The following is a 110,670-nucleotide window of genomic DNA, read 5'->3' as shown; positions in this document are numbered from 1 at the left end:
GCGGCTGCGCCTGGCCCAGCAGGCCGCCAGCGGTGCGCCGATCAGGGTCGTCACCGGAGTCCTCGCCATCGCCAGGCACGTGACGACCGTCGCCGGATTCCTCGTCACCCTCTTCCTGATCAACCCCTGGATGGCGGCCCTGGTGCTCTTCTCGGGGGTGCCGATGCTCGTCTCGGAGTTGGCGATGGCGCGCCGCCGGGTGCGGATGTACTGGGACATCGGGCCCACCGAGCGCAGAGAGTTCTTCTACGGCCAGCTGCTCGCCGGCGTGGAGGCCGCCAAGGAGGTCAGGCTCTTCGATCTGGGTGCTTTCTTCCGCGCGCGGATGCTCAGCGAGCGCCGCACGGCGAACAGCGCCAAGCGGGCGGTGGACCTCCGCGAGATGTCCCTCCAGATCGGTCTCGGCCTGATGGCCGCGACGGTGGGCGGGGCGGGCCTCATCTGGGCCATCTCGGCGGCCGCGCGCGGACGGCTCACGCCGGGCGACGTGACGGTGTTCGTCGCCGCAGTCGCCGGAGTCCAGACGGGACTCGCCGGGATCGCCGGCGGCATCGCGGGCTGCCAGGAGTCCCTGGGCATGTTCGACCATTTCCGGTCGGTGACGACCGCGGGACCGGAACTCCCCGTCGCGAAGGACCCGCGGCCCCTCGACTCGCTGCTCACGGAGGGCATCGAACTCCACGATGTCTGGTTCCGCTACTCCGACGAGCACGACTGGGTGCTGAAGGGCGTGAACCTCCGGATCGCCAAGGGGGAGACCGTCGCCCTGGTTGGGCTCAACGGCGCGGGAAAGTCGACGCTGGTCAATCTCCTGTGCCGCTTCTACGACCCGACGAAGGGCTCCGTCACCTGGGGCGGCGTCGACGTCCGCGACGCCGACGCCGGGGATCTGCGCCGCCGGATCTGCGCGGTCTTCCAGGACTACATGTCCTACGACCTCAGCGCCCAGGACAACATCGGCCTCGGAGACCTCGGCAGGCTCGACGACCTCGAGGCGATCGCCGCCGCGGCGGAGCGCGCGGGCATCCACGGCAAGCTGGCCGGTCTGCCCCGCGGATACCGGACGCTGCTGACGCGGATGTTCTTCATGGAGGGCCGCGATGACGAGGGCCCCGACCAGGGCGTCGTCCTGTCCGGAGGGCAATGGCAGCGGCTGGCCCTGGCCCGGGCCCTCCTGCGGGACGACCCGGACCTGATGATCCTCGACGAGCCGTCGTCGGGGCTCGACGCCGAGGCCGAGGCCGAGATCCACGCCTCGCTCGGCCGCCATCGGGCCGGGCGCACCAGCCTGCTGATCTCCCACCGGCTCGGCGCCGTGCGCGGCGCGGACCGCATCGTCGTGCTCTCCGGTGGCGTCATCACCGAGGAGGGCGACCACCAGACGCTGATCGACGGGGCGGGGGAGTACGCCCGCCTGTTCGCCCTCCAGGCGTCGGGATACGGCGCGGAACACTGAAGACCGGGAGTGAACCCAAGGTGTGGCAGCTCGTCTTCGTCTCCTCCACCGCGGCCGTGGCCGTCGTCTCCGGTCTGGGGGCGGCGGCGGCCGCGGTGGGCAGGCGCAGGTACGTCGCGGTGACGGTCAGCGGGGCCAGCATGGAGCCGAGTTTCCACCACGGTGACCGGGTGCTCGTCCGGCGAGGCAGGACGGGGACGCCGGGCCAGGTGGTCGTGGCCGAGCATCCCGTCATGGGCCGGCCGTGGGCCGAGCCGCCGCTGTCCGGCTCCGCCTCCGTCCGTGCTCTCGCCGGGCGTTCGTGGATGATCAAGAGGGTCGTCGCGGTGGAGGGCGACCCGGTTCCCCGGCTCGACGTCCTGGCCGCGGCCGGGGAGGGCCGGGTACCGCCCGGCAGCCTGGTGCTCATCGGGGACAACGCCGAGGCGAGCGCGGACTCGCGGTTCTTCGGTTACTTCCCGGCGGAGCGCGTTCTCGGCGTCGCGGTGCGGAGGCTCGGCTGATCGCCGGGTCATGCCGGGCGGGTGGCGGAGAGCGTGCGGACGGCGACGCCCAGGACGTCCGCGGCGGCGAAGTAGCCGAGGAACCGCGAGTCGAGACTCGCCTCCGGGTGGTCCCCGAGGACGACGAGCTTCCCCTCGGGCACCCGGCCGTCGTCGCCGTCCAGGCCGCTGATCGCCGGAACGGGGCCGCCCTCGACCGCCGCGACCCGCTTGAGCGCGAGGACCCGGTCGGCCAGCAGGCGTTCCGGCGCGGGTGCCGGGGCTCCGGGCAGGTGCCCGCTGGGGTCGAAGAGGGGCTGGCGGACGAGGACGACCTGGCCGGGCCGGACGCCGCCGGTCCGCCTGACCAGCACCCTGTCGCCGTCCCGGTAGGCCGGCTCCATGCTGGAGCCCGTCACCGTGATCACGAGATGGGAACTCGCGAGCCAGGCCACGAGCACGATCGCCGTCAGCAGGCCGCCGACGCAGAGCGAGATCGCCACGGACATCTTCCGCTCCTCCCTGGGAAGCGGCCGGGCGGGACACCTCGGGGCGCCCGCCCGGCCGCGCCGGTCATGTCAGCAGGAACCGCACTTGCCGGTGGAGATCGTCCGGCACTGGGGGGACCAGTAGGTGCAGCACTGGACCTTCGAGCGCATGTACGTCGGACCGGCGCACTGGTAGCAGGGGTAGGCGATGTAGCACTCCGCGGCGGCGGCCGCCTTCTTCGGCACGACGACGCTCAGCATTCCGTCGGCCATTCTTTCGAGCAGTTTCATTCTTGCCCTTCTTTTCGGCGGAATCCCCGGTCAGATGAACCGGGGATTGTTCTCCTTCACCGTCAGTTCACCCGGTGCACCGGGCCCGACGCGCACGAAGGAGGGGAATGCGGTCACGGCCATGAGGGCCGCGATCTCGGCGGCGTCGTCGTCCGCCACCACCTTGGTGAGTGGTCTGAGGGCGTCGGTGAAAGGAGCGGTGTCCCCGGGGTCGCCCAGAATGATCGCCACCGGTCTCGTCTCTCCGGCCGGAAGCGCGCGGATGTGCTCGGCGAATGCGGGGAGTTTCTGCCGGCACGGAGCGCAGTCCGCGGACAGGAACGCGATCCAGGTGTCCTGCGGGAGCAGGTCGTCGCGGTCGAAGGAGTCTCCGTCGACGGTGGTGACGAGAAAGTCGCCGACCGTTTCGCCGAGGAAGGGCCGCAATGGCTCGCCCTCGTCCCAGGCGCTGCGGGCGGCCAGCAGATCGGTGTGTTCCCTGAGTCTTCTGACGACCCCGAAGGTCAGAAGCAGATTGAGCGCCGCGGCGAGGCCGACGATCGCTGTGATCATGACGTGCATGGTGGTCCTCCTTGGGCGAGGCGGATTTACCGGGAGCTCCGCAGGGGCGTGAACAGGGCGACCAGGTCGTCGAGGCGCGTGACCAGGAAGCCGGCCAGCAGGCCGGCCAGGCCTCCCACGAGGAGGGGTCCGGCGGTGAGGGCCCCTCCGGCGAGGGTGGCGGCGGCCCCCAGCAGCGCACAGAGCGCGAGGACCAGATTGCGCGCGACGTGCGGCGTCCCCAGCGGTGCTGAGGAAGCGCCGAAACATCGGCACGAGGTGTCGCCGCCGCTTCTGACGGAGACCTGGATCGCCAGGGCGAAGGCGACGAGCTGACCGGCCGCCATGACGCATCCGATCGCTCCCGTGAGGGTCGAGGGAATGGCCAGCAGGATCGCCGTCGATCCCTCGCAGGCGACGACGAGCATCGCGAATCGCGAGTTTCTGAAGGCGGCGGGAAGACCCATGGCGGTCATCGAGGAAACGAAGGACGCGAAGGAGTCGCGATCGGCGGCCTTACCTCTTACGGCCATGGCGAAGACGGCGAAGAGCAGTGCCCTTGACGTGATGCCGATATAGGTCATTGACAAGTGGGGTCCTCGGGCCGGGTCCGGTCGGAGCGACCGGCGGCTTATGCGACATTTGGTATTTCGATTATGTACGAATGTCGGGTGAGGGTGTCAAGACCTGAATGCGATTTATCGCCATTCGGTGGGTCATTGAAAGCGGAATTGCTTTCGCCATTCAGTGCTGCCCGGATGCTTTTCATGACGGGCGGTCCGGTGGCCGTGGCCGGCCGATCGGCGGGGGCGGGCGGCGCGGCGCCGCGCCGGGCGGGGAGGCCAGGGAAACAGAACAGCCGCCTCGGGAAACAAGGCGGCTGTTCGGTGAGTGCCCCGGGTGGGACTCGAACCCACAACAAGCGGGTTTTGAATCCGCGTCCTCTGCCAATTGGGATACCGAGGCCTGGCAGGCACCAGGGTACAGGTTCCCGGTAGTCTCGTGGGCGTGAGTGAGAGCGGTAGGCGAGTTGTCATTGCTGAGGACGAGGCCCTGATCCGGCTGGATCTCAAGGAGATGCTGGAGGAGGACGGGTACCGGGTCGTGGGCGAGGCCGGGGACGGTGAGACGGCCGTGAAGCTGGCCACCGAGTTGCGGCCCGATCTGGTGATCCTCGATGTGAAGATGCCCATTCTGGACGGGATCTCGGCGGCGGAGCGCATCGCCGGGGAACGGATCGCGCCGGTGGTGATGCTGACGGCGTTCTCGCAGCGGGAGCTGGTCGAGCGGGCGCGTGAGGCCGGGGCGATGGCCTATCTCGTGAAGCCGTTCCAGAAGGCCGATCTCATGCCCGCGATCGAGATGGCCGTTTCCCGGTACGACGAGATCAAGCAGCTCGAGAGCGAGGTCACCTCGCTGAAGGAGCGGCTCGAGACGCGGAAGATCGTCGACCGGGCGAAGGGGCATCTGCAGGCGGCGCACGGCTGGACCGAGCCCGAGGCGTTCCGCTGGATCCAGAAGACCTCGATGGATCGGCGTCTCACCATGCGGAAGGTCGCCGAGGCCGTTCTTGAGACGCCCGCCCCCGCGGCCGCCGGTGAGGGCTCTGGTGCGCCGGAAGGCCTGTGAGCCGTAGGTTTTGCACTGTTACATGCCCGTTTCGGAGGTTTTTGTTAGATTGCGGCAAGGTCACGAGTGTGCATCACGATGTGTGAAGGACCGGCTCTGATCTGGTGTTTGGCGGTCTAACTGAGTACGTTTCGGCCATCCAGTCCCATGCGAGCACCCGCATCGAAGCGGGAAAGGCTCAACGAAGGAGACCCGGCATGAAACGCGTTCCCCCCGTGATGCGCCTCCTGGCCGTCGCCGGCGCTGCGAGCCTCGTCCTGACCGCCTGCGGTGGCAGCGATGACAAGGACGGCGGCTCGCCGTCCGGTGGTGAGCTGAAGCTCGCCTTCATCGGCGCGCAGACCGGCCCGAACGCTCAGCTCGGCATCAACATCTCCAACGGCGTCGAGCTGGCGATCGCGCAGTACAACGCGACCAACCCGGCGAAGAAGGTCACGCTGGCGAAGTACGACACCAAGGGTGACCCGGCCGCCGCCCCGGCGCAGGCCGACACGCTCATCGAGGCGGAGCCGATCGGCATCATCGGCCCGGCGTTCTCCGGTGAGTCGAAGGCCGTCGTGCCGAAGTTCGAAGAGGCCAAGATCCCGAGCATCTCCCCGTCGGCCACCAGCACCAAGCTGGCCGCCAACGGCTGGAAGTACTGGCACCGCGTCATCACGAACGACGACTCGCAGGGCGCCGAGGACGCGAAGGCGATCCTCACTCAGCTCAAGGCCAAGAGCGTCTTCCTCGTCGACGACAACGAGGAGTACTCGATCGGCCTGGCCGGCAAGTTCGTCGAGGCCATCAAGGCCGGTGGCGTCACCCCGGGCACCGACAAGATCGACCCGAACGCCAACGACTACTCCTCGACGATCAACAAGATCAAGGCCGCCAAGCCCGACGTCGTGTTCTTCGCCGGCTACTACGCCGCGGGCGGCAAACTGCTCAAGCAGATGCGCGACGGCGGCGTGACCGCGAAGTTCTTCTCCGACGACGGCGCTCTGGACCAGGGCCTGATCGACGCCGCCGGTGCCAAGCAGGCCGAAGGCGCGATCATCTCCTGCGCCTGCCAGTCGGTGAACCCGACCGCCGACAACCCCGCCGTCGGCAAGTTCATCACCGACTACAAGGCGAAGTTCAACGCGGACCAGGGCACCTACTCCGCTGAGGGCTTCGACGTCGCGAACATCTACCTCGAGGGCATCAAGGCGGGCAACGACACGCCCGAGAAGCTCAACGAGTACCTGAAGACGGTCAACGTCAAGGGCATCTCCAAGCCGATCAAGTTCACCGAGACCGGTGAGATCGAGGACAAGTCGATCTTCTACTTCCTCGTGAAGAGCGGGAAGCTGGAGTTCGTCGGCGCGGCCGACAAGATCGCGTCCTAGTCAGCCTGATCGATTCTGGCGACAGGGGGCGGGACCCCGCACGGATCCCGCCCCCTGTTCCATACACAAGGACGTGTGGATGTTCGACGATTTCACCTCCAGTTTCTGGGCTAACACGATCGACGGCATGACCGTCGGCTCGATTTACGCCCTGGTGGCGCTGGGTTACACGATGGTGTACGGCGTCCTCCGGTTGATCAACTTCGCGCACTCTGAGATCTTCATGATCGGCACCTTCGGTGCTCTCGCGACCATGCAGATCACCGGTATCAACGGCCCCTTCACCGGGTTCGCCCTGGTGGCTGTCCTTCTGCTGTGCCTCGCCGGGTCGATGCTGGCCTCGGGTGGCGCCGCGGTGGCCTTGGAACGGATCGCCTATCGGCCGCTGCGGAAACGCGGGGCCTCACGGCTGGCGGCGTTGATCTCGGCGATCGGCGCTTCGCTGTTCCTTCAGGAGCTGTTCGCGACCGTCATCATCCCCAAGTGGTTCGCGCACGGGCGCGGCCGCGACACCCTCGGCCTCGCGCAGGCGGGCGGTGAGCCGCGCCGGTTGATGGACAAGGAGGTCCTGTTCAGCATCGGGTCCGGCGACGTCCGCAACGACAAGGTCCTGATCATCGTGGCGGCTCTCGCGATGATGATCATCTTGCAGCTCTTCGTGACGCGCTCCAAGCTGGGCCGCGGCATCCGCGCCACCGCGCAGGACCCGGAGACGGCCGTTCTGCTGGGCGTCAACATCGACCGGATCGTCGTCGTGACGTTCCTGATCGGTGGGCTGATGGCAGGAGCGGCGGCCTTCTTCTTCTTGTTGTTCTATGAGGTCACGAGTTACTTCATCGGGTTCATCCTGGGCATCAAGGCCTTCACGGCGGCGGTGCTGGGTGGCATCGGAAACCTGAAGGGGGCCTTGGTGGGCGGCTTCACCCTTGGCCTGGTCGAGAACTACGGCGCGAGCATCTTCGGGTCGGAGTGGAAGGACGTCATCGCCTTCACGATCCTGGTCATCGTCCTGATGTTCCGTCCGACGGGCATCCTCGGCGAGTCGCTTCAGCGGGCGCGCGCATGAGCGCCCGGAACGCGCTGGACGGCCTGCGGAGCACCGCGGCCGTGCCCGGCCAGAAGCTGAGCTCGTGGTGGGGCGGCGCGCCGGTCTACCAGCGTTACGCCGTCTACGTGCTGCTGTTCGTCGGTGCGCTCCTGCTGCCCTACAGCGGGCTCGCCCCGATCATGTCGCCGCACGCCAAGTGGTCGTCGATCCTGTTCTTCCCCATCGGCATCTACGTGCTGCTGGCCATCGGCCTGAACGTCGTGGTCGGCTACGCGGGCATGCTGGACCTGGGGTACGTCGCCTTCTGGGCGATCGGCGCCTACAGCATGGCCGACCTGTCGGTCCGCTACCACTGGACCTTCTGGGAGATCCTCCCGGTCGGCATCCTGATGGCGGCGATCTCGGGAATCATCCTGGGCGCGCCGACACTGCGGCTGCGCGGCGACTACCTGGCGATCGTCACGCTGGGCTTCGGTGAGATCATCCGGAAGGTCGCGGAGAACGCGGAGTACCTGGGTGAGACGCGCGGCATCAACAACGTGCCGCACCCGCCGGACATCACCGGCGTGAACATCGGCGGCGTGGACATCTTCGACTACGGCATCCGCGACGCCCGGCCGTACTACTACCTGCTCGTCGTGGTGATCACGCTCGTGATCATCATGGTGAAGCGGATGGAGCACAGCCGGATCGGACGCTCGTGGGCCGCGATCCGCGAGGACGAGGACGCCGCCGAGCTGATGGGCGTCCCGACGTTCAAGTTCAAGCTGCTGTCGTTCGCGATCGGCGCGGCCGTCGGCGGCGCCGCGGGCGTGGTGTGGGCCGCGAAGGTCTCCTTCGTCGCTCCGGCCGCGTTCCCGTTCATCCTCTCGGCGACGATCCTCGCCGCCGTCGTGCTGGGCGGCTCCGGCAACCTGCCGGGCGTCGTGCTGGGCGCGTTCATGGTGGCATGGCTGCCGGAACGCTTCCGCGGCGCCCAGGAGTACCGTGAGCTGATCTTCGGCGCGGTCCTGGTGGCGATGATGATCTGGCGTCCCGAGGGGCTCATCCCGTCGAGGCAGCGCAAGGCCGAGCTCGCGGAGGGCGGCGGCGGAAGCGGTCACCTCGGAGCCGAGGTCGCGGAGGTGTCCAAATGAGCGTCACCGACCAGGGCACCGCACCGGTGCTGCGTCTTCAGGGCCTCACGATGCGCTTCGGCGGCGTCGTGGCGCTGAACGGCGTCGAGCTGGACATCAACAAGGGCGAGATCTTCGCCCTGATCGGGCCGAACGGCGCGGGCAAGACCACGGTGTTCAACACGATCACCGGCGTCTACAAGCCCACCGAGGGCGCGATCCTGTTCAACGGCGCTCCCATCCAGGGCAAGAAGCGGTTCGAGGTCACCCAGGGCGGCATCGCCAGGACCTTCCAGAACATCCGGCTGTTCCACAACATGACGGCCGAGGAGAACGTGATGGTGGGCGCGGACGCGCACCACAAGTCCGGGTTCCTCAACGTCACGTTCGGGCTGCCGCTGTACCGGAAGGAGGAGCGCGACGCCAAGCAGCTGGCGGCGGAGCTGCTCGATTTCTGCGGGATCTCCGGCCGCAAGGGCGAGATGGCCAAGAACCTGCCCTACGGCGACCAGCGCAGGCTGGAGATCGCCCGGGCGCTGGCCACCGACCCGCAGCTGCTGCTGCTGGACGAGCCCGCCGCCGGCATGAACCCCGCGGAGAAGATCGAGCTGCAGGGGCTGATCCGGCGGATCCGCGACGCGGGCCGCACGGTCCTGCTGATCGAGCACGACATGAGCCTGGTGATGGGGATCAGCGACAGGATCGCGGTGCTGGACTTCGGCCAGAAGATCGCCGAGGGCCTGCCCCACGAGATCCAGCGGAACCCGAAGGTCATCGAGGCGTATCTGGGGGTGCCCGATGCTTCTTGAGCTGAGGGACATCAGCGTTCACTACGGCAAGATCGAGGCGCTCAAGGGCATCTCGGTCGAGGTCGCCGAGGGCGAGATCGTGACGCTCATCGGCGCGAACGGCGCCGGCAAGTCGACCACGCTGAAGACCATCTCGGGCCTGCGGCCGCTGTCGCGCGGCTCGGTCTGGTTCGACGGCCAGGACATCAGCAGGATGGCCGGCCACAAGCGCGTGGTCGCGGGCATCGGGCAGTCGCCCGAGGGCCGGGGCGTCTTCCCCGGCATGACGGTCCGCGAGAACCTGATGATGGGCGCCTACACCCGCAAGGGCGACCTCACCAAGGACATGGACGAGGTGTTCGGCCTGTTCGAGCGGCTCTCCGAGCGGCGCGACCAGATGGCGGGCACCATGTCGGGCGGTGAGCAGCAGATGGTCGCCATCGGCCGCGCCCTCATGGCCCGCCCGAAGGTCCTGCTGCTCGACGAGCCGTCGATGGGCCTGGCGCCGATGCTGGTCCAGCAGATCTTCTCGATCATCGAGGAGATCAACCGGCGCGGCACGACCGTCCTGCTGGTCGAGCAGAACGCCCAGCAGGCGCTCAAGCTCGCCCACCGGGCCTACGTGCTGGAGACGGGGCGCATCGTCAAGTCCGCCCCCGCCTCCGACCTGCTGGACGACCCCGAGGTCCGCGCCGCCTACCTGGGCGGCGACCTCGGCGACCCCGAGCCGCAGGACGTCCCGCCGGACGAGCCTCAGGACCGCCCGGAGACGGGCCCCGACCTGAGCAAGGGCTGACCGGCCTAGGGCACGGCCAGGGGCGCTCGCACTCCCGGATCCTCCGGGAGTGCGACGCCCAGGTCGGTGACCGGCTCGCCGTACAGCAGCAGTTCCTTCGGCCGTGCGGTGGCCGGTATGTCGTAGTAGAGGTCGAACTCGACCCTGTTGCCGGAGCCGAGGGACAGCCGGGTCGGCTGGCGCTTGATGCTGGTCGCCTGGCCGTCGATCTCCCACTGACGGCCGTCGGAAGTGACCAGGAGTTGTTTCCGCACGTCCAGGTCGTGGAAGGTCCGGTAGTGGTTGATCACCGCCAGCCGGACGAACACCACCTGCCCGTTCTTGGACGGCAGGTCGGCATGGCTCCCGATCACCGAGGTGATGCCGGTGGTCACTCCCAGCGGGATGAACTCGACGAGCCCGTCGCGGTAGCCCGACGGCTGCGGCGCCGGTGCCTTCGGCGAGCCTCCGCACCCCGCCGCGAGCGCCAGGACAAGGGCGAGCCGCATGATCCTCAGCATGAATTGACGTTAGATCGCACTATCAACGGGATAACAGTGACGTAGCGCGATCGGTACACAGTCTTCACCGGTTTGACCTGACCCGACGCAAAGATATTCTGCACGAACTCCGGATCTCTGGAGATCTGTACCGCCATTGGAGGAATGCCCTGTGATTTCCGGTTCTGTGGCCAGTCGCTCGATCGCCGTGGGCGCCCTGGTCCTCGTGGGCTCCCTCGGCCTCGCCGCCTGCGGAGAGAAGGACAAGGACGACGCCGCCGCCAAGCCCGCGATCACCGCGACCGGCGGTCCCGACACGGCACTCGCCGCCCAGGTCCCGGCCGACGTGAAGGCCGATGGCGTCATCAAGGTCGGCGTGGACTCCTCCTACGCCCCCAACGAGTATCTGGACACCGACGGCAAGACCGTCATCGGCTGGGACAAGGAACTCTTCGACGCCGTCGCCGCCAAGCTGGGGCTGAAGGCCGAGTTCGTCACCAGCTCCTTCACCGACATCGTTCCCGGCGTCTCCACCGCCGGGAAGTACGAGGTCGGTGTCTCCTCCTTCACGATCAACGCCGAGCGCCTCAAGCAGGTCTCGATGGTGAGCTACTACAGCGCCGGCACGCTCTGGTTCGCCAAGAACGGCGTCACCATCGACACCAAGGACGTCTGCGGCAAGAAGATCGCCGTCCAGACCGGCACGGTCCAGGACGAGGAGATGACCGCCAAGTCCAAGGAGTGCGAGAAGGCAGGCAAGCCGAAGATCACGATCGACAAGTACCAGAAGCAGGATCAGGCGACCGCCTCGGTCGCCTCCGGTAAGGACGAAGCGGGCCTGGCCGACTCCCCGATCGCGGCCTACGCGGTCAAGAAGTCCAACGGTGCGCTCGCCGCGGTCGGCGACATCTACGACGCCGCCCCCTACGGCTTCGTCGTGAAGAAGGGCTCCCCGCTGGCCGCCGCCATCGCGGGCGCCACCAAGGCGCTCATCGCCGACGGCACCTACAAGGCGATCCTCGAGAAGTGGGGCGTCGAGGGCGGCGCCCTGACCACCGACCCCGCGGTGGACCCGGAATCCTGATGACGCTGGACAAGTCGCCCGAACGGGCACGGCCTGAAGCCATTCAGGCCGTGCCCGTCCGGCACCCGGGCAGGTGGGTGGCGGTCGCGATCATCGCGATCCTGGCCGCCCAGTTCGTGCACATGCTGGTCACGAACAAGAACTTCCAGTGGTCGTTCATCGCCGACAACGCCTTCCGGCCGCCCGTCATCGAGGGCGTCCGGACGACGATCATCCTGACGATCCTGTCGATGGTCATCGGTGTGGCGCTGGGCGTCGTCATCGCGGTGATGCGCCTTTCGGACAACCCGGTCCTCCGCGGTGTGGGCTTCCTCTACACCTGGTTCTTCCGGGCCGTCCCGCGCATCGTGCTCATGGTCCTGTTCGGCAACATGGGCGTCCTGTACGCCGAGTACGGGTTCGGCCTGCCGTTCACCGCGCAGTTGTCGGACCTCATGGGCGTGGACATCCACGGCACGCTCTTCTCGATCGACGCCAACACGATCATGACCGGCTTCATGGCCGGCCTGCTCGCGCTGGCGCTGTCCGAGGCCGCCTACATGGCGGAGATCGTCCGGGCAGGCCTGCTGTCGGTGGACGAGGGCCAGACCGAGGCCGCCAGCGCCCTCGGCATGTCGAAGCTGCAGATCCTGCGCCGCATCGTGCTGCCGCAGGCGATGCGCGTGATCGTCCCGCCCACGGGCAACGAGACGATCTCCATGTTGAAGGACACCGCGCTGGTCGCCTACGTCCCGGTCACCAACGAGCTGTTCTTCCAGCTCCAGGCGGTCGGCGCACGGGAGTTCCAGCTGTTCCCGATGCTGGTCGCGGCCTGCCTCTGGTACATGGTGCTCACCACGGTCCTGATGATCGTCCAGTACTACATCGAGCGGTACTACGCGAAGGGGAGCACCCGATGACGGCGGAGACCCCCTCGGAGGTGCCGGCGGGCGTGATGGTCAAGGCCGACAACGTCCACAAGTACTTCGGCAAGGTCGAGGTCCTCAAGGGGATCGACCTGGAGGTGCGGGCCGGTGAGGTGATGTGCGTCGTCGGGCCGTCGGGCTCGGGCAAGTCGACCTTCCTGCGGTGCATCAACCACCTGGAGAAGGTCAGCGGCGGGCGGCTGTACGTCAACGGCCACCTCGTCGGCTACCGGGAGAAGAACGGGAAGCTCTACGAGCTCCGCGACCGCGAGGTCTCCGAGCAGCGCCGCGAGATCGGCATGGTCTTCCAGCGGTTCAACCTCTTCCCGCACATGACGGCGCTCGAGAACGTCATGGAGGCGCCCTGCCGGGTGAAGAAGCTGCCCAAGGCGCAGAGCAGGGCCCGGGCCGAGGAACTGCTCACCCGGGTCGGCCTCGGCGACAAGATGGGCAACTACCCCTCCCAGCTCTCGGGCGGGCAGCAGCAGCGCGTCGCGATCGCCCGTGCCCTCGCGATGGACCCGTCGCTGATGCTCTTCGACGAGCCGACCTCCGCGCTCGACCCCGAGCTGGTCGGCGAGGTCCTGGAGGTCATGAAGAGCCTCGCCGCGGACGGCATGACCATGGTCGTGGTCACCCACGAGATGGGCTTCGCCCGCGAGGTGGGCGACAGCCTGGTCTTCATGGACGGCGGCGTGGTCGTCGAACAGGGCGCCCCCCGCGAGGTCCTGGCCAACCCCCAGCACCCCAGGACCCGGGAGTTCCTCTCCAAGGTCCTGTAGCGGACATCCGAAAAGAAGAATGGGCCTGGAAGCCGCCTTTGGGGCCGCACACCCCTTCCCCGGTCGTATGCGTTATCTACTCAGCGGATTCCAGGCCCTTGGATGACACGGTAGCGACCGGGGAGGGTCCGGCGCAAAGCCTTCGGGCGACCGGGTACCAAACAGACCGAAACCCACAGGCTTATCCACAGCGAGGCCGTTGTTCCACAGGGTCATGCCCCGGATGCGGCGGTCATCCGAGACGGGTGAGGCGGTCCAGGACGGACGGGTCCTCCGGGGTCCTCTCGGGGGACAGGACGACCGGGCCGCCGCCGGTGTCCAGGGTGGCCGTGGCGGGACCGCTGAGCGCGATCCTGATCGGCACGGTCAGACCGGGCCAGCCGAGGACCGTGACGTCCGCTGGCGGGAGCAGCCGGGTGAGCCCGCCGAGCCCGTCGTCGAGCCAGCCGACCGGATCGCCCTTGGCGGCGAGGCGGTAGCCGGTGATCGCGGTTCTGGCCGACCGGATGAGCAGGCGGGCCGCCTCCAGGGCGGGAGCGGCGCCCAGCCCGGAAGGCTGGTGCATGACCGCACCGATGATCAGGGTGCTGGAGGTGCCCTCGGTCTCGCGCGAGGCGAACACGAAGTTGGCCCCCGCGACGCTGGTGTAGCCGGTCTTGCCGCCGATGACGCCGTCCTCGCCGAGGAGCTGGTTGCCCGCGGACTTGGGCTCGCCGCTGACGTCGGTGTAGGAGCGCAGGCTGACGATCTGCTCGAACTCCGGCAGCGCGAAGGCGGCCTTCAGCAGCTTGACCTGGTCGGCCGCCGTGCTGACGGTGGAGGGGTCGTAGCCGCTGGGGTCGGTGTAGGTGGTGGTGGTCATGCCGAGGTCGCGGGCGGCGCCGTTCATCTTCGCCAGGAAGGCGGCCTCGTCGCCGGAGTCCCAGCGGGCGATCTCGTGGGCGATGTTGTTGGCCGAGACGGTCATCAGCGCCTGGAGGGCCTTGCGGACCGTGAACGGCTCGTTCGGCTTCACGTCGATCAGCGACTCGTCGCGCTCCTTGCGCCAGTCGAGCCGGGCCGCCTCTTCGGGCGAGACGGTGAAGGTAGGGCCGTCGGCGCCCGCGCTGAGCGGATGGTCCCTGAGGAAGAGATAAGCCGTCATGACCTTCGCGACGCTCGCGGTGGGCGTCGGGGTCTGCGCCCCGGACGTGCCGAGCGACCCCAGCCCGCCCACGTCGACGGCCGCCTCACCGGTCTCGGGGAAGGGCAGCACGGGCGCGGTCCCGGGGAAGGTGTAGGAGGCCGCGACGAGCAGCCGCACCTTCGGATCGGGCACCGGCCGCACGAGCTGCACGGCCACGGCGGCCACCACGGCCAGCCCGATGATCAGTAGAACGATGCGACGCACGAGCCGACCCCCCGGTTTCCGAACGGAAACACGTTAGGCGACCATGTGGTCTAAATCGTCATGCTATGGGGCTATTTGTGGTGACCGCCACGGTGGCCGGGACGGGCTCGGGCCGTCAGTGCGCGGCGTCGTACCAGCTCCGTCCGTGGCCCATCGAGACCTCCAGCGGGGCGGTGAGGGCGTAGGCCGCCTCCATCTCCTTGCGGACCAGCGCCTGGAGCGGCTCCAGCTCGCCGGGGGAGACCTCGAAGATGAGCTCGTCGTGGACCTGGAGCAGCATCCGCGAGCTCAGCCCCGACGCCCTGAGCGCCGCGTCCACCTTGATCATCGCGACCTTGATGATGTCGGCGGCCGACCCCTGGATCGGGGCGTTGAGCGCCATCCGCTCGGCCATCTCGCGGCGCTGCCGGTTGTCGGAGTTGAGATCGGGCAGGTAGCGGCGGCGGCCGAGGATGGTCTCGGTGTAGCCGTCGCGGCGGGCCACGACGACCACGGAGGCGAGGTAGTCGCGGATGCCGCCGAAGACCTCGAAGTACTCCTCCTTGAGCTGCTTGGCCTCGCCGGGGGAGATCCGGAGCTGGCCGGCCAGGCCGAACTCCGACAGCCCGTAGGCCAGCCCGTAGTTCATCGCCTTGATCTTGCTGCGCAGCTCGGTCGTGACGCTCTCGGGCTCGACCGAGAACACCTTCGCCGCGGTGATCGTGTGGAAGTCGGCGCCCGACTCGAACGCCTCGATCAGCGCCCGGTCCCCGGACAGGTGGGCCATGATCCGCAGCTCGATCTGGCTGTAGTCCGCGGTCAGCAGGCACTCGTACCCCGCGCCCACGGTGAAGGCCTCGCGGATCTGGCGGCCCTCCTCGGTGCGGGCCGGGATGTTCTGCACGTTCGGGTCGGTCGAGGACAGGCGCCCGGTGGCCGCTACGGTCTGGTTGAAGGTCGTGTGGATCCGGCCGGTGTCGTCGGCCAGCGGGATCAGCGAGTCGACGATCGACTTCAGCTTCGCGACCTCGCGCCAGCGCAGGATCCGCTCCAGGACCGGATGCCCGTCGCGCTCCAGGAGCGTGGTCAGCGCCTCGGAGTCGGTCGTGTAGCCGGTCTTGGTCTTCTTGGTCTTCGGCAGGTTCAGCTCGTCGAACAGCACCTGCTGGACCTGCTTGGGGGACCCCAGGTTGAACTCGTGGCCGACCGCGTCGAACGCGCCCTGCTCGACCTCCTTGGCCTGCCCGCCGAGCGTGGCCGACAGCCCCGCGAGACGGTCGTTGTCGACCGCGATGCCCGCCTGCTCCATCCCGGCGAGGATGTCGAGCAGCGGCAGCTCCATCTCGCCGAGCAGCCGGGTCGCGCCCCGCCGCTCCAGCTCGCCGCTCAGCGCGTCGGCCAGGTCGACCACGGCCATCGCCCGGACGGCCAGCTCCTGGGCCGCCGAGTCCTCGTCACCGCCGTCCAGGCTGAGCTGGCCGGACTCCTCGGCCTCCTCGCGCAGCTCGCGGTGCAGGTAGCGCAGCACCTGCTCGCCCAGGTCGTAGGCCCGCTGGTCGGGGGCGACCAGGTAGGAGGCCAGCGCGGTGTCGGTGATCCCGGCCAGGGTGAGGCCGCGGGCCGCGAACGCCAGCAGCGGGCCCTTCGCGTCGTGCAGGATCTTGGTCGCTGCGGGGTCGGCGAGCCAGGCGGCCAGCGCGGACTCGTCCTCGGGCGTCAGGGCGGCGGGGTCGAAGTGGACGGCGGCGCCGTCACCCGCGGCCAGCGCGACGGCGCTGAGCTCGCCCGTGCCGCGCCCCCAGCGCCCCTGGACGGCCACGCCGGTGCGGCCGGAGTTCCCGTGCTCGGCCAGCCAGTCGCCGAGCGCTCCGGGCTCGGGCAGGGTCAGGTCGACGGCGAAGCCCTCCTCGGCCTCGACGACGTTCTCGCCGAGCGTGGTGAACAGCCGCTCGCGCAGCTCGCCCCGGAACTCCAGGGTGTCGAGCAGGGCCTGGATCTCCTCGCGCTGCCAGTCGCCGATGGTGAGGTCGGCGGGGGAGGCCTCCAGCGGGACGTCGCAGTCGAGCTTGTTGATCTGCTGGTTGCGCAGGACCGAGCCGAGGTGCTCGCGGAGGCTCTCGCCGGCCTTGCCCTTGATCTCGTCGACCCTGGCGACCAGGTTGTCGAGTCCGTCGTAGGCCGTCAGCCACTTGGCGGCGGTCTTGGGCCCCACGCCCGGCACGCCGGGCAGGTTGTCGCTGGACTCGCCGACCAGGGCCGCCAGCTCCCGGTAGCGCTGCGGGCCGACCCCGTACTTGGCCTCGACGGCCGCCGGGTCCATCCGGGCCAGCACCGAGACGCCCTTGACCGGGTACAGCACGGTCGTGTTGTCGTCGACGAGCTGGAAGGCGTCGCGGTCACCGGTGACGATCAGTACCTTCATGCCCTGCTCGGAGGCCTGCGTGGCCAGGGTCGCGATCAGGTCGTCGGCCTCGAACCCCGCCACCGACAGGTGCTGGATCCGCAGGGTGTCGAGCATCTCCCCGATCAGCTGCACCTGGGGCCGGAACTCGTCGGGGGTCTTGGCCCGCCCGGCCTTGTACTCGTCGTAGGCCGTGTGCCGGAAGGTCGGCTCCGAACGGTCGAAGGCGACCGCCACATGGGTGGGCTTCTCCTCGCGCAGCACGTTCACCAGCATCGAGGTGAAGCCGAACACCGCGTTGGTGTGCTGCCCCGTCGTCGTCGAGAAGTTCTCCACCGGAAGCGCGAAGAACGCCCGGTAGGCAAGGGAATGCCCGTCGAGCAGGAGCAGGGTCTGAGGGGTCGGTTCGGAGTTCGCCACGCTCAAAGCCTAGTCTCGACCTCGGACACTTTCCTTTCCGTTGTGGACAATGGCGCCGCGTGGCGCCCGGACGATTGCCAGGAGTTGACAGCGTGACGGATTCATCGGCCCTCGCAGGAGCGGACAACCCGCTCGGTGACCTCGCCAAGACCATGGGGATCGAGTTCATGGAGGCGAGCGCGGACAGGGTCGTCGGCCGGATGCCGGTCAAGGGCAACACCCAGCCCTACGGGATCCTGCACGGTGGGGCCTCCTGCGTCCTGGCCGAGACGCTCGGCTCCGTGGGCTCGGCCATCCACGCCGGTGAGGGGCGGATCGCGGTCGGCATCGAGATCAACGCCACCCATCACCGCAGCGCCTCCGAGGGCTATGTGACCGGGGTCGCGACCAGGCTGCACGGCGGCAGGTCGCTGGCGACCTTCGAGATCATCATCACCGACGAGCAGGACCGCAGGCTCTGCACCGCCCGCCTCACCTGCATGCTGCGCGACGTGCCTAAGTAAGACCCCTGGCCACGGCCCTGGCGAGATGCTCGACCGTGGTGATCCCCGACCCCATCGAGGAGTTGCGGCGGGAGATCACCGCGATCAGGTAGTCATGGCCGTGGCCCCTGACCCTGCCGACGGTGGTGATCGTCCAGCGGCCGCCGTCCACCGGGCGGGGCAGCCAGCCGTTCTTGAGGGCCACGTAGTCGCCCTTCTTCGCCGCCGCGCTCACGCCCCAGGACTGGGAGGCGGTCACGGTGTGCATGAGCCCCAGGGCGTACCTGCGGTTCGCCGGCTTGATCCTGCTCTTGGCCGAGGTGAAAGCCTTCAGCAGCCTGACCTGGTCGGCGGCGCTGGTCGTCGTCGCGCCCCAGGCGTAGGACGGCGTGGTCTGCTTCAGGCCCAGCCGCCTGTTGTAACGGACGAGCCCGCCGCGGCCGCCGACCAGGTTGAACAGCGAGGTCGCGGCGTCGTTGTCGCTGTAGCGGATCATCCGGCTCGCCAGGGCCCGCTCCGAGGAGGTCAGCGACCGGCCGCGGTCCTGGGCGCGCAGCAGCAGCGACGCCAGGATGTCGACCTTGACCACGCTGGCGGTCGCGGTCCGCAGCCCGCCGTTGTAGGTGTAGGAGCGGCCGGTCGTGAGATCGGTGACCGACACCGACGCCTGGCCGGACCGGCCCGCCATGTACTTCTTCAGGCTCTTGGCGAGGCTGGTCTCGAGGCTCGTGTCGATGTTCGTGGCCGTCACCCGGCCAGCGTCGCCTTCCGCGGCGTGTGCGGCAACCGGCGCGACGGCCACGGCCGCGGCCAGCGACAACGCGGTGATCCGGGGGAATCTCATGCCGGACAGCCTGCTCGGCGCGGATTAAACCAGTGTGAGTCCGGCACGACGACGATCTCATGGCGCTCTCAGTCGGCGATCACCGTCGCCCCAGACGCCGTCGGCAGCCTCATCGAACATGAAATCCCTCATCTCCCGCCGCGCCCTGGTGGTCAACGGCACGCTCGGCGTGCTGCTGACCGGCGGGGTCGGCCTCGCCTATGTGTCGCTCGGCGGCGACGGGGGCGGAGCGGCGGCGACGTCGTCCCGCACGGTCACCGTCGCGCGCGGCACCCTCGTCTCGACGGTGTCGGCTTCCGGCTCCATCGAGGCCGGGAAGTCCACCGCGCTCAGCTTCGGCGCCTCCGGGACCGTCGACGAGATCTACGTCAAGCTCGGCCAGAAGGTCAAGAAGGGCCAGAAGCTCGCCAGGCTCGACCAGACCGAGGCGCTGGAGGACCTGAAGTCGGCCCAGGCGTCCCTGGACGTCGCCGACGACTCCGACACCTCCACCTCGCAGGGCTACAGCACCTACGTGCAGGCCAAGAACGCCTATGACAAGGCCGTCAGGACGCTCGACGACACCGTGCTGACGGCCCCTTACGCCGGGACGGTCACCGCCGTCAACGGCGCCGAGGGCGGCAGTTCCAGCGGCGAGTCCAGCGCGAGCACCGGCACGGGGAGCACCTCCAGCACCTCGACGACCTCCAGCGGCTTCATGGAGCTGTCCGACACCTCCAAGTACAAGGTCGAGGGCTCCTTCACCGAGGCCGACACGACCAAGCTGAAGGTCGGCCAGAGCGCCGCGATCAGCTTCGACGCCCTGACCGGCGTCACCGCGACCGGCAAGGTCACCGACATCGACTCGCAGTCCACGACCTCGAACAACGTCGTCTCCTACACCGTGACCATCACCCTGAGCGGAAAGCCCGCCAAGGTCAGGCTCGGCCAGACGGCCAGCGCGGTCGTCACCACGGCTTCCAAGGACGACGCGCTCTACGTGCCGGCCGCGGCGGTCTCGACCGCGGGCGGCCAGAGCAGCGTGACCGTCCTGGAGAACGGCAAGGCCACGGTGAAGACCGTCCAGACGGGGATCACCGGCACGTCGGGCACGGAGATCACCTCTGGGCTCGAGGAGGGCGACACCGTCCAGATCGTCACCACCACGGGCGGCTCGTCCACGACCAACCAGCGCGGCGGCTTCGGAGGCGGAGGCGCGGGCGGGTTCGGCGGCGGCGGAACCGGCGGCGGCATGGGCGGGCCTCCCGGAGGCGGCCGATGAGCGCCCCCGTCCTGGACGTCCGGGACGTCACCAAGGTCTACGGCCAGGGCGACACGACCGTGCACGCCCTGCGCGGGGTCTCCCTGACGGTCGAACGCGGCGACTATGTCGCGATCATGGGCCAGTCGGGTTCCGGCAAGTCGACCCTGATGAACATCCTCGGCTGCCTCGACATCCCTTCGGAGGGCAGCTACCTGCTCGACGGCACCGACGTGGGCGTCCTGGACGAGCACCAGCTGTCCGTCCTGCGGAACCGGAAGATCGGGTTCATCTTCCAGAGCTTCAACCTGATCCCGCGGATGTCCGCACTGGCCAACGTCGAGCTGCCGCTCGCCTACGGGGGCGTCCGGCCGGCCGAGCGCAGGCGCAGGGCGGTCGCCGCGCTGGGCCTGGTCGGTCTCGGCGACCGGATGGGTCACGAGCCGAACGAGCTGTCCGGCGGCCAGCAGCAGCGCGTGGCCGTGGCCCGCGCCCTGGTGACCTCGCCCGCGCTGATGCTCGCCGACGAGCCGACGGGCAACCTGGACTCCCAGTCGACCCGCGACGTCCTCGACATCATGGACCAGATGTCGCTGTCGGGGCGGACCGTCGCCCTGATCACGCACGAGGACGAGGTCGCGGCCCGCGCCAAGCGGGTGATCCGGCTGGTCGACGGCGACGTCATCGACGACCGCCGCCAGGCGCCCGTCGAGGGCCCGCCGCCGAGCCTGCTGAGCGGGGGAGTGCGATGAGGCCCCTGGAGATCCTGCGGTTCGCGCTGCGCGGGCTGTCGGCGAACAAGCTGCGCAGCGGCCTGACGATGCTCGGCATCCTCATCGGCGTCGGCGCGGTCATCCTGCTGGTCGCGGTCGGCAACGGCTCGTCCGTCAAGATCAAGAGCAGCATCTCGTCGCTGGGGGCGGGGGCGCTGACCGTCTCCTCCTCCACCTCGCGTGCTTCGACCACGATGACCCAGGCGAAGAAGCTATCGGTCGCCGACGCGGGGGCCCTGGTGGACCCGGTGAACGCCCCGCACGTCAAGAGCTCGTCGCCGGTCGTCAACGCCTCCTCGGCCACCACGACCTACGGCAGCACCAGCCACTCCATCAGCCAGTTCGTCGGCACCTATCCCGGCTACTTCGAGGCGGCCAGCAAGAAGGTCGCCACCGGGCGGATGTTCACCGACGCCGAGGTGAAGTCCGGCGCCAAGGTCACCGTCATCGGGCAGACCGTGGTCGAGGACCTCTTCGGCCAGGTCGACCCGCTCGGCAAGAAGATCAACGTCAACGGCACCTACTTCACGGTCGTGGGCGTGCTGGCCGAGGCCGGATCGTCCTCGACCGGATTCCAGGACGCCGACGACGTGGCCGTCGCCCCGCTCACGGCCGTCCAGGGGACCCTGACCAGTTACGGCTCGGTCTCGCAGATCGTCGTGCAGGCCGTCTCGGCCGACGACGTGGACGCCGCGCAGGCCGAGGTCACCTCGGTGCTCAACCAGCGGCACGGGATCACCGGGACGACCTCGGACTTCCAGGTCTTCAACCAGGCCAGCCTCCAGTCGGCCGTCGCCGACTCGAGCGAGACCTTCACGGTGCTCCTCGGCGCGGTCGCGGCGATCTCGCTGCTGGTCGGCGGGATCGGGGTCACGAACATCATGCTCGTGACGGTCACGGAACGGACCCGTGAGATCGGCATCCGGAAGGCGATCGGCGCTCCGAAGGGGGCGATCCTCGGGCAGTTCATCGCTGAGGCGACGGTCCTGTCGCTCAGCGGCGGGGTGCTCGGCGTGCTCGCCGGGGTCGGCGGCAGCCAGTTCAAGATCGTGGGCGTCGAGCCCGTCATCGTGCCGTCGTCGATCGCGCTCGCCCTGGGCGTCTCGGTCGCGATCGGCCTGTTCTTCGGCAGTTACCCGGCCAACCGCGCCGCGGGACTGCGCCCCATCGAAGCCCTGCGACACCAGTAAGGAGGCGGAGTGATGAACAGGAAACGACACAGATCCGACGTCGCGACCGGCCCCGCGGAAACGGTCCCGGCGGACGCGGTCCTGGCGGAGTCGCCCTTCGACGGCGACCTCGACGCGCACCTCGCGGCGAAGCCCCAGAGGATGAGGCCGCCCGGCGCGACGGTCTACCTGACCGCGGGGATCGTCGCCGTAGCCGGGTTCCTCGGTGGCGTCCAGGCCCACAAGAGCTGGGGCTCGGACTCCGGCTCCGGGGGCGGCCAGGGCGGAACGCCGTCCGCGGCGCAGCGCCCCGGCGGCTTCGGCGGCTTCGGCGGAGGCCAGAACGGCGGCCAGTCCGGCGGTGGTCTCACCACCGGAACGGTCACCAAGGTCGAGGGCGGCTACGTCTACCTCAAGACCTCCGACGGCAAGACCGTCAAGATCAAGACCAGCGGTTCCACCAAGATCACCCTCAGCGAGTCGGGCAAGGTCACCGACCTCAAGAGCGGATCGAACATCGTCGTGCGCGGAGAGACCGGCAGCGACGGCACCCTCACGGCCACCACGGTCACCGAGGGATCAGGCATGGGTGGATCAGGCACCGGTGGATCCGGCACGGGCGGCCCGCCCTCGACGAACGGAAACTGACATGAAGTCCCTCACCAAGCTCCTCGCCGTCCCCGCCGTCGCGGGCTCCCTGCTGCTGGCCGCCGCGTGCGGCGGCTCGGACTCCGGCTCCGGGTCGGGCGGCACGTCCGGCGACGACCCGATGGCGGCCTTCACCGCCTGCCTGAAGGAGAACGGCGTCACCATGCCCGACCGCGGGCAGGGCGGCGCCGGGGGCGACGGCACCCGGCCGACCGGCCGTCCGAGCGGGCAGCCGACCGGCCGTCCGTCCGGGCAGCCCAGCGGGCGCCCCTCGATGTCGGCCGAGCAGCAGAAGGCCATGCAGGCGTGCGCCTCCCTCCGCCCGGACGGCGGCCAGGGCGGACCCGGCCAGGGCGGCGGCCCCGGCGGGGGCGGGCAGCCCTCGTCCCAGCCGACCGGCTGATTAAGCCCATTCTCAGAGAGGTACTGAAGGCTCACCGCCATGGGATCGTTGAACAGGAAGAAGACCGCCATCGCCGGCGGTGTGCTGGGGATCGCCCTGGTGGGCGCGGGCGTCGCGGTGTTCGGCGGCGGTGACGGCTCATCCCCGGCCACCGCCGCCGCGACCCCGGACCCGGGCGTGTCCGCCGCGGCCGTCGCCGCCTCGGGGAGCGTCTCGGCCTCCGGGACGGTCGAGGCCGCCCGTGTCCGCGACCTGTCGTTCACGACCGCCGGGACGGTCACCGTCCTGAACGTCGAGGCCGGTGACAAGGTCGGCAAGGGCGACGTCATCGCGCGGGTCGACTCCACCGAGGCCCAGCAGAACGTCCACGCCGCCTACCTCGGCCTCACCGAGGCGGGCGACGCGCTGGACAAGGCCGGGGCCAAGTCCACGAGCGACACCGCCTACAAGTCGGCCTACGCCAAGTACGTGCAGGCCAGGAACGCCTACAACAAGGCCGACCGCGCCCTGACCGGCACGAAGATCGTCGCCCCGTTCGCCGGGACCGTCACCGCGGTCTCGGCGACCAAGGGCGCCGAGGCCCAGGCGGGGACATCGGTCGTGACGCTCACCGACCTGAGCGACCTCACGGTCACCGCCGACTTCACCGAGGCCGACACCACCCGCCTCAAGAAGGGTCAGAAGGCCTCGGTGACCTTCGACTCGCTGGGCAAGACCGTCACCGGCGAAGTCGTGTCGATCGCGCCGGTCCCGGTCAGCTCGACCAGCGAGACCACCGCCCAGGGCCCGCAGACCCAGTCGTCCACGACGGTCGTCCAGTACGCCGTCGGGATCGAGCTGAGCAGCGTTCCCGCCAAGGCCAGAGCGGGGCAGGGCGTGACGGTAGAGGTCAAGATCTGATGAAACGCGCAGGTCTCATGAATCTCTCATAGTCCGATTACCTTTCCCCCAGAGGGGCGCAAGATGCTGCCGGGCATGAAAGCCCCTCTGACCCGCCGGACCGTCCTGGTCAACGGCACGCTCGGCGTGCTGCTGACCGGCGGAGCCGCCCTCGCCTACGTCTCGCTGGGCGAGGACGGCGCCGGCGGGACCACGACGACCTCCCGGACGGTCACCGTCGCCAGGGGAGACCTCAGCGCGGACGTCTCGGCGTCCGGCGCGATCGCCAGCTCCCGGACGGGCTCGCTCGCCTTCAGCGGCTCCGGGACGATCAAGAAGGTCTACGTCAGGGTCGGCCAGAAGGTGAAGAAGGGCCAGAAGCTCGCCGCGCTCGACCCGACCGAGGCACAGGAGAACCTGGACCTGGCCCGGGCGAACCTCAGCGTCGCCGCCGACGCCGACACGACCACCTCGCAGGGGTACGCCCAGTACGTCCAGGCCAAGAACGCCTACGACAGCGCCCAGCGCGCCGTCACCGCGACCGTGCTGCGCGCCCCCTTCACCGGGACGGTCACGGCCGTCAACGGGGCCGCGGGCCAGAACTCCGGATCGGCGGCCGGCTCGACGGGCTCCTCGACGCAGTCGGCGCTCATCGAGCTGGCCGACACGACCAGGCTCGAGGTCGACGGCTCCTTCACCGAGGCCGACACGACCAAGCTGAAGGTCGGCCAGACCGCCGCGATCACCTTCGACGCGCTCGCCGGGGTCACCGCGGCGGGCAAGGTCACCTCGATCGGCACGACCGCGACGACCACCAGCAACGTGGTCTCCTACACCGTCGTGGTGAAGCTGACCAAGCCCCCGGCGAAGATCCGCATCGGCCAGACCTCGACCGTGACCGTCACGACCGCCGCCCGCAAGGGCGTCCTGTACGTGCCGGCCGCCGCCGTCCGCACCGTCGGCGGTGCCAGCACCGTGACCGTCCTGGAGAACGGCGAGCCGGTCTCCAGGACGGTCACCATCGGCATCTCCGGCGACGCCGGGACCGAGATCGTCGAGGGGCTGAACGAGGGCGACCAGGTCCAGATCGTCACACAGGCCTCCACCGGCACCAACAACAGCCGCTTCCCCGGCGGCGGGCCCGGTGGCGGCGGGTTCGGCGGAGGCGGCCTCGGCGGCGGGGGCGCCGTCCCCCGGGCCGGAACCCGCCCGTGACCGCCCCCGTCCTGGACGTCCGGGACGTCACCAAGGTCTACGGCCAGGGGGAGACGCGGGTGCGCGCCCTGCGCGGGGTCTCCCTGAGGGTCGAGCGCGGCGACTATGTCGCGATCATGGGCCAGTCGGGTTCCGGCAAGTCGACCCTGATGAACATTCTCGGCTGCCTCGACGTCCCCACCGAGGGCCGCTACCTCCTCGACGGCAACGACGTCCGTCATCTGGACGAGCACCAGCTCTCGATCCTGCGCAACCGCAGGATCGGGTTCATCTTCCAGAGTTTCAACCTGATCCCGCGGATGTCCGCGCTGGCCAACGTCGAGCTGCCGCTCGCCTACGGAGGGATCAAGGGGGCCGTGCGCAGGAAACGCGCCCTGGCAGCCCTGGACCTGGTCGGGCTCGCGGACCGGGTCGAGCACGAGCCGAACGAGCTGTCCGGCGGCCAGCAGCAGCGCGTGGCCGTGGCCCGCGCCCTGGTCACCTCGCCCGCCCTGCTGCTCGCCGACGAGCCGACCGGCAACCTCGACACCCGTTCCACCCGGGACGTCCTGGATGTCCTGGACCGGCTGTCACGCGCGGGCCGCACCATCGCGCTCATCACCCACGAGGACGAGGTCGCCGCCCGCGCCCGGCGGGTGATCCGCCTCGTCGACGGAGAGATTGTCGAGGACTCGGTCCGATGAACCTCTGGGAGATCCTGCGGTTCGCGCTGCGCGGGCTGTCGGCGAACAAGCTGCGCAGCGGCCTGACCACCCTCGGCATCCTCATCGGGGTCGGCGCGGTCATCCTGCTGGTCGCGGTCGGCAACGGCTCGTCGATCAAGGTGAAGAACAGCATCACCCGGCTCGGCGCCGGCTCGCTGACGGTCTCGACCAGCACCACCGGGCGGGGCGGCGGCTTCGGCGGAGGCGGGCAGCAGCAGGGCTCGACGGGGCCGCGCACCCAGGCCAAGAAGCTCACCCTGGACGACGCCAGGGCCCTGACGGAGTCGCCCTCGGTCGAGAGCGCCTCCCCGGTCGTCAACGCCTCCTCCGCGACCGCGACCTACGCGGGCACCAGCCACTCCATCAGCCAGTTCGTCGGCACCGCGCCGACCTACTTCAAGCCCGCCAACAAGGTCGTGGAGCGCGGCGCGAGCTTCACCGGCGCGGACGTGACGGCCGGGAACAAGGTCGTCGTCATCGGCCGGACGGTCGTCACCGACCTGTTCGGCACGGTCGACCCGCTCGGCAAGAAGATCAACGTCAACGGCACCTACTTCACCGTGGTGGGGGTGCTGGCGGCGTCCGGGTCGTCCTCGACCGGATTCCAGGACGCCGACGACGTGGCCATCGCCCCGATCAGCGCCGTCCAGGGCACCCTGACGTCCTACGGGTCGCTCAGCCAGATCGTCGTCCAGGCGAAGACCCCGGAGAAGGTCGACGCCGCCCAGGCGGAGGTCACCGAGATCCTCAACCAGCGGCACGAGATCACCGGGACGACCTCGGACTTCCAGGTCTTCAACCAGGCGAGCCTCCAGTCCGCGGTCGAGGACTCGAGCAAGACGTTCACGGTGCTGCTGGGCGCGGTGGCGGCGATCTCGCTGCTGGTCGGCGGGATCGGGGTCACGAACATCATGCTCGTGACCGTGACCGAGCGGACGCGTGAGATCGGCATCCGGAAGGCGATCGGTGCTCCGAAGGGGGCGATCCTCGGGCAGTTCATCGCCGAGGCGACCGTGCTGTCGCTGGTCGGCGGGGTGCTCGGCGTCGCCGCCGGGGTGATCGGCAGCCAGTTCACCATCGTCGGGGTCGAACCCGTCATCGTGCCGTCGTCGATCGCGCTCGCCCTGGGCGTCTCGGTCGTCATCGGCCTGTTCTTCGGCAGTTATCCGGCCAACCGCGCTGCCAACCTCCGTCCCATCGAAGCCCTCCGACACGAGTGAGCCACCCATGACTGAGAAGAATTCCGGCGAGAACCACCCCGGAGCGTCCGAGGACATCCTGGAGACCTCGCCGTTCCAGGGCGACCTGGACACCGAGCTGGCTCCCAAGCCCCAGCGCTTCAAGCTCCCCGGAGCCACGCTGATCCTCACGGCCGCGGTCGTGGCCGTCGCCGGGTTCGTCGGCGGCATCCAGGCCGACAAGGCGTGGGGCAAGGACGACGGCCAGAGCTCGGCGTTCCCCGGCGGCCAGAACGCCAACCGCCCGGGCGGCTTCAACCGCCAGAACGGCGGCTTCGGCGGCGGCCAAGGTGGCCAGAACGGTCAGAACGGCGGCGGGGGCGGTTTCGGCGGGGGCGGCGGCCAGGGCGGCGGTTTCACCACCGGCACCGTCACCAAGGTCGAGGGCGACACCATCTACCTCCAGACCCGCGACGGCCAGACGATCAAGGTCAAGTCCACCGGCACGACGAAGATCACGGTGTCGAAGGAGGGCAAGGCCTCCGATCTCAAGAACGGCGCCACGATCGTCGTCGTGGGCCAGGCGGGCTCCGACGGCACCATCGAGGCCACGACCGTCACCGAGGGCGGCGGCCTCCGCCCCGGCGGCTTCGGCGGTCAGGGCGGCGGCCAGGGTCAGGGCGGCGGAGGGCAGGGACCGGCCCAGCCCTGAGCCACCGCGATCGCGCCGGACGGTCAGGGCGTCAGGCGCGCCCGCCGGCCCTCCAGGAAGGCCTTCTCGGCGTCGTTGCCCGCCAGGGCGATCGCCTCGTCGTAGGCGGCGAGGGCCTCCGGGATCCGGTCGAGGCGGGTGAGCAGGTCGGCGCGGGCGGCCGGCAGCAGGTGGTAGCCCGGCAGGTCCAGCCCGTCCAGGTCGGCGAGCGCCGCGGCGGGCCCGTGGACCTCGCCGACCGCGATCGCCCGGTTGAGCGCCACGACCGGCGTCGGCGCGACCGCGGCGAGCTGGTCGTAGAGCGCCAGCACCTGCTTCCAGTCGGTCGAGGCCCCGTCGGTGTGCACCGCGCCGATCGCGGCCTGGATCTGGTAGGGCCCCGGCCGGCCGCCGCGCAGGCACTCCCGCACCAGCGCGTGCCCCTCGGCGATCAGCTCCCGGTCCCACAGCGACCGGTCCTGCTCGGTGAGCACCACCAGTTCCCCGGCGGGCCCCACCCGGGCGGGCCGCCGGGCCTCGGTGAGGAGCAGCAGCGCCAGCAGCCCGGTCACCTCCGGCTCGTCGGGCATCAGCTCGGCGAGCGCCCGCGTCAGCCGGACGGCCTCCAGGCACAGCCCGGAGCGCACCAGCTCACCCGAGGTCGCGGTGTACCCCTCGTTGAAGATCAGGTAGAGCACGGCGAGCACCGAGGACAGCCGGTCGGGGAGCTCGGCGGCGCGCGGCACCCGGTAGGGGATGCCGGCGTCGCGGATCTTCTTCTTGGCCCGGACGATCCGCTGGGAGATCGTCGCCTCCGGCACCAGGTGGGCACGCGCGATCTCCGGAACCTCCAGCCCGCCGAGCAGGCGCAGCGTCAGCGCGGTCCGGGCGAGGGGCGGCAGCGCCGGATGGCAGCAGGTGAAGATCATGCGGAGCTGGTCGTCGCGCACGGGCCCCGTCTCCTCGGGCGGCCCCGGCTCGCTGAGCAGCAGGGCCTGCGCGTGGCGGGCCTCGCGCGTGGACTCCCGGCGCAGCCGGTCGATCGCCCGGTTGCGCGCGGTCGTCACGATCCACGCCCCGGGATTGGGCGGCGGCTCCTCCCACTTCTGGAGCGCCACCGCGAACGCGTCCTGAACGGCCTCCTCGGCGAGCCCGATGTCACCGAGCATCCGCGTCAGCGTGGCCACGCACCGCCCGTACTCCGCCCGGTAGACACCGTCCAGGTCCATCCGCGCTCACCCCTTCCGCGCGTGTTCGAAAGGGCGCACCTCGATCGGCGACCCGCAGGCCTGCGCGCACTTCTCGGCCCACAGGAGCGCCTGGTCGAGGTCGTCGCACCGGATGACCCAGAACCCGCCGAGCTGCTCCTTGGTCTCGGCGAACGGCCCGTCGGTCACGGTCGCCGAGCCGGCCCCCGGACGGACGACCGTGGTGGCGTGCGAGGGCAGCAGGCCGCCGACGAACACCCAGGCACCGGCGGCGCGCATCTCCTCGGTGACCGCGGTCGTGCGGTCCTGCTGCGCCCGGACCTCCTCCTCCGTCGGCCACGGCGCGCTCTCGTCGAACTGGACGGCGAGCAGGTACTGCTTCACGGGTTGCTCCTCACCTTCGGATCACGTCGGGGTCAGGCGGCCAGGCGGCGGGCGATCGCCGGGATCACGACGGCCGCGGCGACCAGGTGCGTGACCATCATCAGCGCCTTCGTGGCGGAGTCGGCGTCCACGAGCGCGTCGGGCACCAGAGACAGCGCGGTGAGCACGATCGTCGCACGGACGAACGCCGTCCGGGGGCGGCGCGCCGTGCGCGCCAGCACCAGCGCGAGCACCAGGCCGGCGAGAGAGAAGACGACGGTGAGCACGGCGAAGCCGGACGGCGGGACGGGAGCGCCGCCGACCTCGAGGCCGATTCCGGCCGACCCGCCCGCGGCGGCGATTCCGGAGGTGGCGGCCGCGGCGACGGCCGTGGCGGTCAGCCCCGCGGTGATGAGGGACCTGGCGGGCGCGGCGAGGACGACGGACATGTGAGCCTCCGGTGAGCGGCGACCGGCCCTGTGCCGGTCTGTCACCCTGGCTACGAACGGGTTCGCCGTCCTTCGACACTCCTGCCGGAGGAACTTCGGAGGGGTCAGGCGTCCTTGCGGCCGAGGACGGCGACCATCTGCTTGTGGAGCTCGTGTTCGAGGGGGCCGCTGGGGCCGTCGGGGCGCCAGGAGGTGGTGAAGTCGACGCCGGGGTCCAGGACGGTGAGGCCGTCCATGAAGGACAGGACCTGCTCCTTGGAGCGGAAGATCGAGCCGCCGAGGCCGCTCTGGAGGATCTTCTTGGCCTCCTCGACGCGCGGGTCGTCCTGGAGGTCGTGCAGGTGGGTGAGCATCACGAAGCTGCCGGGCGCGAGGTGGGACTGGAGCCGGCGCACGACGTCGCGCGGGCCGTTCTCGTCGGGCACGTGGTGGATGATCGCGGCGAGGATCACCCCGACGGGCTTCGACGGGTCGACGAGCTCGGTCAGCAGCGGATCGCTGAAGATCTTCTCGGCGTCGTAGAGGTCGCCCTGGATGAACCGGGCGACGCCGTCCTCGGTCAGCAGCGCCCGGCCGTGCGCGAGCACGATCGGGTCGTTGTCGATGTAGACGACCTTCGAGTCCGGGTTGGCGTCCTTGGCGTACTGGTGCACGTTGGACGCGGTCGGCAGGCCGGAGCCGATGTCGACGAACTGCGTGATGCCCTGCTCCGCCATCCAGCGCACGGCGCGTTCGATCGCGATCCTGTTGCCCTGGGCGACGACCGGCGCCTCCGGGACGAGCTGCAGCACCATGTCGGCGACCGCCCGGTCGGAGGCGAAGTTGTCCTTGCCGCCGAGGAAGTAGTCGTAGACGCGCGCGAAGCTGGGGGTCGTGATGTCGATGCCGGCTGGTGCCTGCTCGTCGGCCACGTGAGGACTCCTGTGCAAACGTCGAGGGGGAAGGAAGTCTGCTGAGATCACTCTATGCAGTGCGGAGAGCGCCTTCAACGCGGCGGGGCCGTGAACGCGGGTTCCCGCAGGAAGACCGCGTGCACGGCCCCGCCGCCGGCGGATCAGGTGTGCGCGTCGTGCGGCAGGGTGACCGGCCGCAGGCCGGGCGCGAGCCCGGGGCCCGGGCAGGACTCGGGGAACACCAGGATGTCGTCGGCGGCCAGCTTCGCGCCCTTGCCGGCGCCGATCACCAGTCGTGAGGCGATCCCGGCGTCCGAGCGCATGTCGGCCGTGGCCAGCGTCGTGCCGCCGACGGTGACGTCGTAGGTTCCGGTCTCGGGGCGCAGCAGCATCCCGACCCGGATCCAGGTGCCGGTGGGCACCGGGTAGGGGAGCACCCTGCCGTCGGCGTCGTCGGTGTAGGTGAGGGAGCCGTCCCGCACGCCGATCGAGGCGACGGGCACACCGTCTGCGTCGGTGAGCTGGAAGAGGACCGGTGCGTCCGGCGCGGACGTCCACAGCCGCGCGGCCGCGCGCAGGAAGCCCGCGCCGGCGGGGAAGTCCCTGGTCGCGGACGACTCGGGGCCGAACACCATCGAGTTGCCGGTGAACCCGGCCGGGTCGGGCGCGACCTTGACGTCGCCCTTGGCGCGCCAGCCCGCCGGGTCGCCGGGCTCGTCGGCGTTGAAGGTGGCGGCGAGGCCGGCCGGGTAGGCGGCGGGCGCCTGGACCGCCCCGAGGTTGGGAGTGCCGGCCGGGACCCGCGACGGGCCGACGGGGAGCCCGGTCAGCCCCGGCAGCGGCTCGCCCGCTCCGAGCGACGGCGAGCCGGGCCTCAGCTGGTAGGCGAGCGGGTCGGTCGCTCCGGCCGCCAGCAGCAGGGGATCGCCGCCGACCGTCCCGGTCGCGCCGTCGGGGATCGGCACTCCGGACAGGAGGTTGCGGTCGACGACGAAGTCCTTGGCGTCCAGGTTCCAGCCGACGGTGCCCTTCTCCTGCGGCTGCCCGTCGACGACCTTGGGCGCGGTGCGGGTGACGAGGTTGTCGACATAGGCGACGTCCAGGCCGGTGCCGTCCTTCGCGTCCACCAGAAGCTGGGAGACCGGCGGGTCGAGGTGCACGGTGTTGCCCACGACACGGCCTTTCCGCAGCGGGCCGCCGGGGATCGACAGCCCGCGGGCCGCGTCGTTGACCGACAGGTTCCCCTGGATGGAGAAGTCCTCCAGCGGCGCGGTCTTCGACCCGGCGAGCTCCGCGAAGCCGCCGCCGTTGTCATGGGAGACATTGGACTCGAGCGCGGTGCCGGAGGTCGCGCCGCCGATCCCGAACGCGAGGCCGCCGTCGGTGCCCTTGCCGCCGGAGACCTCGTTGGCGGTCACGAGCGTGCCGGTCGAGCCCTCCACGGCGACGCCCTTGCCGCCCGGCGCCCGCTCGCTGAAGCCCTGCACCGTGTTCCCGCGGACCTTGGCGCCCTCGGCGGCGTTGACGCTGACGCCGTCACCGGCGACTCCGGTCAGGACGTTGTCCTGGACGACGACGTTCCTGGCCGGCTTCCACGCCTCGGTGCAGGTCGGCTTCCAGTCCGGCGCGAGGTCGGGCTTGCGGCACCAGTTCGACCACAGCGCGATGCCGTCGCGGTCGACCGAGCGCAGCCGGTTGCCGGAGACGACGACGCCGTCGAAGGCGGTCGGCCTGGTGGTGCCCTGGGCCTCCAGGAGGATGCCGCCCGACCCGGCGGCCTCGCTTCCCGAGGTGGCGATCTGGGTCTTGGCGGGCAGCGCGCCCTTCACGTCGTGAACGTCGAGCCGGGTGAGGGTGATCCCGCGCAGGGTGCCGGAGTCCTTGCCGACGACGTAGACGCCGCGGCGGGGCTGCGTGCCGTCGCCGGGGGCGGTGAGGTCGAGGTCGGAGACCGTCACGTACGCCTGGTCGGTGAGCTTGACGGCCTGCTCCCCGCCGTCGGCGTCGATCGCGGCGGCCTTGCCCGGGTCGCCGTAGGCCGTCACCTGGATGGGATCGGCCTCGCTGCCCGAGCCCAGGAACGCGAGCGTCCCCTTGCAGGTGGCGCCGCGCGCCAGCCGGATCTCGCTGCCGGGACCGTACTTGACGGCCGCGATGTCGGTGAGCCGGTCGAAGGGCTTGTCCTTGGACCCGGTCCCGCCGTCGGCGGCGCCGCAGTCCACGTAGGACACGACCTTCCCGCACGGGCAGGGCGCCGCTTCCGCACCGCCCATCGACACGAGTGCGGCCCACGCACCCGCAGAGATCATCACTATCCGCCCGACCCTGGGCACGCTGAACATCGGCTTGAACTCCCCCGAGGCCGCCCCCGGGCGGCCATGACCCTGTGTTTGCGATGAGAGAAGGCAGCGTTGGGGGCGGCCTTCGGGGGGACCGTACAGTCACGGTCACGCATTGTGACGGAGGCGCGCTGATCGTGCGCCGCCTACACTGATCCCTTGCGGCGGGGAGGCCGCCGCACGCTCCGGAAGGGGTTCCATGACCTTCGCCAGCCGCGTGGCCGAGCGGATTCTGCGCCTGCCGCCCGCCGCGACCCGCGACGTCCGGATCCAGCGGGGCCTGCCCGTCCCGATGGACGACGGGGTGGAACTGCTCGCCGACCTCTACACCCCGGTCCGGGTCCCCAACGCGCCCCTGGTGCTGGTCCGCAGCCCGTACGGGCGGCGCGGCTGGCTGGAACAGGGTGTCGCGATGCCGTTCGCGGAGCGCGGCTACCGGGTGCTGGTGCAGGCCGTGCGCGGGACGGAGAAGTCCGGCGGAACCTTCGACCCGTTCGGCGACGAGCGCCGCGACGGCCTCGCCACCCTCGACTGGATCGAGAAGCAGTCCTGGTCGCACGGGCCCGTCCTGACCTTCGGTCCCAGCTACCTCGGTTACGCGCAGTGGGCGATGGCCGCCGACGCGGGGGACCGGATCGCGGCCATGGCGCCGTTCGCGACCGCCTCCCAGTTCCGCGACCAGACCTATCTCGGCGACTCCTTCACCCTGCGCGGCTGCCTGTCCTGGTCGACGCTGATGGTCGGGCAGAAGCGGAACCTGTTCCTCGCCCAGCTCGAGGACGTCCTCGGCACGAGCCGGCTGGAACGCGCCTACCTGCACCTGCCGATCGGGGAGTCCGACCGGCGGGCCACCGGCACCACCGTGGACTGGTTCCAGAAGTGGCTGGCGCACGGCGACCCCGGCGACCCCTACTGGCTGCCCGAGCGCGACCACCGGGCCAGGGTGGGGGAGAGCGCGGCCGAGGTGTCGATGGTCGGAGGCTGGCACGATCTGTTCCTGCTCTCCCAGCTCGAGGACCATGCGCGGCTGCGCGCCGCCGGGCGGAGGCCCCGGCTGACCATCGGCCCCTGGACGCACACGGCCGTCCCGATGTTCGGGGCGGCGCTGAGGGACGCTCTCATCGTCTTCCGCGCGGCCGTCACCGGCGACGGGTCGGCGCTGCGCGGCGACCCGGTGAAGCTGTTCGTGCAGGGGGCGGAGGAATGGCGGACCTACCCCGAGTGGCCGCCGCCCGCCGAGGTCACCCCGTTCCATCTGCACGCGGGCGGCCTGCTGAGCCGCGACGCCCCGGGGCCCGGCGAACCGTCGCGGTTCACCTACGACCCGGCCGACCCCACCCCGGGCACCGGAGGCCCGCTGCTGGGCGCCGGCGCGGGGCCGAAGGACCAGTCGGCGGTGGAGGCCCGCCCCGACGTCCTGCTGTTCACGACCGAACCCCTCGACCGCGATCTGGAGGTGATCGGCCCGGTGTCGGCGCGCGTCCATCTGCGGTCGGACAGCGAGCACACCGACGTCCTGGTCAGGGTCTGCGACGTCGACGAGAACGGCCTGTCGGTCAACGTCTGCGACGGCCTCCAGCGCGTCGTCCCCGGCCGCTTCCCCTCCGGCGAGGTCGAGGTCACGCTGTGGCCGACCGCCCACCGCTTCCGGGCGGGCCACCGGATCCGCGTCCACGTCGCGAGCGGTTCGCATCCGCGCTTCGCCCGCAACCCCGGCACCGGCGACCCGCTGGGCACGGCGACGAGGCTCCTCCCGCAGAACCAGGAGATCCTGCACGACCCCGCCCACCCCTCGGCGCTCCTCCTGCCCCTGGTTCCGGTCTAGGGGAGCAGGGCGAGGAATCCCCCGACGGCCTCCACGACGTCGCGGTGCGTCCAGTCGAGGCCCTCGGCGGCGACCGTCACCTCGGTGGCGGAGAGGCCGGGCGCGGCCTCGCGCCAGAAGGAGAACAGGCCGACGCCGCTCTCCTCGGCCTGCCGGACCGACGCCTCGGCCAGGACGTCCGCCGGGTAGGGGAGCAGCACCCGGAACTGGTGGGTGTGCGGGACCTCCGGATGCACCCGCGCCCACGGCAGCCCGGCGAAGCCCTCGGTCATCGCCGCGGCCACGACCCGGGCCTGCGCGACGTAGCCGGGCAGCCGGGGCAGCTCACGGTCGAGGCCGACGAGCGCCGACAGCGCCGCGGGCCACTGCTGGAACAGCCGGCCGCCGTACCGGTGCCGCCAGGCCCTGGTCTCGGCGACGAACTCGGCCGTGCCCGCCAGCGCCGCCCCGCTGTGCCCGCCCAGCGACTTGTAGAACGACACGTAGACGCTGTCGGCCAGGGCGACGATCTCCGGCAGCGACCTGCCGAAGTGGACCGTCGTCTCCCACAGCCGGGCGCCGTCGAAGTGGACGACCGCGTCGCGCTCCCTGGCCGCGGTGACCGTCGCGGTCAGTTCCTCCCAGGACGGCAGGAGGAATCCGGCCTCGCGCAGCGGCAGTTCCAGCATCAGGGTGCCGAAGGGCTCGTCGAGGTCCAGCACCTCCGCTGCGGTGGGCGGCCGGGGATCGGCCGTGGGGTGGACGACCCGCAGGCCTGTCAGGACCTTGAGGGCGTCGCGCTCGTGGGTCTCCGGATGGGCCAGCGGATGCAGCGCCACGACGGGGCTCGCGGTCCGGCCCGCCCAGCAGCGCAGCGCCGCCTGCTGGGCCATGGTGCCGGTCGGGAACCACGCGGCGGCCTCGGTGCCGAGGATCTCCGCGGTCCTGGACTCCAGGTCGGCGACGATCCCGCCGCCGTAGACGTCGACCGGCCGGGAGAGGTCGTAGGAGGCCGGTCCATGGGCCACCAGATCGGCGAGGGAGTCCTGAAGGGTGCGGGCGAGGAAGGACCGCGACAGGACCCGCCGGGCGGAGGCCAGAGCCGCCCCGTTGCGCCGCTCGAACGCCTCGTCCTCCATCAGGCGGGACCCGGCCCGTCCTCCTCCGGTTTCTTGTCGTGCCGCCGCTGCTCCTCGACGCGGGCCCGCAGGCCGCGCAGGAACTCCTCGTCGTCGTCTGGCCCCGCGGCGGCGAGCCGTCCGGCCGAGGCGGCGGCGAGGACGCGTGGACGGCCCAGCAGGAGCCAGGCGATCGCCCCGACGTCGGGCAGGAGGAGAACGACCACCAGCCACAGGGGCTTCGGCAGTGCTCTGACGTCGACGGAGGCCGCCGTGGCCACGTCGAACAGGCAGTAGATCCACAGCGCGAGCAGCAGAAGGCTGAAACCTCCGAAGAGAACCGGCACGATCTCGCCCTTCCCGGACCGGGAAGAGAGGAAACCCGGTGGAACTTCTCGCCCGCAAGAAGCGTCCCAATACTCCGGGAAGGGGGCTGGCATGCGGGTGAGCTTCGCCATGGAGCCGGTACCGGATCGGGACTGGCCCAACGAGGACTTCGTGATCGCGGCGGACGGCGCCGTGGTCCTCCTGGACGGCTGCAGCCTGCCGCCGGGGACCGACCTCGGCTGCCGGCACGGGACCGCCTGGTACGCCAGAAGCCTCGGCGTCGAGCTGATCGGCAGGCTGCTCGACGCGCCCCCGGCCGTGCCCGACCGGGGCAACCAGCTGCGCGGGCTGCTCTCCGACGCCATCGCCACCGTCGCCGGCAGACATCGCGGCACCTGCGACCTGGGCCACCCGGCCACGCCCGCCGCGACCGTCGTGGCTCTGCGTGAGCGCGCCGAGGGGGTCGACTACCTGGTCCTGGCCGACTCGACCCTGCTCCTCGACACCAACGGCAGCGTCGAGGTCGTCTCCAACCCCAACGCCAGGACCTACGCCGCGGCCGATCCGCGGGCCGCCGCCCGCGCCATGACCGGAGCCCTCCCGCCGGGCCTGCTGCGCCGGGCGGCGCTGCTCACCGACGGGGCGACCCGGCTGGCCGACAAGTTCCACCAGATCGGCTGGCAGGACCTGATGAAGGTCCTCACCGACGACGGCCCCGCCGAGCTGATCCGCCGCACCCGCGAGGCGGAGAACAGCGACCCCGACGGCCTGCGCTGGCCGCGCCACAAGCGCCACGACGACGCGGCCGCCGCGATCTGCCTGCTCGAGCGGGGGCCCGGCGGCTCTCAGATCGAGCGGCCGACCAGGTAGAGCAGGTCGGACCGGACGAAGCGGAACCCGAGCTTGGCCGCGACCCTGCGGCTGGCGATGTTGTCGGGGCTGGTCGACCAGGTGGGCCGCCTGCCCCGGCTCAGGACGTCCTTGACCACGGCGTTCGCGCAGGCCGCGCTGAGGCCGCGGGCCCGGTGCGGCTCCTCGGTGATCACGCCGATGTCCTCGTAACGCTCGCCCACGTAGAACGGGATCGCCACCGAGGCAAGGGCCCCGTCGACGAAGGCGCCGAACGCGAGCCCGCCCGCCGCGGCGCCCGGCGGCCCCGCCCAGGTCTCGGTGATCCAGTGGGTTTCGGGCGACAGGGCGTCCAGGGCGCGGGCGTCGGCCGGGACCAGCCGCCGCACCTCGGCCTCGACCGGCACCACGTCGCGGGCCGGAGCCTGGAGCTCGTAGATCACCCGCGGCCAGCGGTGCAGCTCGGTGCTGTGATCCCGCAGGACGGCCTCGAACGCCTGGTCGGCCCGGAAGATCCCGCGCAGCGGCCCACCGGGACGGAAGGCGGACGGATCACCGCTCAGATCGAAGTTGTCGCCGCCCGTCTCGACCAGGACGGCCCGCGGCGCGTCCGGCCGGTCGGCCCTGATCCTGCCGTGCCCCGTCTGGAGGACATGCGGACCGATCAACGGGCCCGGACGCTCCGGCCGGAACCAGTCGGCGATCCTCTGAGGCTGCGGCAGCTCGATCATCACCCTCCAACCTAGGCCTGTCCTTGACGCGGGGAAAGACAGGATGCCCGATGATGGAGGTATGTGCAGAAGCATTAAGACATTGCGCCCGCCCTTCACCGAGGACGCCACGGAGGAGGACATGGCCGCCGCCGCGCTCCAGTACGTCCGGAAGGTCTCCGGGTTCCGCCAGCCGGCCCCGCACAACGCCGAGGCCTTCGACGAGGCCGTCGCCGCCGTCACCGAGGCCACCGTCGCCCTGCTTGAGAAACTCCAGGTCAGAGGCGCCAAGGCCTAGTACGCCCAGGGCTCAGGGCTTCCAGTCGAGGCCCTTCGGGCAGGCCGGGTCGGTGAAGGCTGGGTCGGTGAAGGCCGGGTCGGTGGAGGCCGGGTCGCCGGAGCCGCCCTCGGTGGCGGCGGAGACGGTGACCCGCCTGCCGAGGTCGATGCCGCCCAGGTCGAGGGGCAGCTCCACGACCAGGTCCCGGACGACCGCCTGGACCACGGCGTCGATCTTCTTTCCGCCGGCGGTGACCGTCCAGGCGCGGCCCTCCAGGGCCATTCTGGCGGTCGTGCGCCTCCCACCGGCCCCGAAGGAGGCGGTGAAGGTCGCGGGGCCGCTCCGCGGCACCTTGACGGCCAGCTGGAAGGCGACGATCACCCGCTGCCCCGAACGCTCCCAGGTGACGCCCCGAAGATCGGCCCAGGCGGGCGCCCTTCCCCGGGCGACCTCGACGTCGCGCGGCCGGTCGGTGCAGACCAGCGCGTCGGATCCCGCCAGGTAGTTGCCGGGGACCCCGCCCATCCCGCCGTTCCCGTTGCCGTCGCCCGTCTCCGGGACGCTCTCCTCGGGCAGGGGTCCGGCCTCCGGCTTCCCGGACGTCCCGCCGCACGCGGTGAGGGAGGCGGCCAGCAGCGTCCCGAGAACGAGGCGGAAGGGGAGGGAGTGCAAGGAGTGAACCAATCGCCGGTGCTTTAGGGGGGTTTGATGCCCGGAAGCTTATTCCGGTTCCGTCCATGGTCACGAAACTCTTGTGCGGAACGGCCCTCGGACAGCACGATGGTGACCATGGGGCATGTGTCTGCCGGCGGGCTCGGATCCGGACGATCGGCGGGCGATGAGGCCTTCCGCGCCGAACTGGCGGGAAAGGCGGTCTGGAAACTGCTGGTCAAGGGAATCGAGGTCTTCCTGCCCGGCCGGAGCACCTCGATCGGCGCCGTCAGGGTCTCCGACCGTCCCGTGACGCTCCGTGTCCCCGTCTTCGTCAACGGCACCGGTTTCGGGATCCAGCTCCAGAAGCGTCCCGTCGACCGGCAGCCCGAGCGGGAGATCTTCGTCCGGGGCGACCAGGGGCGCATCATCGGGATCGCCATCGCCGGGCCGACCGCCGCGATCGGCAGCAGGGTCGTGGACGCGGGCACCCTGGCCGGTTACGCCCGCAGGCTCGTGTACGAGACCCTCTACGACCCCGCCGACGCCGACTCCGCGGGTCCGGCCGTCCGGGCGGCCAAGCACGTCCAGGACGTGGTCTTCCTCGACTCCGAGACCGGGGTCGGCCTCGGAGTGGAGATCGATCCGGCGACCGGCCGCCCCGTCACCCGGCTGCTCGTGGGGATCAACGGGGCGGGCGTGCTGGTGCAGGCCTATCCGCCGGAGGGCGGCCGGCCCGCCCAGGCCGTCAGGTCCCAGAACTGATGGGCCGGTAGCCCGCTCAGCCGCGCCGCGACCGCCGCCGGGTCGCGCAGCAGCCCCATCTGCTCGAACTCCAGGCTCTGCACGTGGGTGAGGACCGCCCCGACCATGTGCATCCCGTGGACCGGCTCGCGGGTCCTGACGACCACCAGCGGCCCGATCTGGGCGACCGCGCCGTCGGACTCGTAGACCGCCCGCAGCAGCGCCTTCACCGACGCCTCGTCGCTCGGCAGCCGCCGCCGCAGCCCGGCGGAGCCGACGTCCATCGTCAGCGAGATGAGCAGCGCCGTGTACCCGCCGCCCAGCTCCTCCAGGACCCGTCCGGTCAGGTAGTAGCGGGTGAGGGCGTCGTCGGAGTGCTTGAACTGCACCTCGAGGCCGCTGCCGACCACGCACCGCTCGTAGACGTCGGCGAGGACCTCCCGCAGCGCGGGGTCGGCCGACATCAGGCTCCCCGCGACGGTCGTCTGCGGCTCCGCCGGGACGTCCAGCGAGGTGGTGATGGCGCGGTCCAGTTCCCCCGAGGTGTAGGTGAGCAGGTCCGTGACCACGCCCTCGACCTCCTCCAGCGCCTGCGACAGATCGCGCTGGAGGTCGAGGACCTGGGTGCGGTGGTGCTCGAGCTCGGTGATCCGGGTGAGGGCGGCGTCCATCCGGTTGTCGCCCGCCATCAGCGCGCCCGCCACGACCGGGACGGGCGCCGGGGTGTTCTCCATGTCGGCGAGGCGCCCGCGCAGCTCGGCGAGGGCGTCGCGCTGCTTCTCCAGCTCGTGCAGGCGGATGGCCTGCGCGCGGATGTACTCCTCGGTGCGGTGCAGCAGCGAGGCCAGCTCGTCGATCCGGCCGCCGTGCTGGCGGACGCGGTAGTCGATGCCGGGCAGGACCTGCTGGCGGACCTCGCTGAGCTCGTCGGAGATCTGCTGGCCGGTCACCTCGAGGGTCCGGTTCTGGTGCCGTACCTGGGCGCGCAGTTCATCGACCCGATCGACGAACGCCTGCGTCTGATTCTTCGCCTGGCGTCCCGCGTACAGTTCCAGAGCCCCGACCGCCATGCACAGCACCACCAGGGCGATCGTCATCGCGCTCCTCTGGGCGTCGTTCTTGATCCTCTTCTGGTGACTTTAACTCACCTGTCACGTTCTGCACCGTGTGGCGAGATAGCGAGACTAACGGATCGTGCGCAGCCGCGAGGTGTAGTCGCGCGCACCCGCGAGGACCGCCGCGTGGACGGCGCGGGCGATCCTCGCGCCCCAGAGCGAACGGGGTCCGGCGAAGGGTTCCGGCGGCCCGCCGGGCGCCGCGGCGACGCACACGGCGTCGCTGGCGGTGCCGGAACAGTCGTAGCCCGCCTCCAGCAGTGCCTGGGTCTTGGCCTCGGTCACGGTGACGACGGCGTTGACCAGGGCCGCGTCGGTGAGCGCGACCGGGACCGACACCACGATGTTGATCGTTCCGGGCCGCCAGGCGTCCAGCCGCTCGGGGGCGAGCTCGGGATCGGCCGCCCCGGCGGGCGCTGCGGCCCAGGTGGGGACGCGCAGCCCGACCGTGGCGGCGGCCTCGGCCCCGCCGTCCTCGCCCCGGCTGACCGCCCCGACGTCGGCGGCCGTCAGCAGCCCGGCACCGCGCCCGGACAGGCCGAACCGCTCCGCCAGCTCCGCCAGGTGCTCGACCGGGTCCATCCGGGAGTAGCCGCCGGGCACCTGGGCGTTGAGGACCCACGCGGCCTCGCCGATGCCGCCGCCCACGAGCCCCGAGGAGATCATCCGGCGCGGTCCCGGCCGCCAGAGCAGCGCGGGCAGCCGCAGGCCGTCCTCGACGCGGTGGACGGTCTCCAGCCTCAGCGTCTCTTCGGGGTTCATGGGCGCTCCAGGGCGAGAAGGGGGCGTCCGCCGGGTCCGCCGGTGACGGAGACGCGGGCGCCGAAGTGGACGGAGACCAGTTCGGCGGTGAGGACCTCCGCGGGCGGCCCATGGGCGGCGATCCGGCCGCCGGAGAGCAGGACGAGGGAGTCGGCGTACTGGCCGGCGACGGTGAGGTCGTGCAGGGTCGTGACGACCGTCAGGCCGTCGGCGCGGCGCAGCCCGTCGAGGAGCTCGAGGACCTGCTGCTGGTGGCCGAGGTCGAGGGCGGTCGTCGGCTCGTCGAGCAGCAGGATCGGCGCCTGCTGGGCCAGCGCCCTGGCCAGCACGACGCGCTGGCGCTCGCCGCCCGACATCCGGCCGAGCCGCCGCCCGGCGAAGGGGGTCAGGGACAGCCGGTCCAGCACCGAGTCGACGACCTCGCGGTCGCGGCGGCCCTCGCGGCCCAGGTAGGGGATGTAGGGGGAGCGGCCGAGCAGCGCGTACTGCCGGACGGTCAGTTCCTCGGGCAGCGCCGGGTTCTGCGGCGCGTAGGCGACGAGCCGGGCCCGCTCCCGTGGGGTCAGCCGCTCCCGGCCGTCGAGGACGACCTTCCCGGTGGCGGGCAGCAGCCCGGTCAGCGCCTTCAGCAGGGTGGACTTGCCCGCGCCGTTGGGCCCGATGACCGCGACCCAGCTCCCCGCGGGGACCGCCAGATCGAGGTCGTGGAGGATCGCTCGGCCGTCTCTGACGACCTCCAGGCCCGCAGTGGTGATCACTCGGCGGCCTTCCTGGTCGAGCGGAGCACCAGGACGAAGAAGGGCGCCCCGACGAAGGCCGTCACCACGCCGAGGGGCAGCTCTCCCGGGCTGACGACCGTCCGGGCGACGAGATCGGCCAGCACCAGGAAGGCCGCGCCGCCGAGGAACGACAGCGGCAGCACGATCCGGTAGGAGCCGCCCGCGAGCCTGCGCACCAGATGCGGGACCACGATGCCGACGAACCCGATCAGCCCGCTGGCGGCCACCGCCGACGCCGTCGCGAGGGACGCGGCCGCCAGCACGATCAGCCGGACCCGTGCCGCGTTCACCCCGAGCGCGGCCGACTCCTCGTCGCCCACGCTGAGGACGTCCAGGAGGCGTCCGTGCAGCAGCAGCACCGTCACCGAGACGGCCGCGTACGGCAGCATGACCAGCAGCGTGTGCCAGGAGGCGCCGCCGAGCCCGCCGAGGATCCAGGAGTAGACCCGCTGCAGCTCGGCGACGCCCGCCTGCTGCACGAAGGTCTGCACCGCCGCCAGGAACGAGGAGACCGCGACCCCGGCCAGCACCAGCGTCGCGGGGCCCGAGCCCGCCGAGCGGCCGAGACCGTAGGCGAGCAGCACCCCGCACAGCGCCCCCGCGAACGCCGCGAGCGGGATGCCGAGGTCGGGGCCGACCGGCGCGTAGACGATCACGACCGTCGCGCCGAGCCCGGCTCCGGCGGCGGCGCCGAGCAGGTACGGATCGGCCAGCGGATTGCGCAGGACTCCCTGGTAGCCGGCGCCCGCGACGGCCAGCAGCCCGCCGACGGCCGCGCCCATCAGCACGCGCGGCAGCCGCAGCTCGAACAGCAGGTTCCGGTCGATCGGGGCCAGCCCCGACGGCAGCCCGGCGAGCGCCCGCAGCACCCCGCCGGCCGGGAGGGGCACCGCGCCGACGAGCAGCCCGCCCAGCACCGACGCCACAAGCAGGGCGAGGGTGACGGGCAGGCCGCGCCTCACCGTTCCCGCTTCGTCGAGACCACCACGGCAGGGGTCATCCGGCGCGCTTCACCGCGGCCGAGACGGTCTCGACCAGCTCGGGCAGGCGCGGGCCCCAGCGGGAGGCGAGGTCGTCGTCGAGCGCGATCACTCCGTCGTCCCTGACGGCCGTCAGGCCCGCCCAGCCGGGACGCTTCGCTACCGTCGCGGGGGACTGGGCCGCGCCCACCGAGTCGCCGAGGAAGATCAGCTTCGGGTCGGCCTTGACGACGGCCTCGGACGACAGCCTGGTGTAGCCGGTTCCCTGCTTGTCGGCGGCGTCGGCGATGTTGGTCAGCCCGAACAGCGCGTAGACCTGGCCGAGGAACGACTTCGCCGAGACGGTGTCGAGGTCGGTGGTCAGCTCGTGGAAGTAGGTCACGCCCTGCTTCTTCGGCGCCGCGGCGACGGCCGCGTCGATCCGCTCGCGCATCTTCTTCGCCACCTCGGCGGCCTCGACCGAGTGGCCGGTGGCCGAGCCGAGGTCGGCGAGCTGGGCGTAGGAGTCCTCGATCTTCGCGGCGGGCGCCTCGATCCGCACCGGGATCTTCACCTTGCCGAGGGCGGCGACGATGCCGTCCATGTCACCGGAGAGGACGACCAGGTCGGGCTTGTAGCCGATGATGGCCTCGGCGTTGGGCTTGAAGCCCGACAGCTTGGTCTTGGGCGCCTCGGCCGGGAAGGTCGAGTACTCGTCGACCGCGACGACCTGCTTCCCCGCGCCGATCGCGAAGAGCATCTCGGTGGCGGTGGAGGACAGCGAGACGATGCGCTGCGGCCCCGACGGGGTGGACTCGGCGGGCCGGGCGCCCTCTTCCGCGCCGCCGCAGGCGGTCAGGGTGAGCGCGCCGATGAGCAGGGACGCGCCGAGGACGCGGGCGGATCGCATGGAACTACCTCCGGGGTGGTGGCGGAGGCGCGCGCGTCCGCAACCGGGACGGCCCGCCCCTCCGTCGAGGGCTGTCGTCGGCGCGGGGGAAGGCGACCTGGCTTCGCCCCGGGGGGAGCGTCACAGTTGCGGGACAGCGCCGGTCTCACACCGGACTTCGCTTCGCCGCGCGCACCGGAACGCTACCAGCAACTCCCTGACGTGCGGCTCCGCAAAGACTCGCCCAAACGGGGACGGGCGGAGCCGCGGCCGTTCCGCCGCGGCCTAATCTCTCGCCTGGGAGGCGGGGGCTTGCACGAGAAGACCGAGGACGTCACGTCCTATCTGGCCATGGAACTGACGCTCCGGGTCGGGGAGCTGATGCTGGCGGGCGGGGAGTCCGCCGAACGCGTCGAGCGGGCGATCATCCACCTGGGCCAGGTGTACGGGCTGCCCCGGATCGAGGCGAACGTCACACTCGCCGCCATCTCCGTCTCCTACCTTCCGGGCCTGGGCCGCCAGCCGGTCACCGGCGAGCGGATGGTCCGCCGCCGCAGCGCCAACTTCACCCGGCTCGTCGCGCTCCAGCGCCTGATCGGCGACGCGGAGTCGGGGCGGCTGCCCCTCGACGGCGCCAGCGAGCGGCTTCGCAAGATCATCAGTGCGCCGGCGCCCTACCCGAGCTGGCTGCTGCACGGGGCCCTCGCCATGATCGGCGGGGCGGGCGCGATCCTGGTCGGCGGGGGAGCCTGGGCGGCCGCCGCCGCGTTCGCCGCGACCCTGTGCGGTGACCGCACGGGCGCCTGGCTGGGCCGCCGGGGCGTCGCGGAGTTCTTCCAGGTGGCCGTGGCGGCGGCGATCGGCGCGCTGATGGCGGTGCTGCTCGTCGCCGCGGACTCCCCGGTCAGTTCCGGCTCGGTGGTCGTCGGCGTCGTGATCGCCCTGATCCCGGGACGCGCCCTCGTCGCCAGCCTCCAGGACGGCATCGCCGGTGACTACATGACCGGCACGGTCCGCCTGGTCGAGACCATGTTCATCATCGCCGCCATCCTCGCGGGCGTCGGTTTCACGATCTACCTCGGCAACCGGCTGGGCGTCGCCATCTCCCTGAACAACCTGCCCTACGCCCAGATCAAGACCAGCCCCGCCCCGCTGATGGCGGCCGGCGTCATCTCCGCGGCGTTCGCCGTCTACGTGATGGCCCCGCGGACCTGGCTGGTCAGCGCGACCCTCGGTGGGATGGCCGCCTGGATCCTGTTCGTGAACCTCCTGCACCTGAAGCTCCCGGCGGCCGCCGCGACCCTCGTCGCGACCGTCGGCCTCGGCATCGTGGGCACCGGCTACGCCCGCGCCCGCGACGTCCCGCCGCTGGTCGCCGTCCTCCCGTGCCTGACCCCGCTCATGCCGGGCACGCTCATGTACCGGGCCCTGCTGGAGATCACCACCGACCATCCGGGATCGGGCGTCCTCACCCTCGTCGAGGCCGTCTCGACCGCGCTGGCGCTGGGCGCGGGCGTCATCCTCGGCGCCGAGATCCTGCGCGCCGTCATCCCGGTCCGCGACCGGGCGGTCCGGGTCATGCTGCCCGTCACCCGGCGCGTCAGGCGGTGACCTTGTAGTTCTCCAGGTGGGCCAGCACGGACTGGTTGGCCTCCCAGCCGTCGGGGAACTTGACCGGCACGCCGAGGTGGACGGGCCCGGTGGAGGGATGGGCGTCCAGGAGCTCGGGGATGCCCGCGCGGGCGACGACCAGGCAGGCGTGGCGGTGCCGGGAGGCCAGGACGCACAGGCGGCCCGCCTGGAGGTGGAACTCGGTGGCGTCGCGGCGGCCCGACAGCGGGTGCAGCACGACCGTGACGTCGTACTCGCGCCCCTGGAGGCGGTTGGCGGTGTCGACGGTGATGTCGGTGCCGCGCAGGAGCTGCTTGATGGCGGCGACCTGGTCGCGGTGGGCGGCGCCGACGGCGATGCGGTCGGCGGTGACCGCCTTCTCCTCGCCGCCGTCGGTGGCGATCGCGCCGCGCTGGAGTACCCGCACGGCCAGCGCCGCGGTGGCCTCGACGGCCTCGCCGTCGGTGCGGATGGTGTGCCGGGACGGCAGCTCGTACAGCGCCCAGCCCGAGGCCGCGGCGATGTCGAGGGCCTGGTCGTGGACGCTCATACCGGTCGCGCCGTAGTGGAGCAGCCGGTCTCCGTGTTCGGTGCCCGCCCGGAACCCGGTGTAGGGGTAGAAGGCGTCGGAGACGACGGGGGCGGCCGAGGGGGGCAGCCGCCAGGAGACCGGGAGCCGGTGGACGGGCAGCTCGGGATTGTGCGCGAGCAGCACCGAGACCGCCGACTGGGTCGGATCCCAGGACTGGCCCGCCCAGCGCTCGGCGTCGACCGTCGAGAACGGGTCGAGCTGGCCGGGGTCGCCGACGAACAGGGCCCGTTCGAACCGGCGGGCGATGCGCAGCAGGGCGTCCGAGCGCATCTGGTAGGCCTCGTCGACGATCGCCCAGGTCCAGGTGCCGTCGGACAGGGTCGCCCACTTCGCCGACGTGGCGATGACGATCGGCGCCTCGGACAGCGCGTCGGCCTTGGAGTTGATGAGGACGTTCGGCAGCCGCACCCGGTCGGAGGCCTTGTAGTCGGCCGCCGAAAGCCGTCCCACCACGAGCTGCGGCGCCTTCACCGACAGCCGTTCGATCAGGTCGTCGACCTGCTCGTTGGTCTGGGCGACGATCATCAGCCGCTCGCCCGCACCGGTCAGGTGCAGCGCGGCCTTGACGACCAGGGTCGACTTCCCGGCACCGGGAGGCGAGTCGACCACCACGCCGCGGTGCCTTCCGCTGGTCAGGTCGTCCAGGACGGCCGTGACGACGGCGTCGGCGAGCGCTCCCGGGCTTCGTCCGGGGAGCCTGAGCACACTCACGGGAGCTCCTTGGCGGGGGCGGGGACCTCGATGATCTGCGCGGACATCTCCTCGGTCACGACCTCGGCCGGTGCCTCGTAGGGCTCGGGCGGGCCACCGTGGGTCCAGGGGGTCTCGTCGGCGTCCGGGAGGGTCGAGCCCGGCCGGAACTCGTCGGCGAAGGTGGTGAAGCAGACGGCCTCGCCGAGCTCGGGGACCGTGCCGAGGGCGGGCTTCTTGGCCCGGCCCATGCCGTCCTGGAGCTCGACGAGCACGCCGTCGGCGCCGATCTCGCGGACGATCGCCTTCTGCTTGCGCGCGGCGTTGTGCAGGACCGCGCCCGGCTCGGCGCGGAGCGCGTCGGTGGTGGAGATCCGCAGCAGCGGGCGCGGCCGGTCCTTCTCGTTGACGTGGTCGGGATCGGCCCACACGACGTCCCCGGCGAACGCCTCGCCGGACAGCCGGTGCTCGGCCATGATCAGCGGATCGTCGAGGGCGCGCTGGACGGCGTACCGGGAGGCCTGCCCCTCCAGCGAGGCCAGCCGGCGCGCGGCGGCGACGGCGCTGTCCTTGCGGGCCTGCGGCACCCCCTCCTCCATCGAGGCCTCGAACAGGGAGAACGACGTGCGGTCGCCCTCGAACCTGGCCGTGACGCTCCCCGCCTCGGGCAGCGCCCGCAGCAGATCGATGCCCTGCCACATCAGCTCCCACGTGGGCTCCACCTGGGACAGGATCGCCTTGCGGATCCGGTCGGCGGCGTGGTCGCGCCCGGGGCCCTCCTGAGACTGGTCGTAGGAGGCGATCAGCGGGGCGAGCACCTCGTTGTCGAAGGAGGGGTCGGTGGAGGGGCCGGCGGGCGGCTGGACCAGCGGGTCCTCGGCGTCCTTGGCGGCCTGCGGGCCCGTCCGGCCGGGCGGCGGGTCGATCCAGCCGAGCAGCGCGGCCAGGTTGCCGTCCTCCAGGGCGCTCTGGCCGGTCGCCCAGTGCGTCGACAGCAGGTCGGTCATCGCGCACAGGACGCTGGAGCCCGGATACTCCGAACGGTCGGAGAACCAGGTCAGCCAGCGGCCGAGCAGCGGCACGGCCTCGGGCACCGGCCACTCGCCGCCGGTCTGCCGGAACCGGGTCGAGCGGCCCAGCAGCCGCAGGAACTCCATGCCGGGACGGTTCGGGACCAGCAGCTGGGGGGCGTCGAGGAAGCGCTGGAAGGGGTCGTCGTTCTTGCGCTCCACGCTCTCGACGCCGACCTGCCTGGCGGCGATCTCACCGAGCACGGCCTTGGCGAGGTCGCCGAAGAAGGCGAACCGCAGATCGCGGTTGCGCGGCTGCGGAGCGAAGATCAGCTGCGGCTCCCGCCGGGAGGTCCCGACCAGCGCGGCGAGCGGGGCGGCCGCCTCGCCCGCCATCTTCAGCGGGACGATCACGAGCGGTTCCCCGGCGAGCCGGAAGTGCCGCCGGGTGGCCAGCGGCTGGGCCCTGCCGGTCGTCAGCGCCTCCATCCTCGCCAGCGCGGACATGAGGCTCATGAGAGCACCTGGCGGCGCAGGCGCTCGGCCCGGCGGAGCAGGGCGGCGATCTCCTCCTGGCCCTCGGCGGGCTCGCGCTCGCCCCTGGCCAGCTCCAGCGTCTCCTCGACGGTCGTCACGCCGCCGACCTGGTCGCGGATCTGCCGGCCGAGAAGGTCGGTGGTACCGCAGGCCAGAGCCTCGCTGCGGCAGTAGAACGCCAGGTCGCACGAGGACATGCAGTGGGGCGCGTACCGGGCCTCGACGGCCGCGAGCGCCTCGGGCAGCCGCTCGTCCAGCTCGAAGGTGATGTCCTCGGGCAGGCCGTCGAGGACCTGCTCGATGCGCGTCATCCGGACGAGCTGGCGCCGGATCACGCTGATCTGCGGCCGCACGTCGACCAGGGTGGCGGTGGGCCGGTTGGAGAAGTTCTCGGGGCAGACCAGGACCACCTCGTGCGAGACGAGCTCCTCCGCGGCGCCGAGCTCGCTGAGCATCCGGCGCAGCGCCAGCACGTAGACGGCCGCCTGGCGGGCCGCGGAGGCGACCTGCTCGGCGTCGGCCTGCCCGTCGATGACCGGGAAGGACTTGATCTCGACCACGTGGAAGCGGCCCTCGAGCTTGAAGGCGATCACGTCGGGCTCGAGGTAGACCAGGTGCCCGCCGACCTCCAGGCGCAGCAGCGGATGGTCGAACAGCGTGCCCGCCTCGTCGCCCTCGACGGCCCGCTTCAGGAGCTGCTTGGTGCGCGCGTAGCGGACCTCGCGGGTGTCGTTGCCGCCGACCGACTCCAGGTCGTCGTAGGAGGCCTCGGGCACCGGCAGGTTGAGCTTGTCTCGTAGCAGCCCGTAGAGCTGCGCGCAGCCGTCGGCCTTCACCTGGGCCTCGAACACGTTGCCGCGGGTGATGGCGAACTGCGACTGGCCGAAGATCATCGGCTGGCCGACGTGCCGGGCGATCTCGCCCTTGTCGGCCCCGGCGGCGTCCAGGAGGCCTCGGCGCAGGCAGCCGGGGTTGGTGGTGAGCGCCGCGATGGTACGGGCGTCGTGGTTGCGCGGCGGGGTGTCGCCGCGCAGCCGGTCGAGCCGCGCCTGGACGCTGCTGAGTGGTGTCGTCATAGGTGAGTCCCGGTGGCACGTGCGCTCGACAGGCGGGCGCCGAACAGTTGGGTGGGCAGGTCGAGCTGGCGGGCCGCGCGGTCGGCGGCCTGTTCGCGGAAGGCGGTGTCGTCGGTGAGGTGCACGTCGAGCTCGGCATGGGCCGCGGCCCGCACCCCCGACACCTCGACCGCGCCGTGCGGTCCCGTGGCGCGCGGGATCCCGGCGGCGAACCGCCACAGCAGCCGCTTGGCCGCCGCGTTGGGCTCGGCGTCGAGCCGCTCCAGCTGCTCGGTGACGCGCAGCGCCGCCGTCAGGAAGTCGACACGGGGGCTGAGCGGTCCGACCACGCGGGTGGACAGCGCCCAGGTGCTGACGGTCAGCAGCCCGCGGGCCGGCGCGAGCAGGTCGGCGGTCAGCGCGGCGCACAGGTAGAACGGCCGGGTGTTGGGCGCGGACCGGAAGGAGCGCTCCTCGTCCCTGCGCAGGCTGGTGAGCTGGCTGGAGGCCAGTTCCCCGGTGAAGAACGCCTCGTGCACCGAGAGGATCAGTTTGGGCGCGGCCGGGACGCCCAGCAGCGTCAGCGCGTGGTGTACCTGGTCGCGCACCGGGATGACACGGGCCTGCTCGGGAACCGCGGGGGCCATGACGGCCGCGTCCCAGGCCTGCTCGGTGCGGCGGAGTTCGGCCCGCAGCTCCCTGGCCCGCATCCGGTCGCCGTCGGCCACGGCGCGGCGCACGTCGGACCTCAGGTCGGAGATGCGCTGTTCCAGCAGGTCGGGGGAGTCCGGCATGGCGCAGACAGTACCTGAAGTTCCCAGGTGTTCCAGGCTTTTCCAGCAATCCCTGGCGTGTCGTCAGTCCCACGCGGCGTAGTGACCAGTGGTAACAAAATGTCTCAGATGTGGACGCCGAAGGTTTGACCAATGGTCAATGCGCTGTCCCCGTAAAAGCGCTGGATCCCCCTATCGACAGGGGTTCTCGGGGCATGTCACCTTGTGTGCGCCCCTTCCGAAAATTACCACTGGTAAGATTCGGTTCTTGGAAAGGACCCCCATGAAGTCCCGTCCCAGCACCAACCGGCTGCGTTTCGCGGGCGCGGTGACCGCCGCCGTCGGCCTCGGCTACGCCGCCATGATCGCCCTGCCCGCCCATGCCGCGGGTGAGGCGCTGACCGTGCAGTACCGCACCAGCGCGACCGGAGCCACCGCCGACCAGGCCGAGCCCTGGTTCAAGGTCGTCAACACCGGCAACGTCCCCGTCGCTCTCAGCCAGGTGAAGATCCGCTACTACTTCAAGGCCGACGCGGGCTCCTCCTACGTCTACGCCTGCTCCTGGGCGGTCAAATCCTGCTCCAACGTCACCGGCGCGTTCGGGACGCTCTCCAGCCCGACCGCCACCGCCGACCGCTACCTGGAAGTCGGCTTCGGCCCCGGTGCCGGAAGCCTGGCCCCCGGCACCGACACCGGTGACATGCAACTGCGCTTCTACCGCTCGAACTGGCAGACCCTCACCCAGTCCGACGACTACTCCTTCAACGGCGCCCAGACCTCCTACGCCGCCTGGAACAAGGTCACCGCCACGGTGAACGGCGCGGTCGTGTGGGGCACCGCCCCGGCGGGCAACGACCCGACGACCCCGCCCACCACGCCGCCGACCACCCCGCCCACCACGCCGCCGACGACGCCGCCCGTAACGGGGGCGACGCTGTTCGACGACTTCAACTACTCCACCTACAGCGACCCGGCCATCGACGCGCACGGCTGGAGCGTCCGGTCGAACGCGGGCGGTCCCGGCGTCCCCGGCGCGACCTGGGCCCCGCAGAACGTCACCTTCGCCACCGCCAACGGCAACTCGATCATGAACCTGGAGACCTCGACCGCGGGCACCGGCGAGTCCACCAAGCACACCGAGGTCCTCACCAAGGCCCTCAAGTTCAAGAACGGCACCTACGCCTCCCGGGTCTTCTTCTCCGACGCCCCCAAGTCGGGACCCGACGGCGACCACCTGGTGCAGACCTTCTTCACCATCAACGCCCTGAAGGCCCCGATGGCCGACGACTACGCCGAGTACGACTTCGAGTACCTGCCCAACGGCGGCTGGGGCGAGCCGTCGAACATCATGTACGCGACATCGTGGGAGACCTACAACCCCGACCCGTGGAACGCGGTCAACCAGCACACCGAGGGCCGCCAGTCCTACGCCGGCTGGCACGACCTGGTGCTGACCATCGACGGCTCGGCCATCACCTACTACATCGACGGCCAGCTCTTCGGCACCCACTCCTCGGCCTACCTGCCCGAGGCCCCGATGTCGATCAACTTCAACCAGTGGCTGATCGACCTGAACGGCCAGCCGGGCAGCAGCCCGCGCGCCTACGACCAGAAGGTCGACTACGTCCTGCACGTCAAGGACCAGGTGCTGACCCCGGCCCAGGTGGCGGCGGAGATCGCCTCCTACCGCTCGGCGGGCACCACGTTCGTGGACACGGTCCCGAACGGCTAGGTTCCGGCACCCTCCCGGGTGAACAGGACAGGGACGCCACCGGTGACCGCCGGCGGCGTCCCGGCGTTACAGCGGTGAACTCTCGATGGCCTTATGCGGACTCTTCTGTCGTCGGGGGCCGAAGGCGAAATACCTTCGGCATTTGTGACGACATTCAACAGGCGTGACGCGCTGAAGCTCGGCGGCGCCGGAGTCGCGGCGGCCGCCCTTCTGCCCGGCGCCGCGCACGCCGCCCCCACCCCCTCCTTCCAGCACGGGATCGCCTCGGGCGACCCGCTTCCCCACGCCGTCATCCTGTGGACGCGCGTGACCCCCACTCCCGAGTCGCTCCCCGGCTCGGGCAACGGCCCCTCTGTGCCGGTGGACTGGCAGGTCGCGACCGACGCGGACTTCACGGCGATCGTCGCGCACGGCACGGTCTCGACCGGCCCGGGCAGCGACCACACCGTCAAGGTCGATGTCGCGACGCTCGCCCCCGACACCGCCTACTACTACCGGTTCCTGCTCGACGGGGCGTCCTCGCCGGTCGGCCGGACGCGCACGGCCCCCGCGTCCGGCGCCGACGTCGCGGGGCTCAAGTTCGGCGTGGTCTCCTGCGCGAACTGGGAGGCGGGCTACTTCGGCGCCTACCGGCACCTCGCCGCGCGCACGGACCTGTTCGGCGTCATCCACCTGGGCGACTACACCTACGAGTACAAGGCGGGCGACTTCAGCGCGGGCGGCAAGATCGTCCGCCAGAACCTCCCGGCGAACGAGACGATCACGCTGGCCGACTACCGGCAGCGGCACGCCGCCTACAAGACCGATCCCGACCTCCAGGCCCTGCACGCCGCCTACCCGTGGATGATCGTCTGGGACGACCACGAGATCGCCAACGACATGTGGTCCGACGGCGCGCAGAACCACGACCCGGCCACCGAGGGCCCGTTCGCCGCCCGCAAGGCCGCCTCCCGGCAGGCCTACCACGAGTGGATGCCCGTCCGCTTCGCCGCGGGCGACCTGCTCTACCGGACGCTCCGCTTCGGCCGCCTGACCGACCTCGTCCTGCTCGACCTGCGCAGCTACCGCTCGGAGCAGACCAGCGGCGTCGCCAACGACGACCCGGCCCGCACCATCACCGGCGACGCCCAGATGGCCTGGCTCAAGGAGAAGCTCTCGGAGAGCGAGACCCGCTGGCGGCTCGTCGGCAACTCGGTGATGGTCAGCCCGGTCGCGGTCGGCGCGCTCGCCACCCGGGTCCTCGGCCCGCTCGGCCAGCTCCTCGGCATTCCCGAGGGCGGCTACCCGATCAACGGCGACCAGTGGGACGGCTACTCGGCCGACCGCAAGGAACTGCTGAACCACCTGCACGACAACAAGATCACCAATGTCGTCTTCCTCACCGGGGACATCCACACGAGCTGGAGCAACGAGGTCCCGCTCGACGCGGCGACCTATCCGTTCTCGCCGTCCGTCGCGACCGAGTTCGTCGTCCCGTCCGTGACCAGCGACAACATCGACGACATCCTCAAGGTCCCGGCGCGCACCGTCTCGGTCGCCGCCGAGGGGCTGCTGTCCGCCACCAACCGGCACGTCCGCTGGGCGGAGCTCGACTCGCACGGCTACGGGGTCCTGGACGTCCGCCGCGAGCGCACCCGGATGGACTGGTTCTTCCTGTCCGACCGCACGAGCCGGACCGCGACCTCGGCCCGCGCCGCCGGTTTCGAGACCCCGTCGGGTTCGCAGAGGCTCAACCGCGTCTGGTTCTGACCCGTCCGGTACCGGCCCGTCCGGGCCCGGGTCCCGGCCGGGCCGGGCCGGGACCCCGGTCCCTGGCCGCCCGCCCGCCGCCCTTCCTACGGTCGGCGGGTGACCCGATTCCTTCCCCGTGGCCGCTGGGCGCGGGCCGCCCTGCTGACGCTCTCGCTCGTCCTCGCCTGGATCTGCTCCGGCGTGACGCTCGCGCTGACCCACTCCTGGTCGTGGCTGGTCGCCGCGCCGTTCATGGCGTGGATCGGCTGGCTGCCCTTCCAGCTGTGCCTGGCCACCGACCGCGGCGAGGACGAGCGCCGCACCTGGCCCGCGTGGACCGCCTTCCCGTTCGCGCTCGCGCTCATCGGCACCTCCTATGCCGTGCCGGGCGACTGGTACCTGCGCACCTACGGCGAGGCGACGACCGGCCGCGTCGTCTCCTCCTCCTGCCTGGAGACCGAGTCCGGCTGCCTCTACCGCTACAAGCTCGCCGACCCCGCCGGAACCCTGCTCAAGGGCACCTACGACGACACGGCGGAGCACGAGGTCGGCAGCGAGATCCGGGTGACCGTCGACCCGGGCGAACGGGTCGCGCCGCGCCTCACCGAGGACCTCGGCACCCGCTTCTTCGAGACCGCGACCGCCGTCTGCCTCGCCGCCTGGATCGCGGTCGCCGTCGCCGCCTGCGCCACCGCGGACCGACGGAAAGTCCGCCTTGTGAAAGGCTGACCGGGTGACCGATGAGATCAGAAAGCAACTCAGGGTCGGCTGCTACGGCATCCTCGTCGAGGACGGGAAGCTGCTGCTGTCGCGGTTCATCGGGGGGCGCGAGCCGATCTGGATCCTGCCGGGCGGCGGAATGGACCACGGCGAGCACCCCGAGGACGCGGTCCTGCGCGAGCTCACCGAGGAGAGCGGCTACACCGGTGAGGTCGTCCGCCTGGTCGGGGTCGGCTCGCTGCACAACCCGCGCCGGGAGTGGGACGGCGAAGTCGTCGACCACCAGACCCTGCGGATCCTCTACGAGCTGCGGCTGACCGGCGGAGAGCTCGTCTACGAGGTGGGCGGCAGCACCGACAGGGCCGAGTGGTTCCCCCTCGAAGCCCTGCCCGAGCGCGGCGACTTCGTGGACGAGGCGTTGCGGATGTGGCGCGAGAAGTAGCGCGACCGAACATCCATGCGATAGAACAGAATGGCGAGTAGTAGCCGTCGATCCTTCGGGGGAGAGCCTTGACCGCCGTCCTGGAACCGCCGGTCATCCTGGTGAAGCAGCCGGTGCCGCCACCGGTGGACCAGGTGCCGGTCCGGCCGCCGGTCGAGCCCGCGAAGCCGGCCGTGCTGATGAACCCGCCGGTCGCCGTCCGGCCCGATCCGGTGCGCCCGGTGCCCGCGCTGGCGGAGCTGGAGGCGCGGCGGCTGGTGCTGGAGGCCTGGCGCGAGGCCCGGCTGAGCAGCCCGTCCGGGCGGGTCCACTTCCTGACGACCATCGACACCTGGCTGAGCCGCGGCTGGGGCCTGGCGTTCTACGCCGTCGGCGCCCATGTCACCGTCTACAGCTGCGGTCATCCCGACGCGCTGCTGCCCCGTCCGCCGCGCCGTCTGGCCAGGCCCCGGGGCGCGGGCCGGCTCACCGGGCTCTACCTCGGCGAGCCGCTGTTCCCCGGGGACAAGAGCGACTACCAGGTGGGCGGGGTCAGGGAGACGGGCGGTCTGCCGTTCGTCTCGGAACTGGCGATCGGCGTGCACGGCGACGATCTGCACCTCATGCCCTACGACGAGGCGCTCGACGGGGTGCGGAGCGTCGAGGCGGCCTTCACCGCCCGCACCTACGGTGAGGCCCGCGATCTCGGCCTCGACGTCGACGACCGGCGCCGCTGCCTCGACTACTACGTGCAGCTCGTCTGCCGCGCCCACGAGGACGTCGACGAGCAGTTCCTGCGCGCCCGTTCCACCCAGGACCTCTGGAAGGCCGTCCGGCCCGCCGACGACCAGCCGTTCGACCTCGACGAGCACCCCTGCTACGGCGAGACCCTGTGGCGCCCCGTCCCGACGGTCCGCGGACCCTGGGTCGACGCCGGTTTCCGGGAGCGCTTCGGCACGGTCGACCGCGACTGGCGCACCGGCCTGGAGCGCCTGCCGGGGGAGCACGCCAACGACGTCCTGGCCCACCTGCGCGACCACGGCTGGTCGGTGGCCCGCGACGACGGACTCTTCGCCGCCTACTGGCCCGACAGCTGATCGTCCAGTGAGCTCGCCCGCAGCCGGGCGAACTCCGCCGCGATCCGCTCGAGGTTCCATCCCGCGTTGAGGCCGCTCGGGTTCGGGAGGACCCAGACGAGGGTGGTGCCGATGGTGTCGTCCTGGGGGCCGATCGCGGCCTTACGCCTACCGAACGCCGTTCGGTAGGCGGTGACCCCGGCGACGGCGAGCCAGCGCGGCCGGTACTCCTCCACCAGGGCGACCAGCCGCCTCCCGCCCTCCGCCAGTTCCTCGGGGGTCAGCTCGTCGGCCTTGGCCGTGGTCCTGGCGGCGAGATTGGTGATCCCCAGCCCGTAGGACGGCAGCAGCCCCTGTTCGGAGGGGTCGAGCCGCCGCTCGGTGAAGCCCGACAGCTCCAGCGCGGGCCAGAACCGGTTTCCCGGACGCGCGAAGTGGTGTCCGGTCGCCCCCGAGTACAGCCCGGGGTTGATGCCGCAGAACAGCACCAGCAGCGGGGCTCCGGGGGCGGGCAGGAGATCGGGGATGACCGTGTCCTGCGCGGCCTTCAGCTGGTCTGGGGTGGGCTTCACAGTGGATCAATCTACGCGAAAGCAAACTATGTAGCTCTGGGTAGTTCTCTCATTACTCTGAGTGGGGTACCTATCGAGATGTGCGTATCCGGCGGCTTCACCGACCAGCCCTGATGCTGGTTGTGATCGTCGGGCTGCTCCTGCAGCTGGGACCGGGAATGCCCGCTTCCGGCGAGGTGCGGACAGAGGCCTCGGTCGTCGTCCTCGCGGACGGCGCCCAGGATGTTCCCGCCGTGCCGAGGGAGGAGACGCCGTTCGCCGTGCCGGGAGCCAAGCCTCTCAAGAGGCCGCTCACGCCCGCTGCCCTGTTCGCCGTGGTGGCGCTGGTCCTGCTGGCGTTCCGGATCGCCCGGCCCGTGCCGAGGCGGCACCGGACCGGCCCGGCGTCCATCACGCCCGGAGCCGTTCTCCTCACCCGCATCTGCGTCTGCCGACCCTGAGCGCTCCCGCTCACGCCAGGGAACCGGAAGACAAGCCGATGAAGGGTTCATGAGATGACGACGATCGTCGTGCGGGTCGAGGCGTGGTCCTACGCCTGCCGCACCTGCGCCCACTCCTGGGAGAGCGTCTGCGAGGCGAGGCACTCCGAGGGAGGTCACGGACGCGACGCGGTGAGCTGGTGGACCGACGGGATGGCCGCCATGCCGCCCTGGGTCGCTCCGGCCTGCCCGTCCTGCTCAACCTTCGGGGTCACCGCGGTGACGTCCAAGATGATCTCGGACCAGCTGGTCCCGGAGCAGCGAACCGCCTAGGCGGATCCTAGTTGGTCCGTGTGTTGGGCAGGTGATCGCCTACGTAGCCGATCCAGATCCTGCCGGTGGGGCCGCCCGCGTCGTCGTGGAAGTGGATGCGCGGCGCGGGCGTGCCCGTCTTGCGAAGCTTGATGTGGGCGGGCATGAAGAGCCGCCCCGCCGGGTCGACCTCGACCGGCACCGGGAAGGTGCGCGGCTGGGCGAACTTGTCGCGTCCCGCCACCGAGTCGGACTCCTTCATCGCCAGCAGCGCGGTGGAGATGACGCGGCGCCCGCCGCTGGCCGACAGGCACCAGTCGCGGAAGCCGCCGTGGAACTCACCGGCCGAGCGCGCCCGGGCGTAGTCGTCCAGGGCCAGCAGCGCGTCCCAGGTCTTGCCCGCCCAGACCTTGCACAGCTCCGGATGGCCGAGGTCGAGCAGGCCCGCCTCGTGCATCGTGTCGCCGATCCTGACGTGCTCCAGGCTCTCGGCCGCGTGGTGCAGCGCGTCGACGAGGTTCCTGGGCGCGAACGGCTCCTCGGCCACGACCTCCGCCGGCGCCGCGGACCGTGCCGCTTCCGTCGCGAGCTGCCTGACCTGCTCGGCGAGCCGCCGCTCCCGCGTGGTGGCCTCCGCGAGGTCGCGTTCCAGCGCCACGTGCGCCGCCCGCAGCCGCTCCACCTCGTCCTCGAGCCGCTCGGTCTCCGACTCGGCCTCCTCGCGCCGGTAGACCGCGCGCCTGCGGTCCTCGCGCGCCTCCTCCAGCGCCCGGCTCAGCGAGGCGATGTGGCTCGTCATCGTGCTCATCTGCCGGGACAGCTCCTGCGGATCCCCGCTGATGAGGTCGAGCGTGCTCTCCAGCTCGCCGTGGACCCCGGCCACGACCGTTCCCGCGACCGTCTCGGCGAGCCCCGCCAGCCGGTCGGCGACCCGGTCCGCGACGGACTTGGCCAGCTCGTCGAGGTCGATCGCCGGAAGCACCGGGACGGGCGGCGGCTCCGGCATCGTGATCCGCATGACCGGCATCTCCGGCTCGGGCGGTAGCGGATCGGCCTGCCGGGGTTCCGGAACCTGGGTCCGCCGCTCGGCCATCGCCATCATCTTCAGATACAGATCCTGGTCGACATGGGCCGACCGGACCGGCCGGGGCCGTGCCGCCGCGGCCAGCGCCTCGGGGCGCTCCTCGCCCTGCACGATCCGGCCGACCAGCCGGTGGGCCTCGCGGAGCTCGTCGGGGAGTTTCAGCGGAGCCGTCTCTCCGATCACGTAGCCGGCCGCCCGGTCGAGCGCCCGCACCCCGTCGTCGCGCAGCATCCGGCCGCCCATCACCCGGTGCCGGTCCGGATAGGTCTCCGCGCCCGGCTTCAGCCCGGTCAGGTAGGTGCGGATCCCGCCGCCGTAGACCGCGCAGTCCCCGCCGACGCTCTCGTTGAAGCGGTCCTGGGCCCGCAGGTCCGACAGCCACACGACCTGGGCGACCCCCGCGACCCGCGCGGCGAGGTGCTCGGCGTTGGACCGGGCGGCGGGGCCGTTCTTGGAGTCGGCCGCGACGACCACGATCGGCACCCGGCGGCGGTGCTCGGCGAGCTCGCCCACCAGGTAGACGACGCCGTCCTCGTCGTGTTCCTCCGCGGCGCCCGTCACCTGGACGCCCCCGTCGGTGACCCGCTCGGTGGCGAGGTAACCCGGCACGAAGCCCGGCGCGTAGGCCTCGATCGGCTCGCCCGCGTACTGCTCGACGGTGATCACGACCCAGCCGGTCTGGTGCTCGACGGACTGGGCGTAGGTGACCCTGGTCCGGAGCGAGCCGTCCTCGAGCACGAAACGGCCGCAGCCGTTGCGCGCGTTCAGCGAGGCGCGCAACGGCACGCCGCCCGGCCCCTCCGCGGCGGACTCCACGTGGGGGCTGATCGGGATCTCGGGGAAACCGAGCCCCGTCAGCCAGGTGCTGACGGAACGCCGCAGCCGCTTGGCCAGGGTGGGGCCGGGATCTCGGAGTACGGCCTGGTAGAGCCTGGTGGTCGGCATATTTCCAGTGACGGGTGGCGGGGACGGGAGGTTCCAGAAATCCTATGGCCTTTGCCGGGCCGCCACCCGGTACCTTCCGGGATCGGCAAAGAACGCGGGTGTCAGCGGGGCACGTCACCGATTGATCATTAGCGTGCGCGGCATGGAAGATCAGGCAGAGTTCGGGATCCGGATGTTCGGGTACTCGCGCCGCGAGGTCGACGCGTTCCTGAAGGAGGTCCGCAGGGAACTGCACGAGCAGTCGGGCGGATCAGGAGAGGTCCGCGTCCTCACCTCCTCGCCGAACGGGGAGGGCGCCGTCGCCCGGATGCTGCGGATGGCCGCCGAGAGCGCGGGACAGCGCGGTGCCGAGGCGGCCGAGCAGGCCGAGCGGACCGTCCTGGCGGCCCGGGAGATCGCCGACCGGATCGCGGTCGAGGCCGAGGAGCTGAAGCGGCAGGCCAGGGCCGACGCCGACACGATCCTCGCCGAGGCGCGGCAGCGCGCGGTCGACCTGGAGCAGCGGGTGTCGGAGAGCCTCGACCGCGAGGTGCGGCAGCGCCTCGGCGACCTGGCCCGCACCCACAACCGGCTGGTCTCCGGGCTCTCGGGCATGCGTGACGTCCTCGTCGACGTGCTCGACCGCGAGGCCGAGCAGGGCCCGCTGAGCGCGATGGTGCCGAGCCAGCTGAGGACCGGATGAGCGAGGGCACCTCCCAGCCGTCCGACCTGATGATGCTTCCGGTCGTCTTCCTGGCCGTGCTCGCCGTCGCCGCCGTGGTGTTCTGGCTGATGGGCCGGTTCGGGCCGCGGACGCCGGTCGTTACGGCCGTCCCGGAGCCGCCGCTGCCGCGGCCCGCCTTGCCCGACGCGCTCACGACGCTGCGCGAGGCCGGCGTCGACACCGACGCGCTGCTCGGCCCGTGGCTGGCCGGGGCGCGCACCGGGCACTCCGGACATGATCACGAGGAGCGGTAGGCTCCCGGGATGAACTTCGACGCCCTGGTCGACGAGGCCTGGCCGAGCTTCGAGTCGGTGCACGTCGGAGACTGGAAGGTCCGCTTCGCCGGGGGCGTCACCAAGCGGGCCAACTCGGCGGTGCGGACCGGGCCGGCGGAGACCGGGCCCGGCGAGCTCGCCGAGATCGAGCGTCTGTACCGCGAGCGCGGGATGCCCGTGGTCTTCCAGCTGAGCGACCCGGGCCTGGACGCGCTGCTCGAGGAGCGCGGCTACGCCCTGGCCGACCCGACCTTGCTGATGACCCGGGATCTGGCGTCCGGGCCGGTCGAGGCGCCGGGGGAGGGGCTGCCGATCACCGAACGGCCCTCACCCGGATGGATGGACGTGTGGTGGTCGGTCGACGGCCGCTACGCCGACCAGCTCCCGGCCGCGGAGCGGATCCTCACCGGGGTCGCGGCGCGGTACTGCGGCACCGGCGGTGTCGCGGTCGGCCGCTCGGTCCCGCAGGACGGGATGCTCGGCGTCTACTGCATGGCCGTCCGCCCCGAGGCGCGCCGCCGCGGCCTGGCCCGGCGGGTGCTGCGGACCCTGCTCGCCGACGGGCGCAGGCTCGGCTCCTCGCACGCCTATCTGTGCGTCACGGAGGAGAACGCCGCCGCCCGCGACCTCTACCTCGGCGAGGGCTTCGAGATCGTGGGCGGCTACCGCTACCGGGTGCTCACCTCTTCCTGACGATCGTGACGCCGTCACGCAGCGGCAGCATCACCGACGTCACCCGGGTGTCGGCGGTGATGGCGTCGTTGAGGTCCTTGATGGCGAGGTCGGCCGCGTCGCGGGCGTCGGGGTCGACGACCCGCCCGTCGCGCAGGACGTTGTCGAGCGCCAGGATGCCGCCGGGCCGCAGCCGCTTCAGCAGCTCCTCGTAGTAGACGGGGTAGCCGGTCTTGTCGGCGTCGATGAAGGCGAAGTCGACCGGCTCGTCCTCGGGCATGGCCCGCAGGCTGTCGGCGGCCGGGCCGAGCCGCAGCTCGATCCGGTCCTCGACGCCCGCGCGCTTCCAGTAGCGGCGCGCGACCGAGGTCCACTCGTCGCTGACGTCCAGGGCCAGCAGCCGGCCCCCGGCGGGCAGCCCGCGGGCGATGCAGATCGAGGAGTAGCCGGTGAACACCCCGACCTCGACGGCCAGCTTCGGCTCGACGAGCTGGACGAGCATCGTGAGGAACTCGCCCTCGTCGTGCGAGATCTGCATCCCGGACTCGCCGGGCAGATGGGCGTGCGTCTCCTCGGCGAGATCACGCAGCACGTCGTCGGCCGCGGTCGAGTGGGCCAGAAGGTAGTCGCTGATCAGCGGATCGATGAAGGCCATGCCCCCCACCCTAATTCCGCCCCCGCCGATCTTCGAGGTTCTAGATCGCGCGATCTTGCTGGATGCGGAGCCACTCCCGGTGGAGGTGGAGGATCGTGGCATGGTCGGGCATCGGTTCGAGACGGGACCTGCCGAAGGTCCTGACGCCCTCGACGAGGCTGTAGCCGGGGGCGATCGGGTCGGTCTCCAGAAGCAGGATCGAACGGTCGGTCAGGCTCGCCAGCAGCGGGGGGAGGTCCTCGCGGGGGAGGACCTCGTCGCAGCAGACGAACTCGACGGCCGTCAGGTCGAAGGGGCCGTCGAAGACCGACAGGCGGGCCCACAGCAGCCGCTCCTTGGGGCTGCACAGCTCGTGGCTCCAGCTCATGCCCTCGGTCAGGAGGGCGAGCTCGTCGATCGGGACCCCCGCCAGCTTCTGGGCGGCCCGTTCGATCGTGAGCGGAAGGCCGTCGAGGGAGGAGCTCACCCCGCGGATCGTCTCCGGCTCGGAGATGGGGTAGCCCGCCTCCTCGACGCGCGCGACCAGCAGGGCGAGGGCGTCGGCCGGGTCGAGCGGGCCGAGCGGCAGCGTCTTCTCGATGATCAGGCCGAGCGGCTGGCGCGCCGTCGTCAGCACCTTCAGCCCGGGGGCGGCCCGCAGCAGCGACTGGATGAGCGTCGCGCAGTCGGCCATCACGTGGTCGCAGCCGTCGAGGACGAGGAGCATCTCCCGGTCGGCGAGTTCCAGCAGCGACACCGTGCCGGTGATCATGTCGGTGAGCATCAGGGGATCGCGGAGCCCGGACAGGTCGACGTGCCGGACGCCGTCGGGGAAGTCCTCGGTGAGCTGCGGGGTCACCTCCTTGACCAGCGCCGACTTCCCGGCGCCCGGCGGACCCGTGACGGTGACGATCCGGTGCTCGGACATGAACTGCTTCAACGTGTCGAGTTCGGTCTCGCGTCCGGCGAGGCCGAGCCCGGACCAGGTGCTGACCGGCGGCTCCGCGGCGAGGTCGGGCGGCACGACGACCGGTTCGACGACCGGCTGGGCCGGGGTGAACCGCGCGACGGCCAGCGCCACGGTCCGGCTGACGGTCCCGAGCAGCGCGTCCCTGATCTTCTCGGGGGAGGAGGGCAGGGAGTCGGGTTCGCCGGGAGAGGCGTGCTCCTCGGGCGTCAGGGTCAGGCCCTTGGTGCCGAGCATGAGCAGCGATCCGACCGGCACCGGATGGAAGAGCGTCTCGTAGAGGCCGACGCCGGTGCCCAGCGGGGGAGAGGGCCGCGGGTCGAGCAGTTCGGCGCGGCCGTCGGCCTGCACCAGGATCGGCGTGACCTGGCCCGCGCTGGCCAGCCGCAGTTCCCCGGTGCGGGGATCATGGACGGCGTACACGCAGGTCACCAGCAGCTCGCCGGTGGGGTCGAGGTCGTGGGCGAGCATGTCGAGCCGGGCGAGCAGCAGGTGCGGCGGAAGCTCGACCGAGGCGGCCAGCGCCCGCAGCGCCATCCGCATCCGCAGGAGGTGGACCGACCCGGCGACGGTCGCGCCGTTGACGTCGCCGACGGCGAAGGCCGTCCGGTCCTCGTCGAGGGCGAAGGCGTCGCAGAAGTCGACGCCGAGGGCGGAGCGCTGCCGGGTGCCCAGCGCGATCGACAGTCCCGGCCTGCTGAGCACGTCGGGTGGGGCGAACTGGCGCGCGATCTCCGCGACGAGCTCCTCATCGGGGTCGAGGAAGGTCTCGTCGAGCCGCTTGTCGTCCACACCTGCCTCCCGGTCGCGATTTTCCGAGAGTAACCCTCGCGATCGGTGGGCGTCAGCGGAATGGAAAGCCGGGGAGACCCGATTCGGGACCTCCCCGGCGCCGTTGGTGGATCATCGGCTCCGGCGCTCTGGCCTGCCGGGTCTGACGGTCAGTGCCTGGCCTTGCGGATAGCGTCACGGGCCCGGTCGGCGACCGCCGCCATCGGACCGGCGATCAGGTTCTTCGTCGCCGAGTCCGTTCCGGGGTGCGGGTGCGTCGGCGCGACGGCCTCGGCGGCCCGCACCATCGTGGCGAGGCCGGCGAGCTCGTCGGGCTCGGCCCGCTCGCGGAGCCTGGGGAACTCCTCGCGCTCCTCGTGCCGGGCGTGCTTCTCGACCGCGTCGTGCAGCTCGCGGAACAGGGGCAGGAACTCCGGTGATCCGGTGCCGACCTTCTCCAGCCGCTTCAGCACGTGCTTGGCCTGCTCCTCCTCACCGATGATCGCGTCGACCTCGGCGCTGGTCTTGCCGAGGACACCGCGCGAGAAGGGGTGCACGACCTCCTCCTCGGCGGTCTCGTGGACCGCGAGCAGCGCCCGAAGCTCGTCGAACTTCTCCCTGCGGGTCTCTCCGGAGGCGTTCTCCACCTGAGTGAACAGCTTCCTGATCTCGGCGTGCTGGTCCAGCAGGAGCTGGACGACGTCGTTCTTGGACGTGGCGTTCACGACCGTCTCCTTCCTTCGGGAGCCCACCGCCCTACCCGGGTGCCGGATTTCAACCCCTTTGTTTAGAGCTCTCCTCACGGGAATCCCTGGGACAGCCGACTATGTGGAGGGGCGAGCTGATGAACGAGACGAAGACTCAGGAGACGACTCACGACACCGCGGCTCAGGTCAAGGCCGGAGCCGCCGAGTTCAAGGACAAGATCACCGCTCCGGAGGCCGCGCCCGCACGCCGCCGGGCCGGTGCCGGGGCCGGTGCGCTGGCCGTCGGTGCCGCCGGTGTCTGGGCGCTGAGGAAGTACCGCTCCGGGCTGGCCGCCCGCCGTCGCAAGATGGCCGCGCGCAAGCACTTCAAGGTGATCGGCCGCGAAGCCGGTGCCGTGCTGAGGCTCGCGGGCGAGGCGTTCGGCGACCGCACGAAGCAGGGCGCGGACGTGGCCCGCAAGCAGGCCGCGAGCGGTGCGAAGACCGCCAGGAAGCAGGCCAGGGCACAGGTGGGCAGGGCCCGTGCCAAGGTCCGCCGCTGAGACCCCCCACGGGGGCGTCGCAGCGCCGGCTCGCCCCCGTGGGCACGACGAAGGACCAGGGCACCCGTGAGCGGGTGCCCTGGTCTCTTTCACGCGAAGACGCTCTTCCAGGCGCGGCCGCCGGCCCGGCCCGAGGTGAGCTCGCCCAGGGTCGAGAGGTCCCCGGGGAAGCGGGTGTTCTGCGGCTGGAGGAAGGAGAAGCGGAACGGGTGGCCGCCGATGGTGAGCTTCATCCCGCCGCCGAAGTAGTACCAGGGGAACGTGACGTTCGTGACGGCCTCGAGCGGCGCTTCGAAGATCGGCACCCGATGGCCGTCGGTGAGGTGGTCGGCGAGGCCCGGACGTCCGGTGCGCTGCTCCAGGGTGCGCAGCTGGCTCATGGTGAGCGCGCCCCTGCCGAACGCCTCGAAGGCCACACGGCCGCCGGACAGGGAGAGCACGCCGGGCGCGCTGCCGGTGGAGCCCATGATGATCCAGGTGAGGGTCTGCATGGTCCGAAGGTAGGGTCCCGGCCGTCCCGCCCGGCAGGGAGCGACGTCCCGTCTGTACGGTGATAGGTTCCGAATCCGGTTCGGTTCCCTCTGGAAAGGCGCGCGATGGACCCCTGGCAGACCCCCGAACGTGCGGCCCTGCGGCAGCTCGTGCGCGACTTCACCCGCCGCGAGATCCTGCCCTCCCTCGGCGAGTGGGAGGAGGCGGGGGAACTGCCCCGCTCCCTGCACCGCAAGGCCGCCGAGGCGGGACTGCTGGGCGCGGGGTTCCCCGAGGAGGCCGGCGGCCAGGGCGGGGACGCCGTGGACGCCTTCATCGTGGCCGAGGAGATGATCTGCTCGGGTGGATCGGGCGGCCTGATCGCGTCCCTGTTCACCCACGGGATCGCCCTGCCGCACATCATCGCGAGCGGTGACAAGGACCTGATCGACAGGTACGCCCGGCCCGTCCTCGCCGGCGAGATGATCGGCTGCCTGGGCATCACCGAGCCCGACACGGGCTCCGACGTGGCGGCGGTCAGGACCTCGGCGGTCCGCGACGGCGACTCCTATGTCGTGAACGGGTCGAAGCTGTACATCACCTCGGGCGTCCGGGCCGACTTCGTGACGGCGGCCGTCCGGACCGGCGGCCCCGGCTACGGCGGCCTGTCGATGCTGGTGATCGACAAGGGGACGCCGGGGTTCGAGGTCTCACGGGCGCTGAGCAAGATGGGATGGCTCTGCTCCGACACCGCCGAACTGGCCTTCTCCGACGTCCGGGTGCCCGCGGCGAACCTGGTCGGCGCGGAGGACTCCGGCTTCCTCCAGATCGTCCAGCACTTCGTGACCGAGCGGCTGTCGCTGGCCGTCCAGGCCTACGCGCACGCCCAGCGCTCCCTCGACCTCACCCTCGCCTGGATCCGGGAGCGCGAGACCTTCGGCCGCCCCCTGTCCTCCCGCCAGGTCGTCCGCCACAAGATCGCCGAAATGGCCCGCCAGGTCGACGTCGCCCGCACCTACACCCGCCGCACCGCCGACCGCCACCTGGCCGGTGAGGACGTCCTCACCGAGACCGCCTACGCCAAGAACACCGCCGTCGCCGCCGCCGAATCGGTCGTCAACGAGGCCGTCCAGCTCCACGGCGGAATGGGCTACCTCCGCGACTCCGAAGTCGAACGCCACTACCGCGACGTCCGCCTCCTGTCCATAGGCGGCGGCACCACCGAGATCATGAACGAGATCATCGCCAAACGCCTGGGCCTCTAGCCCGCGTCCGATCGTTCGTCAGAACCACCAAGCGATCTCCGGCGGCCGCCCGTGCACCCGCGTCTCGCCGCGCCCGACAACCGTCGGACGTGTCCGACCGTGCCACCGTCACTCGCCGTCGCCCTCCGGAGAATCCGGGGCGCCTCTAGACTTTCTCCATGGTCGCAGGGCGAGGGGCTTGGGGTGGACGGCTCGGGCTGGTCGGCCTCGGCGTCGTCATCGGGGTCGTGGTGGCCGTTGTCGTCGTGATGTGGCCGCGACGGACGCTCGTGCAGCGGGAGGATCAGCCGGCGACTGTCCGCTATGCGGACGGGGCCGGGCATCATGTGGGTCTTTTTCGCGAGCGGACGCTTTTCAGTGAGTCCTATCACCTGGTGATCAGCGGGGATCCGGGACTGTCCTACGGGCACCGGGTCGACATCGGAGCCGGGGGGAGTCTCCGGGTCCGGGCGGCCGAGTGGACGGACGCCGGAGTGCGTGTCCGCTTCGTGAGCGGGCACGAGCTGTTCGTGCCCGCCGCGCTCTTCATCGGCGGACGCTGAGGGCGGCACCGAGGCGGAAGAGAAGATGCCCGTGCCGCCGTCGGCGCGGCGTGCGGACCTCTCGCCCCGCTGGGACGGCCTGCTGCTCCGGGCCCTGTCCGAACGCCCCGAGGATCGCTTCCCAGCGCCGCGGCGATGCGGACGGCCGTCATGGAGCTGCTGGGCCTCGCGATCCCACCGCCCGTCCAGCTCATGCCGGTGCCGGCCGCCCCGCCGCTACCGGAGGCGAGCCCGGAGACCAGCCCGGACACGGGGACGGGTTCGGGGACGGGGAGCGGTCACCGTCCGCTCCGGCGGGGACGGCGCGCCCTTCTGGCGGTGGTGACCGCCGGGGTGCTGGGAACGGGCCTGCTGCTGGGCCTGAACGCGGGTCCCGGCGAGTCGAAGGCGATGGTGCCCTCTCTGGACAAGGCCCGTATTCCGAGCGTCACGCCGTCGGCCACCGTTCAGAGTCTCGCCGGCCACGGCTGGGATTACCGGCATCGGGTCCTCGGCGGCGACGACGCCCAGGCGCGGGGCGTGAGCCGCTACATGGCCCGGGAACTGAAGATCAAAAGTGCTCTCGTCCCCGTTCAGGCCGAGCGGGCCGCGTAGAGAGCGGCCCACTCCTTGCGCGATCGCTCGGAGACGTCGACGTCGGCCGCGAGTGAACGCAGAGCCCCGACGTTCGCCCGCTCTCTGGGGATGTGGGTGAAAGGGTCCCAGTCGAAGAAGCGCACCGCGTTCTCCCAGGTGATCTTGTTGATCTCCGCGTCGGTCGCGCCCGCCGACTCCAGTTCCCCCAGGACGCGTTCCGGTGCGTCCGGCCAGAAGGAGTCGGAGTGGGGGTAGTCGCACTCCCAGGCGATGATGTCGATCCCGATGTCGTGGCGGAGCTTGAGCGACGTCGGATCGGTGACGTAGCAGGCCAGGGAGTGCTCGCGGAAGACGTCGCTGGGCAGCCGGTCGCCGAAGTCGCGCCGCAGCCAGCGCTGGTTGGTGTAGTGCCGGTCGCAGCGGTCGAGGTAGAAGGGGATCCAGCCGATTCCGCCCTCCGACCAGGCGACCCGCAAGTCGGGGTAGGTGCGCAGGGCCGGGCCCCAGAGCAGGTCCTGCGCACCGAGTGCCGACACCTGGCAGGCGAGGATCATCTTGTTGTCGATGGGGGCGTCCGGGGCCTGGGTGATCGCCCCGAAGCCCTGGCCGATGTGCAGGCACATGACCGTCCCGGACGCGCTGAGCGCTTCGAAGACAGGGCCCCAGTGATCGAGGTCGTGGTAGCTCGGCAGCCCGTCGAGGTGCGGCTGTTCGGGCATCGTGACCGACCGGCATCCCTTGGCCGCGACGCGGCGGATCTCCGCGACGGCCAGCGCGGGATCCCACAGCGGCAGGAGCGCGATCGGGATGAAGCGGCCGGGATGCGCGGCGGCCCATTCGTCGATGTGCCAGTCGTTGTAGGCCTGGATCATCACGACCGTGACCTCGTCCCTGACCCGGCTCAGATGGCCCGCGCTGAACCCCGCGAACGTAGGGAAGCACATCGAGGCGAGGATCCCGTTGCGGTTCATGTCGGCGACCCGCTCGTTCACGTCGTAGACCGCGGGACGCATCTCGGCGTAGCCCGCCGGATCGATGCCCCACTCCTCGGGCGGCCAGGAGACGACGGCGTTGAGCCCGGCGACCCCGGCCTGTACGCCCCGGTACATCCACCGGTCGACGCCCTGGTCGTCGCGTACCAGCCGGGGCGCGAGGTCCGCCCACTTCTTCGGGACGTGCCGGTCGAACATGTCGGGAGGCTCCACGACATGGTCGTCGATGCTCACCAGGATCAGGTCGTCGGTCCTCATGGCTGCTCCTCGGACGCGAAGAGACCCGCGATCTCTATGATGGAGAACGGTGATCTCGTAGTCGGACGACACCACGCTACGAACCGGGAACCGAGGGAGTCGACGCGATGGCGGACAGTTCCTTGCCTTCAGTGGCCAGCATCGGAGCGGTCACGGTCCGGACGGCCCCCTCGGTTCTGGCCGGCACCCTCGCCTACGACGCCGAGGACCTCGTCACCGGCTGGCACCACCACGACCTGCATCAGCTCGAGTACGCCCTCGAAGGGGTCGCCGAGGTCGAGACGGCCGCGGGACGCTACCTCGTCCCGCCCCGGCAGGCCATCTGGGTCCCGGCGGGGACGGAGCACAACACGATCCTGCGCGGGGTCAAAACGGCCTCGGTCTTCTTCGACCCCTCGATGCTCCCCGGCGGCGTCTTCGGCCGGGCGACGGTCGTCGCGGCGGCCCCGCTGCTCCGCGAGATGATCGTCTACGCGCTGCGCTGGCCGATCAGGCGCACCGCGGCCGACGCGAGGGCCGACACCTACTTCTCGGCCCTCGCCCTGATCATCGAGGACGGTCTCGGCCGCGAACAGCCCCTCTGGCTGCCCACGAGCACCGACCCCCTGGTCGCGGCCGTCATCGCCCACACCGAGCGGCACCTTGCGTCCGTGACGGCCGGCGAGGTCAGCGACGCCCTCCACATCTCGGAACGGACGCTGCGCCGCCGCTTCCACGACGCCACGGGCACGACCTGGCGCGAGTTCGTCGTCCGGGCCAGGCTCATCCGGGCCATGGCCCTGCTCGCCGAGCCCGGCGCCAACGTCCTCGAGGTCGGGACGGCCGTCGGCTTCACCAGCCCCAGCGCCTTCAGCAGGGCCTTCCGCAGCTTCACCGGCCGCACCCCCACCGAGTACCGCCGGCCTCGTGAGACGGAACCGGGGCCGCAAGCCCCCGACCACGCCTGAACGGGCTCTCGAACCACCGATGAGGATCGTCACCGGCCCAGCGGACCGGGCCGCCACCGCTTCGTGCGGACGGGACGGGTGCCGCCCGCGGGCGCTCCGGCCATCGCCCGGCCGCGCCGGCTCCGACGAGCCCCGCCGGCCGGTCTCGTCACGAGGTGAGGGTGGGGAGGGTGTCCCAGCCGCGGACGGTGGAGGTGGGGGCGAGGGTGGCCTTGTCGGTCTCGACCGTCCATTCGGGGAAGCGTTTGAGCACCTCTTCGAGGGCGATGCGGCCTTCGAGGCGGGCGAGGGCGGCGCCGAGGCAGAAGTGGGTGCCGCGGCCGAAGGTGAGCGGCTGGGTGATCTTGCGGTGGATGTCGAAGGCGTCGCCGTCGGGGTAGTGGCGGTGGTCGCGGTTGGCCGAGCCGAGGAGGAAGAGCATGATGGAGCCCTCGGGGATCGTCCGGCCGTGGACCTCGGTGTCGCGGGCCACGTACCGGGCGACGTGCTGGGCGGGCGGTTCGAAACGAAGGATCTCCTCGATGGCGCCGGGGATGAGGGAGGGGTCGTCGACGAGAAGGCGGCGCTGGTCGGGGTGGTCGGCCAGGACCTTCCCGGACCAGCCGATCAGGCGGCCGGTGGTCTCGTCTCCGGCGCCGGCCACGACGGTGACGTAGGTGATGATCTCTTCGCGGGTGAGCTTGCGCCGTGTGCCGGTCTCGTCCTCGAACTCGGCGTTGAGGAGTTCGGTCATGAGGTCGTCGGAGGGGTGGTCGGCGCGCCAGTCGATGTAGTCGGAGAAGGGTTCGCCGCTGAGGATGTCGGTGTACTCCATCGGCTGCCCGGCCTCGGTGCGCAGGCGGCCGTCGCCGCGGTCGCTGATGGCCCGCTGGTCGGCTTCGGGGATGCCCAGCAGCATGCCGATGGTGCGCATCGGCATCTGCTTGCCCAGGTCGGTGACGAAGTCGAAGCGCCCGGAGCCGACCAGGGGGTCCAACGCGCGGGCGCAGAACTCGCGGATCCTGGGCTCGATGGCCAGGACCTTGCGGGGGGTGAAGACGCCCGACAGGAGCCTGCGGTGGGCGGTGTGGATCGGCGGGTCCTCGAAGATCAGCACTCCGGGCGGGAAGTCGATCCGTGCCTTGATCAGCTCGATGATCGCGCCGCGGCCCGAGATGAAGGTCTCCGGCTCGCCCAGCCCCGCCTCGACGTCGGCGAAGCGGCTGACCGCGTAGAAGCCGTGCTCGTCGTTGTAGTAGAGCGGCGCCTCCTCCCTCAGCCGCCGGTACACCGGATAGGGGTCACGGTCGATGTCCACGTCGTACGGGTCGAAGTACACGCCGCTCGTGCCGGTCACGACCGCCTCCAGGTCCCTCATAGTGAGTGCTCACCTATTTATGGTCAGGCTAGCCGAGTCTCCTTCGAGGCCGCCATGGGGGCTTCGCGGGCGTGGGAGGAGCGTCGGGGCGATGCTCATCGCCGTCCGGCCTGCGTGTACGGACACCTGAGGAGCGTGGCGGGCCGTCGCTGCCGGTGCGGAGCGCGAAGAGGCGTGAGGCGCCTCGGCAGAGCTGCCATGAGTGAGTATTTACTTACTAGTTCTCGAAGCGTTACGGTGGGCCGGAGTTCGTGAATCGTGCCGTCCTGGGAGGAACCACAATGGCGAGGCTGGCTGAAGGTATCCGGGTCATCGACGCGGACGCGCACCTGACCGAGCGGCACGACCTGTTCACGGAGCGGGCGCCGAAGGGGTACGAGGACAAGGTCCCCCGGGTGGAGCGCGTTGACGGCCAGGACATGTGGGTGATCGAGGGCAAGACCTTCGGGAAGGCGGGCTCCGGCGGCACCATCGACCACCAGGGCAAGAAGCATCCCTTCCGGAGCTCCCAGGGCGGGTCCTGGGGGATCGCCGACGTCCATCCGGCGGCGTGGGACACCCGGGAGCGGGTCCGGCTGATGGACGAGCTCGGCATCGACGCCCAGGTCCTCTACCCCAACTCCATCGGCATCGGCGGCCAGAACCTCTACAACGCCGTCAAGGACAAGTCGGCGGTCCGGCTCTGCCTGGAGCTGTACAACGACGCCATGTCCGAGGTCCAGGAGGAGTCGGGGAACCGGCTGCTGCCCATGCCGATCATGCCCGCCTGGGACGTCGACGCCTGTGTGAAGGAGGCGGCGCGCTGCGCCGAGCTGGGCTTCCGCGGCGTCAACATGACCGCCGACCCGCAGGACTCCGGCTCCCCGGACCTGGGCGACCCCGCCTGGGACCCGTTCTGGGAGGCGTGCGCCGGTCTCGACCTGCCCGTCCACTTCCACATCGGCGCCAGCCAGACGGCCCTGTCCTACTTCGGCAGCACGTACTGGCCCAGCCAGGACGACTCCGTGAAGCCCGCCATCGGCGGTGCGTCGCTGTTCCAGAACAACTCCCGGGTCCTCCTCAACAGCGCCTACTGCGGAATGTTCGACCGGCACCCCAACCTCAAGATGGTCTCGGTCGAGAGCGGCATCGGCTGGGTGCCCTTCATGCTCGAGGCGATGGACTACGAGCTGGAGGAGAACGCCCCCCACTGGTTCGACAAGCTGCAGAAGCGCCCCTCGGAGTACTTCCGCGACAACTGGGTCGCCACGTTCTGGTTCGAGACCGGCCGCGGCGACCTCCAGCACCTCATCGACTCGGTCGGCGAGGACAACGTCATGTTCGAGACCGACTTCCCCCACCCCACCTGCCTGCACCCCGACCCGATCGGGATGGTGAGCGAGAAGATCTCCACCCTCCGCCCCGAGACCCAGCGCAAGGTCATGGGCGGCAACGCCGCCAAGCTCTACCGGATCTGATCCCGGCGGAGGGGACCGGGGGCACGCGCAGGTTCGCCCGGCTCAGGTCCGCGTGGGTGAGGGACGCGCGGGCCAGATCGGCGCTGTGCAGGTCGGCACCGCTCAAGGTCGCGTCGGCCAGGGTCGCGGCCACCCGGTGCGGTCTATCAACTGATTGAAACGGTTGATAGGGTGCGGGGATGGCAACCGAGCAAGCGACCGGTCAGCGGCTGGTGCTGGCCGCGGAGCGGTTGTTCGCCGAGCGGGGGATCGGCGCGGTGTCGCTGCGGGCGGTGATGCAGGAGGCCGATACCAACGTCGCCGCGGTGCATTATCACTTCGGGTCCAAGGAGGCGCTGCTGGCGGCGGTCGTGCGCGGCCGGATCGGCCAGGTGACCTCGCGGCGGGACGCGCTGCTGGAGGCCCTGCCGGACGGGGAGCGGGCCGATCCGCGGTCGCTGGCGCTGGCCTTCGTGCGCCCGCTGTTCGACGTGGTGGTCGACGGCGGTGGCCACTGGGTGTCGGTGATCGGGCAGCTCCTGGCGGCCGGCGACCCCGCGCTGGCGCCGATCGCCGACACCTTCCTGGAGCGCAACGCCCGGTTCGTGGCGCTGATGGAGCGGCTGGAGCCCCGCCCGTCCATGGACACCATCGCCTTCCGGCTCATCCAGGCGATGTCGCTCACCCTCCACGTCCTCGGCGACGTCGGCCGCACGCGGGCCGTGCTGGGCGGCGACCCGTCGCACTGGAGCATCGACCACATCACCGACCAGCTCGTCGACGTCGTGACCAGCGTCATCGCCGGGCCACCCCGCTAGAGACAGCAGAAGGAGCAGTCCATGGGCATCAAGCAGCGTTCGCAGATCGAGATGACCCCGCCGGAGATCGAGGCGTTCCTGGCCTCCCAGCGCACCGCGACCCTGGTGACGATCGGCCCCGACGGCCATCCGCACACGGTCGCGATGTGGTACGCCGTGCTCGACGGCGTCATCTGGTTCGAGACCAAGGCCAAGGCGCAGAAGGCCGTCAACATCCGGCGCGACGCGCGGGTGACCGTCCTGGTCGAGGACGGCCTGACCTACGACGAGCTGCGCGGCGTGTCCTTCGAGGGGCAGGCCGAGATCGTCGACGACCCGGAGGCTCTGTGGCGGGTCGGCGTCAGCATCTGGGAGCGCTACAACGGCCCGTACAGCGAGGAGGTCCGCGAGCTCGTGGAGTTCATGCTCCACAAGCGCGTCGCCGTCCGCGTCGAGGTGAAGCGGGCCCGTTCCTGGGACCACCACAAGCTCGGCCTCGACCCCATCCCGCTGGGCGGCACGACCGCGCCCGCCCCGCGGGCCTGACCCGAAGGGACCCGCACGATGGGCCGATTCTCTCTCCCCGAGCAGGCGCCCCAGGGCCTGGACTCCCCGGTCACCAACCGCGTGATCAAGGTGATGGCCCGCCTCCAGGTGAGGGTCTTCACCCTCACCAACGGACGCGTCGGCAGCAAGTGGCGGGTCGGCGCCGGATTCCGCAAACCCGTCCCGACGCTCCTGCTGGAGCACCGGGGACGCAAGTCCGGCCGGCTTTTCACCACCCCGCTGCTGTTCCTCGAGGACGGCACCGACCTGGTCATCGTCGCCTCGCAGGGCGGCCTGCCGAAGAACCCGCAGTGGTACCACAACCTGCTGGCGGACCCCGCGACCCGGGTCCACCTGCGGGGCCGCCGCGACGTCGCCGTCGTGGCGCGCGAGGCGACGGGCCCCGAACGCGACGCCCTGTGGCCCCGCCTCGTCGAGCTCTACGCCGACTTCGCCAAGTACGCCTCCTGGACGGACCGCGACATCCCGGTCGTCATCCTCGCGCCGTCCTGATCGGAGCACCGGGCCGCCGCCGACCCGGGTCCGCGGCGGCCCGCGACCCTTCCCATCGGACTCCGGCTCGGCGAAACCGGGTCCCCGCCCGGGACGTGGTCGCCATGAGCATCCTCTTCACCGTCGAGCAGCTGCCGGCGGAAGAACGCTTCGACATGATCAGGGAGGTCACGGCCGCCACCTGGGTGCCCATGGAGTGCGCGTCGGAGTTCGCGTCCGACTTCCGGACCGTGCTGCGGGTGAGCGGACCGGGCGCCGTGCAGGTGGCCGTGCTGGACGTGATGCCCATGACGGCCGGCCGCACCCCGAAGCTGATCTCGCGGGCCGATCCCGACCCGCTGAAGATGTTCATGGTCTGCGGCGGCGGCTCCACGGTGATCGACCAGGGCGGTCAGCAGGCCGTCCTCGCGCCGGGGGGTTCGCCTTCTACGACACGCGGCGCCCGTATGAGGTGACCATGGGCGTCGACGGGCCCATCCAGGGGTTGATTTTCAAAGAAACACTTGTGTCTGTTAGATGGCAAGCGTAGGTTCGGGTCATCCAAGTGATCGATGGGAGAACCCGGTGGCCGATGGCACGCGCACCCGGATCCTGGACGAGGCGCTCCGGCTGTTCGCCGAACGGGGATACGCCGGGACGTCCGTCGCGGCCATCGAGGCGGCGGCCGGCCTGTCACCCCACTCGGGCTCCCTCTACACGCATTTCGGCTCCAAGGAGCAGGTGATGGCCGCCGCCGTCGAGCGGGCCATCGCCACCGCCGAGACGGCCTTCTCGCTCGCCCCGATGCTCTCCCTGGGCAACCTGGAGGCCGAACTGACCCTGCTGGCCCGCGGCTCGCTGCTGATGATGAACAACTGGCGTGACCTGATCCGGGTGATGTCCAAGGAGTGCGAGCAGTTCCCGGCCGTCATGGAGGACGTCCGGGAACGGCTGTTCGCCCGGTCGCACGACTTCCTGGCCGGATGGCTGGAGGGCAGGGCGTCCGCGCCGGGACCGGACTTCGAGGCGGTCACCACGATCTGGCTCGGCGCCATCGAGAACTACTGGATCGTCACCCAGGTCCACGGCGGCCGGCCGTTCGGCATGGATGACGACCGCTACGTACGGCAATGGGTTTCCACGCTGATGACCGCGATCGGAGCACGGACATGACCACGCTCGATCTGAACGACCCCGACTTCGTCGCCGATCCCTACCCCGTGTACGCCTGGCTTCGCGATGTCGAGCCCGTGCACTACAGCGCCGCCAACGATCTGTGGCTGGTCAGCAGGTACGACGACGTGCTGGCCGTGCTCCGGGACGCCCCGGGCTTCTCGTCCGATCTCGGGAAGGCGGGGCTGGACGACAATCCGTTCAACCCGGCGATCAGGATCCCGCGGCGGCTCGCGCGGCTGCTCGACCGGCTTCCACCCGTCCGGACGCTGCTGACCAGCGACCCGCCGCACCACACCCAGCTGCGCCGCAAGGTCGCCAAGGCCTTCACCCCGCGGCGGATCGCGGCGCTGGAACCGCGGATCAGGGAGATCACCGAGCGGCTCGTCGACGACCTCGACGACGATCTCGTCCGCGACGTGGCCTCGCCGCTGCCCACCATCGTGATCGCGGAGCTCATGGGCATCCCCGCCGACCGCCGCGACGACTTCAAGCGCTGGTCGGACGAGCTCGTCAACGGCCTGCTCACCGGCGGAAGCCGGATCAGGATGGCCAGGAGCGCCCTCGCCGTCTCCTGGTTCTTCGCCCGCACGGTGCGCAGCCGGCGGCACCGCCCGGGTGGGGACGTCATCAGCCTCCTCGTCACCCGCGACCAGGACGGCGACGCCCTCACCCTCGCCGAGCTCGTCAACTTCTGCATCCTCCTGCTCGTCGCCGGCAACGAGACCACGACCAACCTGGTCTCCAACGCCATGCTCGCGCTGTTCGACCGTCCCGACCTGTGGCGCCGCCTCGGCACGGACCCCGATCTCGCCCCCGCCGTCGTGGAGGAGACGCTGCGCTACGACGGACCCGCCCAGGGGCTGCTCCGCGTCACCACAGCCGAGGTCAGGATCGGCGACGTCACCGTCCCGGAGGGCGCCCGCGTCCTGCCCCTGACCGGCTCCGCCAACCGCGACCCCCGCCACTGGGCCGACCCCGACGCCTTCCGGCTGGACCGGCCCGCCGGAGACCACATCGCCTTCGGCTCGGGCATCCACTACTGCATCGGGACCGCCCTGGCCCGGCTCGAGACCCGGATCGTCCTCGAGACCCTCGCCCGCCGCCATCCCCACCTCGGGCCCGCGGGCGTTCCGGAGCGCATCCAGAGCCCGGTCCTGCGCGGCCTCCGGACCCTCCCCGTCACCATCCGTCCCACCGTCCCCGGGACGGGCGGACTTCCCGGGCGGGCGGCGCAAATCGGGGGGCGGAATTCATCGGTTCGCTAGTAGTCCTGGCGGCCGGACCGGGTGACAGTGGGCGGATGCGTACACGGGTCGTGGCCGCCGTCGCGGTGCTGGGCATGTCGTTCGCCGTTCCCGCGCACGGGGCCGAGGGATGGCGGGAGGTGGCGCTGCCGTTCCTGTGGCCGCGCAACGGTGTCGAGGGGATCGGCGCGTCCGGGCCGTCGGACGTGTGGATCGCCGGATACCAGGGCAGCATCCCGATCTTCTCGCCGCCGCTCAGCACGATCGTGTGGACGGACGGGAACCCCGTCGTGCGGCGATGGGACGGAACGGCCTGGCGCGAGTACCCCCTGCCGGGCTTCTCCGGCGACGGCCGGGTCACGCGGGTCGCCGCCTCGGCCTCGGGGACCTGGGTCCTCGGCCGGGGCAACGGCGCGCAGGGGATCTATCTGGCGCGGTTCGCCTCGGGCGCCTTCACCCGGGTGGCGGCGCCCGCGGGGCTGAGCACCGCGACCGACCTCACGGCCGGTCCCGCCGGGATCTGGCTGTCGGGCGTCGACTCCTCGTCGCAGGTGTTCCTGGCCCGATGGGACGGAGCCGCCTGGCAGCGCACCCCCGTGCCCGCCGGATTCTTCGGGCTCACGTCCGTGACCGGCACCGGGGCGAACGAGGCCTTCGCCACCGGGGAGCGCGTGCGGCCCGCGCCCGGCCAGGGCACCCGCTACGCCGCGCTGCGCTGGAACGGGACGTCCTGGTCGGAGACGGCCGTCCCGGACCAGGCCGACGGCGCGGACGGCGGCCTCGTCTCGGCCGCGGCGGCCGCCCCCGCCGATGTGTGGGCCGTCGGGGCCTTCTCGACCGCGTCGGGGTCCAAGCTGCGCCGCTGGAACGGGTCGACGTGGCAGAGCGCGCCGCAGCCCGCCGAGCTCCCCTATCCGCAGCGGGTGGTGTCCGACGGCGCGGGACGGCTGTGGCTGGCCGGCCAGAACGAGGCGGGCACGACGGTCCTGCTGCGCCGCACGTCCACCGGCTGGAGCGTGGTCCCGGCGCCCGCGCTCCGCCTGACCTCGATCACGGCCCTGCCCGGAGCGGACGTCCTGTGGGCCGCGGGCACGACGGCGAACGACCGCACCGCGGTGATGACGACGCCCTGACCCGCGGGACGCCCTCAGGAGACGAAGTCGGTCCAGTTGGTGGCGAGGTAGTCCAGGAAGGCCGGGCCGACGGACTCCGCGACGAAGTGCTCGCGGGGCCGGGGATGGACCAGCCGGAAGTCCGGATCGGCCAGCGCCAGCGACGGGAAGTCGTGATGGAGGATGGCTCCCGCGCCGACCAGGACGAAGTCGGCCCCGTGCTCCAGGCACCAGGACGCGTCGGGGGCGGATCCGATCCCGCCCGCCACGCCCAGCCGGGTCCCGCCGCGGGGCAGCCCGGTGAAGTGGTCGATGAGGAGCCGGTCGCGCTGGTCCTCCTCGTGGGGCTCCTTGAACACGTCCCAGAGCGACATGTCGAGGTAGTCGAGGATACCGGAGGCCATGACCTCGCCCGCCAGGTCGCGCGCCTCGGCGAGCGGGATCCCGTTGCGCTCGGGGGTGAGACGGAGCCCGACCTGGAAATCGGGGCCGGTCACCGACCGGATGCCGCGCAGGATCTCCCACAGCACCCGCGTCCGGTTCTCGTACGAGCCGCCGTAGTGGTCGGCGCGGGCGTTGCGGGGGCTGAGGAACTGGCAGAGCAGGTAGCCGTGGGCGCCGTGCACCTCGACACCGTGGAATCCGGCGCGTTCGGCGCGGACGGCGGCACCGGTGAAGTCCGCCACGACGCGTTCGACCTCGGCCGTGGTGAGCGCGCGGGCGCCCTTCGCGGGGTCGTCCCAGGGGGCGAGCACGGGCACGCCGGACAGCGCGGCGTCGGCCCGCCGCCCGCCGTGGTGGAGCTGGAGCGTGGCCACGCCGCCCGCATCGCGGATTCCCGCGGCGAGCCGGGACAGGCCGGGCAGGAAGCGGTCGTCCCACGCGGCGAGCTGCCCGGGGAAGGCCTGGCCCTCTCGTGACACGTGCGAGGCGCACGTCATGACCATGCCGAAGCCGCCCTGCGCCCGCCGCACGAGCCAGGCGTGCTCGTCGTCGGAAAGCGTGCCGTCGGGATGGCTCTGCAGGTTGGTGAGCGGCGCGACGGCGAACCGGTTCGCCCAGGAGGGCCCGTGGCCGAAGGCCAGCGGTGTGGCGAGCGGGGCGGCCCCGGGGGAGATCTCGTGCATAGCGCCGCAATGCTAGCCCATCGCCCCGAACGGCCGGTCCAGCGGCCGGAAGCACCCTCCCCGACACTATGAAACAAGAATTGTTTCTGCGTATCATCGGGTCCCCGAGTGAGAGGCACTCCCGTGGAACAGCACACTCGAAGGTCCCTGCGCATGCTGTCGGCGACGGTGCTCGCGGCCGCGTGCGCGGTCGTCCCCGCGACGCACGCGACGGCCACCGGGCACGAACGCGGGCCCGACCCGACCGAGCAGAGCATCACGGCCGTGACCGGACCGTACGCGGTCTCGGTGAAGGAGGTGCCCGCGAAGACGGCGCCCGGATTCAACAAGGGCACCGTCTACTACCCGTCGAGCAGGAAGGACGGAACCTTCGGCGGCGTCGTGATCATTCCGGGTCTGCTGGAGCCGGAGTCCACCATGAGCTGGTTCGGGCCGCGCCTCGCCTCGCAGGGCTTCGTGGTGTTCACCCTCGAGGCCTTCTCCCTCGCCGACTTCCCGGAGCCGAGGGCCGGCCAGCTGCTCGCCGCGCTCGACCACCTGGCGGCGACCGGCCCCGCCGCCTACGGGCTCGACCCGTCGCGGCTGGCGGTGATGGGTCACTCGATGGGCGGCGGGGGAGCCCTGCGCGCCGCCCAGCAGCGTCCCTCGCTGCGGGCCGCGATCCCGATGGCGCCCTGGCACACCGACCGGGCCTGGCAGGACGTCCGCGTCCCCACCATGATCCAGGCGGGGGACAACGACTTCATCGCGGGCGCCGGCACCCACGCCCTGCCGTTCTACGACAACCTCACCGCCGCCCCCGAGAAGGCCTACCTGCTGTTCGAGAACGCCGGCCACTTCACCTGGGCCGTGCCGGGCACCCAGATCGCCAAGTACTCCATCGCCTGGCTCAAGCGCTACGTCGACGACGACACCCGCTACTCCCGCTTCCTCTGCCCCCCGCCCCCCGCCCCGGGCGCGGTCCTCCAGGACCACCGCGGCACCTGCCCCGCCTGACGGTTCGGGCCGGCGGTTCCGCCCTGACCATCCCGCGGATCGTCTCGTGAGCGGCCCGGGCGCGAGATACTGGGCGGCGGTCTGGCAACGGGGAAGGGCGGCCGGTGGGCATGAGCATGGGTGTTGAGGACGGGCGGCTGACCAGGGAGCAGGTGCAGGTCTTCGAGCTGCGGAGCTGCCTGGAGGGCTGGGGGATGGCCGGCGGGGCGCTGGATCTGCTCGCGGCGGTCGTGGCGAGCGGGTCGTGGCGGAAGATCCCCGCGGACGCCGACAGCGACGCGGGGTTCGCGGAGTTCTCCGAGTTCGTGGCGGCCGGGGCCCCGTTCGGGCTCGGCTCCGACGTCGAGACCGTGCGCAGGCTCGTCGGGGCCGGGCACCCGGACGAGGGCGTCCCGCGGATCCGGGCGGAGATGGAGCGGCTGCGCGAAGGGCTCGCGGAACTGCTCGGCCCCGACCCCGACCCCGACCCCGACCCCGACCCCGACCCTGACGACCGGGCCGGAGCGGACGCCCGGCTGTTCGGGGCGTTCGAGGAGTCGGGGCCCTGGACCCTCGCCCTGCTCGTGGCCAGGGCCGCAGGCCCGGACGCGACGGGCGGGAAGATCTCCCTGGAAGAGTTCGCCCGGCGCTCGGGCGGCTCGGCGGACCTGGTCCGGAACTACCTCGACGGCTGGGAACGGGCCGCCGCGGACGGCCTGGTGCCGCCCGCCCGCGACCTGCGCCCCGGCGCGGAGACGGCCCTGCCGCACGGGGACGCCTGGCCGCACTATCTCGCGGCACCCGAGGAGGCCGTGGCCGCCCCGGCCGAGGTCCTCGAAGCACCGGAGCCCGCGCCGGAAGCCGAGCCGGAGCAGGAGCAGGAACCCCTGCCGCTCGTGGAGGAGGCCCGCGAGATCGTGGTCGCCCGGGTGGCGGCCGACGCGGCCCTGCGCAAGGAGGCGGCGGCCGAGGCCAAGCGCCTCCAGCGGATCGGCTACCTGCAGAAGGTCCTCGACGAGGGACAGGCGAAGACCCCGAGCGGCCAGTTCGTGCAGATCGCCCTGGAAGACCACAAGGACGAGTTCCGCGCGCTCGTGGAGAACCCCAGGGCGAACGTCGAGGCGCTGGCCGAGGCCTACGAGATCGTCCAGGACCTCGTGGGAGAGGCGGTGGTCGCCGACGTCGACGTCCTGCTCCGCGAGCAGCGCACCAAGTTCGGCAAGGCGATCAAGGCGACCGTCAGGTCCATCGACTCGATCGACCCCGACGACCTCCTGGCCGTGGTCGACGACACCCTGGCCGAGCGCATCACCGACCTCCAGCAGAAGGTCAACGAGCTCGCCGCCCTCGTCTCCCGCGCGTAGCACCCGGATCCCCGGCCCGCGGGAACACGATGGTCCTGCGGGCCGGAGCCGTCTTCCGCGTCAGTGGTCGGCCAGCGCCGTCGGGCCGAGGAGCACCTTGAGGTCGCCCGCGAAGGCGCCGTTGGACAGGTTGACCTTGTAGTCGGGCAGCGCCATCAGCACCTTGCGGCGGTTGAGCCGCTCGACCATGAGATGGACCGGGGTGTCGCCCCGATGGGTGGTGAACATGTGCTTGAGCTCGGTCACCAGCGCCATGTCGATCTGGCTCTCGCGGAGGGACAGCACGATGGGCTCCCGGTCACCGGCCTGCGGGACGTTGGAGATGTCCAGGAACTCGATGGCGACGGCGTTGAAGCTGACGGAGGAGTCCTCGCCGTTGTCCCGGATCCGGATCTTGCCGGTGACGGCGACGACGAGGTCGGGGATGAGGTTGTCGCCGTACAGCTGGTAGGTGGAGGGGAAGCAGGGCACCTCGAGCGAGCCGTCGTGGTCCTCGATCTTGAGGATGGCCCAGACGTTGCCCTGCTTGGTGACCTTCTTCTCGACCCCGGAGATGATGCCCGCGACCTTGATCTCACCGCGCTCGCGGTCGGCGTCGCCGTTGAGGACCTGGGCGATGCTGTGGGTGCGGTTGCGCTCCAGGACGCGCTCGGCCCCGTTGAGCGGGTGGTCGGAGACGTAGAGGCCGAGCATCTCCCGCTCGAAGGCGAGCTTGGTCTTCTTGTCCCACTCGCCGGGCGGGACGACCACCGTGAAGGCGTCGCCGCTGGTGTCGCTGTCCTCGAAGGCGCCGAACAGGGAGTCCTGCCCCATCGCCTCCTTCTTCTTGACGTCGATGACGGCGTCGATGGCCTGGTCGTGGATCTGGACGAGGCCGAAGCGCGGGTGGTCGAGGCTGTCGAACGCCCCGGCCTTGATCAGCGACTCGATGGTCCTCTTGTTGCAGACCACCGCGGGGACCTTGGTGAGGAAGTCGTTGAAGTCGGTGTACTTGCTGTGCTCCTTGCGGGCGGAGACGATGCCGTTGATCGCGTTGTCACCGACGTTCTGGACGGCGCCGAGCCCGAAGCGGATGTCGTCGCCGACGGCCGCGAACCGCAGGTTCGACTCGTTGACGCACGGCGGCAGGACCAGCACCTTCATCCGGCGGCACTCGGCGAGATAGATCGCCATGCGGTCCTTGTTGTTGCCGACCGAGGTGAGCAGGGCCGCCATGTACTCGGCGGGGTAGTTGGCCTTGAGGTAGGCCGTCCAGTAGGAGACGAGCCCGTACCCGGCGGTGTGGGACTTGTTGAACCCGTAGCTGGAGAACGGCTCCAGGACGTCCCAGACGGCCTTGGCGTGCTCCTCGGTGAAGCCCTTGCCGACCATGCCGGAGGAGAAGGTGGCCCACTGCTTGTCCATCTCCTCCTTCTTCTTCTTGCCCATCGCGCGGCGCAGGATGTCGGCGCCGCCGAGGGTGTAGCCCGCGAGCTGCTGGGCGATGGCCATGACCTGCTCCTGGTAGACGACCAGGTGGTAGGTGTTGCCGAGGATCGGCTCCAGGGCGTCGCGCAGGTCGGGGTGGATCGGCTCGACCTTCTGCGATCCGGCCTTGCGGAGGGCGTAGTTGACGTGCGCGTTCGCGCCCATCGGACCCGGACGGCCGAGCGCGAGGATCGACGAGACGTCCTCGAACTCGGTCGGGGCGATCAGCTTGGTGAGGTCGCGCATCATCGAGCTGTCGAGCTGGAAGACGCCGAGGGTCTCGCCACGGGCCAGGAGCTGGTAGGCCTTCTTGTCGTCCAGGCCGATCTCGAGCATGTTCAGCTCGATGCCGCGGTTGAGCTTGACGTTCTCGACGGCGTCGCCGAGGACGGTCAGGTTCCGCAGGCCCAGGAAGTCCATCTTGAGGGCGCCCATGTCCTCGCTGGACGGCCCGTCGAAGCCGGTGATGCGGGCGCCGTCGTCCTGCCGCATGAAGACCGGCATGACGTCGACCAGGGGCTGGGACGACAGGATGACGCCGGCCGCGTGGACGCCGGTGCCGCGCGTCAGGCCCTCGAGGCCGATCGCGGTGTCGACGACCTTCTTGACGTCGGCGTCCTCCTCGTACAGCTTGCGGACCTCGCCGGCCTCGGCGAAGCGGGGGTGGTCCTTGTCGAAGATGCCGGTGAGCGGGATCTCCTTGCCCATCACGGCGGGCGGGAACGCCTTGGTGATCTTCTCGCCGACGGCGAAGGGGTAGCCGAGGACGCGACCGGCGTCCTTCACGGCCGCCTTCGACTTGATCGTCATGTAGGTGATGATCAGCGAGACGTTGTCCTCGCCGTACTTCTCCGTGACGTACCGGATCATGTCGCCGCGCCGGCGCTCGTCGAAGTCCAGGTCGACGTCGGGCATGGAGATGCGTTCGGGGTTGAGGAACCGCTCGAACAGGAGCTTGTGCTCGATGGGGTCGAGTTCGGTGATGCCCGTGACGTAGGCGACCATCGAGCCGGTGGCCGAGCCTCGTCCGGGGCCGACCCAGATCCCGCTGTCGCGGGCGTACTGGCAGATGTCGGCGACGACGAGGAAGTAGCCGGGGAAGCCCATGCCCTCGATCACGCCGAGCTCGTACTCGATCCGCTCGGTGACCTCGGCGGGCACGGGGGAGCCGAACCGCTTGACCGCGCCGCGCTCGGACTCCTTGCGCAGCCAGCTCATCTCGGTCTCGCCCTCGGGGACCGGGAACTTGGCGGCCAGGTCGCGGTGGGCGAAGACCTCCTCGTAGGACTCGACGCGCTCGGCGATCAGCAGGGTGTTGTCGCAGCCCTGCTTCCACAGCTCGTCGTGGTTGAGCTCGCGCATCTCCTCGGCCGAGCGGATGTAGTAGCCGTTGCCGCTGAACCGGAACCGGTCGGGCGCGCTGATCTGGGAGTTGGTGCCGACGCAGAGCAGGGCGTCGTGCGCGGAGGCCTGGTCCTCGGTGACGTAGTGGCTGTCGTTGGTGACCAGCGGGGGGATGCCGAGTTCCTTGCCGATCCGCAGCAGTTCCTTGCGGACCGCGGTCTCGATGAGGATCCCGCCGTGGTCCATCAGCTCCAGGAAGTAGTTCTCCTTGCCGAAGATCTCCTGGTACTTCGCGGCGTGCTCGAGGGCCTTGTCGTACTGCCCGAGGCGGAGCCGCGTCTGGACGGCGCCGGAGGGGCAGCCCGTCGTGGCGATGATGCCGTGGTGGTACTCCTCGAACAGCTCGTCGTCCATGCGCGGGTACTTCTTCATGTGGCCTTCGAGCGAGGCCAGCGAGCTGATCTTGAAGAGGTTCTTCAGCCCCTGGGCGTTGTAGGCCCACATGGTCTTGTGGAGGTAGGTGCCGGTGGCCGAGACGTCGCCGCCGACACCGGTCTGCTCGTTGAACTTGCGCTGGTGCGGCTCGCCCCAGAAGACCGGCTTCTTGTGGAAGCGCGATTCGGGGCTCACGTAGCCCTCGATGCCGATGATCGGCTTCAGTCCCGCGCCGCGGATCTTCTTGTGGAACTCGTACGAGCCGAACATGTTCCCGTGGTCGGACATGGCGATCGCGGGCATCCCGAGCTCGGACACCCGGTTGGCCATGAGCCCGATCTTCGCCGCGCCGTCCAGCATGGAGTACTCAGTGTGAACATGCAGGTGCACGAACGAATCAGCCACAGGTGATCTCGGCCTTCCAGGGGTCGGGCGGGCGGTGCCCCAACTCTATCGACCCGGCACGGCGGGCGGTCTCAGTCACACGACCAACTTCGATCGATCTATCACCGTTCGGCGGCGGTGAGGCGCAGGAGGGTGGAGCCCTCGCCCAGATGGAGTTCGATGCCGCCCCGGCAGCCGGACCGCTCGCACTGGTAGTCCAGGAACAGGACGGGACCGGCCGCTTCGCTCGCCCGGGAGGGCGGTTCGTCGCTGGTGAAGGCGCGGCCGGTCCTCGGCCACACCAGGAGCCCGGCCGCCGGGCCGCGGCGGGGGTCGGACGCGACCGACACGGTGGTCACGCGCAGGTCGGGACCGCCGCACTGGGGACAGGCCAGCACCGCGCTGCCGGGGACGGCCCCGGGCCAGGGGAGCGGGCGGGCGAGCGGCTCGTCGGGGGCCTTCAGCAGCGTCATCCCGCCAGCATCCACCATCGGTGACGTTCCGTGCCAGTCCGACTACGGAATGGTTCCCTCGGGGATGGCCGGGCCCGTCTCCGGAACGGCCTAGAGCTCGGCGAGGAGCCGGTGGAGGTGGTCGCGGGTGCCGTTGCCGTCCTCGGCCAGGATGCAGAGCTCGTCCATGATGCGCATGTAGCCGCTGACCTCGTCGATCTTGTCGAGGTACAGGGCGCTGCTGAGCTGCTCGAGATAGACGACGTCGGGCAGGTCGCTCTGGTGGAAGCGCAGGATCGTGAACGGGCCGCCCGCGCCGGGGTGCGCCCCGACCGAGAAGGGGAGCACCTGGAGCATCACGTTCGGCCGGGTCGACATCTCCAGCAGGTGCTCGATCTGGCCGCGCAGCACCGACCTGCTCCCGTACGGGCGGTGCAGCGCCGCCTCGTCGAGGACGGCCCACACCCTCCTGCGGTCGGTCTCGGCGAGCATCCGCTGCCGGGTCATGCGCATCTGCACCCGGCGGTCGATGTCGGCGGGGGAGGCGTCGGAGTTTCCGACCCTGATGACGGCCCTGGCGTAGTCCTCGGTCTGCATGAGGCCGTGCACGAACTGCACCTCGAAGGTCCGGATCATCGAGGCCGCCGACTCGAGGCCGATGTAGGGCTCCAGCCAGGACGGCAGGATGTCGTTGTACCGGTGCCACCAGCCGGGGACGCTCGCCTGCCGGGCCAGGGACATCAGGGCGTCCCGCTCGGACTCCTCGGTGATCCCGTACAGGTCGAGCAGGTCGACCAGGTCGCGCTGCTTGAAGGCGGTCCGGCCCAGTTCCAGACGGCTGATCTTGGAGTGGGTGGCGCGCAGGACGTCGGCGGCCTCCTCGCGGCTGATGCCGCGGGATTCGCGCAGCCGGCGCAGCTGGGAGCCGAGCATGATGCGCAGGGCGGTGGGGCCGCCGGTCGTTCCCGGCCTGCCGGGGTGGTCCGCGAGTTCGGGGAAGGGCGTCTGCCCCGCCTGCTCAGCGATCATCTGCTGCTCCCTGGTGGATCTGGAAGAAGTCTCGCATCCCCCGGGCGCGCTGCACAGATCATCGGCGATTCGTTCCGCTTACTCCGGTTTTCATCTTCGCAGGTCAACTGCACGTGCAGATGAGAGTTCAAACGTGATCCCAGATGTGCTTGCGCCTGCGATCGCGAGAGCCCAAGATGACCTAGTAGCAGAAGGTTCAATCACTTCTGCGAAAAGCCTCCACCCCAGGGGCGGCCGCCGGAGACGGGCGACCGTCTCGACCGGTCCCGATGGTCGTCCGGGCAACGGCCGTCGGGACCGGTCCTCTTTTTCCGAGAACCGGTCCCGCCTTGACATCGGGAGACCGTCGCGGGGCGGGGCCCGCGGGAAGTGGGCTAGATCCGGTCGAGCAGGTCGGCGAGGGTCTGACGGGTCGCGCCCTTGCTCTCGGCCACGACGCAGAGCTCGTCCATGATCCGCATGTAGCCGTGGACCTCGTCGGCCTTGTCGAGGTAGAGCGCGCTGTTGAGCTGCTCCAGGTAGATCACGTCGGGCAGGTCGCCGTGCGGGAAACGCAGGATGGTGAAGGGGCCGCCCGCCGCCGGATGGGCGCCCGCGTGGAACGGCAGGATCTGCAGGGTCACGCCATGGTGGTCGGTGAGGTCCAGGAGATGGGAGAGCTGGCGGCGCATGACGTCGCGGCCGCCGAGAGGGCGGCGCAGCGCGGCCTCGTCGAGGACGGACCAGACCTTCGGCGGGTTCGGGCCGTCGAGGACCGACTGGCGCGTCATCCGCAGGGCGACCCTGCGGTCGATCTCGGCCGGGGGCGCGACGGCGTTGCCCATCCGCACGACGGCCCGCGCGTAGTCCTCGGTCTGCATCAGGCCGTGCACGAACTGGACCTCGTAGGTACGGATCACCGACGCCGCGGTCTCCAGCCCGATGTAGGGCTCCAGCCAGCCGGGCATGATGTCCTGGTAATGGTGCCACCAGCCGGGACGGGCCGCCTGCCGGGCGAGCTCGAACAGGGTGCTCCGCTCGTCCGGGTCGAGGATGCCGTAGAGGTTCAGCAGGTCGGACAGATCGCGCTGCTTGAAGCTGCTGCGTCCCAGCTCCAGGCGGCTGATCTTGGAGTGGGTGGCGCGGATCGACTCGGCGGCCCGCTCACGGCTGATGCCCTTGGCCTCGCGCAGGCGGCGCAGCTGGGAGCCGACCATGATGCGCAGGGCGGTGGGCCCGCTCGGGACGGCGGCCCCGCGCGGAGCCCCCGCGGCCTCAGCCGGGTGCATGGTCGCTCCTCAGCACTGCTCGTGGCCGGTTCAGGCGCTCGGGCTCAGTCTCGCATCATCGGCGGCGGTGGTCATCCCCGCGTGCTCGGGCACCGGCTGCAGCCCGCTGAGGGCGATCAGGTCGTCGAACTCGCCGTCCTTGGCGCCGCGCACGAAGGCGGCCAGCTCGTCCACGGTGAAGATCAGGGCGGGTCCGCCGGGGTGGCGGGAGTTGCGGACGGCGACCTCGGAGTCGGGCAGCTCCGCGACCTCGAGGCAGCTTCCACTGGGATTGCTGTGGCGGCTCTTGCGCCAGGCGGCCATGGTCAGCCACTGCGCCGGCATGCCGTTGAAGGCCTGCAGCATCCGCATCGCGTCACGCTCCTCCGGGATGGCCCGTGCTCGTCCCCTGCACGTGCATTTGTGTTCGCGTTTGGTTTTATCATCTGTGCTTGCGGATGAGCGAACAAAAGCAAAAAAGCCGTCTGAAACTAAGATGGGTCCGTGGAGGTTCTCGAAGCAGAGGTGTGGCAGGCCAGGGCAGCCGCCCACCGGGAGCGGCTGGACGGCCTGATCGGCCCGTACCTGGAGCAGCGCAGGGCGGGAGAGGCGCATCCCGTCGAGGACTTCCTGTTCACCTACTACGGTCATCGGCCCGGACGGCTCCTGGCCTGGCATCCCGGCGCGGGCGTCGCGCTGGCCGGGGCCGCCTCCCCTGGACCGCACTACCGGGACACCCCGCAGGGCGCGGTCGTCGACCTCGAGGCCCTGCTGCCGCGCCGGGAGAAGTCGATCACCTGGATCCGGGGCCTGCTGGCCGCCACCGCCTCCCGCCCGCCCCATCTGGGCTGCTTCGGCATGCACGAGTGGGCGATGGTCTACCGGCTGCCCCCCGGCGACGTGCGGCACGCGTCCTGGCCGCTGCGGCTGAGCCCCGGCGAGATCGCCGGGCTGGTCGAGGAGCGCGGCGCCCGGTGCAGCCACTTCGACGCCTTCCGCTTCTTCACCGAGCCCGCCCGGCCGCTGAACGCCCTCCAGCCCGTGCGGGAGACCCAGCACGAGCTGGAACAGCCGGGCTGCCTGCACGCGACCATGGACCTCTACAAGTGGGCGTTCAAGCTGTCGCCGCTGGTGCCGAGCGAGCTCGTCGCGGACTGTTTCGAGCTGGCCAGGGACGTCCGGGCGATGGACATGAAGGCCAGCCCCTACGACCTGCGCGAGCTCGGTTACGCGCCGATCCGGGTCGAGACGCCCGAGGGGCGGGCGGAGTACGCGACGGCCCAGCGGTCCTTCACGGTCCGTGCGGCACCCCTGCGCGAACGGCTGATCAAGGAGTGCGATTCACTGCTGGCGTGAGCCGTGTGGTGATGGTGACGGGATCGGCGCGCGGCATCGGCGCCGCGGTGGCGCGGGGCTTCGAGGCCGCCGGGGACACGGTCCTGGGCTGCGACCTGCGCGAGGGGCCCGGTGTGAGCGTGCTGGACGTCCGCGACGCCGAGGCCGTGAGCGCGTGGGCGGAGTCGGCGCGCGCCGCGCACGGCCGGGTCGACGTGCTGGTCAACAACGCGGGCGGCACCTTCCACGCCCCGTTCCTGGAGGTCTCGGCCAAGGGCGAGGAGACCCTGATCGCCGAGAACTTCACCCAGGTCACGAGGCTGATCAGGCTGGTGGTCCCGCTGATGGGCCCCGGGTCGTCGATCGTCAACGTCACCTCGTCGGAGGCTCATCAGGCGGCGCCGGGCTTCGCGGTCTACGCGGCGATGAAGGCGGCCCTGGCCTCGCTGACCCGCTCGCTGGCCCTGGAGCTGGCCCCGCTCGGCATCCGGGTCAACGCCGTCGCGCCCGACGCCATCGCCACCGAGGGGGAGGAAGGGGCGCGGGCCGGGATGCTGGCCGCGGCCCCGCTCTACGACCCGGTGCGGACGCCGCCGCTCGGCCATCTGGGCACCCCGGACGACGCCGCCGCGGTGGTGGCCTTCCTGGCCTCGCCCGCCGCCCGTTTCGTCACCGGCACCACCCTGCACGTCGACGGCGGCATCTGGGCCGCGGGAGGCTGGCGCAGGACCTGAGCCGCACCGACGGCGCACGCGGGCCGGGCCCGGTGTCAGGCGCGGAGGGCCGCGGTGAGCATCGCGTTCAGGTTCGCGGTGAAGGCCTCGTGGCCGAGGAGATGGGGTTCGGGACGGGCCGCGCGGTCGGCCAGCGCGGCGGTCAGGAACGAGATGAAGGCGGCGACCCGCTCCAGGGCGAGCGGCTCGGGCAGGAACGCCAGGCAGGCCTGCTCCAGCAGCTTGAGCTGGCGGGCGATGGCGGTGCCGTCGATCAGGGCGGGGACCGCATGGGTCCGCACGCCGGCCCGCCCGGCGACCTGGGCGATGACCCGCAGGAACCAGCGCCCCTCCTCGGTCAGGAGCTCGGCCGAGATCGGGTCGGCGATGGCGGCGACGATCACCGCGAGATCGGCGGAGTCCAGCACGGTGGCGGCCCTGACCGGCTCCATGCGCTCGACGCCCGCCCGGAGGATCGCCTCCAGCAGCCCCTGACGCGATCCGAAGTGGTAGGTGATCGCCGAGTCGTTGCCCTGGCCGGCCAGCTTGACGATGTCGCGGGTGCGGGCGGCGTCGATGCCCTCGGTCGCGAAGAGCCGCGCGCCCGCGTTCAGCAGCAGCTCCCTGGTGACCCTTGCGTCCTTCGCCACCCGGTGATAGTAACAGGATGTGTTAATAACGACTCCCGTTAGAACGAGAGGCGCCCCCGTGCTCTACGACCCGTTCGACCCGGCGTTCCAGGCCGACCCCTACCCGGCCTACCGCGAGCTGCGCGACCACGACCCGGTCCACCGGCACCCGAGGCCGCACTACTGGGCGCTGTCCCGGTTCGAGGACATCTGGCAGGCCGTCCGCGACCCGGAGACCTTCTCCTCCGCGCAGGGACTGACCTTCCTTCCCAACGAGATCGAGGCGCTCGGCCTGGCCCCGACGATGGTGATGCTCGACCCGCCCCGCCACACCCAGCTGCGCCGGCTGATCAGCGCCGGGTTCACCCCGCGCCGGGTCGCCGCGCTGGAGGACCTGCTGCGCGGCTTCGTCCGGGACCGGCTGGCCCTGATGGAGCGCAAGACGGCCGACGGGGAGACCGCCGACCTGCACCGCGACTTCGCCTCGCCGATCCCCACCTTCGCCCTGGCCCATCTGCTGGGCGTCCCGGAGGCCGACCGGGCGAGGTTCGACCCGTGGGTGGCCGCCCTGGTCACCATCCAGGACGAGGGCCTCGACCTCGACGACGAGCCGGGCGTGGCGGCCGTCGCGGAGATGTTCGCCTACTTCGGCTCCCTCATCACCGCCCGCCGCGAGGAGCCCACCGACGACATGATCTCGGCCCTGGCCGCCGCGGAGATCGACGGTGACCGCCTCACCGACTGGGACATCCTCGGCTTCTGCTTCGTCATGGTCGCGGGCGGCAACGACACCACCGGCAACCTCATCTCGCACGCCGTCACGCTCCTCGACCAGTACCCCGACCAGCGCGCCCGGCTGGTCGCGGACCTCGGCCTCATCCCCGCCGCCCTGACGGAGTTCCTCCGTGTGGAGGGATCGGTCCAGGCGCTGGCGCGCACGACCACGCGGCCGGTCACGATCCACGGCACCGAGATCCCCGAGGGCGAGAAGGTCCTCATGCTCTACGGCTCCGCCAACCGCGATCCCCGCGAGTTCGGCCCCACCGCGGACGTCCTCGACATCACCCGGAGGATCCCCCGCCATCTCGGCTTCGCCACGGGCCCGCACTTCTGCATCGGCTCCCATCTGGCCAGGCTCCAGGCCCGGGTCGCCCTGGAGGAGCTCTACCTGCGCCATCCGTCCGCCGGTGTCGACCTGGCCGCCGCCCGGCGGATCAGCTCCCCCTTCACCCGCGGCTGGGACGCCCTCCCCGCGGCCGGCCTGTCCTGAACGTCCCGGAGGCCGGGATCCGGCCTCCGGGACGGGCGGCTCAGATGTCCTTGGCGGCGATGTAGCCGAAGGTCATCGCGGGGCCGATGGTGGAGCCGGCGCCGGCGTAGCTGTGGCCCATGACGGCGCTGGAGCAGTTGCCCGCGGCGTAGAGGCCGGGGATGACCTGGCCCGCGCCGTTGAGGACGCGGGCGCGGGCGTCGGTCTCCATGCCGCCCTTGGTGCCCAGGTCCCCCGGAACGATCTTGAAGGCGTAGAAGGGCGGGACGAGCAGCGGGGCCAGGCAGGAGTTCGGCTTGATGCCCGGGTCGGTGAAGTAGTGGTCGTAGACGGAGTCGCCGCGCTTGAAGTCGGTGTCCTTGCCGGTCGTGGCGAACCAGTTGAACCGGGTGTAGGTGTTCCAGAAGTTGGAGCGGGGGACACCGATCTGGTCGGCGAGCTCGGGGATCGTCCAGGCCTTCTTGAGGGCGCCCGAGGCGTACCAGGAGTCGGGGAAGGGGAAGGTCGGCGCGAGGTCCTTGAACAGGTAGCGGTTGCGGTAGTTCTGGTCGATGATCAGCCACGACGGGATGTCGGGGGCCGTGCCGTTCTTCTCGTACATGACGTGGACGACGTCGCTGTAGGGGGCGGCCTCGTTCACGAACCTCCTGCCCTGCTGGTTGACGATGAAGCCGCCGGGCAGGGTGCGCTCGGCGAGGCAGAAGTAGGGCTCGTCGGGCAGCGGGATGGCCGGTCCCCACCAGGAGTCCTCCATCAGGGAGACCTTCGCTCCGGCCGCGATCCCGGCGAGGATGCCGTCGCCGGTGTTGGAGGAGGCGCCGACCGTCCAGGCGGTGCCGATGGGATGCTGCTGGTAGGTGGAGCGCATCGCGGCGTTGTGCTCGAATCCGCCGGAGCACACGATGACGCCCCGGGTGGCGTTGACGGTCGTCGCGGCGCCGTTCCTGGTGACCGTCACGCCGGTGACCCGGCCCGAGGCGTCGTGGAGGAGCGCGGTGAGCGGGCTGCTCAGCCATACCGGGACGTTCGCCTGCATCAGCCCGACCCGCAGCCCGCCCGCGAGCGCCTGGCCCATCGTCATGGGGTCCTTACCCTCGAGCTTGGCCTGGGTCCACCGCGCGACGGTCTGCGCCGACACGGCCGCCCCCGTGGCGCTGACGGCGACGATGTTCAGCCACCGGTACTCGTGGCTGTAGATCGTCACTCCGCTCGGAGTCGGGATGTAGGCGGGGTTGAGGTTGGCCTTCTCGGCGCCGAGCAGGTTCCCGTCGAACATCTTCGGCTCGATCGACCGGCCGCCCGGCAGCCCGCCGGCCTTCTCCGGGTAGTAGTCGGAGTAACCCTCCATCCAGATGAACCGCGACGGGCTGTTCGCCATGACGAAGTCCAGCATCTCGGGGCCCTTGGCCAGGAACGCGGCCTTCCGGTCGGCCGGGACTCCGCTCCCGACGACGGCGTCGAGGTAGGTGGCGGCCTTGGCCGGGGTGTCCGGCACCCCGGCGGCCAGGATCACCGAGTTGTTCGGCAGCCAGATCCCTGCGCCGGACCGCGCCGCGGACCCGCCGAACTTGGCGGCCTTCTCGACCACGAGCACCGACAGACCCCGCTTCGCGGCGGTCAGCGCCGCCGTCATCCCGGCCGCACCCGACCCGACCACGACGACGTCATAGGTGGCCGCCGCGGCGGCGCGGGCGGAATGGGGGAGGACGGCCACCCCGACGAGAGAGCCGAGGGCTCCGCCGAGGATCTGGCGTCTGGACGGCTGCCAGGGGGATGCGGACACGGGCATGGGGGTGCCTTTCGACGCGAGGACCGTGGGGGACACCCTCGCGCCGGGTGCCTGTGACCTGAGTCACGGGCACAGGATCCGTTCACTCCCGGCCCTTTGTCAACATCCATTCCGCAGCGGCCGGCGGGCCGAACCTGGTCACCGATCGGCGGACCCCCGCCCTCTGACCGGGCCGGGACGAAGTGGGCGCCCGAGGTGAGAGGGGCGGCTCGCTGGGTAGGGGCGCAGACCCGGGCACAAACCGATCGTGTTCACACAACTACTATAAGTAGTCATGTAAGTGGCTATTTTTCCTGAGGAGGGGCTGTGGCTGAGAAGAATCGGGTGAAGGCCGTGGTGGAGGCGTTGACGGAGCACGGTGCCGAGGTGGAGATCCCCGGACGTCCCGGAAGCCGGAGCCCGGCGGTCGGTGAGCCCACCGAACCGGCGGGTCCGCTGCCGCCCAAGCCCGACCAGCGCGGGCCGGAGCCCAGGACGCCGACGGGGCGGAGGGACGGGATCCCGCCGGAGGCCAACGGGCAGGGCGGGGAGTTCCTGACGACGGCGCAGGGGCTGCGGGTGCGGGACTCCGACCACTCGCTGAAGGCGGGGGCCCGGGGGCCGGTGCTGCTCCAGGACCATCATCTGCGCGAGAAGATCACGCATTTCGATCATGAACGGATTCCGGAGCGGGTGGTTCACGCCCGTGGCGCCGCCGCCCACGGCGTCTTCAAGGGATACGGGACGGCCTCGGCGGTCACCCGGGCGGCCTTCCTCGGCAAGGACGTCGAGACGCCGGTGTTCGTGCGGTTCTCCACGGTGCTGGGCTCGCGCGGCTCGGCGGACACCGTCCGCGACACCCGCGGGTTCGCGACGAAGTTCTACACCGACGAGGGCGTGTTCGACCTGGTGGGCAACAACATCCCGGTCTTCTTCATCCAGGACGCGATCAAGTTCCCCGACGTCATCCACGCGGGCAAGCCGCATCCGGACCGGGAGATCCCGCAGGCCCAGAGCGCGCACGACACGTTCTGGGACTTCGTGTCCCTGCACACCGAGGCCACGCACCACACGATCTGGAACATGTCCGACCGGGGCATCCCGCGCTCCTACCGGACGATGGAGGGCTTCGGCATCCACACCTTCCGGCTGGTCGACGCCGACGGCGGGACGAGCCTGGTCAAGTGGCACTGGAAGCCCAGGGCGGGCGTCCACTCGCTGGTGTGGGAGGAGGCCCAGCTGATCAACGGCATGGATCCCGACTTCCACCGCCGGGACCTGGCCGACGCCATCGAGGCCGGCGCGTTCCCGCAGTGGGAGCTGGGCGTCCAGGTCTTCCCCGACACCCCCGACCAGATGTTCGAGGGCGTCGACCTGCTCGACCCGACCAAGCTCGTCCCCGAGGAACTGGCACCGGTGCAGCCGGTCGGCCTGATGACGCTGAACGCCAACCCGCTGAACTACTTCGCCGAGACCGAGCAGGTCGCCTTCCACCCCGGCCACCTGGTGCCGGGCATCGACATCACCGACGACCCGCTGCTGACGGGGCGCCTGTTCTCCTATCTCGACACCCAGATCAGCCGGCTGGGCGGCCCGAACTTCGCCCAGCTCCCGATCAACCGCACCCACGCGCCCGTCAACGACATGCTCCGCGACGGCATGCACCAGACCGCCGTCCACTCCGGAGCCGCGCCCTACAAGCCCAACTCCCTCGACGGGGGCTGCCCGTTCTTCGCCGGAGCGGCCGAGGGCGGCTACACCGAGGCGCCCGTGGCGATCCCGGCGGCGCACAAGGTCCGGGAGGCCCCGGCCTCGTTCGACGACCACTTCAGCCATGCCCGCCGGTTCTGGCTCAGCCTCACCCCGGCCGAGCGGGAGCACGTGATCGCCGCCTACACCTTCGAGCTGTCCAAGGTCTGGGAGCCGGCCATCAGGGAGCGCAACCTGGGCGTCCTGGCCAACATCGACCCGGTCCTGTGCCAGGAGGTCGCCGCGGGCCTCGGACTGCCGGCGCCCGGCCCGTCCGTGCCGCTCGCCGAGGTCGAGCCCAGCCCCGCCCTGTCGCAGCTCGGCGGCGAATGGCCGGTCGCCGGCCGGGTCATCGGGATCGTCGCCGGGCCCGGGAGCGACCTGAACGCCCTGCGCACGGTCCGCCGCGCGATCCTGGACGGCGGCATGGTGCCCCTGGTCATCGCCCCGAACGGCGCCCCGCTCTCCGGAGACGGGGCCGAGGAGATCGAGGCCCAGCGGACCTTCGCCAACGCCCGCTCCGTGGAGTTCGACGCCCTGCTCGTCGCCGGGGCACCGGCCCCGGGCGACGACGCGAAGGGGGCCCGTGACGCCAAGGCGGGCATCGCGGGAACCGCCGTCGACCCGCGCGTGCGGCTGATGCTGGCCGAGGCCTTCCGGCACGCCAAGGCGATCGGCGGCTGGGCGAACGCCTCCGCGGCGATCGAGGCGGCCGGGATCCCCGCGGGCTCCGCCGGCGTGGTCCTGGCGGACGAGCCCCGGCTCGTCTGGGAACAGATCACCGGCCTCCTGGCGCGGCACCGCGTCTGGGACCGCTTCCCCGCCGCCTGATCCCGGCGCCCGGTCCCTCCGGGGGCCGGGCGCACCGGTGGCGAAGAGGACGCGACCACGCAGGACGCGCGGCCGGACACGTTGGGCAAGGATCCGTAACGATCTCTGAACGTGGGCGTAACAAGGCTGTCCCCTTCCGGCCGCTAACGTCCGAACCGTTGCGGGCACGGGTATACCGCTAGATCTACTGAAGGAGGGGAGCGTGATGTCCGAAGTCATCCGCGCGGCCCTGGTCCAGACGACCTGGACGGGCGACAAGGAATCGATGATCAAGGCCCACGAGGACTACGCCAGGCAGGCGGCGGCCCAGGGCGCGAAGGTCATCTGTTTCCAGGAGCTGTTCTACGGCCCCTACTTCTGCCAGGTCCAGGACCCGGAGTACTACGAGTACGCCGAGTCCGTGCCCGGCCCGACCACCGAGCGGTTCCAGGCCCTCGCGGCCGAACTCGGCATGGTCATGGTCCTGCCGATGTACGAGCAGGAGCAGCCCGGGGTGCTCTACAACACCGCGGCCGTCGTCGACGCCGACGGTTCCTACCTGGGCAAGTACCGCAAGAACCACATCCCGCAGGTGAAGGGGTTCTGGGAGAAGTTCTACTTCCGGCCGGGGAACCTCGGCTACCCGGTGTTCGACACCGCCGTCGGGAAGATCGGCGTCTACATCTGCTACGACCGGCACTTCCCCGAGGGCTGGCGGGCGCTCGGCCTCAACGGCGCGCGCATCGTGTTCAACCCGTCGGCGACCTCGCGCGGGCTCAGTTCCTACCTGTGGCAGCTCGAGCAGCCCGCCTCCGCGGTCGCCAACGAGTACTTCATCGGCGCGATCAACCGGGTCGGCATCGAGGACCTCGGTGACAACGACTTCTACGGCCAGACCTACTTCGTGGACCCCGAGGGCAAGTTCGTGGGGGACGTGGCCGACACCCACGACCCCGAACTCGTCATCCGGGATCTCGACATGAGCCTGCTGGAGACCGTCCGCGACCGCTGGCAGTTCTACCGCGACCGCCGTCCCGACGCCTACGGCGACCTGACCGCACCCTGACTTTCCGATAAGGAGGCATACGTATGACCCTTCTCGTGAAGAACGGGACGGTTGTGGGTCCGTCGGGGACCTTCGTCGCCGACGTCCTGGTGGACCAGGAGAAGATCGTCGCCCTGACGGCACCGGGCCTGACGCAGGACGCGGACACGGTCATCGACGCGTCCGGGAAGTACGTCATCCCCGGCGGCATCGACGCCCACACGCACATGGAGCTGCCCTTCGGCGGCACCGCCGCCAGCGACACCTTCGAGACCGGGACTGCCGCCGCCGCCTGGGGCGGCACCACCACGATCATCGACTTCTCGGTCCAGCGCACCGGCGAGTCGGTCTTCGACGGGCTCGCCGCCTGGCACGCCAAGGCCGAGGGCAACTGCCACATCGACTACGCCTTCCACCAGATCCTCGGCGGCGTCGACGCGGACGCCCTCAAGGCCATGGACACCCTCGTCAACGACGAGGGCATCACCAGCTTCAAGCTGTTCATGGCCTACCCGGGCGTCTTCTACAGCGACGACGGCCAGATCCTGCGCGCCATGCAGAAGGCCCGCGACAACGGCGCGATGATCATGATGCACGCCGAGAACGGCCCGGCCATCGACGTCCTGGTGGCCCAGGCGCTGGAACGCGGCGAGACCGATCCGATCTATCACGGCATCACCCGCCCGGCCGCCCTGGAGACCGAGGCCACCAGCCGGGCGATCTCGCTGGCCGAGGTCGCCAGGGACACGCCGCTCTACATCGTCCACCTGTCGGCCAGCGGCGCCCTCGCCAAGGTCGCCGAGGCCCGCGACGCGGGCCGCAACGTCTTCGCCGAGACCTGCCCGCAGTACCTCTACCTGACGCTCGAGGACCAGCTCGGCGCGCCGGGTTTCGAGGGCGCCAAGTGGGTCTGCTCGACGCCGCTGCGCTCCAAGCACGAGAGCCACGGCCGGGACCTGTGGCGGGGCCTGAAGACCAACGACCTGTCGATCGTCTCGACCGACCACTGCCCCTTCTGCTTCAAGGACCAGAAGGAACTGGGCGTCGGCGACTTCTCCAAGATCCCCAACGGGATCGGCGGGGTCGAGCACCGGGTCGACCTGCTCTACCAGGGCGTCGTCGACAAGAAGATCTCGCTCGAACGCTGGGTGGAGACCATCTCCACCACTCCGGCCCGAATGTTCGGCCTCTACCCGCGCAAGGGCGCGATCGCGGTCGGCTCCGACGCCGACATCGTCGTGTACGACCCGGACGGCACCACCCGGATCAGCGTCGACACCCACCACATGAACATGGACCACTCCGCCTACGAGGGTTACGAGATCGCCGGAAAGGTCGACACCGTCATCAGCCGCGGGACCGTCCTGCTCCAGGACGGCAAGTACCACGGCAAGCCCGGACACGGCCGCTTCCTCAAGCGCGACCTGTCCTCCTATCTGGTTTAGGGGGGACGCCCATGGACATCGGCGTCGTATTCCAGCTGGACCCGCCCGCCTCCGCGGTGGTCGACCTGTCGGTCAAGGCCGAGCGGGCGGGGTTCAGCCACGTGTGGAGCTTCGACTCCCACCTGCTGTGGCAGGAACCGTTCGTCATCTACAGCCAGATCCTGGACCGGACCGAACGGGTGATCGTCGGGCCGATGGTCACCAACCCCGGCACCCGCGACTGGACCGTGACGGCGTCGGCCTTCGCCACGCTCAACGAGATGTACGGCAACAGGACGGTCTGCGGCATCGGCCGCGGCGACTCCGCGCTGCGCACCCTCGGGCTCAAGCCGACCACCATCAAGGAGCTCGGCGAGTGCGTGACGGCCATCCGCGAGCTGGCCGCGGGCCGGGTCGCGGACGTCCGCGGCCGGGAGATCCACTTCCCGTGGGTCGCGGAGGGCTCGGAGCTCGAGGTGTGGGTCGCGGCGTACGGGCCGCGCGCCCTCGCCCTGACCGGTGAGGTCGGCGACGGCTTCATCCTCCAGCTCGCCGACCCCGACATCGTCGCCTGGACGATCGCGGCCGTCCGGGCGTCGGCGGAGAAGGCCGGACGCGACCCCGACGCCATCACGTTCTGTGTCGCCGCCCCCGCCTACGTCGGCGACGACCTGGCCCACCAGCGCGACCAGACCCGCTGGTTCGGCGGCATGGTCGGCAACCACATCGCCGACATCGTCGACCGGTACGGCGGCGACGGATCGGCGGTCCCGCAGGCCCTCACCGACTACATCAAGGGCCGGCAGGGCTACGACTACGCCGAGCACGGCCGGGCGGGCAACACCCACACCGACTTCGTGCCCGACGACATCGTCGACCGGTTCTGCCTGCTCGGCCCGGTGGAGAACCATCTGGCCCGGCTGCGGGAGCTGCGCGACCTGGGCGTCGACCAGTTCGCGGTCTACCTCCAGCACGACGACAAGGAGCACACCCTCGCCGCGTACGGCGAGCACGTCATCCCGGTGGTCTCTTCTTGGTGAAGCGGACCGCGGGCTCCCTGGCCCTGGTGGCGTCGGCCGCCGGGGCCTGGGAGCTGTACAAGGCGATCGGATCCGCCGACGGGACGTCCGTCGGCGGGGTCCGGGTGCTGCCGCGCGCCGACGACGCGGCCATGCCGCACCTGTGGACGGTGCTGCACCGGCTCGGCGAACCCGAGCTCAACGGCGGGGCGCCGATCTGGGAGGTGCTGGTCAAAGCCTGCCTGACGACCCTCGGGATCGTCTCGGCGGGGTTCGCCGCCGGGGCCCTGGTCGGGCTGGCGCTGGCGGTCCTGATGGAGCGGTCCTCCTTCGCCGAGCGGGGACTGCTGCCCTACGTGGTGCTGTCGCAGACCGTTCCGCTGGTCGCGCTCGCGCCGGTCATCGCGGGCTGGGGCGGGCAGCTCATGCCGCAGTGGGCGACGGTCTCCGTCATCGCGGCCTATCTGGCGTTCTTCCCGGTCGCGGTCGGGATGCTGCGCGGGCTCCAGTCGCCGTCCGCGGAGGCCGTCGAGCTGATGGACAGCTACTCGGCCGGCTGGTGGAAGACCCTTGTCAAGCTGCGGATGCCGGCCTCGCTGCCCTACCTGTTCCCCGCGCTGAAGCTGGCGGGGGCGGCGGCCGTCGTCGGCGCCGTGGTGGGGGAGATCTCCACCGGGACGCGCGGCGGCATCGGCCGGCTGGTCATCGAGTACTCGCGGGAGGCGACCACCGACCCGGCGAAGGTCTACACGGCGATGCTCGGCGCGGCCCTGCTCGGGCTGGCCGTGACCGGGGTTCTGACGCTCGCGCAGCGTCTGCTGATCAAGGAGATCCGCACATGATCGAGTTGTCCGGGGTGACCAAGGTGTTCAACCCGGGTCGGGCCGGCGAGGTGACGGCCGTGGCCGCGGCGGACCTGACCGTCGCCGCGGGGGAGTTCGTCTCCCTCATCGGGCCCTCGGGCTGCGGCAAGAGCACGCTGCTGCGGCTGATCGCCGATCTCGTGCCGCCCAGCTCGGGCACGGTGACCGTCGCGGGGAAGCCCGCGGCGAGGGCCCGGCGCGACCGCGACTACGGGATGGTGTTCCAGAAGGCCGGACTGTTCGACTGGCGGACCGTGCGGCGCAACGTGGAACTGCCGCTGGAACTGCGCGGGACGGGACGCTCGGAGCGGCACGCCCGCGCGGCAGAGATGCTGGAGCTGGTCGGGCTGAGCGAGTTCGCCTCGCACTATCCGGCACAGCTCTCCGGCGGGATGCAGCAGCGGGTGTCGATCGCCAGGGCGCTGGCGGACGCGCCGCCGCTGCTGCTCATGGACGAGCCGTTCGGGGCCCTGGACGAGATGACCAGGGAGCGCCTCCAGGGCGAGCTGCTGCGGATCTGCGCGGCGACCGGGACCACGGTCGTGTTCGTCACCCACTCCATCGACGAGGCGGTGTTCCTGTCCGGCAGGGTCGCGGTCATGTCGGCCCGGCCGGGACGGATCACCGACGTCATCGACGTCGATCTCGGGGAGCGCACCGAGGCCGTCCGGCAGGCACCGGAGTACTTCGGGTACGTGACCGCGGTCCGGCAGGCGCTGCGCGGCCCCGCGGCGGCGGTGCCGGAACAGGCGGGCCCCGCCGAGTCCGCCCCGGCCGTGCGGGCGGAGAAGTGAAGGTCCTCGCGCCCGTCGTCGTCGGGCTGACCGCGCTCGGGCTCTGGGAGCTGTTCGTGCGGGCCGGGAACGTGGCCTCCTACGTGCTGCCCGCCCCGTCGGCGATCTACCGGGAACTGGCGGAGGATCCCGACATCATCGGGAAGGCCGGGCTGGCCAGCGGGACCAACGCGCTGATCGGGCTGATCGCCGGGGTGGTCGTCGCGCTGGCCGCCGCGCTCGTGGCGTCCAGGTTCGGGGCGCTCGGCGAGATCTCCGCACCGGTCGTCGCCGCGATGAACGCGCTGCCGATCATCGCGCTGGCACCGATCCTGAACAACATGTTCGAGTCGACCAGCAGCATCCCGCGCAGAGCCGTCGTCGCGCTGGTCGTGTTCTTTCCCGTCTTCCTCAACACGCTGCGGGGGCTCCAGCGCGTCGACCCGACGCACCAGGAGCTCATGGACTCCTACGCGGCCGGGCCGTGGGCGTTCAACCGGCACGTCCGGCTGCCGGGTGCGCTGCCGTTCTTCTTCACCGGGCTGCGGCAGGCGTCCTCGCTGGCCGTCATCGCCGCGGTCGTCTCGGAGTACTTCGGCGGTCTCCAGGACGGTCTCGGCTCCCGCATCACCTCCGCCGCCGCCAACACCGCCTACCCCCGCGCGTGGGCCTTCGTGGTCGGGGCCTGCGTCCTCGGCCTGATCTTCTACGTCTGCGCGCTCCTGATCGAACGGTTCTCCACCCCCTGGAAGACCGTCTAGCGGTACCCCCAAGTCCTCCCACCCCACCGAGAGACCCCCGGAGGATCCACCCGTGAAGAGAACCCTTTCCCTGCTCATGGCGGCCGTGCTGCTCACCGGCTGCGGCACCGCCGACGAAGAGAAGAAGACCGGCACCCCCGCGTCCGGTCCCGTCAAGGTGAAACTCCAGCTGCAGTGGTTCGTGCAGGCGCAGTTCGCCGGATACATCGCCGCCGTCGAGAAGGGCTTCTACAAGGAGCAGGGCCTGGACGTGGAGATCGTCGAGGGCGGGGTGGACATCGTGCCGCAGACCGTCCTGGCCCAGGGCCGCGCCGACTTCGCGGTGTCGTGGGTGCCGAAGGCGCTCGCCTCCCGAGAACAGGGCGCCCAGATCACCGATGTCGGCCAGATCTTCCAGCGCTCCGGCACCTACCAGGTGTCCTTCGCCGACAGCGGGATCTCCGCGCCCGGCGACCTGAAGGGCAAGAAGGTCGGCAACTGGGGCTTCGGCAACGAGTACGAGCTGTTCGCCGCCCTCACCAAGGCGGGGCTCGACCCCGGCAAGGACGTCAAGCTCGTCCAGCAGCAGTTCGACATGCAGGCCCTGCTCCGCAAGGACATCGACGCCGCGCAGGCCATGTCCTACAACGAGTTCGCGCAGCTCCTCGAGGCCGAGAACCCCAAGACCGGGAAGCTGTACCAGCCGTCGGACTTCAAGGTCCTCGACTGGAACGAGGTCGGCACCTCGATGCTCCAGGACGCGGTCTGGGCCTCCACCGAGAAGCTCAAGGACCCGGCCTACCAGGACACGACGGTCAAGTTCCTGACCGGCACGATCAAGGGCTGGACGTACTGCCGGGACCACGCCGCCGAGTGCCGTGACATGGTCGTCGCCAAGGGCTCCAAGCTCGGCGCCAGCCACCAGCTCTGGCAGGTCAACGAGGTCAACAAGCTCATCTGGCCGTCCCCCGGCGGCATCGGCCTGATCAACGAGGCCGACTGGAAGCGCACCGTCGACCTCGCCCTCGGCACCAAGAACGCCGACGGCAAGACCGTCATCACCAAGGCCCCCGAGGGCCTCGCCTACACCAACGAGTACATCACCAAGGCGCTCGCCGCGCTGGGCTCCGAGGACACCAAGGGCGCCTCGTTCAAGCCCGAGACCGTCACCCTCAACGCCGGCGGAAAGTGATCGCGGGCCGGTGCGTCCCGCCGGGACGCACCGGCCGCGGTGCCCGCAATCAGCGGTTGGACGCTTGCTTGACGGCCGGGAAATCCCGGGCTTAGCTTCCCCTCGTTCGGCGAAACCGACCCGGAAGGCAAGGAAATGCGCAAGGCGAGTGCCGTCAAGCAGACGCGAAACAAGCCCAGGACATGGGGGTGGATGTACCGATGACGATGGCCATCGACCGTCCGGAGAAGTTATCCGGGCTCACCGGGGGACAGGGGATCACCCGGATGGTGGGCGTCGGGACGGCCTCGTCCGCCGACGTCTTCACCCAGGACCGGCTGCTGGAGCTCCTCGAGATCGAGGACCCGCGGATCAGGTCCGTCTTCCTGAACAGCGCGATCGACACCCGGCACCTGACCCTGCCGCCCGAGGGGCCCGGCGGCGTCCGGGTCGCCGAGCCGCAGGGCGACCTGCTGGACAAGCACAAGAAGCTCGCCGTCGAGATGGGCGGCCAGGCACTGCAGGCCTGCCTGAAGTCGATCGGCGCCTCGCTCTCCGACGTCCGCCACCTGTGCTGCGTCACCTCCACGGGGTTCCTGACCCCGGGCCTCAGCGCCCTGATCATCCGTGACCTCGGTCTCGACCCGCACACCAGCCGCTCCGACATCGTCGGCATGGGCTGCAACGCCGGGCTCAACGCCCTGGGCGTCGTGTCGGGCTGGTCCGCGGCCCACCCCGGCGACCTGGCCATCGTGCTGTGCGCCGAGGCGTGCTCCGCCGCCTACGCCCTCGACGGCACGATGCGCACCGCGGTCGTCAACAGCCTGTTCGGCGACGGGGCCGCGGCGCTGGCGCTGGTCAACGGCGAATGGGAGGGCAACGGCGACGGCACGACCGAGATCGCGCCGGTCGGGCCCCGCATCCTGAAGTTCGCCAGCTACATCATCACCGACGCGCTCGACGCGATGCGCTACGACTGGGACCGCGACCAGGACCGGTTCAGTTTCTTCCTCGACCCGCAGATCCCCTACGTCGTGGGAGCGCACGCCGAGATCGTCATCGACCGGCTGCTGGCAGGGACGGGCCTGCGCCGCTCCGACATCGGCCACTGGCTGGTGCACTCGGGCGGCAAGAAGGTCATCGACGCGGTCGTGGTCAACCTCGGCCTGAGCAGGCACGACGTCCGGCACACCGTGGGCGTGCTGCGCGACTACGGGAACGTCTCCAGCGGATCGTTCCTCTTCTCCTACGAACGCCTCCTCGAAGAGAGGATCGCCGAGCCCGGCGACTACGGCGTTCTCATGACCATGGGGCCCGGCTCCCAGATAGAGATGGCGCTGATCCAATGGTGACCCCCGTGCGCGTCGACGACGACCTGACCCTGCGCGTCGACGGGGGGCGGCCCGTCTCGGTCGCCGCCGTCGAGGCCGTTCAGGCGCTCTGCGACCGGGCCGAGGACCACGCGGGCCCGGCCGTCGTCCGGCTTCTGCTGTCCGGCGTCCCGGCGGCCGGGGCGCGCGACGGCCTGACCGTCGGCCTGGTCTCCAAATGGGAGCGAGCCGTCCGCAGGCTCGAACGGCTGGCCGCGGTGACGGTCGCGGCCGCCCTGGGCGACGTGGGCGGCACGGCGCTGGACGTCCTGCTCGCCGCGGACGTCCGGGTGGCCGTGCCGGCGGCCCGGCTGGTCCTGCCGCTGGAGGACGGGGCGACCTGGCCCGGCATGACGCTGTACCGCCTGGCCCAGCAGGCCGGTCCCGTCGCGGTCCGCCGGGCCGCGCTGCTCGGCGAGCCGGTCACCGCCGCCGAAGCCCTGGCCCTCGGCCTGGTCGGCACCCTCACCGAGGACACCGATGCCGTGTTCGCCTCGGTCGCGGCCGCCGCGGCCGGGGTCTCCGGCTCGGAGGCCGCCATCCGCAGGCAGCTCATGTTCGAGGCCGGGACCACGAGTTTCGAGGACGCCCTCGGCGCCCACCTGGCCGCCTGCGACCGGACGCTCCGCCGTGCGGAGGTCCGGTGATCCCGCCTGAAGAGGAGCTCAAGCTCGCCGCGGGCGCGCTGAGCGAGGCCGCCGGCCGGTTCGAGGAGCGCCTGGCCGCGCTCCCCGCCCCGGCGGCCCGGTCCGCGGAGCAGCGGGCCTCGGCCGCGGCCGAGCACACCGCGCTCCGGGTGTTCCGGACCCGCTTCATGGCCGCGCACACCGACGAGGTCTACGCGGGACTCACCGCCGGACGGGCCGTCGGCCTGCGGATCGAGGAACTGGTGGAGGCCGCCGCGGCGGCCTTCCCCGGCCTCGTCCCGACGGCCGCGCAGCTCGCGGACGAGCGGTCGCGGCGCCAGTCCGACAAGGAGGGACGCGAGATCGACCAGGGCATCTTCCTGCGGGCCGTGCTGGCCTCGCCGGTGGCGGGCCCGCACCTGGTCGAGGCGATGCTGAGGCCGACGCCCCGCGCCCTGGACCTGCTGCCGGACTTCCTCCGGACGGGGGTCCTGCGGATGGAGGCCGTCCATCTGGAGCGGCGCGACGGCGTGGCCCGGCTGACCATGTGCCGGGACGACCGCCTGAACGCCGAGGACGAGCAGCAGGTCGAGGACATGGAGACCGCGGTCGACCTCGCGCTGCTCGATCCGGGCGTCCGGGTCGGGCTGCTGCGCGGCGGCGAGATGAGCCATCCCCGCTACCGGGGCAAACGGATCTTCAGCGCCGGGATCAACCTGAAGAACCTCAGCTCCGGAGACATCTCCCTGGTCGGCTTCCTGCTGCGCAGGGAACTCGGCTACATCAACAAGATCGTCCGAGGGATCCGGGTGGAGGACGGCGAGCGGTGGCACTCCGGCCTCGCCGACAAGCCCTGGGTCGCGGCCGTGGACGGCTTCGCCATCGGCGGCGGCATGCAGCTGCTCATGGCGTTCGACCATGTCATCGCGGCGTCGGACTCCTATCTCAGCCTGCCCGCGGCCAAGGAGGGGATCATTCCCGGGGTGGCGAACTTCCGCCTCGCCCGCTTCACGGGGCCGCGGCTGGCACGTCAGATCATCCTCGGCGGAAGGCGGCTGTGGGCGAGTGAGCCCGACGCCCGGCTCCTGGTCGACGAGGTCGTCGAGCCCGACGGCATGGACGCGGCGATCGAGCGGAGCCTGGCCGGGCTCGCCGGTGAGGCGGTCGCCGCGAACCGGCGGATGCTGAACCACGCCGAGGAACCGCCGGAGGAGTTCCGGCGCTACATGGCGGAGTTCGCGCTCCAGCAGTCCCTGCGGATCTACGGCGAGGACGTCATCGACAAGGTCGGCCGGTTCGCGGGACGGCCGTCATGACCGGGCCCCGGGTCCGCTACGAGAAGAAGGAGCACGTCGCCAGGATCACCCTGGACCGTCCCGAGGTGCTCAACGCCATGGATCTGCGGACCCACGAGGAACTCGCGGAGATCTGGGACGACGTCGAGGCCGACGACGACGTGCGGGTGGCGGTCCTGACCGGGGAGGGGGAGCGCGCCTTCTCCGTCGGCCAGGACCTGAAGGAGCGCGACCGGCTCAACCGGGACGGCGCGCCCCTGACGACCTTCGGCAGCCGGGGCCAGCCCGGCTGGCCCCGGCTCACCGACCGGTTCACCCTGTCCAAGCCGGTCCTCGCCAGGGTCGACGGCTACGCCCTGGGCGGCGGGTTCGAGCTCGCACTGGCCTGCGATCTCATCATCGCCTCCGACCGGGCGGTCTTCGGCCTGCCCGAGGTCCGGCTGGGCCTCGTGCCGGGGGCGGGCGGCGCGTTCCGGCTGCCCCGCCAGCTCCCCCTCAAGACCGCTATGGGGTACCTGCTCACCGGCCGCCGGATGAACGCCGCGACGGCCCTCGCCCACGGGCTCGTCAACGAGGTCGTCCCGGCCGAGCGGCTGGACGACTGCGTCCGGGAGTGGACCGACGATCTGGTGCGCAGCGCGCCGCTGTCGGTGCGCGCCATCAAGGAGGCCGCGCTGCGCTCGGTCGACCTGCCGCTGGAGGAGGCCTTCTCCGCTCAGTACCCGTGGGAGGAGCGGCGCCGGCGGAGCACGGACGCGGTCGAGGGGGTCGCGGCGTTCGCGGAGCGCCGTGAACCCCGCTGGACCGGTCACTGACCACCACAACAGGAGGTATTTCCATGGGTGCCGAGAGCCGTGAACAGTTCGACGTGGTCGTGGTCGGGGGAGGCCCGGGCGGTTCGACGCTCGCCTCGCTCGTGGCCATGCAGGGCCACCGGGTGCTGGTGCTGGAGAAGGAGACCTTCCCGCGCTACCAGATCGGGGAGTCGTTACTCCCCTCCACCGTCCACGGGGTGCTCAAGCTGACCGGCGTCTCCGAGCGGCTGGCGGCCGCGGGCTTCACCCGCAAGCTCGGCGGGACCTTCCGCTGGGGCGCCAACCCCGAGCCGTGGACCTTCTCCTTCTCGGTGTCGCCGAAGATCGCGAGCGCGACGTCGTTCGCCTACCAGGTGGAGCGGTCGAAGTTCGACGAGATCCTCCTGGACAACGCGGCGGCGAAGGGGGCGGAGGTCCGTTTCCAGGTGTCGGTCACCGACGTCATTGACGAGGACGGCCGGGTCACCGGGGTGACCTACACCGACGCCGAGGGCACCGGGCACGAGGTCGGCGCCCGGTTCGTGGTGGACGCCTCGGGCAACGGCAGCCGGATCCACAAGCGGGTCGGCGGGACCAGGGAGTACTCGGAGTTCTTCCGGAGCCTGGCGCTGTTCGGCTACTACGAGGGCGGCAAGCGCCTGCCCGCCCCGAACTCGGGGAACATCCTGTCGGCCGCCGGCGACGACGGCTGGTTCTGGTACATCCCGCTCAGCCCCACCCTGACCAGTGTCGGGGCGGTCGTCCGGCGCGAGCACGCCGAGAAGGTCCAGGGCGATCCGGAGGAGGCGATGCGGGCGCTGATCGACGGCTGCCCGCTGATCAAGGAGTACCTCGCGGACGCCACCCGGGTGACCGAGGGGCAGTACGGGCAGTTCCGGGTGCGCAAGGACTACTCCTACCACCAGACGAGGTTCTGGCGTCCGGGGCTGGTGCTGATCGGCGACGCCGCCTGCTTCGTGGATCCGGTGTTCTCCTCGGGCGTCCATCTGGCGACCTACAGCGCGCTGCTGGCGTCGCGGTCGATCAACAGCATCCTCAAGGGGCTGGTGACCGAGGAGGCGGCGTTCACCGAGTTCGAGGCCAGGTACCGGCGCGAGTACGGGGTGTTCTACGAGTTCCTGATGTCGTTCTACGACATGCACGTGGACGAGGGCTCCTACTTCTGGTCGGCGAAGAAGGTCACCCAGAACAAGCACACGGAGCTGGAGTCGTTCGTCGAGCTCGTCGCCGGGGTGTCCTCCTCCGAGGGCGTCCTGGCCGGTGCCGAGGACGCGACGCTGCGGCTCAAGGCCAAGTCCGCCGAGTTCTCCGACGCCGTCGACGCGGTCTCGGCGAACTCCGAGGGCAGCATGGCGCCGCTGTTCCGCTCCTCGGCGGTCCAGCAGGCGATGCAGGAGGGCGCCCAGGTGCAGACCCGGGCCTTCCTGGGCGGTGACCTCGGCCCGGACGTCCCGATGTTCGAGGGCGGGCTGATCACCTCCGACGACGGACTGCTCTGGCTTCCCGGCAAGGCGTGACGCCGGCCGCCGGCCTTCTCACCGGTACACCGCCCGGGCCTCCTGAGGCCCGGGCGCTGTCATGCCGGGGGCAGTGACGCCGTTCCTCTCGCGCCGCTCCTCGCTCGCCGGCTGATCCTTTCAGTCGTCCGTTCCACCGGAATCCTGTGGGGCGGGCCCGGTCGCGGAAGCGGCCGTGGGCCGGTCTCCCGCTGTCCCCCGAGGGCACTCCGCCGGTTGAAGAAGGGGCGGCGCGAAGATGAACGGAGCGTCACGTTCGCGGGCCGGTGTCCAACTGACGATCCGCCCACTTGGACGAAGGACCACGAACATCGCCCGACGTCGCTGGCCACGGGGGGTGTCCTGCTTCGGTCACGAGGCCAGGAAGTTCTTCCGCTCCGATGCAAAATTATCTGTCGCAAAATGTAGTGGTTTGGGTTTTGATCAACGGTCTTATGGGGGCTTTACGTGACCGCACGATCCGAAGAAATGATCATTATCGAGGATCTTCCGGTTCTGCCGGAAGATCAGGGGGAGGCGACCGAGCCGGTTACGGTCGTCCCGATCTCCGCACTGTCGGTGGAAGGCTCCCCACGCACCTCGGGGGAGAACCTCGAACACGTGCGGCTGCTGGCGGCCGTCTCCGCCGAACTGCCGCCGATCATCGTCCACTTCCCGTCGATGCGGGTGGTCGACGGGGTCCACCGTCTCGCCGCCGCGCGGCTGCGCGGGGAGAACCGGATCGCGGCCACCTTCTTCTACGGCGACGAGTACGAGGCCTTCGTCCTGGCGGTGCGGGCGAACTCCACCCACGGCCTGCCGCTGTCGCTCGCCGAGCGCAAGGCGGCGGCGGACAGGATCGTGCGGTCCCGGCCGGACTGGTCGGACCGCTCGATCGCCGCGGTGGCGGGGATCTCCGCGAAGACGGTGGCCGAGGTGCGGGCGGGGGCCGGCGGGGGGTCGTCCGGCGCCGCGCGCATCGGCAGGGACGGCAGGACGCGTCCGGTCAACAGCGAGCAGGGCCGCAGGGCCGCGATCGAGCTGATCTCCAAGAACCCGGGGCTGTCGCTGCGGCAGATCGCCAAGGCGGCGGGCATCTCACCGGAGACGGCCAGGGACGTCAGGAACAAGCTGACGCGCGGCGACGATCCCCTCGCGGCCCGCCGTCCGGCGGCCAAACGGGAGCGCGAGCCGGAGCGGGAGTGGGGCCTGCGCGGGCCCGAGCCGGTGGACAGGCCGCTGCCCGTCCGCCCCGCCCCCGGCACGGCCGTCGGCTCCGGCCGCCGCGAGGGCATCCGGCGGCTCCGGTCCGATCCCGCGCTCAACGGGAGCGAGGCGGGCCGGATCCTGCTCGGGCTGCTGACCATCCACGCCGTCGAGACGGGCTACGGCGAGAAACTCGGCGAGAGCGTGCCGCCGCACTGGGGCGACATCGTCGCCTCGCTCGCCTTCGAATGCGGAAAGATATGGGATCAGTTCGCCGAGCAGGTCGAAAGGGACTCCGAGACGCCTTCTCGGTGATCCGCCGGGTCCGTCCGCGCGCGCGGCACGGACGGGCCCGGTAAGAGGGCCCGACCCGGTCCGGTCAGGATTGTCACTAATCGCTGACGCATTGAATGATGTATTAAGGAATGGTCACGAACTGGCCGCATCCGGCCGCTCCCGCTAGTGAATCTAAAGGATCTACTAGGCTGGTCGACGGCACATTCCTCGTTCACTTTCGCCCGCAAGTGATCAGACGCAGGAGTCCGATTTGCAGCCCGCGATCGCAGAAATTGACCTTCAACCGATATTCGAAGTGGAGGTGAATGAGCTTTCGACCGGGAAATCACCGCGAAGCTCAGGGGAGAGCACGGCGCATGTGGAGGTCCTGGCCGCCGGCCAGAGCGAGCTTCCGCCCATCGTCGTGCACCGCCAGACGATGAGCGTCATCGACGGAGGCCACCGGCTCAAAGCCGCCGTCCTGCGCGGAAGGCGGACCATCGAGGTCCGCTTCTTCGACGGCTCGGAGACCGACGCCTTCGTCCTGTCGGTGCGACTGAACACCGCGCACGGTCTGCCCCTGTCTCTGGCGGACCGCAAGCGCGCGGCGGAACGGATCGTCGCCTCGCATCCGCACTGGTCCGACCGGATGATCGCCTCAGCGGCCGGGCTCTCGGCCAAGACCGTCTCCGCCCTGCGCGGACCTCGGGAGACGCCGGAGACGCGGCCGCTAACCAGGATCGGCAAGGACGGGAGGGTCCGCTCGGTCGACCGAACGTCCGG

At 70.9% G+C, this 110,670-nt stretch carries 113 protein-coding genes and 1 tRNA gene (2 of these 114 running past the window's edge); 70 read left to right on the top strand and 44 right to left on the bottom strand.

What is annotated here, in order from left to right; all coding sequences use genetic code 11:
• Both ABD785_RS15410 and ABD785_RS15405 read left to right on the top strand, forming a co-directional pair.
• Positions 1-1,456, top strand: partial view of an ABC transporter ATP-binding protein gene (locus ABD785_RS15410; RefSeq protein WP_344828384.1) — the 3' portion only. It extends 362 nt beyond the left edge of the window; only the last 1,456 of its 1,818 coding nucleotides appear in the window; its start codon lies beyond the left edge, outside the window; it ends in the stop codon at positions 1,454-1,456.
• Between the two features lie 20 nt (positions 1,457-1,476).
• Complete coding sequence (locus tag ABD785_RS15405) at positions 1,477-1,959, top strand: S26 family signal peptidase (protein WP_344828381.1); 483 nt, start codon at positions 1,477-1,479, stop codon at positions 1,957-1,959.
• 8 nt (positions 1,960-1,967) lie between these two features.
• On the opposite strand, the gene ABD785_RS15400 is transcribed toward ABD785_RS15405, so the two are convergent.
• The 5 genes from ABD785_RS15400 to ABD785_RS15380 all read right to left on the bottom strand — a co-directional run bounded on the left by ABD785_RS15400 (position 1,968) and on the right by ABD785_RS15380 (position 4,223).
• Positions 1,968-2,447, bottom strand: a complete 480-nt coding sequence (locus ABD785_RS15400; RefSeq protein WP_344828378.1) for a S26 family signal peptidase — start codon at positions 2,445-2,447, stop codon at positions 1,968-1,970.
• A 69-nt stretch (positions 2,448-2,516) separates the two neighbouring features.
• Positions 2,517-2,717 (bottom strand): hypothetical protein, encoded by a 201-nt coding sequence (locus tag ABD785_RS15395; protein WP_344828375.1) that lies wholly within the window; start codon positions 2,715-2,717, stop codon positions 2,517-2,519.
• A 30-nt stretch (positions 2,718-2,747) separates the two neighbouring features.
• Positions 2,748-3,278 (bottom strand): hypothetical protein, encoded by a 531-nt coding sequence (locus ABD785_RS15390; protein ID WP_344828372.1) that lies wholly within the window; start codon positions 3,276-3,278, stop codon positions 2,748-2,750.
• 26 nt (positions 3,279-3,304) lie between these two features.
• Complete coding sequence (locus ABD785_RS15385; RefSeq protein WP_344828542.1) at positions 3,305-3,841, bottom strand: MauE/DoxX family redox-associated membrane protein; 537 nt, start codon at positions 3,839-3,841, stop codon at positions 3,305-3,307.
• 308 nt (positions 3,842-4,149) lie between these two features.
• Positions 4,150-4,223, bottom strand: a tRNA-Leu gene (locus ABD785_RS15380).
• Between the two features lie 36 nt (positions 4,224-4,259).
• On the opposite strand from ABD785_RS15380, the gene ABD785_RS15375 reads away from it, so the two are divergent.
• The 6 genes from ABD785_RS15375 (at position 4,260) to ABD785_RS15350 (ending at position 10,003) form a co-directional block, all read left to right on the top strand.
• Complete coding sequence (locus ABD785_RS15375) at positions 4,260-4,886, top strand: ANTAR domain-containing response regulator (RefSeq protein ID WP_344828369.1); 627 nt, start codon at positions 4,260-4,262, stop codon at positions 4,884-4,886.
• 197 nt (positions 4,887-5,083) lie between these two features.
• Positions 5,084-6,256 carry a branched-chain amino acid ABC transporter substrate-binding protein gene (locus tag ABD785_RS15370; RefSeq protein ID WP_344828366.1) on the top strand — a complete coding sequence of 391 codons (1,173 nt, stop codon included), beginning with the start codon at positions 5,084-5,086 and terminating at the stop codon, positions 6,254-6,256.
• A 79-nt stretch (positions 6,257-6,335) separates the two neighbouring features.
• Positions 6,336-7,322 carry a branched-chain amino acid ABC transporter permease gene (locus ABD785_RS15365; RefSeq protein ID WP_344828539.1) on the top strand — a complete coding sequence of 329 codons (987 nt, stop codon included), beginning with the start codon at positions 6,336-6,338 and terminating at the stop codon, positions 7,320-7,322.
• Complete coding sequence (locus ABD785_RS15360; RefSeq protein WP_344828363.1) at positions 7,319-8,440, top strand: branched-chain amino acid ABC transporter permease; 1,122 nt, start codon at positions 7,319-7,321, stop codon at positions 8,438-8,440. Before ABD785_RS15365 ends, ABD785_RS15360 begins: the two co-directional genes overlap by 4 nt.
• On the top strand, positions 8,437-9,228 hold the full coding sequence (locus ABD785_RS15355) for an ABC transporter ATP-binding protein (protein ID WP_344828360.1): 792 nt from the start codon (positions 8,437-8,439) through the stop codon (positions 9,226-9,228). Before ABD785_RS15360 ends, ABD785_RS15355 begins: the two co-directional genes overlap by 4 nt.
• Complete coding sequence (locus ABD785_RS15350) at positions 9,218-10,003, top strand: ABC transporter ATP-binding protein (protein ID WP_344828357.1); 786 nt, start codon at positions 9,218-9,220, stop codon at positions 10,001-10,003. The genes ABD785_RS15355 and ABD785_RS15350 overlap by 11 nt, the downstream gene beginning before the upstream one ends.
• A gap of 5 nt (positions 10,004-10,008) precedes the next feature.
• On the opposite strand, the gene ABD785_RS15345 is transcribed toward ABD785_RS15350, so the two are convergent.
• Positions 10,009-10,503 (bottom strand): DUF4352 domain-containing protein, encoded by a 495-nt coding sequence (locus tag ABD785_RS15345; RefSeq protein ID WP_344828354.1) that lies wholly within the window; start codon positions 10,501-10,503, stop codon positions 10,009-10,011.
• A 166-nt stretch (positions 10,504-10,669) separates the two neighbouring features.
• Between ABD785_RS15345 and ABD785_RS15340 the strand changes: the two genes are divergently transcribed.
• The 3 genes from ABD785_RS15340 to ABD785_RS15330 are packed head-to-tail and all read left to right on the top strand — an operon-like array spanning position 10,670 to position 13,253.
• Positions 10,670-11,566 (top strand): ABC transporter substrate-binding protein, encoded by an 897-nt coding sequence (locus ABD785_RS15340; protein ID WP_344828351.1) that lies wholly within the window; start codon positions 10,670-10,672, stop codon positions 11,564-11,566.
• Positions 11,566-12,465, top strand: coding sequence for an amino acid ABC transporter permease (locus ABD785_RS15335; RefSeq protein ID WP_344828348.1), 900 nt, complete (start codon positions 11,566-11,568; stop codon positions 12,463-12,465). The genes ABD785_RS15340 and ABD785_RS15335 overlap by 1 nt, the downstream gene beginning before the upstream one ends.
• On the top strand, positions 12,462-13,253 hold the full coding sequence (locus tag ABD785_RS15330) for an amino acid ABC transporter ATP-binding protein (protein WP_344828345.1): 792 nt from the start codon (positions 12,462-12,464) through the stop codon (positions 13,251-13,253). The genes ABD785_RS15335 and ABD785_RS15330 overlap by 4 nt, the downstream gene beginning before the upstream one ends.
• A gap of 232 nt (positions 13,254-13,485) precedes the next feature.
• Here ABD785_RS15330 and ABD785_RS15325 read toward each other — a convergent pair whose 3' ends face one another.
• Positions 13,486-14,643, bottom strand: coding sequence for a D-alanyl-D-alanine carboxypeptidase family protein (locus ABD785_RS15325; RefSeq protein ID WP_344828342.1), 1,158 nt, complete (start codon positions 14,641-14,643; stop codon positions 13,486-13,488).
• 115 nt (positions 14,644-14,758) lie between these two features.
• The gene (gene polA, locus ABD785_RS15320) at positions 14,759-17,443 is read right to left on the bottom strand and encodes a DNA polymerase I (RefSeq protein ID WP_344828340.1); all 2,685 of its coding nucleotides are present in this window, start codon (positions 17,441-17,443) and stop codon (positions 14,759-14,761) included.
• A 152-nt stretch (positions 17,444-17,595) separates the two neighbouring features.
• Between polA and ABD785_RS15315 the strand changes: the two genes are divergently transcribed.
• A complete protein-coding gene (locus ABD785_RS15315) occupies positions 17,596-17,946 on the top strand; it encodes a PaaI family thioesterase (RefSeq protein WP_344828536.1) in 351 nt (116 codons plus the stop codon).
• On the opposite strand, the gene ABD785_RS15310 is transcribed toward ABD785_RS15315, so the two are convergent.
• Positions 17,939-18,769 carry a serine hydrolase gene (locus ABD785_RS15310; protein ID WP_344828337.1) on the bottom strand — a complete coding sequence of 277 codons (831 nt, stop codon included), beginning with the start codon at positions 18,767-18,769 and terminating at the stop codon, positions 17,939-17,941. The genes ABD785_RS15315 and ABD785_RS15310 overlap by 8 nt on opposite strands.
• A 118-nt stretch (positions 18,770-18,887) precedes the next feature.
• Here ABD785_RS15310 and ABD785_RS15305 point away from each other — a divergent pair, with 118 nt between their 5' ends.
• The 10 genes from ABD785_RS15305 to ABD785_RS15260 all read left to right on the top strand — a co-directional run bounded on the left by ABD785_RS15305 (position 18,888) and on the right by ABD785_RS15260 (position 27,690).
• Positions 18,888-20,030, top strand: coding sequence for an efflux RND transporter periplasmic adaptor subunit (locus ABD785_RS15305; protein ID WP_344828333.1), 1,143 nt, complete (start codon positions 18,888-18,890; stop codon positions 20,028-20,030).
• Entirely contained in the window at positions 20,027-20,761 is a 735-nt protein-coding gene (locus ABD785_RS15300; protein WP_344828330.1) for an ABC transporter ATP-binding protein, read from the top strand. Before ABD785_RS15305 ends, ABD785_RS15300 begins: the two co-directional genes overlap by 4 nt.
• The gene (locus tag ABD785_RS15295; protein WP_344828327.1) at positions 20,758-21,972 is read left to right on the top strand and encodes an ABC transporter permease; all 1,215 of its coding nucleotides are present in this window, start codon (positions 20,758-20,760) and stop codon (positions 21,970-21,972) included. Before ABD785_RS15300 ends, ABD785_RS15295 begins: the two co-directional genes overlap by 4 nt.
• A gap of 12 nt (positions 21,973-21,984) precedes the next feature.
• Complete coding sequence (locus ABD785_RS15290; protein WP_344828324.1) at positions 21,985-22,599, top strand: hypothetical protein; 615 nt, start codon at positions 21,985-21,987, stop codon at positions 22,597-22,599.
• 1 nt (position 22,600) lies between these two features.
• The gene (locus ABD785_RS15285; RefSeq protein ID WP_344828321.1) at positions 22,601-23,002 is read left to right on the top strand and encodes a hypothetical protein; all 402 of its coding nucleotides are present in this window, start codon (positions 22,601-22,603) and stop codon (positions 23,000-23,002) included.
• Positions 23,003-23,041: 39 nt separating this feature from the next.
• On the top strand, positions 23,042-23,902 hold the full coding sequence (locus tag ABD785_RS15280) for an efflux RND transporter periplasmic adaptor subunit (RefSeq protein WP_344828317.1): 861 nt from the start codon (positions 23,042-23,044) through the stop codon (positions 23,900-23,902).
• 75 nt (positions 23,903-23,977) lie between these two features.
• The gene (locus tag ABD785_RS15275; protein WP_344828314.1) at positions 23,978-25,096 is read left to right on the top strand and encodes an efflux RND transporter periplasmic adaptor subunit; all 1,119 of its coding nucleotides are present in this window, start codon (positions 23,978-23,980) and stop codon (positions 25,094-25,096) included.
• On the top strand, positions 25,093-25,779 hold the full coding sequence (locus ABD785_RS15270) for an ABC transporter ATP-binding protein (protein WP_344828311.1): 687 nt from the start codon (positions 25,093-25,095) through the stop codon (positions 25,777-25,779). The genes ABD785_RS15275 and ABD785_RS15270 overlap by 4 nt, the downstream gene beginning before the upstream one ends.
• On the top strand, positions 25,776-27,020 hold the full coding sequence (locus ABD785_RS15265) for an ABC transporter permease (protein WP_344828309.1): 1,245 nt from the start codon (positions 25,776-25,778) through the stop codon (positions 27,018-27,020). The genes ABD785_RS15270 and ABD785_RS15265 overlap by 4 nt, the downstream gene beginning before the upstream one ends.
• A gap of 7 nt (positions 27,021-27,027) precedes the next feature.
• Complete coding sequence (locus tag ABD785_RS15260) at positions 27,028-27,690, top strand: hypothetical protein (RefSeq protein ID WP_344828307.1); 663 nt, start codon at positions 27,028-27,030, stop codon at positions 27,688-27,690.
• 23 nt (positions 27,691-27,713) lie between these two features.
• On the opposite strand, the gene ABD785_RS15255 is transcribed toward ABD785_RS15260, so the two are convergent.
• The 5 genes from ABD785_RS15255 to ABD785_RS15235 form a co-directional block, all read right to left on the bottom strand.
• A complete protein-coding gene (locus ABD785_RS15255; protein WP_344828305.1) occupies positions 27,714-28,898 on the bottom strand; it encodes an RNA polymerase sigma factor in 1,185 nt (394 codons plus the stop codon).
• Between the two features lie 6 nt (positions 28,899-28,904).
• Positions 28,905-29,261, bottom strand: a complete 357-nt coding sequence (locus ABD785_RS15250; protein WP_344828303.1) for a YciI family protein — start codon at positions 29,259-29,261, stop codon at positions 28,905-28,907.
• A gap of 32 nt (positions 29,262-29,293) precedes the next feature.
• On the bottom strand, positions 29,294-29,689 hold the full coding sequence (locus ABD785_RS15245) for a DUF6069 family protein (protein WP_344828301.1): 396 nt from the start codon (positions 29,687-29,689) through the stop codon (positions 29,294-29,296).
• Between the two features lie 104 nt (positions 29,690-29,793).
• Positions 29,794-30,600, bottom strand: a complete 807-nt coding sequence (locus ABD785_RS15240; protein ID WP_344828299.1) for an SAM-dependent methyltransferase — start codon at positions 30,598-30,600, stop codon at positions 29,794-29,796.
• Between the two features lie 143 nt (positions 30,601-30,743).
• Complete coding sequence (locus tag ABD785_RS15235; RefSeq protein WP_344828296.1) at positions 30,744-32,891, bottom strand: right-handed parallel beta-helix repeat-containing protein; 2,148 nt, start codon at positions 32,889-32,891, stop codon at positions 30,744-30,746.
• 229 nt (positions 32,892-33,120) lie between these two features.
• Between ABD785_RS15235 and ABD785_RS15230 the strand changes: the two genes are divergently transcribed.
• Positions 33,121-34,746: a CocE/NonD family hydrolase gene (locus tag ABD785_RS15230; RefSeq protein ID WP_344828294.1), complete on the top strand. Its 1,626-nt coding sequence runs from the start codon at positions 33,121-33,123 to the stop codon at positions 34,744-34,746.
• On the opposite strand, the gene ABD785_RS15225 is transcribed toward ABD785_RS15230, so the two are convergent.
• Positions 34,743-35,864 (bottom strand): threonine aldolase family protein, encoded by a 1,122-nt coding sequence (locus ABD785_RS15225; RefSeq protein WP_344828292.1) that lies wholly within the window; start codon positions 35,862-35,864, stop codon positions 34,743-34,745. The two genes, ABD785_RS15230 and ABD785_RS15225, sit on opposite strands and share 4 nt — an antisense overlap.
• Complete coding sequence (locus ABD785_RS15220) at positions 35,864-36,190, bottom strand: PLDc N-terminal domain-containing protein (RefSeq protein ID WP_344828290.1); 327 nt, start codon at positions 36,188-36,190, stop codon at positions 35,864-35,866. The genes ABD785_RS15225 and ABD785_RS15220 overlap by 1 nt, the downstream gene beginning before the upstream one ends.
• A 91-nt stretch (positions 36,191-36,281) precedes the next feature.
• On the opposite strand from ABD785_RS15220, the gene ABD785_RS15215 reads away from it, so the two are divergent.
• Complete coding sequence (locus ABD785_RS15215) at positions 36,282-37,040, top strand: protein phosphatase 2C domain-containing protein (protein WP_344828288.1); 759 nt, start codon at positions 36,282-36,284, stop codon at positions 37,038-37,040.
• On the opposite strand, the gene ABD785_RS15210 is transcribed toward ABD785_RS15215, so the two are convergent.
• A complete protein-coding gene (locus ABD785_RS15210) occupies positions 37,016-37,750 on the bottom strand; it encodes a GNAT family N-acetyltransferase (protein WP_344828286.1) in 735 nt (244 codons plus the stop codon). The two genes, ABD785_RS15215 and ABD785_RS15210, sit on opposite strands and share 25 nt — an antisense overlap.
• 61 nt (positions 37,751-37,811) lie before the next feature.
• On the opposite strand from ABD785_RS15210, the gene ABD785_RS15205 reads away from it, so the two are divergent.
• Complete coding sequence (locus ABD785_RS15205; protein WP_344828284.1) at positions 37,812-38,027, top strand: DUF2277 domain-containing protein; 216 nt, start codon at positions 37,812-37,814, stop codon at positions 38,025-38,027.
• Between the two features lie 12 nt (positions 38,028-38,039).
• On the opposite strand, the gene ABD785_RS15200 is transcribed toward ABD785_RS15205, so the two are convergent.
• Positions 38,040-38,681: a hypothetical protein gene (locus ABD785_RS15200; RefSeq protein WP_344828281.1), complete on the bottom strand. Its 642-nt coding sequence runs from the start codon at positions 38,679-38,681 to the stop codon at positions 38,040-38,042.
• Between the two features lie 117 nt (positions 38,682-38,798).
• Between ABD785_RS15200 and ABD785_RS15195 the strand changes: the two genes are divergently transcribed.
• On the top strand, positions 38,799-39,425 hold the full coding sequence (locus ABD785_RS15195) for a hypothetical protein (protein ID WP_344828279.1): 627 nt from the start codon (positions 38,799-38,801) through the stop codon (positions 39,423-39,425).
• On the opposite strand, the gene ABD785_RS15190 is transcribed toward ABD785_RS15195, so the two are convergent.
• The 5 genes from ABD785_RS15190 to ABD785_RS15170 form a co-directional block, all read right to left on the bottom strand.
• Positions 39,374-40,501, bottom strand: a complete 1,128-nt coding sequence (locus ABD785_RS15190; RefSeq protein ID WP_344828276.1) for a hypothetical protein — start codon at positions 40,499-40,501, stop codon at positions 39,374-39,376. The genes ABD785_RS15195 and ABD785_RS15190 overlap by 52 nt on opposite strands.
• A gap of 87 nt (positions 40,502-40,588) precedes the next feature.
• Positions 40,589-41,281 carry an adenosylcobinamide amidohydrolase gene (locus ABD785_RS15185; protein WP_344828274.1) on the bottom strand — a complete coding sequence of 231 codons (693 nt, stop codon included), beginning with the start codon at positions 41,279-41,281 and terminating at the stop codon, positions 40,589-40,591.
• Positions 41,278-42,039, bottom strand: a complete 762-nt coding sequence (locus ABD785_RS15180; RefSeq protein ID WP_344828272.1) for an ABC transporter ATP-binding protein — start codon at positions 42,037-42,039, stop codon at positions 41,278-41,280. The genes ABD785_RS15185 and ABD785_RS15180 overlap by 4 nt, the downstream gene beginning before the upstream one ends.
• Positions 42,036-43,022, bottom strand: coding sequence for a FecCD family ABC transporter permease (locus ABD785_RS15175; RefSeq protein ID WP_344828269.1), 987 nt, complete (start codon positions 43,020-43,022; stop codon positions 42,036-42,038). Before ABD785_RS15175 ends, ABD785_RS15180 begins: the two co-directional genes overlap by 4 nt.
• 34 nt (positions 43,023-43,056) lie before the next feature.
• Positions 43,057-43,929: an ABC transporter substrate-binding protein gene (locus ABD785_RS15170; protein WP_344828266.1), complete on the bottom strand. Its 873-nt coding sequence runs from the start codon at positions 43,927-43,929 to the stop codon at positions 43,057-43,059.
• Between the two features lie 291 nt (positions 43,930-44,220).
• Here ABD785_RS15170 and ABD785_RS15165 point away from each other — a divergent pair, with 291 nt between their 5' ends.
• Positions 44,221-45,519, top strand: coding sequence for a threonine/serine exporter family protein (locus tag ABD785_RS15165; RefSeq protein ID WP_344828263.1), 1,299 nt, complete (start codon positions 44,221-44,223; stop codon positions 45,517-45,519).
• Here ABD785_RS15165 and ABD785_RS15160 read toward each other — a convergent pair.
• The 4 genes from ABD785_RS15160 to ABD785_RS15145 are packed head-to-tail and all read right to left on the bottom strand — an operon-like array spanning position 45,509 to position 50,197.
• Positions 45,509-46,822: an AAA family ATPase gene (locus ABD785_RS15160; protein WP_344828260.1), complete on the bottom strand. Its 1,314-nt coding sequence runs from the start codon at positions 46,820-46,822 to the stop codon at positions 45,509-45,511. The genes ABD785_RS15165 and ABD785_RS15160 overlap by 11 nt on opposite strands.
• Positions 46,819-48,327: a hypothetical protein gene (locus tag ABD785_RS15155; RefSeq protein WP_344828257.1), complete on the bottom strand. Its 1,509-nt coding sequence runs from the start codon at positions 48,325-48,327 to the stop codon at positions 46,819-46,821. Before ABD785_RS15155 ends, ABD785_RS15160 begins: the two co-directional genes overlap by 4 nt.
• Positions 48,324-49,424, bottom strand: a complete 1,101-nt coding sequence (locus ABD785_RS15150; RefSeq protein ID WP_344828254.1) for a hypothetical protein — start codon at positions 49,422-49,424, stop codon at positions 48,324-48,326. Before ABD785_RS15150 ends, ABD785_RS15155 begins: the two co-directional genes overlap by 4 nt.
• Positions 49,421-50,197 (bottom strand): hypothetical protein, encoded by a 777-nt coding sequence (locus ABD785_RS15145; protein ID WP_344828250.1) that lies wholly within the window; start codon positions 50,195-50,197, stop codon positions 49,421-49,423. The genes ABD785_RS15150 and ABD785_RS15145 overlap by 4 nt, the downstream gene beginning before the upstream one ends.
• A 262-nt stretch (positions 50,198-50,459) precedes the next feature.
• On the opposite strand from ABD785_RS15145, the gene ABD785_RS15140 reads away from it, so the two are divergent.
• The 5 genes from ABD785_RS15140 to ABD785_RS15120 all read left to right on the top strand — a co-directional run bounded on the left by ABD785_RS15140 (position 50,460) and on the right by ABD785_RS15120 (position 55,877).
• Complete coding sequence (locus ABD785_RS15140) at positions 50,460-51,908, top strand: cellulose binding domain-containing protein (protein WP_344828247.1); 1,449 nt, start codon at positions 50,460-50,462, stop codon at positions 51,906-51,908.
• Between the two features lie 144 nt (positions 51,909-52,052).
• Positions 52,053-53,657, top strand: coding sequence for an alkaline phosphatase D family protein (locus ABD785_RS15135; protein WP_344828244.1), 1,605 nt, complete (start codon positions 52,053-52,055; stop codon positions 53,655-53,657).
• A gap of 99 nt (positions 53,658-53,756) precedes the next feature.
• Positions 53,757-54,368 (top strand): hypothetical protein, encoded by a 612-nt coding sequence (locus ABD785_RS15130; protein ID WP_344828241.1) that lies wholly within the window; start codon positions 53,757-53,759, stop codon positions 54,366-54,368.
• A gap of 4 nt (positions 54,369-54,372) precedes the next feature.
• Complete coding sequence (locus ABD785_RS15125; RefSeq protein ID WP_344828238.1) at positions 54,373-54,801, top strand: NUDIX hydrolase; 429 nt, start codon at positions 54,373-54,375, stop codon at positions 54,799-54,801.
• Positions 54,802-54,869: 68 nt separating this feature from the next.
• Positions 54,870-55,877, top strand: coding sequence for a hypothetical protein (locus ABD785_RS15120; protein ID WP_344828235.1), 1,008 nt, complete (start codon positions 54,870-54,872; stop codon positions 55,875-55,877).
• On the opposite strand, the gene mug is transcribed toward ABD785_RS15120, so the two are convergent.
• Positions 55,859-56,428 carry a G/U mismatch-specific DNA glycosylase gene (gene mug / locus ABD785_RS15115; protein WP_344828232.1) on the bottom strand — a complete coding sequence of 190 codons (570 nt, stop codon included), beginning with the start codon at positions 56,426-56,428 and terminating at the stop codon, positions 55,859-55,861. The two genes, ABD785_RS15120 and mug, sit on opposite strands and share 19 nt — an antisense overlap.
• A gap of 113 nt (positions 56,429-56,541) precedes the next feature.
• On the opposite strand from mug, the gene ABD785_RS15110 reads away from it, so the two are divergent.
• Both ABD785_RS15110 and ABD785_RS15105 read left to right on the top strand, forming a co-directional pair.
• The gene (locus tag ABD785_RS15110; protein WP_344828229.1) at positions 56,542-56,868 is read left to right on the top strand and encodes a hypothetical protein; all 327 of its coding nucleotides are present in this window, start codon (positions 56,542-56,544) and stop codon (positions 56,866-56,868) included.
• Between the two features lie 54 nt (positions 56,869-56,922).
• A complete protein-coding gene (locus ABD785_RS15105; RefSeq protein ID WP_344828226.1) occupies positions 56,923-57,180 on the top strand; it encodes a hypothetical protein in 258 nt (85 codons plus the stop codon).
• A 7-nt stretch (positions 57,181-57,187) separates the two neighbouring features.
• Here the strand turns inward: ABD785_RS15105 and ABD785_RS15100 are convergent, their stop codons facing one another.
• The gene (locus ABD785_RS15100; RefSeq protein WP_344828223.1) at positions 57,188-59,188 is read right to left on the bottom strand and encodes a hypothetical protein; all 2,001 of its coding nucleotides are present in this window, start codon (positions 59,186-59,188) and stop codon (positions 57,188-57,190) included.
• 142 nt (positions 59,189-59,330) lie between these two features.
• On the opposite strand from ABD785_RS15100, the gene ABD785_RS15095 reads away from it, so the two are divergent.
• From ABD785_RS15095 to ABD785_RS15085, 3 genes are read left to right on the top strand one after another with little or no spacing between them, the layout of a single operon-like run.
• Positions 59,331-59,870, top strand: coding sequence for a DivIVA domain-containing protein (locus tag ABD785_RS15095; RefSeq protein ID WP_344828221.1), 540 nt, complete (start codon positions 59,331-59,333; stop codon positions 59,868-59,870).
• Positions 59,867-60,145: a hypothetical protein gene (locus ABD785_RS15090; protein WP_344828218.1), complete on the top strand. Its 279-nt coding sequence runs from the start codon at positions 59,867-59,869 to the stop codon at positions 60,143-60,145. Before ABD785_RS15095 ends, ABD785_RS15090 begins: the two co-directional genes overlap by 4 nt.
• Before the next feature lie 9 nt (positions 60,146-60,154).
• Positions 60,155-60,859 (top strand): GNAT family N-acetyltransferase, encoded by a 705-nt coding sequence (locus ABD785_RS15085; RefSeq protein WP_344828216.1) that lies wholly within the window; start codon positions 60,155-60,157, stop codon positions 60,857-60,859.
• Here the strand turns inward: ABD785_RS15085 and ABD785_RS15080 are convergent.
• The 3 genes from ABD785_RS15080 to ABD785_RS15070 form a co-directional block, all read right to left on the bottom strand.
• Positions 60,846-61,493, bottom strand: a complete 648-nt coding sequence (locus ABD785_RS15080) for an O-methyltransferase (RefSeq protein WP_344828213.1) — start codon at positions 61,491-61,493, stop codon at positions 60,846-60,848. The genes ABD785_RS15085 and ABD785_RS15080 overlap by 14 nt on opposite strands.
• Before the next feature lie 40 nt (positions 61,494-61,533).
• Positions 61,534-63,231 carry an ATP-binding protein gene (locus ABD785_RS15075; RefSeq protein ID WP_344828210.1) on the bottom strand — a complete coding sequence of 566 codons (1,698 nt, stop codon included), beginning with the start codon at positions 63,229-63,231 and terminating at the stop codon, positions 61,534-61,536.
• A 149-nt stretch (positions 63,232-63,380) separates the two neighbouring features.
• Positions 63,381-63,935 carry a hemerythrin domain-containing protein gene (locus tag ABD785_RS15070; RefSeq protein WP_344828207.1) on the bottom strand — a complete coding sequence of 185 codons (555 nt, stop codon included), beginning with the start codon at positions 63,933-63,935 and terminating at the stop codon, positions 63,381-63,383.
• 119 nt (positions 63,936-64,054) lie between these two features.
• Between ABD785_RS15070 and ABD785_RS15065 the strand changes: the two genes are divergently transcribed.
• Positions 64,055-64,459 carry a hypothetical protein gene (locus tag ABD785_RS15065; protein ID WP_344828204.1) on the top strand — a complete coding sequence of 135 codons (405 nt, stop codon included), beginning with the start codon at positions 64,055-64,057 and terminating at the stop codon, positions 64,457-64,459.
• Between the two features lie 89 nt (positions 64,460-64,548).
• Here the strand turns inward: ABD785_RS15065 and ABD785_RS15060 are convergent, their stop codons facing one another.
• A complete protein-coding gene (locus ABD785_RS15060) occupies positions 64,549-64,950 on the bottom strand; it encodes a hypothetical protein (protein ID WP_344828201.1) in 402 nt (133 codons plus the stop codon).
• Positions 64,951-65,055: 105 nt separating this feature from the next.
• Between ABD785_RS15060 and ABD785_RS15055 the strand changes: the two genes are divergently transcribed.
• The 3 genes from ABD785_RS15055 (at position 65,056) to ABD785_RS15045 (ending at position 67,331) form a co-directional block, all read left to right on the top strand.
• Positions 65,056-66,195 carry an acyl-CoA dehydrogenase family protein gene (locus tag ABD785_RS15055; RefSeq protein ID WP_344828198.1) on the top strand — a complete coding sequence of 380 codons (1,140 nt, stop codon included), beginning with the start codon at positions 65,056-65,058 and terminating at the stop codon, positions 66,193-66,195.
• A 158-nt stretch (positions 66,196-66,353) separates the two neighbouring features.
• Positions 66,354-66,737, top strand: coding sequence for a hypothetical protein (locus ABD785_RS15050; RefSeq protein ID WP_344828194.1), 384 nt, complete (start codon positions 66,354-66,356; stop codon positions 66,735-66,737).
• Positions 66,738-66,872: 135 nt separating this feature from the next.
• Entirely contained in the window at positions 66,873-67,331 is a 459-nt protein-coding gene (locus ABD785_RS15045; protein ID WP_344828191.1) for a hypothetical protein, read from the top strand.
• On the opposite strand, the gene ABD785_RS15040 is transcribed toward ABD785_RS15045, so the two are convergent.
• Positions 67,310-68,563: an amidohydrolase family protein gene (locus ABD785_RS15040; protein WP_344828186.1), complete on the bottom strand. Its 1,254-nt coding sequence runs from the start codon at positions 68,561-68,563 to the stop codon at positions 67,310-67,312. The two genes, ABD785_RS15045 and ABD785_RS15040, sit on opposite strands and share 22 nt — an antisense overlap.
• Before the next feature lie 131 nt (positions 68,564-68,694).
• On the opposite strand from ABD785_RS15040, the gene ABD785_RS15035 reads away from it, so the two are divergent.
• The gene (locus ABD785_RS15035) at positions 68,695-69,510 is read left to right on the top strand and encodes a helix-turn-helix domain-containing protein (protein ID WP_344828181.1); all 816 of its coding nucleotides are present in this window, start codon (positions 68,695-68,697) and stop codon (positions 69,508-69,510) included.
• A gap of 148 nt (positions 69,511-69,658) precedes the next feature.
• Here the strand turns inward: ABD785_RS15035 and ABD785_RS15030 are convergent, their stop codons facing one another.
• Positions 69,659-70,867: a cytochrome P450 gene (locus ABD785_RS15030; RefSeq protein WP_344828176.1), complete on the bottom strand. Its 1,209-nt coding sequence runs from the start codon at positions 70,865-70,867 to the stop codon at positions 69,659-69,661.
• A 281-nt stretch (positions 70,868-71,148) separates the two neighbouring features.
• Between ABD785_RS15030 and ABD785_RS15025 the strand changes: the two genes are divergently transcribed.
• Entirely contained in the window at positions 71,149-72,324 is a 1,176-nt protein-coding gene (locus tag ABD785_RS15025; protein WP_344828172.1) for an amidohydrolase family protein, read from the top strand.
• Here ABD785_RS15025 and ABD785_RS41325 read toward each other — a convergent pair.
• Complete coding sequence (locus ABD785_RS41325; RefSeq protein ID WP_425547772.1) at positions 72,287-72,457, bottom strand: pentapeptide repeat-containing protein; 171 nt, start codon at positions 72,455-72,457, stop codon at positions 72,287-72,289. The two genes, ABD785_RS15025 and ABD785_RS41325, sit on opposite strands and share 38 nt — an antisense overlap.
• Positions 72,458-72,503: 46 nt before the next feature.
• Here ABD785_RS41325 and ABD785_RS15020 point away from each other — a divergent pair, with 46 nt between their 5' ends.
• From ABD785_RS15020 to ABD785_RS14990, 7 genes are all read left to right on the top strand, one after another.
• On the top strand, positions 72,504-73,121 hold the full coding sequence (locus ABD785_RS15020; RefSeq protein ID WP_344828167.1) for a TetR/AcrR family transcriptional regulator: 618 nt from the start codon (positions 72,504-72,506) through the stop codon (positions 73,119-73,121).
• Between the two features lie 21 nt (positions 73,122-73,142).
• Complete coding sequence (locus ABD785_RS15015) at positions 73,143-73,646, top strand: pyridoxamine 5'-phosphate oxidase family protein (RefSeq protein WP_344828161.1); 504 nt, start codon at positions 73,143-73,145, stop codon at positions 73,644-73,646.
• Between the two features lie 18 nt (positions 73,647-73,664).
• Positions 73,665-74,159 carry a nitroreductase family deazaflavin-dependent oxidoreductase gene (locus ABD785_RS15010; protein ID WP_344828155.1) on the top strand — a complete coding sequence of 165 codons (495 nt, stop codon included), beginning with the start codon at positions 73,665-73,667 and terminating at the stop codon, positions 74,157-74,159.
• Positions 74,160-74,263: 104 nt separating this feature from the next.
• Positions 74,264-74,614 carry a hypothetical protein gene (locus ABD785_RS15005; protein WP_344828149.1) on the top strand — a complete coding sequence of 117 codons (351 nt, stop codon included), beginning with the start codon at positions 74,264-74,266 and terminating at the stop codon, positions 74,612-74,614.
• 109 nt (positions 74,615-74,723) lie between these two features.
• Positions 74,724-75,311, top strand: coding sequence for a TetR/AcrR family transcriptional regulator (locus ABD785_RS15000; protein ID WP_344828143.1), 588 nt, complete (start codon positions 74,724-74,726; stop codon positions 75,309-75,311).
• Positions 75,308-76,579, top strand: coding sequence for a cytochrome P450 (locus tag ABD785_RS14995; RefSeq protein ID WP_344828137.1), 1,272 nt, complete (start codon positions 75,308-75,310; stop codon positions 76,577-76,579). The genes ABD785_RS15000 and ABD785_RS14995 overlap by 4 nt, the downstream gene beginning before the upstream one ends.
• A gap of 35 nt (positions 76,580-76,614) precedes the next feature.
• Positions 76,615-77,691 carry a hypothetical protein gene (locus ABD785_RS14990; protein WP_344828130.1) on the top strand — a complete coding sequence of 359 codons (1,077 nt, stop codon included), beginning with the start codon at positions 76,615-76,617 and terminating at the stop codon, positions 77,689-77,691.
• Positions 77,692-77,705: 14 nt separating this feature from the next.
• Here ABD785_RS14990 and ABD785_RS14985 read toward each other — a convergent pair whose 3' ends face one another.
• The gene (locus tag ABD785_RS14985; RefSeq protein WP_344828127.1) at positions 77,706-78,797 is read right to left on the bottom strand and encodes an NADH:flavin oxidoreductase; all 1,092 of its coding nucleotides are present in this window, start codon (positions 78,795-78,797) and stop codon (positions 77,706-77,708) included.
• A gap of 153 nt (positions 78,798-78,950) precedes the next feature.
• Between ABD785_RS14985 and ABD785_RS14980 the strand changes: the two genes are divergently transcribed.
• Positions 78,951-79,793, top strand: a complete 843-nt coding sequence (locus ABD785_RS14980; RefSeq protein WP_344828124.1) for an alpha/beta hydrolase family protein — start codon at positions 78,951-78,953, stop codon at positions 79,791-79,793.
• A gap of 110 nt (positions 79,794-79,903) precedes the next feature.
• The gene (locus ABD785_RS14975) at positions 79,904-81,136 is read left to right on the top strand and encodes a hypothetical protein (protein WP_344828122.1); all 1,233 of its coding nucleotides are present in this window, start codon (positions 79,904-79,906) and stop codon (positions 81,134-81,136) included.
• Positions 81,137-81,196: 60 nt separating this feature from the next.
• On the opposite strand, the gene dnaE is transcribed toward ABD785_RS14975, so the two are convergent.
• The 5 genes from dnaE to ABD785_RS14950 all read right to left on the bottom strand — a co-directional run bounded on the left by dnaE (position 81,197) and on the right by ABD785_RS14950 (position 87,866).
• Positions 81,197-84,787, bottom strand: a complete 3,591-nt coding sequence (gene dnaE / locus ABD785_RS14970) for a DNA polymerase III subunit alpha (RefSeq protein WP_344828117.1) — start codon at positions 84,785-84,787, stop codon at positions 81,197-81,199.
• Between the two features lie 101 nt (positions 84,788-84,888).
• Positions 84,889-85,239 (bottom strand): hypothetical protein, encoded by a 351-nt coding sequence (locus ABD785_RS14965; protein ID WP_344828114.1) that lies wholly within the window; start codon positions 85,237-85,239, stop codon positions 84,889-84,891.
• 90 nt (positions 85,240-85,329) lie between these two features.
• A complete protein-coding gene (locus ABD785_RS14960; protein ID WP_425547771.1) occupies positions 85,330-86,247 on the bottom strand; it encodes a helix-turn-helix domain-containing protein in 918 nt (305 codons plus the stop codon).
• Between the two features lie 374 nt (positions 86,248-86,621).
• Entirely contained in the window at positions 86,622-87,515 is an 894-nt protein-coding gene (locus ABD785_RS14955; protein WP_344828111.1) for a helix-turn-helix domain-containing protein, read from the bottom strand.
• Positions 87,516-87,545: 30 nt separating this feature from the next.
• Entirely contained in the window at positions 87,546-87,866 is a 321-nt protein-coding gene (locus tag ABD785_RS14950; protein WP_425547770.1) for a DUF397 domain-containing protein, read from the bottom strand.
• Between the two features lie 132 nt (positions 87,867-87,998).
• Between ABD785_RS14950 and ABD785_RS14945 the strand changes: the two genes are divergently transcribed.
• A complete protein-coding gene (locus tag ABD785_RS14945) occupies positions 87,999-88,850 on the top strand; it encodes a 3-methyladenine DNA glycosylase (RefSeq protein ID WP_344828106.1) in 852 nt (283 codons plus the stop codon).
• On the top strand, positions 88,847-89,563 hold the full coding sequence (locus ABD785_RS14940) for an SDR family NAD(P)-dependent oxidoreductase (protein WP_344828101.1): 717 nt from the start codon (positions 88,847-88,849) through the stop codon (positions 89,561-89,563). The genes ABD785_RS14945 and ABD785_RS14940 overlap by 4 nt, the downstream gene beginning before the upstream one ends.
• 35 nt (positions 89,564-89,598) lie before the next feature.
• Here ABD785_RS14940 and ABD785_RS14935 read toward each other — a convergent pair whose 3' ends face one another.
• A complete protein-coding gene (locus ABD785_RS14935; RefSeq protein ID WP_344828096.1) occupies positions 89,599-90,192 on the bottom strand; it encodes a TetR/AcrR family transcriptional regulator in 594 nt (197 codons plus the stop codon).
• 58 nt (positions 90,193-90,250) lie between these two features.
• Between ABD785_RS14935 and ABD785_RS14930 the strand changes: the two genes are divergently transcribed.
• Positions 90,251-91,441: a cytochrome P450 gene (locus tag ABD785_RS14930; RefSeq protein WP_344828091.1), complete on the top strand. Its 1,191-nt coding sequence runs from the start codon at positions 90,251-90,253 to the stop codon at positions 91,439-91,441.
• A 40-nt stretch (positions 91,442-91,481) separates the two neighbouring features.
• Here ABD785_RS14930 and kstD read toward each other — a convergent pair whose 3' ends face one another.
• The gene (kstD, locus tag ABD785_RS14925) at positions 91,482-93,230 is read right to left on the bottom strand and encodes a 3-oxosteroid 1-dehydrogenase (protein WP_344828088.1); all 1,749 of its coding nucleotides are present in this window, start codon (positions 93,228-93,230) and stop codon (positions 91,482-91,484) included.
• 498 nt (positions 93,231-93,728) lie between these two features.
• On the opposite strand from kstD, the gene ABD785_RS14920 reads away from it, so the two are divergent.
• The 15 genes from ABD785_RS14920 to ABD785_RS14850 form a co-directional block, all read left to right on the top strand.
• Positions 93,729-95,789: a catalase gene (locus ABD785_RS14920; RefSeq protein WP_486303546.1), complete on the top strand. Its 2,061-nt coding sequence runs from the start codon at positions 93,729-93,731 to the stop codon at positions 95,787-95,789.
• Positions 95,790-95,994: 205 nt separating this feature from the next.
• The gene (locus tag ABD785_RS14915; protein WP_344828080.1) at positions 95,995-96,834 is read left to right on the top strand and encodes a nitrilase-related carbon-nitrogen hydrolase; all 840 of its coding nucleotides are present in this window, start codon (positions 95,995-95,997) and stop codon (positions 96,832-96,834) included.
• A gap of 23 nt (positions 96,835-96,857) precedes the next feature.
• A complete protein-coding gene (hydA, locus tag ABD785_RS14910; protein ID WP_344828076.1) occupies positions 96,858-98,258 on the top strand; it encodes a dihydropyrimidinase in 1,401 nt (466 codons plus the stop codon).
• Positions 98,259-98,269: 11 nt separating this feature from the next.
• Entirely contained in the window at positions 98,270-99,277 is a 1,008-nt protein-coding gene (locus tag ABD785_RS14905) for a TIGR03842 family LLM class F420-dependent oxidoreductase (RefSeq protein ID WP_344828072.1), read from the top strand.
• Entirely contained in the window at positions 99,274-100,098 is an 825-nt protein-coding gene (locus tag ABD785_RS14900; RefSeq protein ID WP_344828527.1) for an ABC transporter permease, read from the top strand. The genes ABD785_RS14905 and ABD785_RS14900 overlap by 4 nt, the downstream gene beginning before the upstream one ends.
• Entirely contained in the window at positions 100,095-100,913 is an 819-nt protein-coding gene (locus ABD785_RS14895; protein WP_344828069.1) for an ABC transporter ATP-binding protein, read from the top strand. The genes ABD785_RS14900 and ABD785_RS14895 overlap by 4 nt, the downstream gene beginning before the upstream one ends.
• Entirely contained in the window at positions 100,910-101,653 is a 744-nt protein-coding gene (locus ABD785_RS14890; RefSeq protein WP_344828065.1) for an ABC transporter permease, read from the top strand. Before ABD785_RS14895 ends, ABD785_RS14890 begins: the two co-directional genes overlap by 4 nt.
• 52 nt (positions 101,654-101,705) lie before the next feature.
• The gene (locus ABD785_RS14885; protein ID WP_344828060.1) at positions 101,706-102,824 is read left to right on the top strand and encodes an ABC transporter substrate-binding protein; all 1,119 of its coding nucleotides are present in this window, start codon (positions 101,706-101,708) and stop codon (positions 102,822-102,824) included.
• Between the two features lie 200 nt (positions 102,825-103,024).
• On the top strand, positions 103,025-104,155 hold the full coding sequence (gene dpgA / locus ABD785_RS14880) for a 3,5-dihydroxyphenylacetyl-CoA synthase DpgA (RefSeq protein WP_344828056.1): 1,131 nt from the start codon (positions 103,025-103,027) through the stop codon (positions 104,153-104,155).
• A 5-nt stretch (positions 104,156-104,160) separates the two neighbouring features.
• Positions 104,161-104,820: an enoyl-CoA-hydratase DpgB gene (gene dpgB / locus ABD785_RS14875; protein ID WP_344828053.1), complete on the top strand. Its 660-nt coding sequence runs from the start codon at positions 104,161-104,163 to the stop codon at positions 104,818-104,820.
• A complete protein-coding gene (gene dpgC / locus ABD785_RS14870; RefSeq protein ID WP_344828048.1) occupies positions 104,817-106,115 on the top strand; it encodes a (3,5-dihydroxyphenyl)acetyl-CoA 1,2-dioxygenase DpgC in 1,299 nt (432 codons plus the stop codon). Before dpgB ends, dpgC begins: the two co-directional genes overlap by 4 nt.
• The gene (gene dpgD / locus ABD785_RS14865; RefSeq protein WP_344828046.1) at positions 106,112-106,909 is read left to right on the top strand and encodes an enoyl-CoA-hydratase DpgD; all 798 of its coding nucleotides are present in this window, start codon (positions 106,112-106,114) and stop codon (positions 106,907-106,909) included. The genes dpgC and dpgD overlap by 4 nt, the downstream gene beginning before the upstream one ends.
• A gap of 23 nt (positions 106,910-106,932) precedes the next feature.
• Positions 106,933-108,426, top strand: a complete 1,494-nt coding sequence (locus tag ABD785_RS14860; RefSeq protein ID WP_344828043.1) for a tryptophan 7-halogenase — start codon at positions 106,933-106,935, stop codon at positions 108,424-108,426.
• A 468-nt stretch (positions 108,427-108,894) separates the two neighbouring features.
• A complete protein-coding gene (locus ABD785_RS14855) occupies positions 108,895-109,926 on the top strand; it encodes a streptomycin biosynthesis regulator (protein ID WP_344828041.1) in 1,032 nt (343 codons plus the stop codon).
• A 340-nt stretch (positions 109,927-110,266) separates the two neighbouring features.
• On the top strand, positions 110,267-110,670 hold the 5' end (the start) of the coding sequence (locus ABD785_RS14850; protein ID WP_344828038.1) for a ParB N-terminal domain-containing protein. It continues 499 nt past the right edge of the window; 404 of the gene's 903 nt are visible here — the first part of the coding sequence; the start codon lies at positions 110,267-110,269; the stop codon falls past the right edge of the window.

This window comes from Actinocorallia longicatena (genome assembly GCF_039534125.1).
Classification (GTDB): Bacteria; Actinomycetota; Actinomycetes; order Streptosporangiales; family Streptosporangiaceae; genus Actinocorallia; species Actinocorallia longicatena.
The sequence above is the reverse complement of the archived record's forward strand: the minus strand, read 5'-3'. Positions and strand labels throughout refer to the sequence as shown.

Excerpts from the sequence above, each read along its gene's own strand:
- ABD785_RS14960 (WP_425547771.1), bottom strand. The coding sequence starts at position 86,247 with ATGATCGCTGAGCAGGCGGGGCAGACGCCCTTCCCCGAACTCGCGGAC.
- ABD785_RS14950 (WP_425547770.1), bottom strand. The coding sequence starts at position 87,866 with ATGCGGATGCTGCAGGCCTTCAACGGCATGCCGGCGCAGTGGCTGACC.
- ABD785_RS15360 (WP_344828363.1), top strand. The coding sequence starts at position 7,319 with ATGAGCGCCCGGAACGCGCTGGACGGCCTGCGGAGCACCGCGGCCGTG.
- ABD785_RS15030 (WP_344828176.1), bottom strand. The coding sequence starts at position 70,867 with ATGAGGGACCTGGAGGCGGTCGTGACCGGCACGAGCGGCGTGTACTTC.
- ABD785_RS15215 (WP_344828288.1), top strand. The coding sequence starts at position 36,282 with ATGCGGGTGAGCTTCGCCATGGAGCCGGTACCGGATCGGGACTGGCCC.
- ABD785_RS15330 (WP_344828345.1), top strand. The coding sequence starts at position 12,462 with ATGACGGCGGAGACCCCCTCGGAGGTGCCGGCGGGCGTGATGGTCAAG.
- ABD785_RS15025 (WP_344828172.1), top strand. The coding sequence starts at position 71,149 with ATGGCGAGGCTGGCTGAAGGTATCCGGGTCATCGACGCGGACGCGCAC.
- ABD785_RS15085 (WP_344828216.1), top strand. The coding sequence starts at position 60,155 with ATGAACTTCGACGCCCTGGTCGACGAGGCCTGGCCGAGCTTCGAGTCG.
- ABD785_RS15090 (WP_344828218.1), top strand. The coding sequence starts at position 59,867 with ATGAGCGAGGGCACCTCCCAGCCGTCCGACCTGATGATGCTTCCGGTC.
- ABD785_RS15315 (WP_344828536.1), top strand. The coding sequence starts at position 17,596 with ATGGGGATCGAGTTCATGGAGGCGAGCGCGGACAGGGTCGTCGGCCGG.
- ABD785_RS14980 (WP_344828124.1), top strand. The coding sequence starts at position 78,951 with ATGCTGTCGGCGACGGTGCTCGCGGCCGCGTGCGCGGTCGTCCCCGCG.
- ABD785_RS15185 (WP_344828274.1), bottom strand. The coding sequence starts at position 41,281 with ATGAACCCCGAAGAGACGCTGAGGCTGGAGACCGTCCACCGCGTCGAG.
- ABD785_RS15400 (WP_344828378.1), bottom strand. The coding sequence starts at position 2,447 with ATGTCCGTGGCGATCTCGCTCTGCGTCGGCGGCCTGCTGACGGCGATC.
- ABD785_RS15100 (WP_344828223.1), bottom strand. The coding sequence starts at position 59,188 with ATGCCGACCACCAGGCTCTACCAGGCCGTACTCCGAGATCCCGGCCCC.
- ABD785_RS15390 (WP_344828372.1), bottom strand. The coding sequence starts at position 3,278 with ATGCACGTCATGATCACAGCGATCGTCGGCCTCGCCGCGGCGCTCAAT.
- ABD785_RS15235 (WP_344828296.1), bottom strand. The coding sequence starts at position 32,891 with ATGATCTCTGCGGGTGCGTGGGCCGCACTCGTGTCGATGGGCGGTGCG.
- ABD785_RS15080 (WP_344828213.1), bottom strand. The coding sequence starts at position 61,493 with ATGGCCTTCATCGATCCGCTGATCAGCGACTACCTTCTGGCCCACTCG.
- ABD785_RS15365 (WP_344828539.1), top strand. The coding sequence starts at position 6,336 with ATGTTCGACGATTTCACCTCCAGTTTCTGGGCTAACACGATCGACGGC.
- ABD785_RS15260 (WP_344828307.1), top strand. The coding sequence starts at position 27,028 with ATGACTGAGAAGAATTCCGGCGAGAACCACCCCGGAGCGTCCGAGGAC.
- hydA (WP_344828076.1), top strand. The coding sequence starts at position 96,858 with ATGACCCTTCTCGTGAAGAACGGGACGGTTGTGGGTCCGTCGGGGACC.
- ABD785_RS14955 (WP_344828111.1), bottom strand. The coding sequence starts at position 87,515 with ATGCACCCGGCTGAGGCCGCGGGGGCTCCGCGCGGGGCCGCCGTCCCG.
- ABD785_RS14855 (WP_344828041.1), top strand. The coding sequence starts at position 108,895 with ATGATCATTATCGAGGATCTTCCGGTTCTGCCGGAAGATCAGGGGGAG.
- ABD785_RS14965 (WP_344828114.1), bottom strand. The coding sequence starts at position 85,239 with ATGACGCTGCTGAAGGCCCCCGACGAGCCGCTCGCCCGCCCGCTCCCC.
- ABD785_RS15140 (WP_344828247.1), top strand. The coding sequence starts at position 50,460 with ATGAAGTCCCGTCCCAGCACCAACCGGCTGCGTTTCGCGGGCGCGGTG.
- ABD785_RS15385 (WP_344828542.1), bottom strand. The coding sequence starts at position 3,841 with ATGACCTATATCGGCATCACGTCAAGGGCACTGCTCTTCGCCGTCTTC.
- ABD785_RS15155 (WP_344828257.1), bottom strand. The coding sequence starts at position 48,327 with ATGAGCCTCATGTCCGCGCTGGCGAGGATGGAGGCGCTGACGACCGGC.
- ABD785_RS15205 (WP_344828284.1), top strand. The coding sequence starts at position 37,812 with ATGTGCAGAAGCATTAAGACATTGCGCCCGCCCTTCACCGAGGACGCC.
- ABD785_RS15300 (WP_344828330.1), top strand. The coding sequence starts at position 20,027 with ATGAGCGCCCCCGTCCTGGACGTCCGGGACGTCACCAAGGTCTACGGC.
- ABD785_RS15110 (WP_344828229.1), top strand. The coding sequence starts at position 56,542 with ATGCTGGTTGTGATCGTCGGGCTGCTCCTGCAGCTGGGACCGGGAATG.
- ABD785_RS15005 (WP_344828149.1), top strand. The coding sequence starts at position 74,264 with ATGAGCATCCTCTTCACCGTCGAGCAGCTGCCGGCGGAAGAACGCTTC.
- ABD785_RS15275 (WP_344828314.1), top strand. The coding sequence starts at position 23,978 with ATGAAAGCCCCTCTGACCCGCCGGACCGTCCTGGTCAACGGCACGCTC.
- ABD785_RS15095 (WP_344828221.1), top strand. The coding sequence starts at position 59,331 with ATGGAAGATCAGGCAGAGTTCGGGATCCGGATGTTCGGGTACTCGCGC.
- ABD785_RS15225 (WP_344828292.1), bottom strand. The coding sequence starts at position 35,864 with ATGGAGGACGAGGCGTTCGAGCGGCGCAACGGGGCGGCTCTGGCCTCC.
- ABD785_RS15050 (WP_344828194.1), top strand. The coding sequence starts at position 66,354 with ATGGTCGCAGGGCGAGGGGCTTGGGGTGGACGGCTCGGGCTGGTCGGC.
- ABD785_RS15280 (WP_344828317.1), top strand. The coding sequence starts at position 23,042 with ATGGGATCGTTGAACAGGAAGAAGACCGCCATCGCCGGCGGTGTGCTG.
- ABD785_RS15230 (WP_344828294.1), top strand. The coding sequence starts at position 33,121 with ATGACCTTCGCCAGCCGCGTGGCCGAGCGGATTCTGCGCCTGCCGCCC.
- ABD785_RS15290 (WP_344828324.1), top strand. The coding sequence starts at position 21,985 with ATGAACAGGAAACGACACAGATCCGACGTCGCGACCGGCCCCGCGGAA.
- ABD785_RS15020 (WP_344828167.1), top strand. The coding sequence starts at position 72,504 with ATGGCAACCGAGCAAGCGACCGGTCAGCGGCTGGTGCTGGCCGCGGAG.
- kstD (WP_344828088.1), bottom strand. The coding sequence starts at position 93,230 with ATGCCCGTGTCCGCATCCCCCTGGCAGCCGTCCAGACGCCAGATCCTC.
- ABD785_RS15195 (WP_344828279.1), top strand. The coding sequence starts at position 38,799 with ATGGGGCATGTGTCTGCCGGCGGGCTCGGATCCGGACGATCGGCGGGC.
- ABD785_RS14860 (WP_344828043.1), top strand. The coding sequence starts at position 106,933 with ATGGGTGCCGAGAGCCGTGAACAGTTCGACGTGGTCGTGGTCGGGGGA.
- ABD785_RS14985 (WP_344828127.1), bottom strand. The coding sequence starts at position 78,797 with ATGCACGAGATCTCCCCCGGGGCCGCCCCGCTCGCCACACCGCTGGCC.
- ABD785_RS15355 (WP_344828360.1), top strand. The coding sequence starts at position 8,437 with ATGAGCGTCACCGACCAGGGCACCGCACCGGTGCTGCGTCTTCAGGGC.
- ABD785_RS15040 (WP_344828186.1), bottom strand. The coding sequence starts at position 68,563 with ATGAGGACCGACGACCTGATCCTGGTGAGCATCGACGACCATGTCGTG.
- ABD785_RS15210 (WP_344828286.1), bottom strand. The coding sequence starts at position 37,750 with ATGATCGAGCTGCCGCAGCCTCAGAGGATCGCCGACTGGTTCCGGCCG.
- ABD785_RS15335 (WP_344828348.1), top strand. The coding sequence starts at position 11,566 with ATGACGCTGGACAAGTCGCCCGAACGGGCACGGCCTGAAGCCATTCAG.
- ABD785_RS15150 (WP_344828254.1), bottom strand. The coding sequence starts at position 49,424 with ATGACGACACCACTCAGCAGCGTCCAGGCGCGGCTCGACCGGCTGCGC.
- dpgD (WP_344828046.1), top strand. The coding sequence starts at position 106,112 with ATGACCGGGCCCCGGGTCCGCTACGAGAAGAAGGAGCACGTCGCCAGG.
- ABD785_RS15065 (WP_344828204.1), top strand. The coding sequence starts at position 64,055 with ATGAACGAGACGAAGACTCAGGAGACGACTCACGACACCGCGGCTCAG.
- ABD785_RS15285 (WP_344828321.1), top strand. The coding sequence starts at position 22,601 with ATGAAGTCCCTCACCAAGCTCCTCGCCGTCCCCGCCGTCGCGGGCTCC.
- ABD785_RS14905 (WP_344828072.1), top strand. The coding sequence starts at position 98,270 with ATGGACATCGGCGTCGTATTCCAGCTGGACCCGCCCGCCTCCGCGGTG.
- ABD785_RS15350 (WP_344828357.1), top strand. The coding sequence starts at position 9,218 with ATGCTTCTTGAGCTGAGGGACATCAGCGTTCACTACGGCAAGATCGAG.
- ABD785_RS15265 (WP_344828309.1), top strand. The coding sequence starts at position 25,776 with ATGAACCTCTGGGAGATCCTGCGGTTCGCGCTGCGCGGGCTGTCGGCG.
- ABD785_RS15055 (WP_344828198.1), top strand. The coding sequence starts at position 65,056 with ATGGACCCCTGGCAGACCCCCGAACGTGCGGCCCTGCGGCAGCTCGTG.
- ABD785_RS15245 (WP_344828301.1), bottom strand. The coding sequence starts at position 29,689 with ATGTCCGTCGTCCTCGCCGCGCCCGCCAGGTCCCTCATCACCGCGGGG.
- ABD785_RS15190 (WP_344828276.1), bottom strand. The coding sequence starts at position 40,501 with ATGACGATCGCCCTGGTGGTGCTGTGCATGGCGGTCGGGGCTCTGGAA.
- dpgA (WP_344828056.1), top strand. The coding sequence starts at position 103,025 with ATGACGATGGCCATCGACCGTCCGGAGAAGTTATCCGGGCTCACCGGG.
- ABD785_RS15305 (WP_344828333.1), top strand. The coding sequence starts at position 18,888 with ATGAAATCCCTCATCTCCCGCCGCGCCCTGGTGGTCAACGGCACGCTC.
- ABD785_RS15255 (WP_344828305.1), bottom strand. The coding sequence starts at position 28,898 with ATGGACCTGGACGGTGTCTACCGGGCGGAGTACGGGCGGTGCGTGGCC.
- ABD785_RS15145 (WP_344828250.1), bottom strand. The coding sequence starts at position 50,197 with ATGCCGGACTCCCCCGACCTGCTGGAACAGCGCATCTCCGACCTGAGG.
- ABD785_RS15045 (WP_344828191.1), top strand. The coding sequence starts at position 66,873 with ATGCGGACGGCCGTCATGGAGCTGCTGGGCCTCGCGATCCCACCGCCC.
- ABD785_RS14990 (WP_344828130.1), top strand. The coding sequence starts at position 76,615 with ATGCGTACACGGGTCGTGGCCGCCGTCGCGGTGCTGGGCATGTCGTTC.
- ABD785_RS14915 (WP_344828080.1), top strand. The coding sequence starts at position 95,995 with ATGTCCGAAGTCATCCGCGCGGCCCTGGTCCAGACGACCTGGACGGGC.
- ABD785_RS15015 (WP_344828161.1), top strand. The coding sequence starts at position 73,143 with ATGGGCATCAAGCAGCGTTCGCAGATCGAGATGACCCCGCCGGAGATC.
- ABD785_RS15060 (WP_344828201.1), bottom strand. The coding sequence starts at position 64,950 with ATGCAGACCCTCACCTGGATCATCATGGGCTCCACCGGCAGCGCGCCC.
- ABD785_RS14975 (WP_344828122.1), top strand. The coding sequence starts at position 79,904 with ATGAGCATGGGTGTTGAGGACGGGCGGCTGACCAGGGAGCAGGTGCAG.
- ABD785_RS15170 (WP_344828266.1), bottom strand. The coding sequence starts at position 43,929 with ATGCGATCCGCCCGCGTCCTCGGCGCGTCCCTGCTCATCGGCGCGCTC.
- ABD785_RS15310 (WP_344828337.1), bottom strand. The coding sequence starts at position 18,769 with ATGAGATTCCCCCGGATCACCGCGTTGTCGCTGGCCGCGGCCGTGGCC.
- ABD785_RS15105 (WP_344828226.1), top strand. The coding sequence starts at position 56,923 with ATGACGACGATCGTCGTGCGGGTCGAGGCGTGGTCCTACGCCTGCCGC.
- ABD785_RS15345 (WP_344828354.1), bottom strand. The coding sequence starts at position 10,503 with ATGCTGAGGATCATGCGGCTCGCCCTTGTCCTGGCGCTCGCGGCGGGG.
- ABD785_RS14995 (WP_344828137.1), top strand. The coding sequence starts at position 75,308 with ATGACCACGCTCGATCTGAACGACCCCGACTTCGTCGCCGATCCCTAC.
- ABD785_RS14895 (WP_344828069.1), top strand. The coding sequence starts at position 100,095 with ATGATCGAGTTGTCCGGGGTGACCAAGGTGTTCAACCCGGGTCGGGCC.
- ABD785_RS15395 (WP_344828375.1), bottom strand. The coding sequence starts at position 2,717 with ATGAAACTGCTCGAAAGAATGGCCGACGGAATGCTGAGCGTCGTCGTG.
- ABD785_RS15010 (WP_344828155.1), top strand. The coding sequence starts at position 73,665 with ATGGGCCGATTCTCTCTCCCCGAGCAGGCGCCCCAGGGCCTGGACTCC.
- ABD785_RS15370 (WP_344828366.1), top strand. The coding sequence starts at position 5,084 with ATGAAACGCGTTCCCCCCGTGATGCGCCTCCTGGCCGTCGCCGGCGCT.
- ABD785_RS15295 (WP_344828327.1), top strand. The coding sequence starts at position 20,758 with ATGAGGCCCCTGGAGATCCTGCGGTTCGCGCTGCGCGGGCTGTCGGCG.